We start from the raw sequence: 115,343 nt of genomic DNA on the forward strand, positions 1-115,343 counted from the left end.
GCCCTCGGGGGTGTAGCGCAAGATTCCTGGGTGCTGATCCTGGTCCGCTTCATCACCGGCGCTACCGCCGGGTTCATGACCCCCGCAGGGTTCAGCCTCTTGACCTCCACGTTTCCCGAGGGACCGCTCCGCAACAAAGCCCTCGCGATCTACGGGGCCATCGGCGCATCCGGATTCCTCCTCGGTGTGGTCCTGGGCGGTGTCCTGACGTCGTTGGACTGGCGGTTGGTGTTCTTCGCACCGGCCGCGCTCGGACTGGGATTCTTGGTTGCCGGATGGACATTCATCTCACGCGATCCATCGAGACCCGAGTCGGCAACAAGTGAACGTGGACAGTTCGATCTCGCCGGCGGGCTGACGCTGACCGCGGCGATGGTCAGCGTGGTTTTCGGAATCGTCACGGTCGGGGAAGATGCGTCGAACCCCCTGGGTCCGATCGCGTTCGGAGTGGCATCGATATTCGCCGGCGTCTTCGCCGTCATCGAACGCCGCGCGTCCGATCCGTTGATCCCGGCCGGAGTGGTGACTACGGGCCTGCTGCCGTGGGCGAGTTCGATCGGCTTGTTGTTCATCGGCGCATTCTTCGCCTGGCAGTTCGTGCTGACGCTGTACCTGCAGGAACTCCTTGGTTGGACACCTTTGCAGACGGGCTTGGCGTTCTCGGCAATGGGAATCGAATTGCTCATCGCCCCGTTCTTGACACCAAGGTTGGTCGAACGATTCGGCAACGTCGCTGTGATGGTGACAGGGCTCGGCGCTGTCGCGGTCGGATTCGCGCTCACGCTTCGCTTGGATGCGAATTCAGGATTCTTCGACCTTCTGCCGTCGCTCCTGCTGTTGGGTGTGGCGTTCGCGTTCATCTACGGTCCGCTGACAGCTGCAGCGGTGGAAGGAGTGGACGAGAGCGAACACGGCGTTGCCGGCGGAATCGTCTACACGGGCTTTCAGTTCGGTGCTGCTCTGGGAGTGTCCACTGTGACGATCGTTCTCGTCGGAGTCGATCCTGGCCTAGCTCAACTCGAGGACTACCAACGGGCTCTCATCGTTCCCTCTGCGGCCGCCGGGCTCGCCCTCCTAATCGGGCTGTTGCTGTCGGTTCGTCAACGGACGCGTTCGACCCGGGTCGCAGACTGATGGCCCGGCTCGTGCCCTATCGCCAACTCGCGGACGACGCCGCGACGATAATCGGTAGCACCGTCTATGCCACGATGACCACCGTCGACAAGCTCGGCCGCCCCAGGTCGCGGGTCCTCATCGCGGTGTGGGAACTCGACCGGGCGGATCCGGTCGGTTGGCTGGCAACACACAAGACACCGGTGAAAGCGGCGCACCTCGCACGAAATCCGCATGTGTCGACCTCCTACTGGACTCCCCGGCAGAACGTCGTCACCATCGACAGCGTCGCGGCGTGGGTCGACGATGCCGAGACCGCCGACCACGTCTGGAACCTGTATAGGTCGGGATCTCCGCGCGGAAACGGGTACGACCCGGGCCAGTACTGGATGGGCCCGAGTGACCCGAAGTTCCACGTTCTGCGCTTGGATCCCTGGCGCATCCAAGTGCTCACCGCGAGTGAGCTGGCCGGTGGCCTCCCGTACCGGCAAGCCCGCCTAGAGAAGCCCTCGACCGCGAAGACTTGACCCTCCTAGGCAGAGGGTTCGGCGTCGCAGGATCCGGCCTTCCCGCGAAGGTCGGCGTCTGGTCAGTGGCATTCACAGCATTGAAGGGGGATCTCGACGTAACGGATCGAACACATCAATAGTGAGCCATCGGCGGTCCCGGTGTCCCTCACTCGAGGGAATCGCCGACCTGAAACTGCCCGCTACGCAACAGATCAGGAGTCAGTGCCAAGCCAGTGTGGTTGACGATCATCGCCAAGTAGACCTCCAACGTGTGGTACCCGCCGTCGGGCATCGGGTCGTCGCTGTCGGGGTCGGCACCGACTGCACGCATGCGATCGCGCCAGGGACTGTCGGGGGCATCGAAGCCAGGCCCGTCCTTCAGTGCTGCATCGAACATCGCCGTTCGCACGCCATCGACCCACTGGGCAAAATTGCTGTGACCAACTTGAGTGGCAAAAGTGAGGACCTCGCCACCGACCGACAATGGTGCCATTACGTCATCGGACAATCCTGCCACGGACGGTGCGATCGCCAGAACCCAATCGCCGACCTGCGCCACACCGACGACCTCGACATCGGCGTTGACACCTTCCAAACCGGTCACGGTGCCCGTCGTCGATGTGGTCATTGCATCGAGTACCGCGTCCGCCTCGTCATGACGGACAAACGTGAACGACACACCCGTATGCACCCATTCGTATTCGTTGGGGATCCAGGTGAACTCTTCCCACGTCGCAGTCATAGCCCAATCCTCATACACCCGGACCTCGCAGCTTTCATTGATGCGCCGGCACCCTGGACCGTGACTACGGAACGGGCAGACCCACCGGCTCAGACCAGAATCATTTCGGGATTGCCCCGGCTGTGAGCGGGTGAGCTATACGGCCAGTCCCGATACGCGGGGTTCCGGTAAGCGTCTGCATTTGTTGTGCCGCAACATTCTCGGTGATGACGAGGTGTGCCCTGCACAACCTCGAATCGGTGTCACGGAGCAGGTGCGCGCCGGTCGCCCGCCGGGTTCAGGCTATTCAGCTTGCGATCGAATCTCCCCGGATCAGGCTGTGCACATGCATGTTATGCCAGCCGTCTGCGTGACGTGCTGACATACGACGAGTGCCTTCGACTTGAAATCCGGCTTTACCTGCGACGCGGCACGAAGCGACATTGTCGACCGAATGTTCGAGCTCGAGGCGATTGAACGTCATGTCATCGAAAGCCCATCGCGACAACGCTATTACCGAGTTGGAGCACACTCCGTGCCCACGTGCCGGAACGGTCATCCAGTACACCAGCTCGGCTGTTCCGTCGTACAGATCGATACCTTTCAACCCGATTCGCCCGAGTAGAAGGTCCGAAGATGGATCGACCACAGCCCAATGGGCTCCGGATTCTTTGTGCCACTCGGACTGCCACCCTTCGATCCATCCTGCTGCTTCCTCCACGGAATCTGGGCGCCGGACGTGCCATCGTTGAATGAGTGGGTCCTTGAAAGCTTCCACCACCGCTGCCGCATCGCCACCATTCCACGGCCGCAGCAAAATTGACCGTGACACCTCGATGACGGGTTGCTCAGCGTCGACGAAAGATCCCTCGGGAATCGTGGGTTCGATCAGAATGGGCACGAGTCCATTCTTACAGGTCGGACTTCGATACGACCAGTCTCGATATGCAGGGTTACCGATAAACCTCTGCATATGCTGTGCCGCTTCAATTTTCGCGCCTCACGAAGCGTGAGCTGTCAACCCGCTACTGCAGCAACGTCGGGTGCGGTCCCCGGAGCCGTCGCCGATCTTCGTCTTCGACGTCCGTGGCCCATATTTCCAACAGATAGGTTTCTTCCGTGGCGGGTTCGTGGTCCTCACGAAGGACTTCCATCGTCAGCTTTCGGTTGCGCTCGTAGGCGCGCACTCGATAGAACCCAGGCCCTTTCGCTGTGACGGACGATGGGAACACGCCCGAGCCGTCGGCGGAGAAGGGGTAATACTCGCCCGACGCAGGCATCGTGTATCCGCTGAGGGCGCGGAATCCGATCTCCTCCAGAGTGTCCCAGGTGCCCGGTGCGAGCGCGGATGGTTCGTCGTCGAGCACGCGGATCGTGAGGTCGACTTTGCCCCGTATCGCACCGGTCGAGACAGTCACGACCCCTGGCGCAGCGGTGAGCAGGTCGAAACCGTTGGGCGGGTCCGGGGGCGGGAGATAGTCGTCGACATCTTCCGCCCCCGGTTCCACGTCGGGATACGCTGGATCGGACGCGGGGTCGTCTACCAGGCAGATCGACCTGTACACGGTTGTGACCGTTCCGCGCATTTGGAGCATCTTTTGGTTCCGTCCCCGTCAGAAGCTTGCTATCAGGTGTCTGGTCCTTCGAGCTGTAGAAAGCGTTCGAGGTCGATCGACATGCTCGCGGCGGTGTTCAGTTACCTAGTCCCCGTGAGAGGTCAAACCTTCCCCTGGGGCTGCCTCTTCAGTGTCGGTTGCGAGAAGCCCGTCGTCGACCGTGTTGGAATCGGGCAGAGAGTCTTCGATCAGCTCACGGGCCGATGTTGGTTCATCGCCGTCGATGGTTGGTTCTTCTAGGCCGGTGTCGTAGTCGTCGGTTGGGTGGTTTCGATCGTTCACGGTGGTGGTCTCCAAGTCGGTTCGTGTGTCTGACGTATCCAAGTCACAAGTCATCGTCCATGCTCCTGCCGCCCCGTCGGCAGAAAGCGCTGTGTCTCGGTTGTCAGACCGATGATGTGTTCTGCGTGTTCTTCGCCCCAATCACCGAGCGCCCGTAGCGCATCGTTGAGGCTTTGTCCCAGATCGGTCAGCGAGTACTCGACTCGAGGCGGTACCTCTGCGAACACTTCACGGTGAACGATGCCGTGCGACTCGAGTTCTCGGAGCTGCTGAGTCAAGACTTTTTCGCTCACGCCACCGATCGATCGGCGCAGTTCGCCGTGGCGCTTCGCACCATCGTGGAGCTGCCACAAAATCAACGGCTTCCATTTCCCGCCGACCACAGAGACGGCCGCATCCAGGCCGCATGAGTATTTGGTCCCCGCGAAAGCTGCTGCCATGGCGCAATACTGCCATTGAGGTGGCTACCGCACTTCAAAGTGGGTACTTGTGGGCGAGGTTGCAACCACCGACTCTGATGGTATGAAAATTTCCGTCCTCGGACTCGGACACATGGGCACCGCGATCGCCACTCACCTGATCGGCGAGGGCCACCAGGTGACCGTCTGGAACCGCACACCCTCACGGGCAACGCCATTTATCGGCCGCGCGATTCTCGCGGCCGACCCGGCAGAAGCCGTTGCCAGTGCGGACCTTGTCATCGTCTCGACCCTCGACAACAGTGCAGCGCGAGACATTCTTGTCTCGGCAAGCGCGGCAGTCCTCGGATCGCTGGTAGTCAACCTCAGCTCGGATACCCCCGCCAGTGCTCGAGCTTTGTGCCGGTGGGGCCATGAGCACGGGGTTCGCTACTTGGCCGGGGTGATGGTGACGCCGTCGACGATCGTGGGTCAGAGTGGATCAAGCATGCTCGTCGCGGGAGATGAAGCTGATCTCGACGCGGCGCTGCCGGTGTTGGCCGCCATTGCCCCCGACGTGGCTGTGCTGGGTAGTCGACATGAGCTTCCTGCGTCGTTCGACACGGCACTGTTGGGCGTGTTCTGGACGACCCTCGCGGCCTGGGCGCATGGCACTGCAATGGCGAAGGCTCACGGAATCGACGGCCGGTCGATCGCGGCGCAGATGGCAGCAATGGTGCGCTTGGCTGCGGACGTCGGCCCTGGTTTCGCGCGCGACGCCGATAGTGGAACGTATCCAGCGGAGACGTCGACCATCATGTCCGCTGTAACGACGATGCAGCACGTGATCGCCGCATCGATGGACGCCGGCGTGGACCCGTCGCTCCCCGCGGCCGTGACAGCGCTTTTCGAACATGCGGCGAGCGGACATGAAGCGGAATCACCTTCTCGAGTGACCGAGGCAATGTGACTTGGTGCAGAGTGGATGTCGCAGCACATCAAGCTATCAATACGACCAGTCTTGATATGCAGCGTTACCGGTAGTGGCTCAAAAGCCCTGTTGCGCATAGTAAGTCGAGTACACTTAACGCGCTGTTTTCGGTGCGACCCCGCTCTGACTGAAAACTGCAACACGTTCCGGCCGAGTCGTGTCGGTGGCAAGTCCGCGCGGCGCGCCACTGGCGGGAAAAAAATTGGTTGTTGCATGGAACTTGGTGATCCGGAAACACCTGGTGTAGCCCAGAAATGCTCGTATCCTGACGCTACGTGTATCCATGCATTTCGTTAGCGCGGGAGTCTAACCATCATGGCCGATGACGAAAAGAAGAAGACCTCACTCGAATCAGCTACCGCGCTGGCGGAGAGCATCACGAAATTCCTCGCGGCCACCAAAAGCGCGGAAAACGAATCGACTTCAGAGGCACCGCCAACCGAGGCCGCCGACGCCGCCGCGTGGGTCCGCAAAAAGTACGACTCCATGATCAAGTGGATGCTCGGCGTCTTCGCCAGCATCGGGTTGCTCATCTTCGGCTCGGTCCCGTTCTTGGGTGTGGCAGGAAACACCCTTCAGTGCTGGTCATATGTGGGTCTGGCCGTGGCAGGTGTCGGCCTCACCGTCATAATCTACGCCGCGACAGCAGGGTACGAACCACAAGACGCGAGCCTCGGCGAGCTGCAAAATACTTTTAAAACTCTGAAATGCGGTCGCACTGCTGCGCCAAATACTGACGGGAAGATGGAGTGTGATTGTGAGAAGCCCGACGAATTAGAGGGTCGAGGATGGTCTTCGATTCGTACGTGGCTGGCGCACAGAGACTCAAGGTACAAGGCCAGCGCAGCGCTCAAAAAAACTTTGGAATGTTCAACGGAGGCGTTTGCTCATTTAGGTCCGAAGGTGAAGACGGTCGGTGGATTGATTCGAGTAATCGGCACACTCGAAACCGAATTGATGAGATGCGAAATCGGCGATGCAGGTCTCGGCATCGTGGACCGAGCCGAAACCGATCCGCCCGTCACTGCGGCCGAACTCGTAAAAGATCAGAGTAAGGTCTTCCGAGATTCCGCGGAGGCCTACATTCGCGAGAGGAACGAGCAGCTGATCGCGGAAGTGAAAGCGATCAGCGACGTTCGATCGGCAACACCTGCGCTGCCGGGCGATGTGCTCGGGGCCTTGAACACTCAGATGGAGAAGCGAGCTGCTCTGCTCGTACCGGATGATGCGCTGGCTCTAGCCGACGGTGGAGAGGCGGCGGGACGGCGGGCAGCGTTGAGCTTCGCGCTCGATCGTTACCTCGATCATCGGGCACTTGTACTTCAGGAGTCTGCGGTCGCGCAGCTCAGGGGCAACTTTCGCAGATCCCGGACGTTATTGGTTGTTGGCGCACTCATCACAACGGCCGGCGGGGTGCTCTATGCCGGATCGTTAACCCAGGCTGCCGGCGCTGCCGACGCACCCGCAACGGGTACGTCCTATCCGGTCGTACAACTCACCGTGCCTAGGGGAACTGACAGCTGGGACAAGCTGGGCGATTGCCGGTTCCTTGAGACGACACCTCTTGAGTCGGTATCTGCATTCGAGTTGTCCGACACCAAGTTCGTCTTGGATGGACCGGGCTGCGCGGGCGAGGCGGTGGAATTGAAGGTCGGAGAATTCACTGCAGTTCCGTCGTGACGTCGAGTCGTTAGACACCGACCGCTCCCGAGGAGTCGAAGAGTGTAAGAGACTGGGAATTACGCTGGGAGGGTTGCGACCAACGGTTCGATAAGGACACGGAGAATCATTACCGATAGCGCCCGGTAAAGTTGGAAAGCGTTGTCCGGCAGCTGTGTTCGTACTGATCCACGTACTGGACAGAACGGCGCGTCATCATGCTTGGTCGGCCGACGGAGTTATGTGTGCGATTCCTTTCCATCCCCAATAGATTCGGTGTTTTGCGATGCGGGCACCATCGAGTTCCATGACTTCGACGAGATCGAGTTGGTCACCATCGGGTGTCTGCCGGGGGTACTCCCAGATGAGGCGGTGTCCGTCGAACGCGTAGGTGCCGGCGCGGTGCAGCGACGGCAATTTTTTCTCTTCGGGACGGCGACGGGTCGTTTCTGCGAGGAATTCGTCCAGTGCGATCCTGCCCTCGATTATACCCAAGGTCTGGTCGAGAAGTACTGGCACCAAGGGGCTTTCGAGTGTCGCGTCATCGGTGTAGAGCAGCCCGAGGGCGGGTGCGTTGCGTTCGCTGATGCGTCTGTGCCACTCACGGAAGACGTAGGCGGCTTGTTCTTCGGTTGCGGGCACGTCGGGTTCCTATTCTGTAGAGCGGATGGTCAGAGGTTCGCAAGTCCGAGTCGTACTTCCAGTGCGCGGTGTCCTCGAGGGGTCAGTGAAATGGCGCGTTCGCGGGGTTTGCGGGTGATCCATTCTGCGTCGACGAACGTTCTGCAGATTTCGGCTCCGAGGGTGCCCGCGATGTGGTGGCGTTGTTCGGTCCAGTCGACGCAGGCTCGCAGCAGTGGGCGTCGGGATCGTGACTTCCGTACGGAATCGATGTCGACGCCGATGGTGGCGAGAACATCTTTGGCCTGTGGTCCGAGTTCGTAGGGGCAGTCGTCGCCGGTGCCGGCGGACAGGGGGTCGGTCTCGGCTCGGGCTGCATCTGCCCGGCCGTCGGTGCGGACTAGGGCCTTCGAGTCGAGGAGCGCCTCGGTGATGGTGACACCGAGTTTCCCGGCGATGTGGTCGTAGCAGGTTCTGCCTTGCCGGATGGCGTTTGCGCGGGTGCCTTGCCGCAGGCTGGTGATCTCGTACGGTTCGGCGATCAACGCCAGGGATTCCAAGGCGGCGGCGATCTCGGGTCCGGCGAGTGTGTAGTAGCGGTGTCGGCCGGTAGCGGCGACGCGCAGCAGGTTGCCGGTGACGAGTTTTTTTGAGGTGTCCGGATGCGGACTGAGCGCTGATACCGGCTTCGGTCGCCAGGACGCTCGCGGGCAATGCCCGACCGTCGGCAAGTGCCATCAAGATTCGTCCGCGGGCCGGGTCGGCGATCAGCGCGGCCACAGACGCGACGTCGGCGTCTCCGTAGCGGCTCGTATCGGCGGTGCGAGTATCGGAATTGCTCATGTGTCCAGTCTGCGCCGTTATCGGTTCATCGTTCGGTGAAGTAATGCTGTGCAGCCTTATTCAACGATCGAACGCGAGTCGACCCGGGTGACGGAGTGTAGTCACCGCGCTCCATCGACGTGCCACCTGGGCGGCCGTTGCTGTTGCTGGCTGTTGATTCGCTCGACCAGGTCGGCCCAGCCGGGGTTGAGTACGCGCGCCTCGTCCAGGGAGATGTCACCGCAGTCCCACCGTGTGAGCCGCATGTTGTAGCGCGTCCATATGGGGTCGACGCCCATGCAGATCATGGCGAGCATCGCACGGCGCAACTGGGACGGGTCTGTGGGCAGTGACTTGGTGTGATCCAGCTCGGCGATATGGTGCGGCGAACACGGTGTTACAGCCGAAATCATTGCGGCCAAACGCTTCTGTGAGAGAAACGGACCGCCACTACGTTTGCGCGTGTCTCGACGCATCATCTCGAAATAGTCGCCCCACGTGATAGTTGGGACGATCCCAGGCGACCGCCGGACTCGCGTCGTCGATGACGCGTCGTATCCTTCGGCCATAGCTTCGGCATCGGCATCGGCATCGGCAGCAGCGAAGAACGCCTGGGTCTCGGCCCACTCCTTCTCCTCGTGGGCATAGATCCCAGGTTGCAAGGCCAGCTCATTGCTCAACTCGATCGGCGCCGCGATCGGGGCCTCGAAATGCGCCAGAGCCATCGCCAGCTCGTCGGCGGCGACCCCCACTACGTAACCAGTAATCGCAGCTAGGGCGCGAGCAAAGTGGGGGCCGTGAGCGAGATGCTTACGATGTCTGCTCGACCCACCGGTGCCAGCGACGACAAACACTGGCGCAGCGCAATGGGCCACCTCGTGAAGCAAGACCCGTTTCCGCAACATCGAGGGATGCATCGAGATCTCCCACCGCTTCGGCGTGGGATAGCCCAGGGCGTGCGCATACGACGCGATTAGTCCGAGGTCCTGGTCATCCCAACCGCCATCAACGACAGTGATTGGTGGTGTCGCGGCGAACTGCTCCACCCACCAATCGCTGGTCACCAGCTCGTCGACGACGAGCTGGCACGCCTCGATGCTGTCAAGCGGCTCGTCGTAGCCCACAGACTCCTCAGCCGAATACACACGCCAGTCGGACAACCCCTGCTCAAATGGCACAACGCCAGGTTAACGCCGGACGGTCCTCCCCGCTCCGAGACCGCAGAACTTGCATACTTCTGACCTTCACGCTGGTCCGTCCCAACCCGCACGAGTTCTCAGTTTCTGTCCGCAGGGCAGGAGCTCGCATCTTCCTGGGGTCGCCCAGCGTTCATCGGGCCACGCTGCCGCTCAAGGTCGCGCGGAGCTATACGGCCAGTCTTGATATGCAGGGTTACCGGTAAGTGTCTGCATATGCTGTGCCGCAACAACTTTCGCGGCCTGAACTCAGTGGTATCGCCACGTATCGATCTTCATCGCTCCTGTGTCGGGGTCGACCTGAATGTAAGAGGCGTGCGTGAGGTCGATTCGGAGTTGAGCAGCATCGGGATAGTCCTGGTCGATGCGCCCGACGTATATCTCCGCTCTGCCGGAGATTTTCGCATCGACTGGCATCTCCTCCGCTCCCGCAGGAGCGAGTGTTGCTGCGTGTAGTGCAACGCGGGGGTCTCGCCGGATGTCAGCGAGTTTTCTTGATCCGTATAGCATCCCGAACTGGATTTCACCATCGAGAAAAGCGATTTCGATGCCACTGACACGTGGTGCACCGTCCGCATGGAGGGTGGCCAGCACATGGTCGCGCCCCTGCTCGAATCGCGACCGTATCAGGTCTGCCAGTCCTGGTCGCTCGCGCTCGAAGTCAGCCCAAGTCGCCATGTGGTTGTCTCCTATGTTCGTCGTTGCGATGCCGGTTGGAGTCTCGATCGCCCTCTACTATCGGTGCCTACGTTTGAGGTCTTCGCTCAGGGCGACACCGCAACTGGGCAAAAGCCAACGCTTTACGACCCTCGAACCGCACCACATGGTACGAAATATGCCAGAATCGGACAATGACGGCATGATGGCCCGAAGCTGGGGAGGTCTGGAAGCTGCGTTACGCAGTGAGCTTCTTATCGGCGAAGCGTAGAACGCCATCGCGCACGATCATCAGGGTCGGCCCCTCGGTCGTTGCTCACGGGTCTGGACCCCATGGCTGACGAGGCTCGGCGACGGTTCCGCCAACCAAGGCTGGCCAGTGGCGCTCTGTTATGGCACCGACGAGGTACGAAGCGGATGGAGGCGACCGTTGTCCCAGTACCCCGAGTTACTGCACACTGTCATCGACACGACCGATCCTCGCGCACTTGCCGAGTTCTACCGGCAACTCCTGGGATTGAGATACCGAGCAGGCGACGAGCCATCCGAAACCTCCGAATCCTGGCCGGGATGGTTGGTGCTCGTGGATGCGACCGACGTCCGAAAATTGGCATTCCAGCGCGTCGACACGTCGACGAGAACTACGTGGCCCGCGCACGACATCCCGATGCAGATGCACCTCGACTTCACCGTGCCCAACGTCGTGGAACTGCAACGACAGCGACAACGGGCCGAGTCACTCGCTGCGCAGGTGATGTTCGATCGTACCGACGACGCGGAGGAGCCGCTCTACGTCTTCGCCGATCCATCAGGTCACCCGTTCTGCATCTTCGTCGCGTGAATTCTCGGTCGCCGACAACATTCGGGGCAGAGGAGATGCGCTCGGCCGATCGATCATCACCAGTCCCAGAGTTTCTCCGAACCAAGGGCAAATCAGTCGACATTGCACGAAGCTCAAAAGCGTTCCGTGCGCCACCGGTGCGCATTCATCAAAACAGGGAGGCCGATGTTCACGCAGTTCGAAGCCTGGAATACGACCATCGGCGACATCAGAATGCATGGTCGGTCGGCCCGGATCGAGTCCTGCAGCGCGACGATGGCCTCGTTGATTTCGTGCTTTGCTGCATCGATGAAGCGGTCAACGTATGCCAGCACCGGTGGTCCGTTGTCTGGATCTGGAGACCTCCCATGCGGTCTCACGCCAGGGCCGATGCAATACGACCACTTTTGATATGCAGGGTTACCGGTAAGCCTCTGCATGTACTGTGTAGCAACATGTTTCACCACCCGCTGCGGCTGGCGTGCCTATCGGACAGAGTTGTCCGAGGTCCAGCCTTCGCCCCGGGTCTGATTCCTCTTCGGAGTCGCTCGCAAGGGATACGTCGTCGACGGTGTGGATGTCCGTATGCCTTGCGCGTCACCCCGATGCCGCTGTAGAGATCGTGTTCGACGCCTACCAACGCACTACTGGCCAGTGGCCGTTCTGGATGACGTAACAAGCCCCGACTGCGTCGTTGCACACCGGGTCACTTCTACGCATTCGCTGCGTCGGGCGGGGACGTTGTGAGGCAGTTGGCTCCGAACAGGGCTTTGAGATCGCCGAATAGGGCTGGTGTCTTGTGTACCCGAAACATCGGATCGGTTGCCCACCGTGTCGTCGTCGCGCCGGTCAGAGCGATGTGGACGTCGGTGCTCCCAGGATGGCGTTGCAGAGTTTCACGGAGGGCTTCGATGTTCTGTCGTGTACAGGAGTGCACCGCGAGGGTGAGGGTCATCGGGGAGAGCGATGGGTCGGCACTCCCCAGCTCAGGCACGCAGATGTCGACTGCGACGACTGACGTTCTACCTTCGCGAGTACTGACGTTTGCGGTAACAAGCAAGACGGAATCCTCGGTTAGCGCATGTTGTAAGCCGGCGTAAGTCGTCGAGAACACCAGTATCTCGGTGGCAGCGTCGAGATCAGCGATCTCGACGATGGCCCACGGCTCACCTTTCTTGTTCACACGACGGTCGACAGCTGCGACGATGCCACCAATCTTGATCCTCTGGCCGTGACGCACCTTTCCTGCATGCACAGCCGCGATGGAAGTGTCCGTCATCGATCTGAGCGAAGTGGCGATGCCGTCGAGGGGGTGACCGGACACGTAGAGTCCCAGCATCTCTCGTTCGAGTGCAAGCTTGTGCTTGGATTCCCACTCCTCGTCCGGCACCCGAACGTTGAACACTGCTGAGATGGACTCGTCGGCATCCTCGCCGCCGAACAGATCGAACTGACCGATCGCCTCTGCTTTCTTGGTGCCCATCACCGCGTCGATCGCGTCGGCGTGGATGAGCATCAATCCCTTGCGGGGATGGTCGAAAGAGTCGAAAGCGCCTGCCTTGATGAGGGATTCGGTGACCTTCTTACTGCAGGCAGTGGCGTCGATCTTGTTGAGGTAGTCCGAGAAGTCGGCGTACTTGCTCTTCTGCTCGCGTGCCCTGATGATCGACGCCACCACGTTGGTTCCTACGTTGCGCACCGCACCGAGGCCGAAGCGGATGTCTTTGCCCACCGAGGCGAAGTCGATGCGGGAGGCGTTGACGTCGGGAGGCAGCACGACGATGCCTCTGGTGCGGCAGTCCGCTAGGTAGACGGCGATTTTGTCCTTGTCATCGCCGACCGAGGTGAGTAGGCCCGCCATGTACTCGGCCGGGTAGTTGGCTTTCAGGTAGGCGGTCCAGTACATGACCAGGCTGTAGCCGGCGGCATGTGATTTGTTGTAGGCGTAGCCTGCGAACGGTAGAACGGCCTCCCACAAGGCGGTGACAGCATCGTCGCTGTATCCGTTGCTGCGCATGCCGTTTCGGAAGTTCTCGAACTCGGCGGCGAGCACTTCGGGCTTCTTCTTACCCATCGCTCGCCGGAGAAGGTCGGCCTGACCGAGGGTGTAGCCGGCCACCTTCTGCGCGAGCTGCATGATCTGCTCCTGATAGACGATCAGCGCATATGTCTCGCCCAATATTTCGCGGAGTGGTACCTCGAGCTCCGGATGGATCGGGGTTACTGCCTCGCGGCCGTTCTTGCGGTCCGCGTACGCCCAGTGCGCTCCGACCCCCATCGGACCTGGTCGATACAGTGCGTTCGATGCAATGAGGTCGTTGAACTCGGTCGGTGCCATGCGAAGCAGAAGCTCCCGCATACCAGCCGAATCCATCTGGAAGACACCGAGGTTGTCTCCTCTGGCGAGCATCTCGTAGGTAGCCGCGTCGTCCAGTGCAAGGGTGTCGAGGTCGAGGTCGATTCCGCGGTTCGCCTTGATGTTGTCGATGGCGTCGCCGATGACGGTGAGGTTTCGCAGGCCGAGGAAGTCCATCTTCAGCAGGCCGATGGCCTCGCACAACGGGTAGTCCCAGCCTGTGATGATCGCGCCGTCCTGGGCGCGCTTCCACACCGGGATGGCGTCGGTGAGCGGCTCCGAGGACATGATGACCGCGCAGGCGTGCACGCCTGCGTTGCGGATCAGGCCTTCGAGGCCCTTGGCCGTCTTGTAGATCGTCGCGACGTCGGGGTTGGAATCGATGAGCGCACGGACTTCGACGGCCTCCTTGTAGCGCTCGTGCGACGGATCGGTGATGCCCGCTACCGAGATGTCCTTGGCCATGATGGGCGGCGGCAACGCCTTGGTGATCTGATCGGCGATGCCGAAGCCCAGCTGACCGAACTGCACCCTCGCAGAGTCCTTGATGGCCGCCTTGGTCTTGATGGTGCCGAAGGTGATGACCTGAGCAACGCGATCGCTGCCCCACTTCTCGGTGGCATAGCGGACCATTTCACCGCGGCGGCGATCGTCGAAGTCGATATCGATATCGGGCATCGACACGCGCTCGGGGTTGAGGAATCGCTCGAACAGCAGACCGTGTGGCAGTGGATCGATGTTGGTGATGCCCATGGCGTAGGCAACCAGGGATCCGGCGGCGGAGCCTCGTCCGGGCCCGACGCGGATGCCGACGGCTTTCGCATGGTTGATCAGGTCGCCGACCACGAGGAAGTAGGCCGGGAAGCCCATCTCCAGGATGACCTTGATCTCGTACTCGGCCCGCGCGAGGTAGTCCTCGGCCGGGCCGTCGGGGAACCGACGCTCGAGCCCGGTCATGACCTCGTGGCGCAGCCACGTTCCCTGAGTGTGGCCCTCGGGAACCGGGAAGATGGGCATCCGGTCGCGGTGTGCCCACACCTCGTCGTAGGGCTGGACTCGCTCGGCGATGAGTAGCGTGCTGTCGCAGGCACCGGGCACCTGGTCGTCCCACAGTGCGCGCATCTCGGCGGCCGATTTGAGGTAGTAGCCGTCGCCGTCGAACTTGAAGCGCGTGGGATCGCTGAGCGTCTTACCGGTCTGGATGCACAGCAGAGCCTCGTGGTTCTCGGCGGCGTCCTTGGTGACGTAGTGGCAGTCGTTGGTAGCGAGCGGCGGGATGGAGAGCTTCTTGCCGATGTCGAGCAGGCCCTCTCGGACTCGCCGCTCGATGGACAGACCGTGATCCATCAGTTCCAGGAAGAAGTTGTCCGGTCCCCAGATCTCCTGCCACTTGGCCGCAGCTTCGAGCGCCTCACGCTCCTGGCCGAGCCGGAGCCGAGTCTGTACCTCGCCGGACGGGCAGCCGGTGGTGGCGATGATGCCTTCCGCATGCGAGGCAATGATCTCCTCGTCCATGCGCGCCCATTTGCCGAGCTGACCCTCGATCGACGCGAGTGACGACAACTTGAACAGGTTGCGGACGCCGGTGGCGTTCTCGGCGACCATCGTCATGTGCGTGTACGCACCACTACCGGAGACGTCGTCGGACTTCTGGCTCCGATCGCCCCACAGCACGCGCTTCTTGTTGAACCGAGACTCCGGGGCGATGTAGGCCTCGATACCGATGATCGGCTTGATGCCGGCCTTCTTGGCCTCGTTGTAGAACTCGCTGGCTCCGTACATGTTGCCGTGGTCGGTCATCCCGACCGCCGTCATCTCCAACCGCGCCGCCTCGGCGAACATGGCCCCGATCTTGGCGGCACCGTCGAGCATCGAATATTCGGTGTGGTTGTGCAGATGAACGAACGACATCCGACTCATGGTCACCCCGATCGGTGATAGAACGCCTACTGGCTGTTGGGATCACTTCATCCCTGGCAGACATATCACCAGTTAGGGTCACAGGAGTCGAACAATCGACATGCGTGTGAAGACAACTGTTGGATGTAAGGCAGGTGGCGACGTTGGACCTGGATCTGTCCGCGATACGCGCGATGGTCGCTATTGCCGATGAGGGTCAGTTCAGTCTGGCTGCGTCGATGTTGGGTGTAAGTCAGCAGGCGGTGTCCAAGCGAATCGCCAAACTCGAGGGTCAACTTGGCACTCGTCTGTTCGATCGAAAAACCGGCAGCGTGGCGTTGACCGATTACGGTGCCCGCTTTCTGCCGCACGCGCGCACAGTCCTCACATCTGCCGACACTGCAATCGCTGCGGTGCGAGAACTGCAGGTACTCCGTGTCGCGGTGCACGGCGCACAGATCGCCGACGCGAACCTGATGAGGTTCTACCTGGACAGACACCCGGACGCCGAGATCGAACTCATCATGATGGGACCATCGAGAACATCACGAGACGCGTTGGTCGATGGTCGAGTGGATGTTGCATTTGCACGCTATAACTGGAGTGCTCATGATCTTCCGGCCCATCTCAAAGCTGCGCCGGCATACCTCGACGCTCTGCATCTATTGGTCAGCAGTGGCCACCCGCTCGCAGGACGTGACCACATCAACTTCGACGACCTCGACGGACTTACCGCATGGGTACCCGGAGCAGGATTTCACTCTGAAGTGGGCGACTTCTATCGTCAGCTCAGCGACAGCTGCGGCATCACAATCAACTCCGACCGGCACCCCGGCGGCGTGGGTTTCACCAACATTCTCGACCGCATCGCGAACTCCGGCACGTTGGTCACTTTCGGCGGTGACGGAACCACAACGCCGTGGCATCCCAATATTCGTCGAGTACCCATCGTGAACCCGACGCCCGCCTACCCCATGGCTTTGCTGTGGAGGGAAACAACGAGTTCCCATCCTGCACTCAACTCGTTGACTGACTTCGTTGCCGACAGCTACCGCGGCAACGAAACCAGCTCCCTATGGCTGCCAGCGCCAGATCGCGCATTGTTCCGAAAATGAACGCTGCACCTAGCACGTGCGCACTCCACTCAAAAGGCTCGCCGGAAGCCGTCGCACCACAACGCTCCTTAAGAACAGCTATCGCGGCCGTCAAGGCGCGTTACGAACAGAGGCAATGGAACCCCGGGTGCAGAGCAGATGGCGGATTTGCATCCAGCTAGTAATACGACCAGTCTTGATATGCAGGGTTACCAGTACAAGCCGGAAGCGGCTGCTAGACAACGATTTAGAGCGGCGGAGTGAGTCCTGGCGAGTCCGGGTTGATTACGCTTCGGGAATCGGGACGTGGATGCTGAGATAAGTGGACTGGCGCAGCAAGTCGAGTGTGATCGGGATTCCGGTGAGGGCTTCAGCGAGGGCGAACGCTGCTCGATCGTGTGGGAGGTCGAGCCAGCTGTCGTCTCCATTGGCCCAGTCGTCGGGGTCGAGGGCGAAGCCGCCGATGGACTGCATCAGAGGAACCAGCACGTCGGGATGGGTACCACCGCGCCCGCTCGGCTGGAACGGTTCGAAGTCCGTTGCGACCTCGCCATTGACGTACCAGTGAAAGTTCGTGACGCCATGGCCACCCCGGTAGTGACTCACTGCTGTCCGGCCGGCCGAGACCGGCCCCATGACCGGAGGGCTGACGCCGACATAGCCGTTGGGTTCGAACATGACCACACCGTTCTCAACCTCGAGGAGACCAACGCCGCCGGAGGCGTTGAAGATGTCCAGACCGCGGTCTTCGAGGGTCGGGTAGTCGCACTCGCCCACGATCGTGGGTGAGACGGGTAGCAGCTCGACGAGCTCGGCGATGGTGAGTTGCGGCATCAGGGTCAGGCAGTACGCAGAGAACATGTAGCCGTTGGCTTCACTGTCGTCGACCCAATCGAACGCGTGTAGATCCGGCGCGCCTCCCCGCAGGTGGTCGACGATGGACTGTGGGCCGGCGATCTCGGCACTGGGCTCGTGCGCGGATCCGGGTGGGTGCTGTGAGCTCACCGCGACGACGCTACGGCCAACGTCGAGACCTGGGAAGCAGCAACGTCCCGGCGCAGCGTGGCAGACGGACACCGATCGGCGAACGGCTTGGATGCACAGCGAGCCTCAACCAGTCGCCCGACTATGCGGAGGCTACGGCTAGCTGAGCCGGTGACTAGCTTGCATTTATGCAACGACCTGGTCTGGATCCTCAACAAGCACGAGCGTTCATATACGAAACGAACGCCACCCGGAATACCCTCGCTTGCGCACTGCGCCTGCTGTCGACCGATGCCCTGACCGAAAACACCCGTGACCCCATCATGGTGCTCCTGTCTGCGGGCCTCGAGCGTTTACACAAGCTCACGTTGGGAGTGATTGCGATCGATGACACGGGCCACTGGGGTAACAGCAAGTCCCACGGCCACCGGGTGGAGGAAATGCACCATCGCCTGCTGGCCGACATCGACCGTCGCGCGGCGGACCGCCCCCACGTCAAAGCGCTCGTAAAAGCGACGCGCTCGGATCTTGTCTTACCCGCGATAATCAACTGTGCGGACAGCTTCGCCCGGGAAGGTCGTTACTCCTACCTCGACGCCCTCGCAACCACCCAAACCCGCGCTACGAATCCCGAGACCGCCTGGCGGGCTATCGAAGACGCGGCCTCCATGTATCGCGACGCTGCTGAACAACAGATACAGGCCGGACAGGCGCCGTCCGACAACCAGAAGTGGAGTGCTGCCAGAATGACTCGGAACGTGGCGATCACCAGGAGTGTGACCACATTATGGGATCTCGTTGCAGCCGGAGGCGAGGACGGTCTCTACGGCGAACTCGGCCGAATTCTTAGCAGTGAGATCAACCGCCGCAACGTTGGCCGCCAGGTGTAACCTGACGCTTTGCCCGCGCCCACTGGTCCGCAAACTGCGTCATGAACCGATCGTAGCGGCGGAGCAGATCACCCCTGGAGTCATCCTGGGGGCGTTATTCATCCGAGATTTCGAAGCGTTCCCTCAATGTTGCGATGAACTCTTCATATCCGTCCATACCGAATGTGTCCAGGGCCCACATGTAGGTTTCCAGAGCGCGATGCAACGCATCCGTAGGGGACGGACTTGTAGAACCCGGCGAGCGTCTTGACGGCCTCGTATTATTGTAGCGACTCGCGCCTGGACGGTACGCCGGGAACGATCCGTTTCGGGATGGTCGGATCCCACTTCACACGTTCGGCCAGATCGAAGTAGTCCTCGTCGAGTTGGCGCTGCGTAATCGCCCGATCCGCCCACTCGGGAATGGGTTTTCTTGTGCTGTGCAGGTTCTCGAACTAACCGTGATCCTGGGCTGCCTGGATCTGGGTTTCGACCCAAGACTCGAGGGAAACGTTCGCCGAGGGAGACATAGGCGGCTTGTTCTGCGGTTGCGGCTCGTCGAATCTTGTTCTATAGCAGGTGGTCAAAGGTCGACGAGGCCGAGCCGCACTTCCATTGCGCGATGTCCTCGAGGTGTCAATGAAATCGCACGTTCACGGGGTTTTCGGGTGATCCATTCGGCGTCGACGAAGGTCCGGCAGATCTCAGCACCGAGGGACCCTGCGATGTGGTGGCGTTGCTCGGTCCAATCGACGCATGCGCGCAGCAGCGGGCGTCCAGATCGAGACCGCCATGCGGTCTCGATGTCGACATCGATGGCGGCTAGAACATCGTGTGCTCGCGGGCCCAGTTCGTAGGGGCAGTCGTCGCCGGTGCCTGCGGACAATGGGTCGGTGTCGGCTCGCCCTGCGTCTGCCCGGCCGTCGGTGCGGGCCAGGGCCTGGGACTTAAGCAGAGCCTCGGTGATGGCTACACCGAGCTTGCCGGCGATGTGGTCGTAGCAGGTTCGGCCTTGGCGCAGAGCGTTGGCCATGGTGCCTTGGCGTAGGCTGGTGATTTCGTACGGTTCGGCGATCAGTGCCAGGGACTTCAGTGCAGCGGCGATTTCGGGTCCGGCGAGGGCGTAGTAACGGTGTCTACCGGTCGCGGCGACCCGCAGCAGGTTCCCGGTGACGAGCTTCTTGAGGTGACCGGAGGCCGATTGCGCACTGATACAAGCCTCGGTGGCCAGCACGCTGGCGGGCAGTGCACGCCCGTCCGCCAGTGCCATCAGGATTCGTCCGCGGTCCGGATCGGCGATCAGCAGCGCTGCAACGGAGGCGACGTCTGCATCGCCGTACCGGCCGGTGGCCGCGGTGCGGGGACTCGAAGTGCTCATGCCTACAGTCTGCGCCGATGTCAGTTCATCGTCCGGTGAAGCAATTCGCCACCAAGATTTCGGAGTATGTCCACTACTCACCGCATGCCTCGACAGTCCCCCACCCTTCGATACAACACCGACTCGGCCGACTACGGCGGTCGACAGCGCCACATCGTGCTGGCGACGATGTGTGCCGGAGTGTTTCTGGTGCAACTCGACGGCACCATCGTCATTGTCTCCCTCCCCACATCAGGGCATTTTGAACACCGGCTGCCCTGACCTCAGCGGGTAGGTTGTGGCGACGGCATCGAATACATGCGAACAGGCGCAGGAAATCGCGCAGGAGCACGACAGGTAAAAGAATGGCGGAGTTACTGCCTACCCGAGGCGAGAACCTGCCGCCTCAGGCACCCGTAGCCAAGTCCAGATATGACTGCGTCGACGCGAAGTGGTGGGCAAAACGACGTCGACATTGCGCAATTGACCGACCTGACGGCGCGATCCGAGCGGCGATGACGACGCCACCAGTGGCAAATCGACGGCGGAGGACACTTCAATCAACCCACCATTAGCGTTCCCCGATCGGACTGGATTCAAAATGAGGGTATTCCGGGCCTCGTCGCCTTAATCGTGTTCGAGCCGTTTCATCCGAGTGACCCGCAACTCGGATGAAACGGCTCGTCAGACTGCAGTATCACGATGCGCCGGGTGGTGCGGTTCTGGCACGTCGATAAAAGCCGACATGCGTTCTCCCGCAGGGCTCGGAGCTGGCCTTGGGAATCGATTGCCAAGACTGAGTAAATCAGCTCCTGCCGGGGCTGAGCGGAAGCACAGAACGATTTATTAGCTCAAGTACAACGTCTGCATCCTCGTTTACTAGCTTCGCACTCAGGGTGACTGTAGCGTCATTCCGCTCGGGGCGGGGAGTCACGCTCTCGACCAAGAGATGCCCTGACAGTGTGTTGCCTGGCAACACCGGGCGGCGAAAATTGATCTCGAAGCCCCGGCCGATTCCACCTTTGAAACCAGACCAGAATGCTTGCACAGCAAGGCGTTGGTAGATGGCCAGCGTATGAATTCCACTTGCTATGACGCTGCCGAACGGAGACAGTTCGGCAGCGACAGGATCAGCGTGAATGAACAGGGGGTCCCACAGCTTAGCGTATTCAACGATTTCCTCCTGGCTAACCGTGTGCTGGCCAAACTCGATTCGTTGGCCAACGGCTAAATCGTCTGCATACTGAATATTGCTCATTTTTCCCTCTCGACCTAGCGGCGTTCCGGTCGTTCCGGCGATGCCTCACATCATCTTCGACGCGATATTTGGTCACAGTCGATTACTTAGAAAGTAATAGCGGCGTGCCCTGCGTCGCGCTGTCGGCGATCATGTAGCTGCCACGGGTGTTCTCTAGCCATGCTGGTCTCGCAGCGGAGCTAGTAGTGGGCACACAGTCCGACGACCCGTTGTGCACGAAAGCGACGCGCAACTACGCGAAATCCGGCGGACAACCCGAAGTACCGCACCCACTATCGTTGTAAATGAAGTTTCTCAGACCGGCAGTCGTGCATGACGGGAAACGAACGTGCATTACCGTTGCGCGCCTACTGTATTCGGCGTCGGCTGAGTCCTTCGACCGGAAATTTGAAGACCTGTAAAGACCGCCACAATACCCGCTTGAGCCAGTACAAAAGTGATGCCCAAGCCAGTCAACCCACCCCATGCCCCCCAGGCGAAAACGATACTGACAGCAATCCACACAACGTTGAGTACGATGACTTCAAGCACTGCCGTACTTCGGAGTTCAACTGATACCCAGAGGACAACGGCAGCCCACACCAGCAAGCCGATCCCCACCCCGATCGACAAACCTGGGCGAATCCCAAGCGGACCGTCTAGCACGCTCGCTAGCACGAGCAAGAAAATTCCTAACGCACCTGACGCCACGGCGTCGAATCGCAGAGCAAGCCTGAGACTTAGCATATCTCTTCCCTCCGGAGCTACATGTGGACTCGTACCCTCATCACAGTGCAACGGTTGGCCACCAGAGTCCATTACCTGGGGGGTCATCGTGCAGCGGAACGTAGTGGTCCACACTTGCCCCATGACTACTACTACCGTCCAAGATCAATTCGGCGCGTTACTGAAGCAGTGGCGCAATCACCGACGGCTGAGTCAACTCGAGCTCTCGAGCGAAGCTGGCGTATCGACCCGGCACTTGAGCTTTGTCGAAACTGGGCGCGCCCAGCCCAGCCGCGGGATGGTGCTCAAGATTGCAGAGCATCTCGACATCCCACTTCGAGAACGAAACCGGATGCTGCTTGCGGCCGGCCTGGCCCCCATCTACCCAGAGAACAACCTTGACTCAGCTGAGCTGGCCGAAGCTCGAACAGCGGTACGAGAAGTTCTCCAGGCCCATCAGCCCTACCCCGCGCTGGCAGTTGACAGGACATGGAACATCGTCGACGCCAACGATTCGGCCTCGACGCTTACTAAACTGGCTTCACCATCGTTTCTCGCAAAACAGCCTCTTAATGCCCTACGGCTCACCCTGCACCCGGAGGGACTAGCTCCACATATTCGAAACCTGGGACAATGGCGGTCTGCCGTGCTAGGAGGGCTGCTGCGAAGCGCTCAAGCGCGCGCCGACCTGGACATGCTTGCGTTGTATGACGAACTACTCGAGTACCCCAGCGACGACCCCGACAATGACCACATTGTCCCCGACCCTGGCACCGTCTACGTCCCTCTTCAGCTGCGGATCGGTGACATCGACCTTTCATTTCTAGCCATCATCGCTACCTTCGGCACTGCCCTAGATATCACGCTCTCAGAGCTCGCTATCGAGACGTTCTTCCCTGCAAACGCAGCCACAGCAGCCTTCCTACACCAAAACAGTCCAGTTTCACCGATCAAGTCTTGAATCACGACTAGCAGCCCATGGGGGCTTCCGTCTGGCGGCGAGGAGCCACTGCATCGTGACCTGACTGCCTTCCACTTGCAGAAATGCGAATTTAATTGACGTCGTTAAGCAGGTTGGTTCGATCTAATGCCCGCCTAATAGCTATTAGGTCGACACCCAAAGTCGGCGAACGGGCCCGTAACCACTGCATTCACGCAAGTGCTTCCGATTCACTCAGGAGCGCGATCCAGGAAGCCTAGTACCTGCGTTATCTGTCCGTCTTCTTCCGCCACGACGACATCAAATCCAATTATGACCGGCACTTCGCCGACTGGACCGAAACCCCACTGAAACCGAGTCAGGCTATGGTGTGCATCGACACCGCCGATCTGAATAAAAACGTAACCAGGAAACTGCTTCTGAACCGCCCCTATCTGAGCATTCAGCTCGCAACGGCCTGATACCTCGACGAATGGATCGACGTAAGTCGACCGTTCGTCCCAGTATCTATCAATCAATTTCTGACGAGCGTCAGAGTCTCTTTCATTCCAACATGCCAAATAGTTGCAGACCAGAACCGACACAGCAAACCTCTCATTCAACTTAGAGCCATCTACTGTCGGCCAGTTTTCATCAGTCGCGTCGAGAAGTCGATTACGTGGGAAGTAGATCGGCGATGGTAAGCCAATTCGAGTCCGGGCATCCTAGCCGGTACTTCATGAAATGAGGCTTGCCGAAAAACTGGTGTGGATAGTCAAATGGATGCTACCCGAGTTAGCTGCACAATCGACAAAGCAACTCTAGATGATTCCATAAGCCGAGAAATCTAGGCAATCCAAATCGAAAGCGAATTTAGGTCGCAAGCGCGTCCGTAACCAATTTCTCGACCATCGAACGAACCTTTGATCGTTGAACCTTTCCACTAGTCGTCTTCGGGATCGATCTCCGCGGCAGAACGTGCACATCATCGGGCACGATTCCCGTCCTCATTTGCACGACAGTGCGAATGTCGAGTCGCAACTTTGCATGATCCTTTGTATGAAGATCAGATTCAACAACGAGATGAAATTCTTCGTTCCCGCCTCTGCTGACGGGAACCGCGACGGCACCCCCTGGGTGCACTCCCCCAATCAACTGCGCGGCCTGTTCGAATTCCGTAGGGAAGTAGTTTGCGCCCCGCAGAATAATAACGTCTTTTACCCGTCCGGTGATGCGCAGTCGACCATTTCGAAGATAGCCCGCGTCGCCTGTGTTCCACCATCCACCCGGAATTACCAGGCACTTCGCTGTCTCGCCGGGCAGTTTATAGTACCCGCTCGTTCGAGATAACCCGCGAAATTGAATATTCCCAATACGACACTCCGCAAGTTCCGTTCCGTGATCATCGACGACCCTGACCTCGGTGCCTTCGACAGGTCTACCGCAATCCACGACATGCTGCGCGGAGCTGCTGGTCGCATCAACGTCCACAGCTCGCATCTCTCCGACCGCAATATCTCGATCGATCGCGTCGAATGCTATAGGGAAGTTGTTCTCACTGAATGTCACGCCCAGAGTCGCTTCAGCCAGGCCGTAGCAGGGAACGACAGAGTTCTTCGGAAATCCCCATTTTGTGAATCTCTCAATGAATGTGTGGATGGTGGGAACATGTATCGGTTCCGCACCGCAAAATATCCACCTCCAACTCGCGAGGTCGACACCTCGCATCTCATCGTCTCGAACTCGAGATGCGGTATAACTAAAAGCGAAGTTCGGTGCCGCAGAAATTGTCCCTTTCTGGGTACTCACCAGCTTCAACCATCGGGCCGGGTACCGCAAGAACTCAGTCGGCGGCATCAAGATGGAGTTGGAACCCATGAAAATTGGACAAAATATTCCTAGTATCAGTCCCATGTCATGATAAAGCGGTAGCCAACTGACTATCTTATCAGGCTGGGTCCAGGAAGACGCCGAGGTAAGCTGACTACAATTGGACAGGAGATTGCCGTGGCTAATCTCAACCCCTTTGGGGTGCCCTGTCGACCCAGAGGTGCACTGAATCAGTGCGAGATCATCGGGCGATGGCAAGTCTAGTCGGTATTTTGGAACACTGGAATTCATAGCGGAAGCGTAAAGAGCTTTGCCGATAAACAGCTTCTTCTCGTCGAATTCAAACAGCGACGGATCGGACACGATCACGGCAGCAGGATCCAGATAGTTCACTAGCTTCTCAAACTGCAGACCGAGCGCGCCACCTGAACCGATGCTCGTTGGCGTTGCCACCGCGGTCGGAATAGCTCCAATAAACTGCGCACCGAGGAATCCAATTAAGAACTCGGGACCTGTTGGCAAACACAGCAGAACGCGATCCCCCTTTTTGACATTGGCCTTAGATAGTTCCCAAGCAGACCTTGCAGCTGCATCGACCAAGTCCTTGTACGAGACAAAAGTCGTGTCTCCATTTACGCAGACTGAGATGCCGGAGTTGTCGTCGCTCTGTGCATGGTGTACCAAGGCGTGAAGCACAGTGGAAAACTGTGGACCGAATGCAGTCATGAGGCATCTCCGACTTCAACTTGTGCTAGTTCAAAATCTATTCCCCACGGAAGTACCTGCAGTACTGCACCGTCCGACACACGCGCTGGTAGAAATCGATGCCGTTCGGCCAGTTCAGCTGCCGCGGTGACACCTTCGACAGTCAGACTCCCGTATGACAGACTGTCTACCGTTCCGCCAACCCCGAGGAGGATTGTCTCGGCCATGCACGAATACACCACACCGGGCGGCAGTGTGATTCCAGGGAACGTCGGCTGCTGGCCATGAGGAAGTAGTACCCTTCCGCCCGAAATCAAGTCGACGCCGTCCACCTCGGCCACGCGAGGGTCGACATCACCCGGCACCGCCAAATCGCAGATAAGCACACGACTTCCTTCATCGAAGTGATGTGCTTCGATCACAGGCTCTGCGGAGTTCGTTGCGGAAACAACGATGGTACATTGGCGGAGCATACCCAGATCATCACTAATGTCGACGGAAACCGTCGCCCCTAAACGGTCAGCGATACGCTGGAGGCGTTTCGCCGAGCCCTGGCGACCAAAGAGGATTAGCCTATCGCAGTGCTCCGCTAGAAGCTCAGCCATCACAACGCCAATATTCCCTAACCCACCCACAATACCCACGGTCCGAAGGCCGGTAGCAATACTCAATTCGTCGCGGAGGACATTAAACGCACATGCAGCAGTCAGTGAATTACCAGATGTAATTAGAGTACTTTCTTCGACGACGTCTCTAGAAGCGTCCGTAACAATGGACGTGTATCCCCCGAGGCCGATGACGTCGACGTCGAGAGAAAATGCAAGGTCGACGGCTTCCAACACCGACTCCTTCAGAAGATCACCATGACCGAGCTGCAGGCGGGTGACGGCTTGACTTGCGGTGAACGGTACGAAGATCATACAGACTTCCACTTCACCCGCTCCGGTAGTGATAGTCTGCCGGCTAGCCACAAAGGGATCCAGGTGACCGTGCATTCGGTCAAGAGCTGCTCCACATTGATCATCCGTCCAAGAGCCCAATTCCGGGGCGATTGCTCGAACAGTCGAGGGAACGTCAACGTTTGCGAGAAACGCCACACGTCGAGATCGTTTGAGAGTCGAAACTGACGCCGATGCAGTGCTGTTTCGCGGCCTTGGCACATTCTGCGTTCGTCGCGGCTCTGCGGTTGTCGGAGTTGTCAAATGATTCAGCAACATTGCATAATTCTCATTATAGAGAAGCTCTGCTACGCCCTCGAACCCACAGATTATTTTGGTAAGGTCATCCTCTGTCATGAATGCAGAGGGCTGAATTCGCAACGTTGTTGGTGCCGACAGTGTCGGCATCACACGAATAGCGTATTCGTGCAGTAGGGTGCCTGCTACGAGGTATCCGAGATTTTCGTCGTCAAATATTTCTTGCAAGAGGACGGATTGAGGCTCAGGGAGACGTAACTCGATGCCCAGCATGAGGCCTCGTCCACGGACTTCCACAAATACCGATGGCCACTGCCGTACCAACTCCGCCAGTTCTCGGCGAAGTCTCGAACCTAACGTTTTGATCCGGTTTCGATTTTCTTTTGCCAAATCAATAGCCGCAAGTGCAACCTGCGCAGAGTGCTCATCTTCGGAGAACGTCGAAGTATGGTGGCGTCCGAAGTCCCACACATATCTTGATTCGTCGATCAACATCGCCGAGATCTTCGACAGTCCTCCGCCGAGTGACTTTGATAGAAGATAGTAGTCGGCCACGACGCCACTCGCGGTAGACGCGAGGAAATCCCCAGTGCGATACATTCCGCACTGTATCTCGTCGAACACTAACGCCGCACTGTGTTGATCTGCAAGGTTTCGTAACGTGAGGAGCATGCTGGCAGGCACTTCACGTACTCCTGCCTCGCCTTGTATCGGTTCAACAAAAATGGCAGCAATCGTGGATACATTGACTGTCGCCTCGCGCAACTGGTCAAATTCGTCAAATTGGAAAATTGGAATTGTGACGATCTGATCCGACCAGTCAGTTTCTAACTGGCAGGTCTCCCAGTTATCAATCGTGTACCTTACAAGGCCGCCGCGAATTGTAAGATCCGACGGAACATTTGGGGAGTTGGTCAGCGATCCCGCTCCAGTGGTCTTTCCATGAAACGACCTACTTAAGGAAATGAAGACCGGAGCTGAGTTCCGTACAGACTTGATTGATCCAATGGAGTTCTCAAGCACGGCGGCGGGATCCCGGCCTTCTGGTGAAGCGATTGAGCTGCAAAGGATGTCATTTTGCGTTCGCCGCACCTTCCTCAAGGTACGCTCAAGGTCAACTAGGATTGCGTCTAGCCTTCGACTCCGTTCAACAGCTGAGTGCTTTATTGCTGCCTCGACCGCGTCTGCTCCTGTACTCCCAAGCGTTACGACGTAGTTTGATCCGGTCGTAGCCCTAACGCAGGTCGAGAGGCTGGCAGCGAGTCTTCCCGCAGCCGTCCGTACGCTTGCCTGGACGTTGAAAGGAACCAGATTCTCAAGACTCCTGCGAGCTACAGACACGAGCTGTGGGTGGTTGTGGCCAAGAATCGAAGCGCCGAACCCGCCGACCAGATCCAGTACAGGACCGTCAGCGCCGTTTGACCTGTATAGATGGTCGCCCAGTCCAGACTCGTATTCGACATCGAGGTTGAGTGAGCGAAGTAACCGTGCGAGCTCAGGCCTGGCATATTGTTCGTATTCTGATGACGAACTACGACGGTAGTCATCTTGTTGCTGCATTATTGAATCCGGCCGGCGATGTGATCAGCGGTGGAACGAACCGTGCGGAACTTTGCTGCCTCTTCGTCAGAAATTTCCATGTCGAATAGTGCTTCCAGCTCGACAATCAGCTCGATCGACCGGACCGAGTCGAGACCGTATTCTATAAGCGAACCGTCTGGATCAATAGCGCTAGCCTTGAGATGCTTCCTGAATACAGCGTCTACAACGTCGAAAACGTTCCCGGACAACCTACCCACCCTTCTGTCGAATTTGCCTGTATTCAATTAATGCGAAGTAGTTCGCCAGACTGCGCATCAATGAGCGCCTGCGCCGTCGACCGGAGGCCGGCGGGATGATACGGAAGGCAGCTGACGGCCGGCGCGAATAGGTGAATTAGGGGATCGCCCGAGATGTACCTCATACCGGACAGAAGTTCGACGGCAGACGCCACTGCAGGCACAAGGGCGGATTGTATTGCGTAGCGACAAAGAAGGACCCGACGCAATAGATCAGGGTTGGCACCGGAGTGATCGAGTTCTTGAGAAATCAAACCGAGTGATGACATACTCGACTCGATCGAAGCTATAAGTTTTACCTGCTCAATTGCGGTGCCACGATTCTCCTGAACTACCTCAACTATCACACGGCTTGCTATTCCGACGTACGCAGCTGTGATTAGTAGCTCGAACCATAGAAATCCGGCCTGCTGAACACGATTTACTGCGGCATCGCCGGGTCGCCCGAGTCGGACTAGCTGGTCGTTGGTGACGACCAAGTCGTTCAAAACAACTGCGTCGCTTTCCGCGGCGCGCAGGACTGGAGCATTCCAGAAGTTCTCCACGGTGAGACCAGCGGATTTGGACGGAATCAAGGCAAGAGCTATCTCATGTCCGTCCTTGCCCTCGACACTCACACTAGCGGTCAAATAGTCCATCGAGCGTGCAAGACTGCACGGCTTTTTGGTACCATTCAAGGCGTATCCATCGGAAAGCTTTTGAGCACTCATTGTTGGTGCCAATATTCCTTGAGCGGTGTTTCCTTCAGCAAATCCGGAGGCGAGCAACAGATTATCCCTGCCAACTGACTTCAAGAAATTGCGATCTGTCTCACTACCGCTTTTAGCTGCCTCCAGCAGAGTAGAGACCGTGAAGTGATGCATTGCCGTTCCGACTGCTAGGGAGGGCGCGAGGTGGCCGACTGCGCACTGGATACTCACTGCGTCAGCTGCGGTTGCGCCAGCCCCCCCGTCCAATCTGGGCACAAGCAACCTGGGGGCACCTGAGCTGACAAACAGCTCGACGGCGGGTCCGCCGTCCGACTCAAGCGTGGACGGATCCGTCTCTACAAGAGCCAGATGGAGTTCTGGTTGAATCTTTTCAAGGTGGGTTAAATGAGAATCGATTACCATTATTCGCTCCACATGCATCCGGTTACTTGAAACTCAGGGGCAACTTTGATAAGCGGAGAGGGCAGGATTCGAACCTGCGTGGGTGTTACCCCGACCAACTTTCATTGGACCTCGTTAGGCCTCTTCGAGTACCTCTCCCTGTCTTGCACTACTAGTAGTTAAGTTCATCCGCTGATCGTTTGTAAATAGCGGGCCCCGTGTCCCCATGTAATTATCAGAGACGTGTCAGCGTGGTGTCAGCAAAGTGCTCTTGGGTGGCGAGTGGCACGATGCAGACCCTGTTGACCCTGGGACAGACGAGTTCCGGGCATGCCTGGTGCGGATGCCTTTGCGTCGGTGGTGTCACGTGGGTCCTGCGAATCATGGCGCTGCAGTATCCGGTAGTACTCAGTGTGGGCGACTCGCGCGCTCCGAATGGGTGTGGGAATGAGTGTTGACGCCAATACTTGCTGTGGCATGGCCAATCGCACGCGGGTCCAGGCTTTGGTCCGACGCCTACAAGTGTGTTGTGCTGACCTGGGCCCTGAAATCAGATATTGCATGGTTTATAACCGTCGTGAAGAGATCGAGTTTGCCAGCTTTTCTCGGCGGACAATGTCGAACCGGATAGCGATCAGCGCGCCCGAAACCAGGAATTGACGAGGGCCAGGAACTCGCCTGCAGTGTTGTTACTGCACTCGATCACCGTGCGTTGGGCATGGACGGCTGGACTATCGTGGCTCTTCAGTACTCACGCTTTAGATTAGCCCGTTCGTAAAGCCCGTCTCGTTTTCGTTGTGGTGCTGGCGGTGAAGTGACACACGTCTGGGTTGTTTTAGATGCGCGACGTGGACAGTAAAATTTTCCACGTTATTGAGCAGAGGGCCTCTTGCGGTTATGCCGACACGGCCAGTATTTCAGGATCTTGATTGAGGATTGCCTTTAGACATCTCTTCAAGTTCGGAGACGGCTCAACAGCGAATTCTTCAACGATTCTACGGCGAAACCCCTCGTAGACCTTGATCGCGTCGATCTGGCGGCCCTCTCTATACAGGCTTAGCATAAGCAGCTCGACGACGCGTTCCCTCCACGGATTCTGGAGAGTTAGCCTACGTAGATCGCTAATCGCTGAGGCTGATCCACAAGTGGCGATCGACAAAACAATTCGGCGTTCATGAACGGATAACTTCTCCTCGTCGTAGTGTTCGCAAATTGACTGGCATATTGGTCCGCCCGTCACGCCCTGAAGCGTTCTTCCGCGAAACAAAGCGAGAGCGTCATCCAGCATTTGAATCGCCGATTCGCTATGACTCTCTGGTAGCGATCGCGCCGTCGCTACCAATCTGTCGAACCTGTGCAGGTCAACGGAATCTTTATCAATTTGGAGCTTGTACCCATCAGGGCATGTGGCCAGCACATTGCCCGCATCGTTGTCCATCAGCGATCGGATGGTGCGTCGGAGTCTATGAACTTGAGCGTGCAGTGCATTACCAGGTGCAGCCGGAAGTGCACTCCCCCATAGTTCCTCAAGTAGTTGTGTCTTCGCGACCACCTCACCGGCGTTTGCTGCCAAGACCGATAGTAAGGTACGTTGCAAACGGCCGCTGATCGGATGATTCTGACTGTCTACGATAATTTCAACAGGGCCCAACAAGCCTACCTGCACCATAAGCACTTCCTTTGGGTAGTCTCATCGCAAATTTTAATAGATTCAACCCCGGCTATTGGAGTACTGCCCGTGCCGTTATTCAAGGTGTAATTTATTCAGAACTTCCACGGGTAGTGGGATCTGTCAGACCGCGTCGGCGGTCAACAGAGCGCCGTGAGTCGTCAGGACTGGGGAGAGTGTCAGTCTGTTGGGCCCGATAATTCGATCTGTTCCTCTGGGCGTTTCGGGACGGTACTCACCTCTCGACTCCTCTCGACTCGTTCCAACCGGTGACTGAAGTCAATCTCAATCTTCGTTGACGTTAACGGTGAGAGTGTCCGACCGTCCATTACTTCACGGGTAATGGACACGGTGCGTCCGCTCGTGGACAGGAGCGTGGACTGGGACGAGTCGCGCGGACTGCAGGAATCGTGAGCGTGCGGCAGGGGCGTGAGGCGGATCGCAAGCGGGGTTCTCAATTTGGCGGAGGCCACGCTCGGTTCGACATTGGGACCCGCCGATCGCACATCAACGTTGCGTCTGTAGCTTGCACCCATAAGTCCTGATTTCAGCCCGACAGATCCGAAACCCATCTTGGCGACAACGACTGAAGTGATCAACCCGAGGCCGGAATCATGGGTTGCGAACGGCAGCCGATATCATTCTCGTGATGTCATCAGCCGAGTGAGTCTCAATAGTTCTTACAAAATCGACGAAGTCTGCTGATCCGCCGGTGCCTAGAAACTTCTTAGCCATCAGGTCATGATGCTGTACTCGACTGGGTGACCCGCAGCTTCCCGATGGGATATCAACTTGTCTGGCAAGCGTACGGCCGGTGCGAGTCGTAACGGTGACTCTCGCTGGGGTGACCTTGGTAGCGTTCTCATAGCTGGACATTGGTCTCCTGCTCGCACCGAGCAGGTCCGACATGTCTGCCCGGCCCAGCCCTTTCAACCACGGAATTGCACGATCTCCGGCCTGCCGAAGTGCTTCGCCGAACGGCGCGCATGAGCCAAACAGTGACGCTGTCATTTCTGCATTATGCTCAATCCGAACTTTCGAGGATAATCCTATGCGGCCAGGGTCGTCCATTTTATCCTGCTCATAATCCCTGGCACTCAGCTTCCCGTTCATCAACGCGCAAGCGACCGGATATGGAGTGGTCGAAACAAGAGCGTTCATTGGACGTGGGCTAGCGCCGATATACGTGGCAGCTGCTTTCTCGATGAGGACTGTGTACTGGGAGACAGCAACTACAATCTCCGCCACATCCTCTTCTCGCAGCGCGCCAGCTGCGTGGTGCACTTGAATCGCAGCCTCCACCGCCGCGTCCGTTCCAGGTCCGGCAGGGTAGACCTTGAATGACAGGGTGTCCGTGTGCCACCGATGGCCAAGACCGGTTGTCACTTCTGCCGGGAGCGACACTGATGCAAATCGTGCAAGAAATCCGTTCGCGTGTTCGAGGACGTCAGGAGCTCCCCGGAGCCCACTTCGCGCGTAATCGCACGCATCCAGGCCCATACGAACCGGGCCTGCACATGTGAGCAGCCGAGCATCGCTACCCATCAAACCGTGGGGCACCATCCACGGGGCCATCGATAACGCAAGCCCGAATGCGTCCACCCAGAGGCGTGCAGGCGCATTCTCTGCGTGAAACCTCGCCGCGATCGCGCCGGCAATGCTGGTGTGGGCAGCAAGCTGACCGCGCAGGGGTCCGAGGGTCGCTGCCGCGGTTATTCTGGCAGCACATTCATTGGCGGCAACTATTGCGGTCAAGAGCGACCGACCGTCCAGATTGAGGTCTTTGGTGCAGGCCAATGCCACAGCTACTGTGGAGCTGCCTAGATGCCCTGCGTACGCCGTGTCGTCGAAGTGCAGCCATGAGCCAAGCGATGCGAGTGCTGTAGCGGACATATTTCTGTCGGTCTGGAATGGCTCGCCGAGTGCCGAAATTATCCTGTCGCCATTCGTATGCGACAGGCCTGCTCGAATCGCCGAGATCTGCGAAAGTATTTGGCTCTTAGCTAGATCGACAACGCGGTCCGGAATGTCGTCGAAGGCTAACGCAGCCGCCCATTCGCACAGTTCCTCAAGCAAATACACTGGACGCCCCCGGTGTGAATACGGGGCTTCCGAGAACAGGTAACGCGCGAGGAACAACCGCGAGCGTCACAGATGAACCAAGGTCGCTTCGCACCTCGCCGTCATGCTCGAACCACATCGGTGACCCATCTATACATGCAAGTGTTATCTCCGTTCCTCTTGCATAAACGACGCCGGGACGCTGCAGATGACCTCCGTATTTAGCGACGGTTAGAATATCTGTAATTGAATGCTCCGAACCTATAACACAGACATCGAGTTTGCAGTCGTCCATTTTGGAGTACGGTAGTAGGTCATACTTACCCCCGCGGTAACGGCTACCGCCCACGTTGGCCAACAAGATCTTGCCCGAGAAAACTGGCTGTCCGTCGACTCGAACCTCGCCAAACGGGGCGCGATACTCGTCAATTAGATTTGCCATAGCTGGCTCGTATCCAATGCCGCCTACCTTCGCCGCACTGATCGCCTCAGCCGGGAACCCGAGACATCCACCGGCGAAGATCAGTGTGTCCTCCCCGACCAGCCGTGCTAAGTCCAGGTAGCGCACGCCTGTCCCACAGCTTCTCAGTGCAGCACCCAACGTCACCGACCAACCCTGATCTCCCCAAAGGGATCGGTAACACGAATTGGCGGTACCCATTGGCACTATGAACAGCGGCACGTTACCGAATGACAGGCCTTGAGCGACTTCTCTCGCCGTACCGTCACCTCCGATTGAGATCACAACTACAGGCTGCTCTTGGGCGGATCTGGCCTGAAGCGCTAGGACTGTGGCATCACCCGGTCCTTTTGTTCTGTAGACGATGGTGCTACCCAACACCTCATTGCAAAGGGACACTACGTCTGACACCACAGAACCAAAACCCCTACCGGAACCTGCCTTCTCATTTACAATCAAGACGGCGCACGACATAACTGTTACCTACCCAATGATCGGTTGCGCTCTAAGTTGGATTTAATCCACACGAACCAAGACATGCAAAGATAGCCCTTTAAATAACGAACGTTAAAAGGGGCGTTGGCTTACATCATCCCACCCTCTCACGGAACTCAAGTAGCAGCTCGGCAAGGCCCGACCTAGTACCCGAAGTTGCGTTTCGTACCACCATGTGTTGACAACCCGCGGCGGCATACTCCAAAAGCCAGTCCGCGCATTCTTCAGCTGATCCATAACAATAAGCTTGAAACGTGGACATAACCTCAAGTGGTCGACCGTAATATGATTTCAGATACGCATCTAACTCATCTCGGGCAGCTTTCCTGTCTTTGTTGACTACTACAGTCGCGTACATGCCAGGCGTAATCGCACCTTCGGGACGACCGTGCTTCTCGGCGGAAGCTGCTATTCGATCCCAGGCTCGTCGGTAGCTTTCAGGAGTCGGCAGGAACGGTAGCCAGCCGTCGTAGTGTCGGGCGACTCGGTCGATTACCTTCGGTGTGTCGCTTCCCGCCAGCCAGAGACGGGGGCCACCTAGCTTCGCCGGCGGAATCAATTGATCATGCTTGTCGGACGTCCAGTATTTCCCCTCGAACGCCTGTCGCTCCCCGCCCCATATTGCGCGCCACATGCGAACGGTCTCGTCCAGCCGTCCAACACGTTCCTTGAACGGGACGCCGACAGCCGCGAATTCGTCCTCGCTCTCGGGAACAGGAAACCCCGCCCCTACCGCGAGTGCGAGGCGGCCGTTCGTATGGCGATCCAACGACGCAATGATATTCGCGCTCATCACCGGATGCCGTAGGGCAGCGGTAAGAGCGGCAGTGCCCAATCCAATCCTATCGGTGACTGATGCGACAGCCGACAACACTACGAATGGATCCAGCCGACGACGAGCAGTCAGCGAATCGCCGGTCCAGAGCGAATCGTAGCCGACAGATTCGGCTTCCTGCGCGATGGTAAGTAGCGAACTCGTCCCAAAGTCGCCGGCCATCGCGAGTTCACGAGTCGGCAGCAACAATCCGATTTTAGTGGACAATTTCGGGGCTCCTGTGAAAGGCGGTGAACAGAATTATCTAACCGCGAACCTGACGCTACGTGTCGACTAACACCAGAGCACACCTAACCGAATAGGCTTTGATGTTACTGCTGTGGCCAAGGAGACCCTCTTCTCGGGATCGCCGCAATGTCGCAATGTCAGGTCACACGGCCCTAGGACTGCGCGCGTCCCGGCTAACGATCCGAAGAAACCTTGCGACCGCGGCGTACGATTCCCAGATTGAAACTTCTCGATAGGGAATTCCGTTGTCTCGGCAGTACTGCATAACAACCGGCCTTACTCTACGCAAGTTGGCACGTGCCATGCTTGGGAATAAATGGTGTTCAATCTGGTAGTTGAGGCCGCCGTATAGAAAGTCTACGAAGTAATTAGAACTGATATTCCGCGAAGTCAAAACCTGACGATGGAGCCAGTTCAGGCTCAGCTCATCGCGATAGACAGGCATTCCTTTGTGGTTTGGCGCGAAAACTGCGCCCAGATAGAAGCCAAATAACACTTGATGAACAAGAATAAATATGAGGGCCTTACTTGGGGGTAGGGCGATGAAGATTACGGACAAGTAAGTGGCAAAGTGAAGGAGAACAAGGGATACTTCCAACCAAGGCCGTTTGATTAGACCGAGTCTGACGGCTTGAAAACCGGCAGCGCGGATACGGTAAGCTTCGTGGCTTAGCAATACGAAGAACATGTAATGTTGAAAGCGCACTATAAACTTTCGGTACGCCGTGGTTGCTTTACGGGGATACTCGTCGGCATCAAATATCACCGGTCGGCGAATTGTGTCAGGATCTTTGTCTAGATTGTTTGGGTTACTGTGATGGCGGTTGTGGTGATTAACCCACCAGCCGTACGATATTCCAGTCAGGAAGTTCATATGAAACATGCCGAGAATCTGGCTGGACGTTTTGGCGCGACTAATCTGTTTGTGCCCTGTGTCGTGGGCAATAAAGCCTGACTGCACAAATGCTAAAGCTAGCACCACGGCTATCAGGATGGACCACCAAGAGTTTCCTAGTAGCAATATCGCAAGATAGCAAGCAGCCAAAGTCAACATATTGAATACGATCTTGAATGCAAAATATCTCGGCCGGGTGCTGAGCAGACCGAAATCGTCCACCAGACGGGTTAATTCCTCGTACGTACCCGACAGTGGGGAATTTAAGTCTTGGAATGATTTGACCACTATGCTTAGCTCCTTTTTGGTCTGCGCAACACTCTCTCATTGCCGATGCTATAAATTGATTCAGATAGACAATATCGGTTGGACTACAGTGCTGATATAGCTCTCAAGTCCATTCCGATAACCGCTTGAAATGCAATGTATTCGAGGCGGGTTAGTGCCACCAACGAGGGTGTCGGGTGCCGTCACAAGACGGTGAGCAGGGACGTATAAGTATCCCTTACTATCGATTGTCAAGTACCTCGTCGAGTCCGATGTACTTCAGTCTCGCAGCCTTCATCTCGTCCGACCACTGATGAGCTGTCTCCTGTCTTTCGATCGCAGTCGTATCGGTCAGTCTCCGTCCAGGCCATATCTCGTAATCCCCGAGGGCTTCCGCATGCTGTTCCATGCCCTCTTGGAAGAGCAGCTCCCGTCGAGTCAACATGTCGTCGACAGGCAGATCGTCCCACATCTGCATTCCCGTACGGATGATGTCCACCATTCGTGACTTATCCTCAGGATGGTCGATTAGGTGCTGTTTCGCGACTGCCGCCCCCACAGTCAAATGACGAATCTCATCAATTGCAGCACCTCGGTCGATCTCGGAAGCGGCCGGATCCAGGACGCGCCATTTGCGTTCTGAGAGTTCTGCGGCCGGTGCCAGAGCCCCTTCGATGATCACGGTAATCATTATGACCCCGCCTAGGAAATCTTGCTGGTCACGCATGACCGTAAGACAGAACGCCTCCAGTGGGTTCAAAATATTTCTGCAGTCATCTCCTGCATGCATCTCCATTGCAGCGAATACTTCTTGTTCTGGGACTCCCAGCTCGACCAAATGGTTGCGGAAAACCATAGAGTGACGCGCTTCGTCCATCACTTGAGTCGCGTAGAATTCCATCGTATCGATGTCTGGAGCGGTTGGGACCAAATACGCGAGGGCTCTAGCCGCTTTCTCCTCTGCCATAGCTCGAAAGGCGTACTCCTGCATCATCGCCTCTCGTAATGGTCCAGGCATATACATCCGGTCTGGGACGAGAGTATCTTTTGCATGGCCCGACAGCCTTCCCACCAATGTGCCCATCGGAACCGTTTCCAGCCAGTATCGGAGGTTGCATTGCTTCGCCGTTAGTTCGAGATTAGTCGCCCCATCTAAAAGGTTGGGTGCGGTATCCCAGTTCGCTTCAGCAGGAATTGACTTTGTCATTATTTCCTCTCGATGGTTCAGGAGTCTATGTTGGCGTATTAGTATTAACGAGCCGAGTTGTCGAGACGTTACTCGACGGGCTGGGAAGTTCTAGCAGTGTAAGGAGCCGATTCGATTCGTCTTTGCATCGCCACAAATGCAGGATGAGGCGAGGGTTCGAATGAGACACTGAATGGCTTCAAGTAGTTTCCGAATAGCCCCCGGTCGCCACACAGGTGAATGGGGATCACAAGTAGTGTCCATTCCCATCCGTAAATCAAGACCCATAGCGCGATCACGGTGGACTGCGTAGCGAAGCTATGCATGAAGTTATAGAGGACAAAATATTTCTTTCCTATGATCCCATCTTCGCTCCGCCGGAAAGCGATTGCGCCCGGAAGGTATCCGATCAGATCGATGTAAAGAAAGAGAAGGATTGCGGGCAGCCATCGAACAGAATCAATATGAGATATGAAGAGGTACAGCAGTACGGTCAGCGCTATCAAGTATTCGAGCCTGATCAATCTGTACGTAACGGTTGACTCGAATTGATTTTTTATATCCACCGCGTAGGCCTCCTTTGGGCGCGATCTGCTCCGTTGGCAGCTACTGCTGTCACCGGTGTTAGTAGTTGCTAGACCATCGTGCGGTGTGTAGCCCGCGGGAATTCTCGTCAGTCGCAGAGCCCGGTAGGCTGCGGCGTTTGCCGGGCGCAGGCTTGGTGTTGCGGCGCGTACGGTTCTTCATCGATTGGTCGCCTTGCATCGCAGTAGGTAGTCGGTCGCCACTTGGGTCACCCTCCGTATGTCGTGATGCCGTTCAGTCATGCATGCTGCCAGCGACCGCTGATATCTGACTTACATCTTCGTGACGTCCAGAGGCGGGTTGACTCGGTGTTGACCGGTGTGGTGGTCGTGAGGCATAGTTCGATTAATCGGATATCAGGATTCGACTGATCTTTCACCTGGAACGTGGAACGAATTCCAACAGATGCGCACTGGTAGTAGAACCGCACGTTGTAGGCCCTACGCAATGTCACCAAGAGTGAGACCCGATCCAGCCATGTCATTTGAGAGAGAAGGCAAAACAATGAGTGCGATTGAAGGCAATGTCGAAGAGCTGCCTGATTTGTTGAATGTTATCAAGAACTACTCGGATAATCCATCCGCTTTCCTGGCGCTCAATACCGGAAATTCGTTTTTTACACAGCCAGGTATTGAAGGCATTATTAGCTATCGTCGCAGCGGGTCTTACTTAGTGCAAATCGGCGGAGCCTTCGCGCCGGCGGATCAGCAATCCGAACTGTTGGCCAAATTCAAGCAGTATGCCGCGAAAGAAAAACGGAAAATCGTGGCGATTCAGTTGCAGTCAGAAGACCTCGATCTGTACTCCGCAGAGGGTTTTACCGTTAACCAGGTAGGCGCGTCATATGCGGTAAATCTCGGATCGTTTACCCTAAAGGGGTCCAAGTTCATGCAACTTCGAAATAAAATATCTCGAGCCACGCGCGCGGGCTTGGTCGTTGCAGAGGTGCCATACGAAGATTGGCGTCTTCGGATGCATTCAGTAGATTCGTCTTGGCTGAAGTCCAAGGGAAAGAATACAAAACCTCTAGAATTTCTGGTCGGTGAATGCGGCGGGTCTTTTCAGGAGCGCAGACGGCTGTTTGTGGGGGTTATCGACGGCGAGCTGGTCGGCTACATATCGTATTCCCCTGTTTATGGCCGCCGTTCAGGTTGGCTACATGACCTGAGCCGCAAGATTTCCGGCGGTCCTCCTGGGATTATGGAGGCAATCAATAGACAGGCAATCTCTGCGTTCCAAGCCGAAGCAGTTCCGTGGCTGCATTTTGGTTTCACGCCGTTTACTGGATTGAAAGAAGAGTGCGAGCCAGTTGGCTACAGTAAGTGGTTCCGATGGGTTGTTGGGCAGCTATCGGTTCGAGGGGACTTTGTTTACCCGTCGAAAACGCAGTTGGCCTACAAGCATAAATGGGAACCGGAAGCTAGTTCTGAATACATAGCCTTTAGCGATGGTGCAAGCATTATTGGATTCCTGAACGTTTTTCGGGCCGCCAACGCGCTCTAGGGTTGTTGCGGGTCGGTGATCATGCCGGGGTTCGGCGATATGTAAATCGAATGGTGCACGCGCAGCTACGTCGTTTATTTACCGCGTCGTGCACTCCACGGTTGGCCCATGAGAGGCGAAGGTGGTGCCGCCTGATGCTCATTTGCGGTATCGGAAGTCGGACAGCTTCCATCCGTTCGGGGTGGTGATGACCGTGGTCCGCCACGGTTCGACGGGCCGCTGGGTCGACGAGCCGTCGGCGTGGAGGACTCGATGCCGGCATTCGAGGTGGACGATCACCGTGCGCATTCCGGCCGGCGGGGCGGCGGCACCTTCGACGGGCCAGCAGGTGGCGGTGAGGGTGTCCTTCGAACGGGCCCACGCGTCCCACTCCCTGTCCGGCCGCAGCTCGGTTGTGCTCTGTGGCGCATCGAGGGTGTCGATCAGGGGTGTGGTGATCCACGGCCGGGCGCGCGCGAGCGCGTCGGCCTTGCTGTCGTCGACGGCGGGCTGCCAGGACAGAATGGCGTTCATCGCTGTCGCCGCGGCACCGGGGGCATCCAGGTCCGCCGGGTCGAGTGGGTCGATCTGCACGTGGGCGTCGGTGCCTTCGGGGATCGGATCCGGATCGCTTGGCCCACCGCATCCGGCGAGGGTCAGAACGGCGGCCGCGGTGACAGCTGCGGCGAGTGCGCGGCGTCGACGGGCCGGTGAGGTGCCGCGAGTGTGAGCGTTCATGAGTTCTGCTTCCTGTACTTGGCTTCACCGGCGATGATCTTGTCGGCGTACGGGCGGGTCTGAACGACGTAATCGGTGGAGCCGGCGGGGAATCCGCCGGAGGACAGCACGGCTCCCTCGCCGGCGTTGTAGCCGGCGAGATACAGCTCGGTGGGACCGTTCGGCGCGGCCACACGTCCGGCCGCGATTCCGGCGTCGATGGCCTTGGCGATGTCGCACATGTACTGGCCCTGGGCCATGACCGCATCCCCGATGGAGTTGACGTCGACGCGTCCGTCGCCGTCGTAGTCCTTGCCGTAGCTGGCCCAGGTGCCCGGCATGAACTGCGCGGGGCCACCGGCACCGGTAGAGGACACGGGAGCGTTTGCGCCGTAGGCGAATCCGTTCTCGGCGTCGAGCTGAGCGGCGATGAGCGAGGGCTTGATCTGCGGGCAGATCCCGCCTGAGGAACTGGCCGAGCAGTGAACAACCCGATCGACGCCCACATCCGAGCCGAGACATCGGCAGAACGCGTCCTCGGCAGTAGTGATGACGCCCGGCTGCATCCGCGTTTCTGCCGCTCCACCCCTCCGCCGCGCTGCGTCCTCGACTTCGCTAGAACCGGCCGCATCGATACCCGCCGTTGGCCTTCACGCTCGGAAGCACGCCAGTCCGTCATCACCCACGCCGTCCTCGCCGGAGCCAGCGCCACCGACATCCTCACCCGCGTCGCTGAACCTGCCTGGGCGGGTGTACGTGCCGCATACGCCCGCTACGCCGACCCCGAACGCGCCATCCGCCGCGACACTGCCCGCGCCCTCGACTGGGTCGCATCGACAGTTCCCGATCTAGTCCGGGATACCGGGCACAAGATAAAGCACACAGGGGGTACTTACGATCCGGTACTTCGTTCATGGCTTACCCACGCTCAAACCTGGGTCGCTTCCGAGTTTGTTCATCGGCGAGATCGATGGACTACCCATGCAGTCGTTCAAGCCTTGGCGTGGGCTGCGGCAGTCTCTGGGCAGATCGTTGAAGGTGTTCCCACTGTCGGTGTCGGTGGGCGGTCACTGTCCATCGCCGCCGGCATGCTCCCGGAAACTACGGTGTGGTCCGTCCTGGAGCGGCTGCGGGACATGGAAGGGTCGCCTCTGTTGCTGATCGAGCGTGGGGTGGGTCAGAACCCCGATCGGTACGCGCTGGTGCCCACACACGCTCGACGGGCGACGACGATCGACACCCTCACAGGCTCAGCTGAGGTCGAATCGGTACACCCGGCCTGGAGCATCATCGGATGGCGTCACCGCATCCTCTACGACGCAGTCGTCGCCGCAGCAGAACCTCAGACCCCGGATGAGTTGTTCACCGTCGTCGGGGTCGGACGCACGAGCGGGTACGAGGCGTTGCTGGATCTGCGCGTCGCCGGTCTGCTCACGGTCGAGAACGCCCACATCGGTGTCGGGCCGGTCGAACTCGACGACATCGGCCATCGTCACGGCCTCACATCGGCCGTCCGTACTCGCATCGTGCGCCACCGCGCCGAACGCATCGTCTGGCGAGAATGGCTCGCAGCCCGAGAGGAAGCACGCACCCCGCCCGAGCCCGATCGGTCGGTGTTCGCGATTGCTGACGATCACCCGGCCGACCCGCCCGACCACGACTACATCCTGGCCGTGATGGATACCGGGCCGCCAGACCCGTTCTGACGCAATGTGTACCGGCCACCAACCTGGGGCAGACGCGGGCACGCCGGTCGTGTTCGCATTGCGCGCTCTCGCCCGCCCACCGCGCGGCTGAATGGTGCAACGCCGAACCTAACTGGATTCTTGGAATGACGTCGCTGTGTGATGCCGGTGCTGCACGATCCGTCGACATGCTCGATTTCGACCCAGTCGCCGTTGGCTGTCGAGATCAGATGACCGGTGCGTTGGGTTGACGGCGGATGAAGTCAGCCATTCCGGGGACTGTGAAGGCAACCAGGCCGCGGGAGGGAGACCAGATGAGTCCTTTGCGTATGCAGGAGTCCCGGTGCGGTGCCATCGATTGCGGGTTCGATCCGAGGGCCTCGGCGAGGGTTGCCGTCCGCGGAGTATCGGTTCCGCTCCGTGCGATGGCACCAGATAGCGTTTTTCTGCTTCGGTGGCCCGTAGCCACCTCGAGCAGCGGTCGAGTCCATGCAATAGCTCTGTAGGAGCGCTCTACGACACGGAACTGTGCCTTCGCTGGGTGCTCTGCACATCGTTCGCGCTTATCGCGTGACGGTATGACTCCATCGAGCGACTCAAAGTCCACTGCGTACTCCGGTGGAACAATGCGCTCTATCCGTGAAATCTGTTATTGTGCAGCACTTTTCGGTAATATTGTGCGGTGTACGGACCGATTTTGTGAACGTCGCTTCATGCCGTCTGGGGTGCGCGACGCCTCGAATCGGTTGGACAATCACATCCGACATTGCTAACTTCGATGACATGTCCAGCCCCAAGGCTTCCAGACTCTAGCCGCCGGCAGTAGCCGGTGGCCACGCATGTCGCGCTCGATGCCGTTCTCTCCACGGCTTGATTTGCAGTGCGCGATTCGTGGCACCCTCTGCCCTCCTAAGCTTAAGTCTGGCCTTGGCGGCTCACATTCATTCACTGTGGCGCTGTCAGGTCACCTGCTCCGAGATCGATTTGCTTCGCTCCTGAATCCGACGATGCGAACGATCCCGCAGCCTCCCTTGACCTTTCTCAGACACACGGAGTCTCACAGTGCCATTCGCCATCTATGTCCTGGGTATTGCTGTATTCGCCCAGGGCACATCGGAATTCATGCTGTCCGGACTCATACCGGATATGGCTCAAGATCTACAGGTTTCTGTCCCCACTGCAGGACTTCTCACTTCGGCATTCGCAATCGGCATGATCATCGGTGCCCCGTTGATGGCAATTGTCAGTATGCGGTGGCAACGTCGACGAGCCCTCTTGACCTTCCTCATCACTTTTATGGTTGTGCATGTCATCGGCGCACTCACCGACAGTTTCGGTGTTTTGCTGGTCACCCGGATCGTAGGAGCACTGGCCAACGCCGGTTTCCTGGCTGTGGCGCTGGGCGCAGCCATGTCGATGGTTCCTGCCGATATGAAGGGACGAGCGACCTCAGTTCTACTGGGCGGGGTGACCATCGCCTGCGTAGTCGGGGTTCCGGGTGGAGCGCTATTGGGCGAATTGTGGGGATGGCGCGCCTCGTTCTGGGCGGTAGTGGTGATCTCCGCACCTGCAGTGGCGGCAATCATGGCATCAACCCCCGCCGATGCCCCTACCGACTTTGTTCCGAACGCGACGCGTGAACTGTCCTCGCTACGTCAACGCAAACTCCAACTGATCTTGGTGCTAGGCGCGCTCATCAACGGTGCCACCTTCTGTTCCTTCACCTACCTGGCACCGACCCTCACCGACGTCTCTGGATTCGACTCGCGCTGGATCCCCTTGCTTCTCGGACTGTTTGGACTGGGGTCGTTCATCGGCGTCAGCGTCGGTGGTCGACTCGCTGATACGCGTCCATTTCAACTGTTGGTGACGGGTTCCGCAGCTCTCCTGGTGGGATGGATCATTTTCGCTCTCACCGCCTCTCATCCGGTAGTGACCCTGGTGATGCTGTTCGTGCAAGGAACGCTCTCGTTCGCGGTGGGATCGACGTTGATCTCACGAGTGCTTTACGTCGCCGATGGTGCCCCGACTTTGGGGGGATCCTTTGCCACCGCCGCATTCAACGTCGGGGCCGCACTGGGGCCGGCCCTCGGCGGTGTGGCCATCGGTATCGGAATGGGTTACCGCGCACCACTGTGGACGAGCGCAGCGCTGGTGGCACTTGCGATCGTGATCGGTGCAGCGACGTGGACGCGCTGGAGGGAACCACGTCCAGCGCTGGATACCGTTCCCGCCTGACCACCACGACGAATCGTGCGTGCGATAGCGGCATATGTCGTTCTGAGCAGTCGTCGCACGTCCGATTCGCCGTCAGCGCGAAGGCGCGCATAGGCGTCCTCACCACTCGGTATTTCGTAAGAAGTTGCCGCGAATTCTCAGGCAGATTTTCCGGAGCGAGACGCTCTCACAGGACTTTTGGAGAAATTGAACATGACTGCATTCGATGAATCGAACAGCACTCCGCCCATCCTTGCACCCACGCTCGTCGACGACACACAGCGAAGATCCTTACCCAGGCGGCTGACTGTCGCGTCAGCAGAAGCGACGGTCATGCAATTGAGCAGGCGTCAGGAGCAGATCATCGAGCTGGTCGCGGAGGGCTACTCGGGCAAGGAAGTGGCGCGCGCACTCGGAATGTCGCCGAAAACCGTTGAGACGCACATTCAAAGAATCTTCGACCGGTACGGCGTGCGGAATCGAGCGGGTGTTGTGGCGAGGTGGATGGCTAGTAAGCACCCTGCGGCCAGCTAACTCTCCACAGAATGTCTCCGGACATTTGATCTGGAACGGGAGGTTCCGCTATCCGGAGCGAGACACCCACTTCAGGCGGGCCGGGAAGGGATGTCGCCGCAGCGGTCGGACGGACTCGACCGCTGCGGCCTGGATCGGGCCATCCGCGGATCAAACTTGAAGTAGGAAATCAGCTGTGGACCAAACTCATCCGGTTTTTCGCGCGCAATGGCCTCGTAAATCGTGGCGAGGCATTCACAGCAACGCGAGAAATTGTGCGACCACTTCCGCTGATTGCTCGGCGTTCAACCTTGGATCACAGCTTGAACGGTAGTCGGTAAAGCTGTGCGGGCCATCCGTTCTCGGCACGCATTCAGTGACAGAGTCAGGGGTTGATTCCAGGTGCAGACCTGCGGGCCATTGCCTCGCAGCCTGCAGCACTCGCGTGAATGCGGTGACCTCTCCGATGATCGAGGTCACCGCGCGAGTCTTGAACCCGTCGTGGACGTATCCGTTGCCGTGCATCGGGTCGCAAAGCCACACCACGGGACGCCCGTCCGCTGCGATGGCGTCGACGACTGGAGCAAGCATGTCGTCGACGTTTCCGATGCCGGCGCGCACGATGAACGTCAGACGACCGGCAATGCCGTCGGGATTGAGACGTCGGCTGATTGCCACAGCATCTTCGGGAGTGGCATTGGGGCCAAGTTTGACTCCGACAGGGTTTGTCACGGAACGAGCGAATTCAAGGTGGGCACCGCTGAGTCCGCGGGTCCGCTCACCGATCCATCCGAAATGTGTGGACGCAGCGTACATACCGCGGCTGCCGTCTCTGACAAGCGGGCATTCGTACGGCATCAACAGCATCTCGTGCGACGCGTACACACGTTCGAGCGGATGCCTGTCCGACCATGAGCGTCTGATTTCGTCCAGTATGGACGATGCGCACCGATATGCGGTCAACAGCCGCATAGGGTGGTCCGGCACCCGAGTGTCAGCATTTGGCTCGAATGAATTGACTGCGTCACCTCGATACGAGGCGATCAATTCTCCGGACCGAGTCATCTCGGTCGAGGATGAGCGCGGTTTGCCGTATTGACCGGCCAAACGTCCGATCGTCACAACCGGTAGATCGGTACTTACGCGCATCGAAGCGCTGAGACTGTCCAGATGATCGATCTTGCGCCGAACGAGGTCGCGGCGCGCGTCAACGAATTGTTCCGCGCAATCTCCCGCCTGAAGTACCAGTGCACGACCCTCTGATGCCAGGGCCAAACCACTGGCAAGCGCGTCGACTTCATGCTCGGCGGTCAAGGGAGCCAGGCCGGCAAGGTGGTCCTCGACCAGAGCTACAGCCTGAACGTCAGGCCATTGCGGTTGCTGAGCGACAACGCTCCGGTGCTCGGTAGCGCTCGTGGCTCGTAATCCCGTTTGGTCCGTGTCGGCGTCGGACCCGAGGGAATCAGAGCGGTCAGTGAGCGGTCGCATCGGCGATCTCCACATCTTCGACCCTGCACGTTTCGGCGATGATGACGCCGTAGAGGGCTACAAGAAAGTCGGGATCGATGCCGTTTTCTCGGCCGTACTGCGCGGCGCGGTCCTTCACAAGGCCGACACGACCCGGCTGCATCATCGCGATGTCATGTTCGGCCTTGTGGCGTGCGATACGAATGCAGCACTCAAGTCGCCGACGCAGGGTATCGAGCAACGTCACGTCAATATCGTCCAGCTCGCTGCGCAGCAGTTCGAGTCCGTCTGGAGGCATCGTGTGGTCAGTCATCGGCAGTCACTTCCGTTGTCATCGAATGGGTTTCGGACTCATCGGTCAGGTGGGTGAATGCGTCGGCACAGATCCGCTGGTACCGCTCCAGGTAGCCTCCGTACATCGTTTCGGCCGTAGCCAAGTACTCAGCGAACTGGGCTCGGTCCTCGGACTCGACGGCATCGGCGATTCTCCGCAGGCTCTGCGCCAGTTCGGCCCGCACACGCTCAGCATGGGGGTTGCGGAATTGAATGTCCCAGTAAACTTCTGGACTATTTTCCATCATGCGCGCCAGCATCGCAGTGAGCATCGTCGACGGCGGGGTGGCGAAGTCGCTCAGCGTTGTCATCTCGCACCCGCTGCGAGCGAGAGCAACGCCGTAACTCAACACCGCTGCATGCGTCAGCACTTGCGTGGTCGCGGTAGCGCGATCGTGTTCCTCGGCCGTGGTGAACAGCAATCTCGCACCGCGCTCGGTCAGGAGATGCAGTAACCGCGCAGACCGTGGACCGGACCTCTTCTCGACCACTGCAATCGAGCGGCCACGGAGGTCGAGAGATGGAGCAAACAGCGGGTTGATACCAATAATTTCGATGTCGGGATGCTCTCGAAGATGTGGAATGAGAACAGTTTTCACCGACAGCGTCTCGGCCAGCAACGCTCCCGGGCGGAGGATGAAGGTGATCACCGGCAGCGCGGCAACGGCGATGTCCTCCGGCACCGCGAGAACGACCACGTCGGCGGATTCGAGGACCTCCCTCAATTCATCGCTGGGTGCGGTGATGTCGGCGCGGAGGCCATCGACGGCATCGCTGGAGTCGACAACCAGTACGTCCATGCCCCCGCTGCGTGCCAACCCAGCGACCATCGCCCCGACCGCCCCCGCTCCACCGACCACGACGTATCGTTCGGGGACGTTCATACAGCGTCGGCGATGTAGTCGGATATCGCGGCACTGCTCAGTGCGGTGAGCAAGGCCCGAGCCTTGACCTGTGTTTCAGTGAACTCATCCTGCGGATCCGACATCGACACGATAGCGCCACCGACCCCGAAACTCGCACGACCAGCCGTCATGACAAGCGTGCGGATCACGATGTTCAGATCGACCGCGCCGGCGAGAGAGAACCATCCGAGCCCACCCGAGTACACCCCACGGGGTCCGTCCTCGAGCCTGTCGATGATCTCCATCGTTCGCTGCTTCGGGGCGCCGGTCATCGATCCTCCGGGGAATGCCGCCCGGACGCAGTCGACTGCGGACAGCTCACGGCGCAAGGTCCCTCGCACGGTAGAGACGAGTTGGTGGACAGGGGCGTAGGTTTCCACGTCGAACAGCCGGGGCACGTGCACGGATCCGATGTCGCACACCTGGTTGAGATCGTTGCGCAGCAGATCCACGATCATCAGGTTCTCGGCGCGATCCTTCGCGTGCGTGAGAAGATCCTCGCGTAGCGCACGGTCTTCGGTGGCGGTCCTCCCCCGCGGCCTGGTGCCTTTGATGGGTTTCGATTCCACGGATCCGGCGGCAGTGATGCTCAAGAAGCGCTCGGGGGAGGCGCTCAGGACCGACAGTTCCGGCAGTTCGAGGAGCGCCCCGTAGGGGACGGGGCTGATGCTGCGGAGTGTGCGGTAGACCGCGAACGGATCGGCGTCTGTGGGTGCGCTGAGCATGTTGGTCATGCAGATTTCGTACGACTCGCCCTGCGAGATCTCGTCCAGACACTGGGCGATGCGATCGAGGTAGACCTGTTTGTCATGTCGGAGCTCTACGTCGAGCCCGAAGCTGTGAACGTCGGGGTCACCCGCGGAGAGCGGCGTCGGGGTTCGGTCGCCGACGTCTGTGGCGAAGCTGGCCAACTGTGCGGTCATCTCGTCGAGCCAGTCGTTCGCAGGAAAAATCTGTCCGTCACGACTCAATGCGAGGAAATACGTGCAGCGATCGAGGTGGTCGAGCACGATCATGCGGTCCGCGAAGATCATGGCAGCATCGGGGGTTTCCGCCGAGTGCGCGTCCTCGCCGATCGTCTCGGACTTCAATTCGTACCCCAGGTATCCGACGTATCCAAGGTTGAATTCGAAAGGGAGACCGTCGGGGACCGGGATTCTGCGTTGTTCCAGTTGTGATTCCAGGTAGTCGAAGAACGTGGACTGCACTGCGGTGGTCCGACCGTCAGCGGTGCGGACGGAGACCGTGGTGGTGCTGACGTCGTGGGTGAGATATTCGGCCAGCGGACCGTCGGTGTTGCCGAGGAACGAGAACCTCGATGTTCCGTCGATGACTGCGCTGCTGTCGAGCCAGAATGCGGTGCTCTTTCCTTGGCTGAGTTCCTGATAGATCAGTTCACTGTCAGCCAGGCCGTCGAGGCGACGGTGATGGATTTCGTAATGTGTGGGTGCGGGGCGCAAATTCTCCCGGACCCCCCTGGCGAGGGTGAAGAAATTGGTCAGTAGCTCACGGCCGAGGTCACTTTCGATCGACTCGGGGTGGAACTGCACACCCCAGATCGGTTGGGTTCGGTGCCGCAGGCCCATCAACACTCCGTCTGAGCTCCAGGCCGTTGCTTCCAACTCTGGCGGCAGTTCGGTCACAGCCAGCGAATGGTAGCGGACAACGGCGAGTGGTGAGGGCATTCCCTCGAACAGGTCGGTCCCTCGGTGCTCGATGTGTGAGACGCGTCCGTGTATCGGCTCGGGGGCGAGGCCGACCCGTCCTCCGAACAGATGCGCGATCCCCTGATGCCCGAGGCACACGCCCAGGACCGGCAGTCCGCTGTCGACGATGGCGTGTCGGCTGATGCCGAAGTCACGCTGCCGGTCCGGTCGCCCGGGTCCGGGCGAGATGATGATGGCATCGAACTGCTCGATGCCGATCTCGGCCCAATCGGCATCGTTGGGGACTACCGTCGGTGGCGCCCCGTTGACCTCGCCAATGTACTGATACAGGTTGTAGGTGAACGAGTCGTAGTTGTCGATCAGAAGTATGCGCATTGTCGGCGTGCACCTCGTCGTCGGATCGGTCGGGTTCTGGGGTCCGGCGGCGGTGGCCGTCAAAGTGGAAGTGTTTCTCTGATGAAGAGACGCTTCGAGGTGCGGCCCTTGCTGAGTGCGTAGTCGGTGAGTGCGTTGCTATCGATGATCGCCGGGTGGCTCTCGTCGTAGTCGATGGCCATCAAATTTCCCATCCACGATTCCAAACCCATTGCATAGGTGTAGACCTCGTCCGGATCGAGCGCGTCGACAATGTCGCGGCCTTGGTCGAAGTTCGATCCGTTCAGGCGACGGCTCTGGTCCGAGCGCCGCGCCAGCGGTGTACTGAACAGCGGCCCGTAGATCCAACTCGCCGCCGCACCGATGCTCTCCATACCTATGAACACCGTGTTCACGCGACCGATCAACTCGGCGACCTTCGCGTACATCGTCGGCGAGATGTTCGTCGAATCGGCAGCGAACAGGGCAGACTTCTCGCCGAAACGCAGATGCCAACCCGCCTTCGTCCTGATCTGCAGATCACCGTGTTCTCCGAGGAACGGCAAGGCGGTCACTTGAGCGGATCCGCATGCGCGGGTGTCCATGTCGTCGAGTTCGACCACATCTACGAATCCGAGGTGTCGAATGATCCTGGCCAAACCGGGATCGACCATGCTCGACGTCGATGACTTGGGCACGAGGACCGTTCCCACCTTGTGTCGAATGCGAAGTAACGTCTCCAACAACATGTGGTCGGTGTGATTGTGTGTGATCAAGACATAGTCGAGCGAGGCGGGCAGGTCGTCGTAGGAGAACTTCCCTTCTGCCGCCCCCTCGTAGCCGCCGTAGCTCAGCACCGGATCGACCAAGAATGTCGTTCCTTCGTACTGGGCGTACACAGACGCATGCCCGACATATTCCATACGGTCGCCGCCGGTTTCGCTGGTTTTAGATTCGTTCTTCCCAGTCGGCACGGCCTCGAAGTAGCTGCGGAACAGTGTCGAACGCTCGGCCGGTATCGAGAGGTGCTGTTCGAGATCGGTCAGATCTCTCTCCGAAAGACCGCCACGAAACAACGTGTCGAGCAGCGGCGAATCGAGGGGGACGTCGACAATCAGCTCACGGTCTGTGTATTCGAGAATGGGTGTGGTGAGCGCAAATTCGCGTGCATCCTCGGTGATCTCTCTGAATCGCACCTGTTGCAGTGATTTGTCGTAGTAGTCCGATGCATACATCAGCGGTTCGATGAATCGATAGTCCGGCGTCCGGTTGTCTCGTCCGTAGAACACCTCGATCCGCCCCTCCAACGCGAGCGGAAGCTGTTGATACACCGAGTCGAGACTTTCTCCGGTGTAGCTGGGGAGGATCTTTTCCTCCAGTTGCTTTATCGCCTCGAACAATTCGAGCGGCTTGTCGTAACGACCACGCACAGACTCGTACCAGCTCTTGATCTGGTCGTAGTGCTCGTAGGCATGTACCCACGGACCGCCGTGCATCTTCGGTTGCTTGACTGCCATGGCATGTACCTGAGGGTCTTCGAGGTACGACTCGATGATCGGAATGAAGCGGTTGTGAATGAAACGTGCGAGCGTATGGGGTGGGATCAGATACGACCACGCGTACCAGCCGCCGATCGCGGGCTCGACTGCGACGTTCGAGCGCAGGGAGTAGTTCATAGGGAACACTTTCGGTTCAGGTGATGCAGGTCAGGGCACGGCGCAGCAAGCAGCGGCGCTCACACCGGAGCCGGGGCGGACAGCAACGCCACCACATCGGTCAAGATGTCGTGACCGGGGACCGGATGCGGCCATCCGCTTCCCCCGAGAGCTGCTTGTAGCACCGGAACCAGCCGGTGATCAGTACCGGGATGATCACGGACGCGGTCGAGCCACTCTGCGACGGGCACGACGGCGTCGTCGTCGAGCCCTACCAGCAACTCGACCTCGTCGAGCGAGTACGTGCGGTGAACGATCACTGCGGACCCGGCGCGACTGCCGTGCACGGCAGTCAATGCATCACGAGCGACCGTGCGGACATCGCAGACCGGGATGTACCCATCGAAGCGTGGAAGAACCCGCAGCTCCAACGACAAACGCAGCACCGTACTGAACCAATCGTCGACGAGGAATCGTCGATCACTTTCCTGGTGACCGTAGATGAGGGCGGTGCGAAGAACGCGCACCTCACACCCCACCTCGCGCAGAGCGTCGACGTATGTTTCGGCAACAAACTTCGATTGCGAGTACGGGTCGGCGATCGAGGCCAAGTTCTCCTGCGTGAACGGACCGAATTCCCGACTGACCGACGCTGCAGACAAGAACACGAACGACCCAGCGCCACCTGCTGCTGCAGCCTTGGCCACGACCACGCAGTTCTCGACGCTGCTCGCCAGATGCTGTTCGAGGGGTAGGCGGTGGTTGACGTCGTAACCGCAGTGCACGACCGCTGAAACCGCTGGGGCACTGCCGTTCTCGATCGCAGCAGCGAGAGAGTCGTATGTGATGGCGCGCACGCTCCGATACTCGCCGTCGACACGGTCGAATCGTCGACCGTGTCGTCTGAGGCTTTCCGCCGGATCGCTGGCGCTGACGACGAGCACCTCAACGCCGCGTTCCGAAAGAAGTTGGTCGAAAACGTGACCACCGACGAAGCCGGATACCCCGGTCACCAACACCCTCGGTGTACCCGCTCGCGCGTCACTGCTCAGGTACGCCAGCTCGGTGCGCAACGTAGACAGTCGCGCGTTGACCTTCTCGTACACCGCCTGCGCCGCTGGCTGGCGGGGTTCCGCGTCCCCGCCGTGAATGCAGCGCAGGAACCCGTTGATGGAGAAGTCGTACTCCATGGCATCGAAGGCATTTTCAACAGTGTCTTCGCCGTACATTGCACTGAGGCGGACTTGTATTCGCATCATCGCCAGCGAGTTACCGCCTGCGTCGAACAACGACGCGCCGGGGTCGATGCTCTCTCCGAGTACATCTTTGACAACTTCTTCGACAGCCGCGCGATCCGCTCCACCGTCGCCGAGCGACGCGGTGACGACCACAGCCGACTCGAGCTGTTTCCGCAGCGCGGATTTGTCCAGTTTTCCGCTCGTCGCCAACGGCAGCTCGTCGAGGATCTCTATCCGGTCCGGGACCTCCCAGAACGGCAGCATCTCACGGATCTCTTTCATCAGGGTGCCCGCATCGCCTCGTCCGGTCGTTGCCGCCATGACCAACTCGTCGTCGAACGCGACCATCGCTACGGAATGGTCGAGCTTCGTTGCGAGATCCGCCTCTACGTGCACGATGTTAACGCGATGTCCGAAACGCTTGATCTGTTCGTCGATACGGCCGAGGTACCTCAGCCGGCCGTCGCCGGCGATGCTGACGCGATCCCCTGACTTGTACGCCCGGCGGCCGTCGATCCGCGTGAAGACGGTACGGTCCTGTTCACGAGCACCTTCATAGCCCAGAGCAACCCCTGACCCGACAATGACAAGCTCTCCTTCGCCGACGGTGTCGAGCGTGTTGGAGTCCTCGGGGTGCACGAACGCCCGGAACCCCTCGATCGGCCTACCGATCGTGTCCTCGAACTGGTCCAGCGCCGCGATGGAAAAGCACACCGTTCCCTCGGTTGGGCCGTACGCGTTATAGACCGTGCTGTACTTCCTCGCCTCGTCGAACTGCGTTTTCTTCAGCGCCTCCGCAGAGAACTGAACCTTTCCGATCCGACGCTTCGCACCGTCGTCGAGCCGCGCGTAGATCGACGGTGCGATCATCAGGACGTCACATCCGTCGGCGTTGAGGTGCGCAGAGACCGCGCCCAGCCATGAGCCCTGAGACTTTTGCGGCACGACGACCGTGGCTCCGCTGTAGAGACCGGCGAAGATCTCGGAGATCGATGCATCGAACGACAGCGATGAGAACTGAAGTAGCGAATCCCCGGTGCCGATCTCGAGCGTTCGGTGTAACGAGCGGCAGAGGTTTTCGATTCCGTCATGTCCGATGTTGACCAACTTCGGTGCCCCGGTGGAACCCGAGGTGAAGATCGAGTATGCATACCGCGACGCGGACCTTCCCGTGACAAGGTTTACGTCGGGTAGAGTGACCTCGGGTGCGTACACTCGTTCCGCAGTCGTTGATGCGGATGCGATCACGCTTTCTCGGTCGAAGTACACCACGAGAGCCGGATCGCACATTGCGAGTGCGTCATTCACGCGCTGCGCGGGCCAGTCCGGATTCATCGGCGTGTAGATCGCGCGGCTTCGCATCGCCGCCAGCGCCCACACGACACCTTCGGCCGAGTGATCTCCGACGAGGACAACGCGTCGATCAAGCTCACAGCGTGAGTCGATGAAGTCGGCCAGCGCAGAGGTGATCCGGTCTAGTTCGGTGTAAGACCACACTCGGCCTGCGGTGCGGAGTGCGGCAGCGTCACCGTGGCGACGAAAGATCTCTGTCAGTAGCTCTGTGAGGTGCATGGAACTCCAATCCGTTGCTCGAGCTTGTCGAGCATGGTGGTGGCGGTGTCGTGTGGCAGGAATTTGCGCTTGTACTGCATGCGCATCAGCGGTGGACCTGGCCAGGACCTGTCGATCAGGAATTTCATGTCCTCGAATGTCCGCGCGCTCAGGACCGGCACCCAATCCCAGCGATGAGGCCTCGGGCGCATGAAGGTGGTGTCGGAGACGACGATCCGCGGAACTCGTCCGCGGGTGAACCCTCCGGCGAACGTGGGCAGATCCGACATGGTGAACCGGCCCGCCGACTCGTAGAGGCTGCGTACTTGCCGGAAATGGGCAGCGTCGTACGTGCCTCGATGTTCCGCGCGTATCACCAACGGACGGATCTCACCGAAGTAACCGGCTGAGCCGTTCATCGTCCGTTGTGAAAACGGATACTGCAACACGAAGTCACTGTCGAACGTTTCGAGGAGTAGATCACTCACTACGCAGAGAATGTCGTTGAAACGCAACCCTTCCCGCACTGGAAGCCAGTGCCCTGTCGAGGCGGAGATCGTCGGGATACCCCTGACGCGAGGGGCCAGATCGTCGCCGAGGGAGGATTCGACCGCGGCGACGTCTGCCCGCGGAATGCCCGCGTACCGCCGGACAGCTTCCCCGTGTTCGCGGTAGTAGTCACCGAGAGACTCAGCATCGGCACCCTCCGGCTCCTGCATCCCTTGCAGGTAGTCCCGGAATACTTCGACCAGGTGTGTGACATCGGGAAGATCTGCGATGAGGTGATTCACCTTGACGAACACCGCGTGCTTGCCAGAACGGTGCCGCCAGCATGCGACGTGGACGACTTCGTCCAGCGCCAGCGGTGTCGCGTTGTGATAGCTCGACACAATCGCAGTCATGTCGTCGATGCCGCCGTCTACCGTGCCCGGCACGTAGGCCAGGCTGCAACGCACATCTGATGGCTCGACATCGAGGACGTTGGAAAGGGCGTCACACAACCCCAAACGCTCGACGAACACCCGAAACAGCCGCGTATCCGACAACCGTGCCACATCGACCATGCCGATCGCTCCGGAGCACGGGTTCACGTCGCCGTCCAAGCCGAGATCGTGCAGAAAACTGTACAAATCGCGAAGACCGTTCGCTTCTTCACGCAATGCAGGTACGTTCACGAAAGTTCGCCTCCTACTTACGATTTGCCGACGAACTACTTCACGCCCACCGAATGCCAACCGAACTCGACGGCGTCGAGTGCTCCCATCTCCGACAACAGCGTGTGCAACCCGGAATGGTCCTGCACGAGGTGGACCCCGGACTGAGAGGCACGAACGTCCGCTGCTGCCCGTTCCCACCCCTTCACACCCTCGAACTCCAGGATTGATTCCCATGTCTCGAAGTCAGGAGCGATGAATGCTTCCATCCCGGCAATGAGCTTCTCTAGGAAGAAATGCTGCTGATCCGTAGTGAGACGGTCATAAACTTGCTTGGCCATCTCGTCGGCAATGGAAGCGTGGCAATACTCGTCTCTGTTGTGCAGCTTCACTAGGGTCGAGTTGATGGTTTGAATCTCCTGGTCGTTGGCAAGCAGATCCAAATACGCGTTGATCGAGATCTCGGCGACCGTGGCGAAGGCCAGCGACGTCAGATTCTTCTGCCATCCCTCGGTCTGCTCGTCTCGGTGACGACGATGAATCTGTGTGATGTGGGATTCCGGAAGCACCTGGTCGGCGAAGCTGTTCGCACGCTTTCGACGGGTGACAGCGCTGCCGTTCATATGCATCAACGAGTGGTACTGCTCGTCCACCATTGCCTGGGCGATCGCGATGTCGAGTGTCGGTCCTCCCAGAGCGGGAAATGCACCGTCGAGTACACTCTCGAACGCGGGGTTCACAATACGTTGCTCGATCAGAACGGTGTTGCGGTTGTAGGAAACCCACCCCCAGCTGAGCAGTCGCGATTGAGTATTCTCCGACAGCGTGTCCCAAATCGGGTGTGACCTGATAGGAATCATGTCTTCGCGAAAGTCCGGTCTCGACAGGTCGTAGAGGTCGTCCAGATCGGGTTCTCGACGTTTGACTGCCGCGCGTCGGTTCCAATTGTTCGCCAGGCGGCCGATGATCGCGTTTTCAACTTGGTCGGTCGGATCGAATGCCGGCAGTCCTGAGATGTGGGTCAGGTGTTCGGTTCCGGCACTGGGTGACGAGTCGTCGAGTATGGGTAGGCGGGCCGCTTCGTTGGAGTGGCTCATGAACCCCAGACTGCACGGACAGGTAGGCAATTATCAGTCAGAAAATGCACCTACAGAGAAGTGCTGACCGCAGAATTACCTACAGTTCGCGACTGCCAGTCGGAGAGCCCTGGCATAGCTTCGCGAGCGCTAGTCTTGCTGGTCAGAGCCAACTTCACATGTGCTCCCAGTAGACCAAGCGACGAGAGATGGCCTTAGCGCGAGCTGTCCGCCAACCTGCGCTACGTCTCGGATGAATCATTCAATCGGCATACAAGCGGAGGGCTGACAGTGGCAGTGGATCAACGTCAGTCGTGTGCGCGAATCGACAAAAGCGTGACGGATCCGACGGTGGCGGTGAGCCAGCGCGGCATGGCGCTGTAGGAGAACTTCGGTTGATGTCGACAGGTTGGTTCGTACCCGACACCTCCTCGAGCTTTCCTGGCAGGCCGGGTTCAATCGGGGCTGGCGTCCGGGACCTAACCGCGGGAGGTCTCGACGTTTCCGAGAAGGTCGAGGGTGCGTTTCAGGAGTTGCTCGATGCGGTCCTCGACGTCGTCGACCATGTCCGGTACACCGGCCAGCGCCGTGTGGGCGCGGCGACGCGCGTCGACACCCGAGCTGTAGTACCCGGAGTCAAGCGCTGCAGAGGCCGGCTCCGGAGCGGCGATCGGCTCACTCCGATCGGTACCATCGGACGTTCTGATGACGGGGCGACGTGGGGTGTGCAGCGGAGAAACGCCTGCGCGGTGCCTGGCGATAACCGCTCCGACCTCGGCCGCGGTCATCGCCGTGACCGGCAAGGGCAGGTGACCCCACCGATCGATCGGCACCGCGACCGGACCGCGACGGTCCGGCAACCCGGACACATCGGGAAAAGTATTGCGTTGCAGATGTTCTGCCAGCAGCGTCGTGGAGGGGTAGCGCTCGGAGAACTGCAGAACTGTCCGCCACCGGTCCCATATCGTGGCCGGCTCGAAATCTGTAGCGTCGTTGGGGGCGATGCGGATTCGGTGGCGGCCGCCGATCCACAATTTGTCGCCGTCTCTGATGATGTCGGTGCGGTCAAGCCCTGCAATAGCTCTGTAGGACAGGCCCGCTCCGGCGAGAACGAGAAGAACGGCATCGCGGCGATTCTTGATTGTCGCCGCCCAGCGTGCGATTTACTTCGATTTCGGAAATTCCAATATTGTTCGGTCATGAGTGAGCCCGGATTTCACTTACTTGGTGTGACACAAAAAGGCTAGTTTCGATAAACAAACAGTGCGATTCTGTCCGCATCGCCGGAACCTACGTTGTCGCCGATATTATCGTGGCCAACGAATGGTTCACTTCCTGACGAATTGTTCGCCTTGCCTAGCATCAGGGCTGCCGGACTTCGCCCGAATGGGGTCAACGACGGCTGTATGCGAACAGAGAGGTATCGAACATGCTTTCGGAATAAATGTCGACAGCGGATGTTCGTTCATTCATACGGTATACGTCCAGTCATTCACATGGCGTACGTCCGGCCTAGTGGAAGTGATCGGTCTCCTCGAATGAAGACGGCGCAACCGACCTGGGCTACCGCACAGTGGCGTGTATCGCCGCTCGTCGTTCGTAGTATCAGGTGTGACTCAAGGCCCGTGATGGTCGCGTGGCCTATCTTCGTTTCCCTCGCCAAGACCTTGCCGAGCCGAACCGAGCCGACCCGGCGTCGGCCTCATGCCACCGATGGATCCGGCCGCACCGGAGGCTGGCGTTTCGCCGAAAGCTCGCCACGGCTTGGGCGTCGACGAAGACCAGTTGTTCATCTTCGAGATCATTCGATGATTGGGAACCATTCGGAGCGCGAGTACATCTAATCGGTCGGGAGGGGCGGTCGGACATCTGAGGGGGCCGGCCACCCCCTCCCTCCCCCGCCTCTCGCCGAACGTTCTCGACGGTCACACGTGACGCGCCGAAAGGCTGCAGTTGTCAGCAGGCGCAATCCGAACTACCAACTTGTTGACACCGGGTTTGTACCATGGACTCGAATACCTCCATCCAGGCCGAGATGCTCGACTGCCAAAATCTAAGCCAAAGTGACGCTCCACAGCTCGCGCGGATTCACCAAACGTCCGTTCGTCGTCGGTCGTTCGCCCCGAACGCTGCGGCGGCCGTGTGCCCAGCGATCGTTGTCGATGATCACGAGTTCGTTTACGCCCAAACGGATCTGACGAACAACGGCCTCGTCGTGGGCCACCTCGTGGAGAGCTTCAAGAGCGCGCGCGGCTTCTCGATCAGACGTATCGCCGGTTCGCAACGCTTCTACAAGGTCGTATTTCATGCGCACACCATGATCAAAGCAACCCTGTGCATCGGGAAGGTCGTAGAGGACGGACCTTCTAGTGCCATCAGGGAAGAGGATCGGCGATTTCAGGGTCCGAACCATCGATTCACCGTCGCGGCCGAACCTCAGGACAAGCTCGACGAGGACCGCGCGCCATTCCACGAAAATGGACTCGCCGTTCTGCCCGGGCGAGCCGTCGAGCCAACCGGGATCGATCATCAGCATCGCGAAACATGCCGGGCGGGGGTCTCGCATGGTCTGCGCAGAATGCAGGCTCAGCGGCCCGTCCAGAGCGTGCAGCTCACCCCGCGCTGCCGCCGCCTGCTCGTAACGTACGTGATGGATGGCGGCGTGATCAGGATGTGCCCCAATCGTATTCGCAGCATAGTACCGAAGGGGACGACCCCAGTGCTCGACAAACTCGATGAACGCCGACACATCCGCTGCGAAGTTGCTGATCCGGACGGCTCGATGGGTGAGAAACCGTTCTCGTGCGACAGGGAGTAGACGTTCGCCGAGCGCGGTGGCGTCGAGGGCATCGAATGCGGCGTTGGTCATGATGACCACCCCTGCTTCAGATCCGTGGACAGTCGGACCGGTCGCGGGACGATGTCACCGGCTTCGTGGCGGATGAGATGCATCCGGCGCAGCCAGCGGTCGGTGCCGTCGTAACGTGCCTCGTAGCGCGTTCGCGCGTGCACCGCGCGGCGGTTGTCGATTAACAGCATACTGCCCTGTTCGAGAGCCTCACCGCGCTGGTGACGGAGTACGGCGTTCTCCAGTTCGACGAGGGCGCGTTCGGCATTCGACGTCAGCGCCCTGGTCAACTCGGGCTCGAATCGCAGGACCGGATCCTGGATGGTTCCCGTGAGCACGGCGAACGCGGGTCCGTCGGTGACGGCCCGAACGGGCTGTCCTGCGGCGAGGTACGGACTGTGCAACCGCGACACCTCGATCATGAACTCCGGTCGGTGAAGTGCATCGATCGTTGCTTGGGTGAGATCCCCGAGAAAGTCTCTAGCGCTCGACAACTGGGTGCGCGCCTGGCGGCCATGGTCATGCCGAACGACGTACAACATCAAAACGTCCGGTGGAGTGGGGTGGAACATCATCTCGGAGTGGTAGCCGAGATCGACCGCAGAACTCTGACTCGAGACCTTGCGTTCCTGGCTGCGAATCGGGTGAACGTCCTGCAGGAATGCGCCGTTGCGTTCCTGCGCGTAGGAAAGCGGGTGTCCGACGAGGGCACCGACCGCCAGCATGACGATCTCGGAGAGACGGTCGGTGGTCACAGCCCGGTGCCGCACAACGGTCGGAGTCGGCGGAAGTTCCGTGAGAGGTGGAGTGTGGCGGATGAGGAGAGCACCGGCCGAATTGCCGTGCGCAGCGAATGCGGTGACCGCATCAATCACCGCCGCAGGCAGCGTGGACGCAACAGACGCGGTCTCCCTGACGAAAGAGTCGAAGTTCTCGAACGGATCGGATTCGATTGCACGCGCAGCACCCTGGAATTCGTCCCAGGCCGACGGCGCGAGGTCGATAACCGGAAGGCGTCCGGTGCGTCCTCGGTTGGATTCATGGTCTCTGATCATGTTGTGCTACAACCCTTCCAGGTCTTGGTTGGTATTTGGTGACTGGTCGTCCTGCGTCGAGGCGCTGTCCCTCGCCCGGTGGCGCACATCCAGTCGGGTGTGCGCCACCGGGGCAAGGAAGTTCAGTGCGATCTAGCAGCGGTATCCGGTGTAACCCTGGTTCTCCCACGGGCGGACCGAGAGCAGAAAGGCCGAGCACCAGCCCCGGTTGCCGTACTGCTGAGCGATCAGCCGGTGGGTCTGGACGAGGGCGAAATAGCTCGCCCGCAGCTGCCACGGAGCGGCGGCCGGCAACGCCGGCGCCCTGCCCTGCCCCAGGGCCACGGTCTCGGCCTTGCTGAGGTAGACCGCGCACCTCCCGTCACCGCAACGGGCGGTGGAGGCGTCCGCCGTCCCGTTGGCCCCTAACGTGAGGCCGATGACAATCGCCGCCGACGTCAGCAGCATCAGGAACACCCTGATGCTCCTGCTCGTCAGCGTCCTGCGGCTCTGACCGGTCATGGTGGACATACCGACTCCTTCTTCCTGGTGATATCCGGTCCTCGGGGACCCGACACCATCTAGACGCAGAACCTCCGAAATCGATTCACTCGGATCATGGAACCGGCCGGCCGTCCGTCGGCGTTCCGAATCGATTTCGCGCCCTTCGCGTCTAGGTGGTGACACCGACCAGGAGGTTCACGGCATGGCGAAGCGGAACGAGTGGAAACCGCTCATGGATGCGGTACAGGCGGCGGGGTGGACGTACCGTGCCAGCAAGCACGGAACCTATGTATATCCGGCCGAACCTGGAGTCCGTCCGGTCACCATCCCCGGAACGCCGGGTGACTATCGATCGCTGCGCAACACGAGGGCGCAGCTTCGACGAGCCGGCCTCACCGGCGTGTGAACGCTTTAACCACGACGGGGATGCGCAGAGCGATCAGCGCATCTCTTTCGTACGTCACATCGGGGCAGAATCCTGTACTTTCTGGACCAGTTCCGTGCGCCACAGCCGACACTTGTCGGGGCAGGGCGGCGGATGGACCACAGGAGCCGGGCAGCAATGTCGACCGATGATTCGCCGGAAAAATTCCCCAGGTTTCTTCCACGAGTTCAAGACGGACCAGCCCGATTTGATGAGCAGGTCGAAAAACTCTTGGGCAAGAGCCGGGGGCACTATGAGAACCTCGTAATCCGTGTCGCCTGGAGGCTGACTGGGGAGGTAGGTGAACGCGGTCGTCCGGCAGGATCTGCAATCAGCTGCCGACCTTCGATCTCTTCCAACGCTGTGGTGGTGTCCGCCCAAATCCCGACGAGGCTAAGCCAATCGACGACGAGCTCCGTAACTGTCATCGGCCTATGACCCGGCAAAACCTGAGGGAAGACGCGGCCCTGGTCGCTACCGTTGTGCATAGCGAACCACTCCCTCAACTCTGGCGTCCACGTCCGACCCGTCGCACTCTCGGCGTCTCTGACGATCCTTGGTTCGGCGGGTGGGTTGAGTCCAGCGGCAGTGACGGGCGCGTACGCGTCGCACCACGAAAGAAGCCTCCCCCACTGGTCCACAAGGTGCGTCATGAACGGATCGTAGCGGCGGAACCGATCACGATCAGAGTCATCCTGGAGGAGTCATTCACCTGAAATATCGAAGCGTTCCCTCAATGTTGCGATGAACTCTTCGTATCCGTCCATCCCGAATGTGTCCAAGGCCCACATGTAGGTTTCCAGAGCGCGATGCAACGAGTCGTAGGGGACCGGCTCGTAGAATCCGGCCAGCGTCTTCACGGCCTCGTATTGCTGTAGCGACTCGCGCCTGGCCGGTACGCCGGGAACGATCCGTTTCGGAATGGTCGGATCCCACTTCACACGTTCGGCCAGATCGAAATAGTCCTCGTCGAGGCGGCGCTGCGCAATCGCCCGATCAGCCCACTCGTTGACCCAGGGATAGTTGTCGAGCCCGCTCACCGCGAAACATGTTCTGACGCAAAAGGCCTTGAACTCGTCGAGCATCTCGTCGTCCTGCTCCGCGAGCCAGTCGACCAGAGGTCGGTCGAGGAAGGCCAACGCCTTCGCATACGTTTGGTCGGTGAGCTTGCCCTTGAGCGGCCGACCACCATAAGCCAGCTTCAGCGCCCTTACAGCGCGGCCGAGATCTGACTCGGGGTCGACCTTCCGAGTGACACCATTCTCGTCGCGGACGTAAATCATGGACCTGTCCGGCCACAGTTCCGTGTCGTTCGACGGCTCGTCGGACCACGCCCTATCCGTCTTCTTCAGCGTTGCCACCACAGGTGACTCGGCGAGGTCATCGAGCGGTGTGGGCCAGAATTGGAACAGGTAGTCCTCGACCGGCTCTGTCACCTCCTGCGAGGTCGACGTATCGCGGCCACGTGCGTGTGCGCGAACATGGTAGGCCCCAGCAGCAATCGGCTCCAGGCCCTCCGAAGGGCGTCCCTCCAGTGATCGCACTTCGATTGCGGCCGACGCGGTGATGACCGATTGTTCGACTACTTCCCAGTTGTCGTACTCGGCGACGGGCTCTGCCTGCCACACCTGCACAGTTACGCGAGCAGGACCGTAGGACACGCCCGTGTACGTGGCCAGAAATCCGGGACCTACCTCGATCAACGTGCCTTTCGCCTGCACGTCGAGAGTGTCCGTGTCGTCGTTCGAGACCACGAATTGATCGTGATCGACCTCGACGATTCCCGAGGTCTGCAGAACAGGTTCAGTATCTCCGGCCACGGAGACGACCCTAGCGTTTTCACGCGTCCGCTTGCGGGATGCGGAGCAATAAGACCAGTTCTAATGTGCAGGGATACCAGCAAACTACTGCATACTGTTGCAGCGCAACACTTGTCGTCTTCTGCACGTCTCGGCAGCGGATCGATGCGACAGGTCCTGACCCACGAAAGACATCCTTGATCGGCTGCGAAACCCTGTGCTGCGGTTCATGCGTTGCTCGAAAACGAACTAGGTGGGCTTCTCCGGTGTCTCGGCGTCGAGGTAGCCCCACCAGTCGATACCGTTCTTGTCTTGCCGGAGGTTGTTCGCGACGGTCCCCAACGGTTCTCCGATATCGAAATCGGCCACTTCTCGGCCGAAGCGCTCCGCGTCTGCCGTCTCCGCAGCAGGATACGGCCCCGATTTTGTCATCCGAATTCCCAGAGTCTTCGCGACAGTCATGTACCGGTATACAACGCAGAACGCATCCGAACCGTCCGTCCACGCGTCGGCAACACCGACACACCCCACGCTTCGGACAACGAGCTCGTAGACAGGCGACGCAAGCATGAAGCCAAAGCGGATTCCGCCCATGTCGACGACAGCTCACCGTACTGTTCCAACAGTTCACGGTGCCTGGAGGTGTATCGACGGGCCGATGGAGAATAAGCCTGGGCAGCAACTGTTCCGGCCGGAAAGTAGTCTTCGCGCAGTCCGTGCTGGTTTCGATCCATGATCTGCAGCTTAAGACGGGCAGCGGCACCCTCGGGGAACCGTGACAGCGACTGCTCGCACATGCCCCACGTCGGGGCGCAGAGCAATACGACCACTCTTGATATGCAGGTGTACCAGCAGACGCTAGGAAGAGTTGTCCGACAAGGAATTTCGACACTGCCCGCTCGCGGCTGCCCGCTCGCGCGAAATCGCTGGCGGGATGTGGGCCTCCCGCCCGACATGCAGCGGATTCTCGGAGACGTCAGGAATCGAACGAGCTGTGCATCACGCGGGAGGTCATGGTGTCGGCCGCATCGTTGAACGCCCCGAAAGCCGACTCGAGCAGCTCATAGGCTGGGGCCAACTGGGTCTGCTCGATCTTCGATACCGACGAGACGGTCCATCCGATCAACCCGTCGTGTCCCGGTGTCGGTTTTCCGAAAAGATCGACGAGGGCGTCGCGGCGGTATCCACTCTCCACTAGGTCGTTCGCGGTGTACCAGTCGTCTCTAGGGTTGTGAACGTTTTCGTCCTGAACCCTCTGTAGCTTCTTCAAAAGCCGGTCGTTGTCGGTCGATGGTGTTGCAGGTTCGGACATTTCGGAATCCCTCCGGTGAGTCGCACCTCTATGAGCTGCGTCCGACCGGACGATTTTATCGTCGCTCGTATTGACTGATCAACGTGTGTTTCCAGAACCGAACGGACACTGCAGCGCGCCCCTCCGCCGGCGGTAGGGGGTTGCAGCTCGGCAGCTCGTTCGTTGGCTAGGCTGGCACTATCGAATTCGTGACATTGTGTGATTGAAAGGTATTCCGGCTGTGGCCAAACGAGTGACAACCCAATTGGTGGACGATATCGACGGGTCGGTCATAGACGACGAATCCGGCGAAACTATCGAATTTGCAGTCAATGGCGTCGAGTACGTGATCGACCTGAAGGCGAAGAACGCCAACGAGTTTCACAGGAGAATGGATTCCTACATCGAGCACGCGACGCGGGTCGGTGGCCGCAAGCGCAAGCCCTCCCCCAGCGGCGCGACGACGCCCGCGAAGGCCGGGTCACCGCCCACGCGTGATCCGGCGCAGACGCGCGCGATTCGGCAGTGGGCGGCCGACGAGGGCTACGAGATCAGCGATCGCGGCCGCATCCCGGCCGCTATCGAAGAGGCGTACAACGCCGCTCACTGACCATGCCGTTGGGTCTCTGCAGCTGAGCAACAGCGCGAAGAGGGAAGCTTTCTAGTGTTCGTCGAGCCCGAGCTCTCGACGAAGCTGGTTGCGTTCCTCCGAACGCGAGGCGAGAACCTCTCCCGCGAGACAACGACTGGGAGGCCGTGTCGGACGATCCGATGGACTGGCGGGTCGGCTACTTCCGTTGAATAAACAGCGGCCGATGGAACTGTTCGCCTTCTGGGTGGTCGAACCGTTGCCAGCCGAGCGACGCCCAGAACCCATGGGCCTCTTCGGAGTACGCAAATAGTCGCCGATGTGGGTGCCTTTCCGTTAGCGCCTGTACGACTCGGGTGCCTACGCCGCGTTGTCGCGAGGATGCGGCGACCTCCATCGTTTGGATCTCCAACCGTTCCGGGCCCAATTCCGGTGCGTTCGTGTAATCGGGGTTGATGTCACCTGGATCGTCGAGTTCGATGCGCGCGATCTCGGTACCGCCTGCCTGAACCTGGACGTACCATGGGTCGTCAAAGTGGTACGGGACATAATCCCACCAGTGCTCGTGCTCGTATTTGATCTCCAGGTCGAACGGCGGTTGCCAGGTGTACCGGCTTTCTCTGCCGCGGCGCATATCGAGGAGTTCGATAGGCACCGTGGTCATTCCGGTCACTTCAGCGTCACGTTAGTAACAGTGAAACGACTTGTCTCAAGCAGGTTTCTGGTTATTCGTACCTTTGTAAGTCGTTCTGCGAGCGCGAATGATCCCGCAACGTGGTGGAATTCTCGTCCTGGTGTTTCGTCGAGGTCTATCCCGCCGACTTCGGAGATCAGGGCGACGATGTGGGCGCGTGATTCCGGTGGCTGGCGGTCGGCAAGTACTCCTACCAGGTCTGATTGCGGCAGCAGCGGCTCGAATGAGATTTTCTTGACACCTTCCGACCACCACACGAATCTGTCTGCGCCGTGCGAGACAACATCATGAGTCGTGATTATCTCGGACATCGCCGTATCTGAGATACCGAGAAACCCCGGTGCCTGCAGCAGCATCGTCCACCCGTCTCCGACGTCGGCAATTGCGACCGGCTGGACTTGCACCCCATCGGCGTCGTGTTGCACACCCAGGCCGTGACTCTCGCGAAGTGCGGCATTAGCGCCGACTATGGAAAGCCTGTCATCGGACACTCTGAGGCTGGTCAGAATATCTGCGGTAGTACTCGCGTCAACGAGCGCCAAGCAGTAACCGTCGGAAGTGAAGAAGTCGAACTCTTCGACCCAAAGGTAATCACGATAATTCGTCATGTCGTCTCCGTCTCACTGTGCGTACCTGTACGGCCGGGCCTCGTTGGTCATCCCCGCAGGCGTGTAGCTGGCGTCGCCGATCGCCCATCGACCTAGATTCTGGTGCTTCACCAGTAACCCTCATTCCGTAGGTCAAATGTGGCTAAACCGTTCGTTTGGTTTTTTGTGCCGTAGCTGTGGTCAGCGGCCCGTCGCTGTGTAAGTCTAGTTCCCACCACTACCGAACGTCTGAGACTCGGAGGATTCGCGATCTTGTTCTCCCGCAACCGATGCAAGCGTATTGTCGCTATCGCCGTGATGGTCATGGCCGCTTCCGCGGCAGCCACGCCAATCGCCTCTGGCACCCCCAGTGCGCCTACGCCACCCGTGACATCGAGCCCGTCCCCGCCGGCTGCGGATCAGGTGCCCAGCCCATCACCTCTGGACGGGGATGTCTACAGTCGGATTGTCCCGCTCGCCCCGGATGCGGCGGCTCGCAGTGCGGCGACCGATCCCACCGCCCCGACCTATCTCTGCAACCTGCCGTCACGAACAAGCGCTTGCAAGACGAACGGATTTGTTATCGAGCAAGTCACGCGCGGTACCGAGAATGTTATCGGTCGTTATTTTGTCGACCTCATGTTGACTAGCCGTAATGATGTGAGGAGTTTGAGCAGTACCCTGACCGTCGATGCGACCATCAAGAAGGTCCTCGTAGGGTCAACCGACGGCGGCAGTCTCGCGCTGGACCTGATTGCCACGCAGTACGAGCAGGGGGCAAATGGGACGGACAAGACGATCGGTCAATACAGCATCCCGGTGAACGACGGGTCGGTACTTCCTCAGAAGAGTTTTCCTGACTTCACCAAACGGATCACGGCTGCGAACTCGTATACGAGCTCGACCTACAAGATAAAGGTGACGTATACCCCGCCGCCGAGTCAGGAGCCCTTGCGGCCGACGGATACGCTGCCGATGGCCGGAGTCGCGATACGCTGTGACAATGCCGAGATGATTCAGAGCGGCACCGCGGGTTGCGTGAATCCGGAGTTTCGGCCAACAGTGACTTTCTCTCGGTCGACAACGCCAGACATTGCCAAGAATATTACCAACGGTCAGGCCAGTCTCGATAGAATCGGCACTCCGTTCGGTGGGCCATTGCATCGAGTTACCACAGCCGAGCGCGACGCGAACCGTGCCATCGCGTGCAGTACCGCCAGGAAGGCGGCGTTAGCCCCACCCCGCGCCGACATGGTCAGCCCCTCCTGTGACGAGTATCCGTTCGCAAGCAGCCTCGAGGGCGGCAGCAACACGGTGATTGCCTGGGTGCCTCAGACAGAGAACAGCAGTCAGGGCGCAACGCTCAAGAATTTCTTCGACAGAAACCGCATTCTGCCCTTCGCAGCGGTACGCGATGCCTACTACGTCAGCGTCGGCTCGTAGGCCGAGCTCATATCCGAGCATCGCGCAACGCAAATCGACCCGATCGAGTGTTACTCATCCAACGAAGAAAGGCTGAAACTCCATGAAGAACACCAAACGTGCGGCAACGGTGGCTGCATTGGCGGCGACCGTGGGCATCCTCGTCTCCGCGGTACCTGCCCAAGCTGCAACCGTCACAGGTTGGGTAGGGCCAGCAGGGGGCGGCCGATACCTGACCACTTCGACGATCAACAATGCACCGTTGACCGCCTCGAGCCGGATCTACAGCACATTCGGTCAGAACGCCGCTCCGGGGGATATCGGGGTGCGTGCTCGATTGTTCAAATCCGGAGTTCTGTGCGAAGCAATCGACTATCGCTACAACCCCGGGCCTACAGCGGACTTCTCCGCAGGAACGACGGGAACGTGCGGAACCGGGTCCTACAACAGTCATGGCTTCGTCGCCGTGTGGAACGCTACGAACTTCACTTACGACCAGACGGTTACATTCCCGAGCAACCCGCTCGATTGGACCGCACCGACGACGGCTCGCGTAGCAGGCTCGGACGAACAGATCCAGACAGGTACTAACGCAGGGGGCGAAGAATTCGGGTCGGGTGATACCACAGCCGAGACTCCCGACTTGATTGCCGCGTACGCCACCGACGGTCAGCTCGGCTACGTGAAGCAGACAGACCTCGACGGCGTCGCCCCCCAAAACCCGGCCGCAGCCGCCGCACTGTCCGCGACACCGCGTAGCGTCCCGGTCTATGCCACGGACGGCACCACTCAGCTCGGTACGTTCCAAATCGGCTGATCAGAGGGCTCCGAGAATCGGAAGGGGTGGTGAACCGCATTGCGGTTCACCACCCTGCCGGCGTCTATGTACCGCGTCGCCGCAATGCAGTCCAGGTACGTCGGTGACCGGCTCTACAGTGGCGGCGTGAACGTCGATGAGTCCGTGGCCACGGTGCCCGAACGTGTACTCGAGGATCTCGCGCACGTGGTGATCGACAGGATCGATCAACTCCTCGATCGGGTCACCGACCGAGCTGTGGGCGCGCCGACACCGGGATCGGCTGCGTGGGAGTCGGAGTGGAGTAACCGAGACACTGCGGTCGGACGTGCACGCGTAGCCGAACGATCCCGTGTGCGGGATGAATTGGCGCGTCGCGCGTTCGCCGGCCTCGACATAGCAGGGTGTACAGCACCGGCACGGCCCACTCCCCCGGTCCGACCGCGCCGGACGAAGACCGGACGTGTCCGCGTCGACGAGGCACAGCTGACCTTCTTCTGAACCCGCCGCTCGAACTCGTTTCCCGATGGCCCTGCGGCACCCGTTTACCGACGCACGGTGCGTTTCTTGGTGCCTGCGGTGGATGTGCGGTCCTCGAACTTCAGCTTGAATCCAAATGTCTTGCTGCCCTGGTAGGTACCTGCGGCCAGTGCGCCCTTGGCCCGGTACGTCTTGCCTGTCTTGCTGGTGGCGTCGAATTCGATGGTCTCCCCGGCCAGCAGCGACGCGAGTTCTTGCTCGGTGAAGTCCTTGCCGGGCCAGTGGTCGTTGGCACCCCATCCGCGGCCTTTGAACGTGACCTGTTTGCCTTTCCACACTCCGCTGACCAGGTCTGTCCGAGGTGCACGCTCCTCGAACTGCGGGTTGAAGCTCACGTGTGGGTACTGCTTGCCGTCTTTCTCCCTCACTCCTGGTTCGAGTTTTCCCGTGCAGGTGAATGTCTTTCCCGACTTCGCGCTCGTCGCGACGATTTCGATGACCCGGCCGGCGAGCAGTGCCGCTACTTCGGTGTCGGTGAACCGGTGGCCACCGAAGAGCCGCTTCGCGCGGGTCACGACCGTGTCTGCGTGGGTGAAGTGCAGTTCCGGTGGCAGGTCGATCATCTCCACCGCTTCTCGGGTCACTCCGGCCTTGCCCATCCGTGCAGTGAGCTCGCCGGACAGCTTGCCTGCGTTGGTCTTCATGGTCTCGAGGTCGCGGCGCACCAGATCCGCCACGAGGGACAGATAGTCGGCTGCATCGCCGGTACCGGCCTCGATCTGCGCCATCTGCTCGAAGACCTGCTCGGTGATCGTCAGATCCCCGATGTGAGTGCCCGGCAGGATCCGATGGTTGAGTTCACCGATCGCGCTGAGGGTGATCTTGCCGCGCTTCTCGACCATCAAGGCCTTGCCACCCGAGTTGTTCGTGACCTCGGCATAGGTGCTCGTCCGGGTCGCGCCGGTACCTACGCTCCGCTTCTCGAGCTGCTTCATCAACCATCCCATCGTCGGATGCGGCGGCCGCGGCGGGAAGCCCTCGTGGACGAACGGGTCCGCGACAGTACCCAACGCCGTCGCACCCGTGGGTTGCTCGTCGCGCTCGCCGCCGTCCTCCTCCTCGACGACGACGAACACACCTTTCCATCCGAGCACTGCGGGCACATTCAGCGAGCCGACGAAGCTCGGATACTTCTCGACGTGGCCGCGATGCTGGTCATACTCGTAATCGGGGGCGAGCATCGTCAGGTAGTTCTTGGCGAGGAGCTCGTAGATCTCCCGACCCAGCTCGCCGTAGGCCTTCTCCACTGCCGCGAGGCTCGGCGGTACGTTGGGCCCCGGGCGGTTGGCACCGTGCGCGCCACCGGACTTGATATGGCTCGTGCGTGGGCCGCGATGGCTCAGCGCCGCCGGATCCACGCCCACCACACCGGCGATCGCGTCGACCGAGGGAAGTAGCTCGTTGAACTGCTCGATCGAGATGAACTTGTCCTCGGTGCGCGGGTAGGACACCACCTGCGCCTCGTACATCTTCTGATAGGTGTCTAGAACGTTCTTCGCCCCGAAACCTTTCTTCGACAACAGAGATGACAGTGCGGCCAGGTCCATCAGTTTCGGCGGTCCCGTTTTCTTGCGTGTGGTCCCGTCGTGGACGACCGGTGACGACTGAAGGCCGCCGGGAACCTCGTTCTCGTTCTCGAATCGATCGATCTCGGGGTCGGTGTACGTCACGCCGTTCTCGTCCCGAAACCGGTTCTCGTAGAACGCCTTCTTGAGGTATCCGTGGTGCGCGTCGAGCCCGTCACCGACGATTACGACCATCGCGGACTTGAGTCGCCCGTTACGCAGTACCGTGCTCGCCCCGGTCGTCTTGGTCGCGAGTCTGGTGAACTGCATCGAGAGCATGTCCCACTTCGACCGGAAATCGGCCTTGCGGTAGTCGCCTTCGGCAGCGATCGCGGTGACCGGCCGACGGGCTGTGAAGGCCTTACGCAGCGATGCCGGTGTCTCGTCCAGGAACTCCATGCGTTCGAGCTTCTTGTTCTCGAGTCCCAGGTACTCCACGATCTCCCAGCCCAGCAGTGAACCTTCACCGGTCGGATCGAGATCGGCTGCATTGCAGATGCTCTCGCAGCCCGAGAGGGCCGTCCTAAGTTCGTGGAGCAGGCTTTTCGCGTCCGGATCGGTGACCAGCTTGCCGCCGGACACCCGGCGCCGGATCTCTCGCTCCCAGCGGAAGTCGTCGGCGTTCCACGGGAGATGTTCAAGCTCCCAGCTCTTGTACTTGTCGGTGAGAGGCGCGGGCACCATCGCGGCGGGGTCTTTCAATTCCAGCAGGTGCCCGCGAGCATGGACGATGACGTACTCCGTGCCTGCGAACGTGCCACTCATGCCGCCCAGTGCGGCGGCGAAGTTACGTGCTGCGGAGGGCTTTTCGGTGAGGATTCCCACTTTTCCCATGACAATAGATCCTTCTTCTCTGCGGTGCGTGCAGCGTGTGGTCGGCGCCGGTGTTGCCGGTGGTGAGTCGGCTAGAGGCCTGCGCTGACGAGGCGATAGTTCGCGACTTTCCAGCCGTCAGCGGTGAGTTCGACGTCGACGGCTCCGGTGTAGCCGGTGAACGGGGTGATCTCACCGCTGCGGTGTTGGACGACGCGGTCGATGACGACAGCCACGGTGGCCTTGTCGTCGCCGTCCATCTCGGCGGCTGTGCCGTCGGCGTAGACGCTGGTGTCCGGTCGAGCGACGGCGGTGACGACGTCTCCGCTGCGTGCCCACGCCGACCACTCCGGGATCGGCTGCGGCGCTGGATCGGGTGGTGTGGCGGCGGCGGTGGCCATCGATCCGGTCAGATGTTGGCGTTGCCCGTGCATGGCATCCCAGGGCGAATCCTGCACGGCGGGTTGCCAGGTGTACACAGCGGACATCACCGCCGTCGCGACACCCACGGGGTCGGTGGCGGACGGGTCGATGGCGATCCCGGCGTCGGTACCCGGTGGCGGCGGTGTGTCCGAGCCGCGGAAGACGAACACGATCACAGCGGCAATGGCGACCACACCGACGATGCCGAGACACGCGAACACGATGGCTGCTCTTCGGCTCATCTCGTGGTCTCCTGCGAGTCGGAGTCGTTCGCTGATTCAGCGTCGGTGTCGCAGATCTGGCCCAGTGCAGCGGCTTTGGCGATGACTTCGAGCCAGTCGACGATCGGTGCGTCCGCTCGGCGGCTGTGGAGGATCTGTGCCATGTCTGTGCTCCTTGGTCTGTGATGGTGCCAGTGTCCTGGTGGCCACCGACAACAAATGTGTGGGTGTGCAGCGCTAACCGACGGTGGGGACTCCTGCTGCGGCGATCACGCTGACCGTCCAGATCGCCCACATGACGAGCGCGGTCGCCGCCAAGTGGATGGCTTTGCGGAGCGCAGTGACAGTCCAGTTCTGCGCTCGCGCAGAGGCGTCGGCGACAGCGACGACGCTGCCTATGGTCATCGCCGCGGTGACGACGATGACGGCCCACCAACCATGCGCGAGAACGTCGCGGGTCGCCGCGGCGCGGCCGCTGTCCTCGATCGTGGTGATCATCGACTCCAGGATCAGTCGGGCGACGGGAACAGCCCATACCGTCCATACGATGACCGAGGTCAGAGCAAGGGCTGTCAGTGCTCGATGCCGGTCGTGGGACGTCAGGTGGTGGTTGGTGCGTGTCGGTGCGGTGCTCATGAGTGGGCCTTTCCGTCGAGTATTGGTCGGTGGCGGCTATCGGGCCAGGTCGTAGTCGGATGCGGTGGCGGTGATGGTGGTGACGTAGTTCTGGGTCTCCGAGTAGGGAGGGACGCCGCCGAACTGTTGGACCGCTCCGGGGCCGGCGTTGTATCCGGCGAGCATCAGCTCGACGGGATCGCCTGTGATGGCCCCGGATTCGATGCCCGGTCGTAGGGTGTCGGCGACCGAGCAGTTGTAGCGGCCCTGCGCCATGACGGCGTCGCCGATGTCGTTGGGATCCCCCTCCCCCGCAGCTCCGGTGACGACGCCCTGATCGTCGACGGGGAAACCGAACGACGCCCACGTTCCGGGGAGGAATTGCGCGTACCCTTCGGCCCCGGCCGTACTGGTCAGGCCCGGTGTGAAGCCGGATTCCTGTTTGAGCTGAGCGGCGAGGATCGCGGGTGAGAGCTCGCGGCACTGAGCGGCCGAGAGGGCGAGCCACGGCTCGAACTCGGGAGGGATCTGGCCGGCGGCGAGGTTCGCGTGATCACCGAGACCGGCACCGGGTGCGGTGGTGCAGTTCCCGGTCGCCTTCGGTGCGGATCCGCCGCCGCCGGGGACGGGCCCGTAGGTCTGGCCGGGTGCCGGTGCGCCGTGGCCGACGGTGGTGACGTGGACGTGGTCGAAGTGGTTCTGGGTGGGAGATCCCCTGTCCTCCATGGTGTTCGGTTCACCTTGGGAGGGGATGTATTCCTGTCGCCAGATCATGTATTCGATCTGGAGATAGTCGCGGTTCGCCCACAGGTAGTCCTTGACCTGGTCGCCGAGCGCTTTGCCTTCCTCGGAGGACCAGTTGTCGATCATGATGTCCGCGGCCCGGCCGGAGGGGTGGTCGTCGAATCCCCCACCGTCGGCCCGCCACCCACCGATGGTGGTGATCTGGGGGAACTTCGCGTGAACAGCGCGGGCGACGCGGACCGTGTCGACCTGAAAGTGCTCTTCGGAGCCGACATTGGCGGGGAGAGCCGCCATCTCCGCGGTGCCGCCGTTCGGGGCGGGCGAGATCGGTGCGTTCGTCGACGGAGACGGCAGTGGGCTCTGGCCGGTCTGTCCGCTACCGGGCTCGGCGGCGGCGTCGTAGAACGGCTGCGGGTCGATCGCGTTGTCGGGTGACCAGGGCCCGGTGTGGTACTCGAAGTGCAGGTGCGCGCCGGTGGTGTCGCCGTTGTTGCCTTCGTCGGCGATGTGCTGACCCGCGGTGACACGTTCGCCTGGCTTGACCAGGACACCGTCGGGGAACATGTGCCCGTACACCGTGGAGACGGTCTGTCCGTCGATGTTGTGCTCGAGGACGATCCACATCCCGAATCCGGTCGCGGGTTCGGCTTTGGTGACGATGCCGTCGGCGTAGGCGTAGATCGGTGTACCGACGGGACCGGCGAGGTCGATGCCCTTGTGCATCGTTCCCCACCGCGACCCGAACGGGCTCGTCAACTGGCCTTCGGATGTCTTCATCGGCTTGGAGAACGACCCGGCCGGAACCCCGCCTGTAGCAGAGGAAATGCTCTTCCCGGGAAGACAATCGGTGGGCACTTCCTCGCGCACACCGGTGGTGACGAACAGGACCACGAACAGTGACAGTGCGAGGACGACGGCCAGCGCGATCGCGCCGCCTTTCTTCACAACGCGGCCGTCCGTATCGACTCCGCGCCGATCGATCGCGGGGCGTGGGCGGCCAAACGCTCGCTGAGGGTCCGGTTTTCCGACCGCAGTCGGGTGATCTCCTCCTCGGCGGCCCGCAGTCGTGCGGTCACCTCGTCCGCCGCGGGTCGACGCGAGGGCCCGTACTTGTCCTTGATCCACCGGGCCACGGTGTTCTCGTGAGCTCCGATCGAGACAGCCAAGGCTGCAACGCATTCGGCGCGGGAGGAGTAGTTGTGTCGCGACTTCTCGTATTGATCGAGCGCCCACGAGCGGGTCTGCGCCGGGTATTCGGCGCGGGGGTACTCGGCGGTCATCACTGCACTCCGACCAGCGCGGGGTCCTGGGTGTAGTGGGCGTCGTCGCTGTCGGCGGCGTGGTGCTGGCCGCCGGCGAAGTACTCGGCGAAGCGGGCGTTGGTGTCGTGGACGCCGGTGTCGTATTCGACGTCGGTGAGGATGGTCTGGATGGGGATGCCGGGGGTGTTGTCTTTGGCGACCTTGATCAGAAACTTCCCGCGGCCGATCGGATTGCGGACGGTGCGGCGTTCGGACCCGCGCAGTGCTGCGCCGCGCGACCAGGAGGTGACCATGCCTGCTTCGGCGGCGGTGAACTTCAGCTCACCGGAGAGGCGTTCGACTTCGCCGATGGGCAGGCCCCCGCAGACGACCATGCCGGCGCGGTCGATGAAGCCCTTGGCGGTCTTGATGTCGGCTTCGGTGGGCAGGGTTTCGAGGTCGCGGCCGGTGTGGGTGATCATCAGCAGCCCGGTCGCGTCGGTGCGGTTGAGGCGGGTGATCTCGTTGACGCGGGCGACCATGCCCGGTCCTGCCCCAATGACCTGCCACAGCTCGTCGAGGGCCATCAGGAACAGGCGCTGGCGGTCCAGGCCTGCGTCGGCGAGCAGGTGTGCAGCTTCGACGGTGCCGTAGGCGTCGGCCCAGCAGGAGAGCATCACGGCCGCTTTGAGGGTGGTGTCTCCCCGGTCGAGGGATGAGACGTCGATGCAGATCATCGGTGCGTCGAGGTCGATCGGTTCGGTGGTGTGGTCGGCGAAGATGTCTCCAAGTGGGCCGGAGGTCAGTGCACCGAGGGCCTGCATCAGCTCGGTGATCGCCTCGCGATAGCCCTCGCGGTCGGTCTTGTAGGCCGCTTGGAGCATGTCTGCCGAGCCGGCGTCGATGCGGGTGTAGAGGTCTTTGAGCAGCGGCGGGTACTCGTAGGTGAAACCGCCGTCGGCGTACAGCTCGCGCAGCGCGATACCGATCAGGGAGTTCTCGAAGGCCTTCACCGAGTGCGTGTCGTAGCGGATCAGCTCGACCAGGGCGCAGACGGCGTTGATCTGGCGGGTGGAGATGGTGATGGTGGCGACGTCGATCAGCTCGTCGAGCTCGGCGATCCGGGCGGGGTCGGTGGCCTCGTCGCGGGCGGCGATCGCGCGGACGACGGCCTGCCCGAGGGCCCCGGCGGCGAGGGGGTTGAGATGTCCGCCGCCGTGCCCGAGGGTGATCACCTGCCCACCGACCAGGTGTGTGAGCTTGACGTATTCGCCTTTGATGTCGCCGGCCACGATCGGGGTCTGTCCCCAGCCGCACGCCCCGAGGAGGATCTTGCGGATCAGCGTCGACTTCCCCAGGCCCGGCAGGGACAGGACAAACATCGAGGGGTTGCCGATGAGCTTGTCGCGGAAGTACGCGAACGGATCGCACGAGACCGCGTTGCCGGTGATGGCGTGCTGACCGACGATGGTCCCGGACGAGGGCGCGGCCGCGCCGATCGCCCACGGGTTGAGCCCGCACATCTGCACCGAGGTCGCTTCGTACTCGATCGGTGCCGGGACGGTCGACATCCGGCCACCGCCCGCACCTTTGAGGCCACGAGCGCTCGACGACAGTGCTGCCCGCCACCACGGATCCCCAGCGGCGTCGTGGACGGCCCGCTCGACGTGAGGGTGGTCGTTGCGCCACCGCGCCAGGCCGATGCCGCGTCGGGAGTACGGGTTGGGCTCTTCGGCGTCGCCGGTCGCGACGGCTGCGGCGAGCTCGGCGTAGTCGGTGTCGCCGATGATCCACCGCACAAATGCCGACGGCCGTGCAGCGTCGGTCTCGACATATAGGTCATCTGCGTATCTCAGGTCGGGGCGGTCGTCGGTCATGGTCATCGGGAGTCTCTTTCTCACGCAGAGTGTGGGCCGGTGGGGCGAGCAGCATTTAGCTGCGGCGCACCAGGATCGAGGTGGAGATCTGATCGGGCAGGAGCACTCCGACGCCGAGACCGGCGGCGAACGCGGCGTCCTGGAAGGCGAACGCTCGGCGCAGTCGCAGCCGGGAGCGTGCGGCGAGGGATTCGGTGACGGCGGCGGCGTTGGCGATCTCCTCGACCGATCCGACGGTGATGGTCAGCAGTGCCGAATAGCGTTCGTATCCGGCTCCGGAGACCATTTCGCGGCGCGCTTGCTCGGCGATCTCGTGCCGCTTCTCCGACCCGGCGGAGGTGATCTTGTTTCCGCGAGAGTTGATTGCGTGCAGGGCATCTCGGTGCTGCTTGTCGACCTTCTTCGCTGCGTCCCCGGCGGTGTAGGGGCGGTAGACGAGAGTGAGGCGCTTGCGCGGGAGGTCGTCGTGCGGCTGCAGCAGCGGTTTGAGGACGGTGTCGGTGAACACCGATTCCGGTGGTGCGGCCATTTCCCAGACGACCGAGACTCCGCCGTCGTGGCGGTAGTGACCCCACTCGGTCTTCGCGCGTCCGGGTCCGGCGTCGTCCCAGTCGACGCCGTGCTCTTCGCCGGAGATCTCGAGTTCCTCGAAGTCGTTCTCGGTCGAGGGGTTGTAGGAGCGGTGCACGGCCGCGGTGATTTCGGCGGCGGTCATCGGTTGTGCGTCGATCCCGGCACCGGAGAGCGACTCGTACAGATCCGGCAGACGGCGGGCCAGTTCGGTGGCCATCTCTTCGGGGTCCTTCTGTCGCTCGCGGGTGGTAGCGCGGAAGGTGATCGACAGTCGTGCCAGGGTGCGGTGGCGACCCGAGGGCATCCGGACGGCCGATTGCTCGACGAACGACGCCGCCAAGGGCGGTGCGGTGGAGACGAGTTCGTGTTCGGCACGCCGTGCCAGCCGCAGCCCGGTGGCGGGGATGTTCTCCACCACCACCACGGCACCGACGATGTCGCCGGGCAGCCCGAGGTCGGCGAGGTAGACGCCCCAGTCGGCGGTGTAGAGGTCCTTGTCGCGCTGGACGATCGCTTCGTCGCCGCCGGGCAGGGCGTCGAAGATGACGGTGTAGCGGTGATCGTCGGGGTTGTGGATCATCCCGAATTCGTTGCCGTGTCGGTCGATTCCCATGTAGACCTTGGTGCGGGCGAGTAGGCCGGGGAGTTTGTAGCGGCCACCGGGGATCCTCGAGTGCGGTCCGGCGTGGTACTCGGTGGACTTGTCGATGTGCTTGCGCCGGAACCATTGCATTCTCAGTTGTCCTGTCTCGTAGAGGGTTCGGCCGTTCGGGGCGATGACCAGAGGGGTGAGGATGAGTGCGCCGATACCCATCAGCGCGAGTCCGACGACGACGTTTCCGAAGATCAGAACCGCGAACGAGACTGCGAAAAACCCTGCACCGTAGGCGATGACCTTCGTCGGCAGCCCGAATGCGAACGTGCTCTGCGGCCGGTTGCCTGCCGAATAGATCGGAGGCTCGTACGGGGCTTCGAGCTGGGCGCTCATCGTTGAATCCGTCCGTGGTAGTTGCCGACTGCGCCTTCTGCAGCCAAGCCGAGAGCAGTCGAGACCGAGCCCGCGGTGCGGCCGACTGTGCCTGCGGTCTTGAGTGCCCCTGCCGCTCCGCGTAGGCCTGCCGAGGATGCTGTGCGACCTGCCGATGCTGCGGCCGACCCGGCTCTGCGGGCTGCGCCCATCGGCCCAGACGATGCGCCCGCGTGCGAGGGACTCGATCCTCCGTTGTAGCGGCCCTGAAAACCGGGGGTGGAACGCGCGCCTGTGCCGTTTCCACCCGAGGAACCACCTTTGCCACCGCCACCAGACGATCCGGCGACGGTGTTCGCCGCTGCCCCGAGGGCGCGGGATGCCGCCATACCGCCGGCCCCCATCACTGCGCCTCCTGCTGCGCCGAGCGCTCCTACTTCCCGCCCACCGGCGGAGATGGATTCTGCTGCGGGCGCGACGATCTTGATCAAGGTGGGTAGGCAGAATCCGACGACGGCCAGGAGGACCGAGCCGATGATGACGGTCGCGATCTGATCCGAGCTCGACGCCGAGGACGCCCAGAACGCGAATAGGTACAGCAGCGTGGCGACCGGCTTGAACAGGAGAGCGCCGAGAGTGAAGGCGATCATCGACTTGTAGGAGCTGCGACCGGTGCCGGTGGCCGACGCTGCTGCGGCGAGCGGGATGACGGCGACGACGACGCACAGCACGGCCTCACGGATCAGCAGTGCGATGAGCTGGGCGACGGAGCCGAGGAATGCGAATCCCGCGCAGGCGAGCGCGAGGATCGGGCCGAGGCCGGTCTTGTCGTCGAATGCGGTGATGGCAGTGATCTTCTCGTCGAGGTTGCCGCCGACGAATTTCTCCAGCGCGTATGCCGAGGCGATGTCGCCGCCTTGGTGGAACATCAACACCAGGATCGGCAGGAGCGACACGGTGACGACGGTGCGCACCAGCATGGTCGCGGTCTCGGTGGCCCCTTCCATGACCGCTTGTTTGCGGGCGATCGCGAGCTTGATCATCGCGATGATGATGGAGGCGAACAAGGCGACGACGGTGAATCCGGAGATGATGTTGCGCAGGCCCGACATAGCGTTCTCGGCGGCGAGGCCCGGTATGCCGGAGGACATCCAGAACGTCATCACCGATCGGAATGCTTGGGTGTTGCCTTCCATCACCGATTTGGCGAAGTCTCCGACCGGGTCACCCCAGAATGTCGAGAGTGTGGAGTCGACGGCGGTGGAGAACGCGTCGCCGGGGTGATCGGTGAACGCGTTGTCCAGGCACAGTGCCTCGTCCATGAAGCCGCCCACGGCGGTTCCCTCGAGTGCGTCGTTGAGCCAACCGTCACCGAGGACCGGCGAGCCTTCGGCAACGCACTCGCGGCGTTGTTGCTGGAAGTCGTTGCCGTCGGCGTCGGGGTTGATCTGCTCGGTCAGATTCGGTGTGGGTGCCGGTGTCGGATCTTGGGCGTGGGCGAGTCCGCTGGCCCCGACGACCGCGATCAGTGAGAGCAGTGCGATGACGACAGCGCGGGCGGCGAAGGCCGCTGTGCGGGTCACAGTGCCCACCGGGTGAAACCATCGAGCGAGCTGTACGGGCCGCCAGTGGCACCGTCGAGTTTGCTGACCTTCCAGGTGCCACCATCCCACGCCATATTCAGGCGCAGTCCTGTGTAGGTCGGGTTCTGCATCCGTCTACCGGCGTCATCGACATCGCGGATCTGAGCGAGCTCGACGACGGCGAAACTGTCCGTGCAGGAGAGGATCTTGAACGCCATGGGTGCCCGCAATGCCACAGTCTCGGTGTTGACCGGTTTCGCGAGTTCTGCTTCTTTTTTCTCCTGGGTACCGATCTTCTCGTCGGGTATCAGGGTGAGCTTCTCTGTGGATTCGACAGCCACGGGTCCGCCCGCGAGTCCGCGGGGTAGGAAGTTCGCGGCGGCCAGTGCCGCGCCTTGCGGGGTGCGGGTGTAGCCGGCGAGGACCAGGCCGTCGATGTACGACGGCCCATCGGTTTCGGAGTACAGGGTCGAGACACCGAAGTTGCGTTGGATCATCATCGACTCTGGGGACGTCACCGGTCGGCCGTCATTGGTGCATTCGACACGCGGGCCGGTCGGCTCACGCTGCGGCAATGGTTGGCCGGCAGGGTTGTTCGGGACCATCACAGTGCGCCCGGACAGGTCCGCGTCGGGAACACCGAAGCCTTCCGCACCGGTGTCGAGCTCGGAGTCACCGGGGGTAGGTGCTGCTGTCGTCGGCGGTGGACCAGCGGTGGTCGTCGGGGTGTCGTCGTCGTTCATGTTCGGGATGATGAACACGATCGCGCCGATGATGGCGATGACGACGATCGCAGCAACGGTGATCAGGACGGTACGTAGCCGACGGTTCATGGGGTGCGCTCCAATGTGGTGTAGCCGTCGAGGTTGTCGATCTCGATGGCGTCGATGTTTTCCTCGGAAGTGGGTAGCACGATCCGCCAATCGCCGTTGATCCATTGCAGCGCGACAGGATAGGAAAACAACTCGGTTCCAGTCCCGATGGTTTGTGCCACCGACACCCCCGCCGAAAGCGGATCACTGGAGTAGTCGGTGACCTCGAACCCGACGAACTTCGGTGCAGTGTCGGCCGGGACCGATCCGGAGACGGTGACGGCGGCGCGTGCGGCCGCGAACTCGTCGCGCCCGGGTCCGGGTGCAGTGACGGTGTTCACCACTTCCGGCCACGCGCGGTCGTCGGCGACGGCAAGTGCTGTCTGACCGTTGATCGCGGCCAGCACCGCCCCCTGTGGTGTCTGGGTATATCCGCTGCGGTTCACCGATGTTCCGGCGAAGGGCCCGTCGACCCGTGAGGTCGGCACCGATACCCCTGCTACCTCGCGCCAGGTCAGCTCGGCCGGGGCGGAGCGCAGATCGGGTGTTGCGTCCGGGGTGGCGGTCGGTGTGTCGTCGTTGCCGGATCCGCACGCAGCGAGTGCGAGGACGGTCGCCGCTGTCGCGGCGATCCGGAGTGTGCGGGAGACGGTCATCAGGTGAAGCCTTTCGGGTCGAATGCAGGTCGGGTGCAGCGAATGTGGGTTTGTCAGGCGAGGACGGCTTTGGCGATTCCGGATGCGGAGCCGATGATGGCGGCGCAGATCAGGATTCGGGCCAGGGTGGCGTCCTCGACGACTTGAGTGCCGGTGGATTTGCGTTGGTTGACGAACATCGCCCCGCACACGAACAGTGCTGCGATGCAGGTGATGATGGCGAACCAGAGCAGCCACGACAGGCCTTCCATGATCGGCTGCCAGACCTCGTCGGGCCATTCGACCGGCTCGGTCGGTGGTTGAGCGAGCACGATGGTCATAGCAGGATCACCCCGGCAACGGCGGGGGCACCGACGCCGAGCGATATCGCCAGCCCGTGCAACAACATTCGTTTCGTGTCCGTCTGGGCCACAATGGATTCGGAGCTGCGCCCGGAGATGGTGCGGTGGCGCGCCAGTCCTACTGTGCACACCACCATGCCGACGACAGCAGCGACGAGACCTCCATACGACATCATCGACAGGAGCGTCCCCAGTGTGGAGGCGTCGGTCGGGGGTGGTATCGAGTCGATCAGATCTGGCATCGGGACGGTCATGCGATCACCGCCCCGATGCCTGCCGAGACAGTGCCGACCACGGTCGAGACCAGCAGGACTGTGGTCGCGCGGTTGTGTCGGCTGCAGATGGTCTTGTCGACGGCGACCACCCCTCCGCTGATCACCATCGCACTGATCGAGGCGATGAACACCCCCCACAAGGTCCAGTTCAAGGCGGTCATAGGACGAGCATGTTGACCAGGCCGGCTGCCGCGCCGATGAGGATAGATCCCGCCAATCCCCACACCAGTCCGGCGCCGTTTTCGTTACCGCCCGAGACTTTGGCGACGGCCAGTTTTGCGCCGCAGACCGTCAGACCGCCGACGGCACCGATGATGCAGATCCAACTCAGCCAGGACAGCAGCTCGAGGATCTTGTCGCCGGCCCCACCACCGGGTGCGGTGGGGCTGACGTCGCCGATGTTCTGCGCCAGAACCTCGGTGGCCGACGCGGCGAGACTGGTGATCATGGTGTGCTCCTTGGGTGTTGGTGAAAGGTGGGTGTGGTTCAGTGGCCTGAGGCGATGCGGGCGGCGGTGAAGATTTCCCGCCCGATCACGGCGAGGTCGTGGTGTGGGCTGGTCGTAGAAGGGGCGGGAGCCCGCATCCGCCCGGGTGGGGGTGGGTCGGGTTCGGTGGGGGTCCAGATCGCGAGTTCGTTCTGTCTGTGGGTGCGCAGATCCTCGACGTACGGGACTCGCCACACCGCTGGTGCTGCGGAGGCGACGACGTCCGCCCATCGGCGCAGAGTCTTGGGGAGTGGGCCGGGGGCGTCGGGTACCAGGACCAGTCCGAGGAGGGTGCAGCCACCGGTCAGGCCGGCGGCCGATTGCAGGAGCAGGTCGTGCGCGGCGTCGAGGCCGGCGCGATCGGTGCGGCAGACGACGACGACATTGCGGTGCCGGTCGGCGGCGGGCCAGCCCCGGCGGGCATCGCCCGCCGGGGCCCAGATCTGGGCGAGTGTGCCTGCGCCGGAGCGCCCGTGAGCGGCGAGGAGCCACATCACGGGCGGGCGACCGTGGACTGCGACCGGGTCGTCGTGAATCGGTGCTCGGCGTTCGGGCGGCGGTGTCCGCAGCCCTGCCGGGGTGACCGACAAGTCGTCGTCTCGGTAATAGTCATGGTGCTCAGCTGGTTGTGCGGCCATCTCGGGCGCACCTCCTTCTCCGGCGTTCTCGGTCACCGAGTGGTGGTTGGTGAGACGGTGGTCGGCACAGCGGCAGAAACAGAGGGGGTCGTCGTGGTGGCCGCTGTGGTCGTCGTGGCGGTGCCGGTTGCTCCGACGGTGGCGTGGGCGGCGAGGATGCTTCCGGCACTGCGGACGGTGTCGGTGGTGGCGAACAGCGACGCGCCTTGTTTGATCACTGCCCCGACCTTGTCGGCGAGGCTCTGATCGCCGGTCAGGTCAGCGGCGAGCGCGACGATCCACCGCACGGTCAGCTCGACGGGGGTCTCACCTTTGGATCCGACCGGAACACTGTCGTAGGAGCCGTGTTTGGTTGCGGTGTTCCAGTACGAGGTGTCGGTGACGAGCTGCGCGAGACCGGCGTTCTCGTCGATGGTGTTCGACACTTCCTGGAACGCGACGTCGACGGCCGAGTCGATCGTCGCCGGGGGCACGAGCTTGACCGCCGAGGACAGCACTTTGGTGGCGAGTATGCCGAGGGCTGCGGGTGGGTTGGTGAGCCCGACGGTGGCGAGCTGGCCGATGGTCTCGGGGGTGATGACGTCCTTGGCGACGGTGATTGCCGCTCCGATGGCCATGCCGGCGATCTTGGTGACCGCGCCGACCGCTTCGTCGATCATCTCGTCGGTCGAGGTGGCGGAGGGGTCGGAGTACTTCGCCATCTTCGACAGCACGGTCTCCGACGAGGAGTTGACCTCGAATCGTCCTGCCTTGGAGTCGAAGTCGATGTTGTCGTTGATCACCGACGCACCGGTCATCAGGGCAGTCCGTCCGACTGCGGTGGAGACGTCGGTGAGGATCCGGACGGGGTCGCGGGTGTCCATCGAGGACTGTCCGGCGATCGAGGCAACGAGCTTGGCGGCGGGGGCGTCGATGGGGGTGTCACACGCGAGATCGCCTGCGGTGCAGTACGAGGCGACTCGGTCCGAGACTGCGCCGAATCCGGCGATCTTCGGGGTCGGGGCGATACCGCCGCCTGCGGGGGCGGCTGCGGCGACGGCCGGGGCGAGTTGGACGGTGTCCACTGCTGCGCCGCTCGTTCCCGGTGCCGGGGCAGGAGTAGAGCCGCCGCTGGCGATGACGTCTTCGCCTTCGGCTCGGGTGGGGTCGGAGAACAGTGCAGCGCCGGCGAAGTGGTCGGCGTCGACAGGTCCGGTTCCTGCTCCGATCTCGCGGGTGACCTGGGAGGCGACCTCGCCGCCCTGGGAGTAGCCGGAGAGGAAGACCTTGGTGCCGGGGCAGCGTGCGGCGATGTCGGAGATCATCTGGGTGGTGTTCTCGACGCCGATGTCGACGGACTGGGCGTACGGAACGGCGGAGCGATCGCCTGGCTTGCCACCGAAACTCGCCGGGTACGGGACGTAGCTCCGTTCGAGAGCAGGCCCGTCACCGGAGTTAGCATCGCGCATCGCCGGGACAGTCAGCCGGGAGAAGAAGCCGGAATCGGCGTCGGGAGAGGAGTTCTCGTCGATCTCGGTGGTACCGGGGACCACCACGAGATGCAGCACCGGGCAGTCCCCGCTGCCAGTGTCCGGTGGGGTGGGTGTCGCGGACGGCTGCGCGGCCGCGACACCGCTCGCGGAGACCACGATGGTCACTGCGGCGGTAGCGGCGAGCAGGCGCACGGTCAGGCGGCGAACCTGGTCGATGGATGTGTGCACGGCTTCTCTCTTCTTCGGTGGGATCCAGCGGATATGCCTGGTCATGGGGGTCAGCGGGAGACGATGGCGGAGATGAGCGTCGTGCCGTCCTGCGCCTTGGTGGTGGTGATCCGTTGGCGACTCATGCGCCCGTCGATGCCGGGCCCGCGCTCGACGACGGTGACGTCGTAGATCCCGGAGTCGATCGGGTCGGCCAGGACACAGAACTCGATATCTGCCTCGAGCTGGTCGATGCCCGCTTGCAGGCGCTGCGCGGACGCCATCACCGCATCGGGTGCACCTGCGGCGCGGGCAGCGGCCCCGTCGCGGTCGAAGTAGAAGGCCTTCTCGAACCGCCAGATCGCCACCGCACCGGGGTCGTCACTGTCTTCGGTGACCGGGTCACCGTCAGCCTGGCCCCGGCACCAGGTGACATCGGCTGCGGCCGCACCGGCCGCCGCGGGAGCGGTCGAGGTCGGAGCTGCTGTGGTGGTGACGATCTCGTCGGGAAGCAGTACGGGCGTTGGTTGCGGTTCGTCGCCGAATCCGGTGAGCACCAGCCCGGCTCCCACTACTCCCCCGATCAGGACCGCGAGTGCGGTCGTGACGGCGACGGCGGAGCGGTGGCGTCGCCACCATGACTGTGGAGCCGGTCTGGGTGCGGTGTAGGGGCCTCCAGCGCGAAGTAGAGAGGTCCGTTCGTCGAAGGAGCCGTATGCATCCGTTGGCTGGGATGCGGGGCCACGGTCAGGGTGGTCCACAGCGATGTCGTCGGTAGGGTGCTCGACGAACCAGTCGTCGTCCGGATCGGTGTCGGCGGACTGGTGCTCGGTCAGGACTGTCAGTCTGCGCTCGGTTGGATGCTCGGAAGCTGCTGCGGCAGTCTCGGTCTCGGCAACGACCGGGTCGGCGAACCAGTCGTCGGTGCCGTGGTGGGTGTCGGCGTCGGTGGTGCGGTCTCGAGGTGCCACAACAGGCCTTTCCAAGGGTCGAGGTGAGGAACGAACGGGGTCGAACCTTCGGATACAGCCCGGCCACCAGAGGTCGGGCTGCACCCGGAGGTCAGATCGCGAGGTTCAGACCCGCCAGTGCTGCTTTCGCCTGGTCGAGAACGGGCGCGGCGGCGGTGTTGACCGCCGCTACGGTGTCCGCCACGGCAGGCTGCTCGAGCACCGTCGAGGTGAACTGTTGGACCTGCTCGTAGGCGGGTTCGGTCCACCCCTGGACCGCCGTGGCTGCCTGGTCGACGTCGGCCGGGGCGAGGTCGAGGCTGCCCTGGATCTGGTCGACGGTGGTGTCGATGGCGTTCTGCACGCTGGGGGAATCGACGGTCAGGGGTGCAGCAGGGGCAGCCGGAATGCTCTCGGGTGCCGGAAGCGGTGCGGGTTCTTCGATGATCTGCTGCTCGCCGCCGAGGACGGTGGCACCGAGGATGCCGCCGATGACTGCACCTGTGCCGGTCAGGCCCAGCACGATCGGTGCCGAGAGGGCAGCGCCGACTCCTGCGCCTGCGAGTGCGGCTGCGCCGGGGATGAAGACCCAGCCGACCGGTCCGCCCCAGACGATGGCTCCGGTGCCGGTGGTGGCGGCGACGCCGAGTCCGCCGCCGATGGCGGCTGCGGTGCCGGTGATCACTGCGGCAGGGGCCACGGAAGCGGCAAGGCCGACAGCGCCGCCTGCGACGACGCCGGTGATGGTGCCCGCCGCGATACGGTCGGCGCGGGATGCGTCGGCGAATCCGTTGTCCACGAGCCAGTTTCCGCCGTCGGCCTGGATTGCGGCTCCGGTGTTGTTGAACTGCTTGACCAGGTTCGGGTCGAGCAGGTTCGGGTCGTACGGCACGAGTTCGCCGCCGACGAGGACGTAGCCCTCGGGTGCGTCGATCGGTGCAATGACCTTGCGCTGCACAGTCGGAACCGGCGGCGGGGGCGGCGGGGCCGCTTGCAGGGCAGCGGGTGCGTCGGTCGGCGCTGCCTGCGGCGCGGGAGCGGGCTCGTAGTAGGTGTTCTGGTACGAGGACTGCTGGTTGCCGGACCGGTAGTCGTCGTAGCTACGCCACTGGGACTGCTGCACCTGAGGTGAGGCCTGGTAGCCGGGCAGGAACTGGCGTTCCTGGGTCGGGGCCGGCGGCGGCGCGACGGGGGTGGTGTCGGTGGTGCCGGACTGGGCGGTGTCGGGTGCGGTCACGAAGTCCTGCGGTGCCGCGTGTGCGGTTGCGGTGCCCCATGCCAGTGCGACGGCGACGGGCACGGCAGTGAGAACTAGTGCTCGTTCTCTGCGGCGGCGGTGACGTCCGCCGATTCCTTGCTGGGGAGACATGTGTGGTGGTGCCTTTCGTAAGTCGCTGCGATGCAGCGGTATTGGGCGGGTGTGACAGGAGTGGTTGATGGTGGAACCACCACCGTCCGCGCTGGGAGAACGACCGAAAACGAGGGTCAGCCTTCGGGTGATCCCTCAGCGCGGACGATGGGTGATGCCTTGGGAGTGGATGCCAGCGTGCGTCCGTTGCACGCTGGCATCCACGAGCGCTCAGCCCAGCAGGCCGAGCCAGAACCAAAGCTGCGAGAAGATCCAAGGCATCGGTCGTATTCCTTTCTGTCAGTGGAGGGGTGGGAGTGTGTTCGATGTCCCGGCGGGGGTCGCGCAGTTCGGCGCACGATGTGCGGTCGAAGCGTCACCGTGCGAGCCTCGCGCCGGTCCACCAAATGAGCTACGGCGCAGTCTCAGGAGTCGGACTGTCGCTGTAGCTCACGATTTGGGTCAGGCGGCGTCGCCGAATGCGCGCGATCGGACGCCGGGCATGGTCTTCGAACCGTCCGTGGGTACACGGAACGTCGGATCAGCGTCGGTCCATGTGCCCATGGGTTCGCCGGTCTCTTCGCACAAAAGAAGGTGCGTGGAATGCGGTGCCGAGGACAGGGAGCACACAGCGAGACCGACGACTCGGTCGTTCATTGCGCTGCACTGGTCTCGTGGCATCTGTACGGCCGCTGAGACTTCAAGACTTCCTGAGTGAATGGACAGCACGTAGCGCTCCGTTCCGGGGCGCTACGTACGTCGACGTCAGTTAGGCTGAGAATGCCCATGTAGACGCGACTACGGTCGCACCCCTGTCTGCTGGGTCGGCCCTCGTGGATGCGCCTTGCGGACGCCAATCAGCTACGCGCACCACGGGGGTTCTTCTTTGTTCGGGTCCTGTGCTAGACCTTACTTCGATAGTCCGGTTTAAACAACCTGTGATAACCAATCTGTTTTTCGACTACATTATGTGCTACCAGGAATAGGCGGGTGACATTGTGACTCACCGTGGAGTACCAGCGATGAAGCGCCGCCTCCGTGGTTTCGATCCGAGCCGCCTGCGAGACGCCCGAGCCAGGGCCGGGCTCAGTGGCGCGGAGGTTGCTCGACGGGGCGGTATCGGAGCGTCGACCTACTCGCAGTGGGAGCAGGGAAAGGCGGATCCGGGCATCGCCGCACTTGCCCGCTGCCTCGCAGTGCTGCAAGTGGGTGTGACCGATGTGGTGATCGTGGACCCCAATGATGAGCACCTCGGAGACTTGCGGGTAGCTCGCGGACTTACGCAGGGTGATCTTGCTGGCAAAGTTCAGGTGAGCCCTCAGCACATCGGCGCACTCGAACGCGGTCATGTGAAGCTGTCGGACGCAATGGCCCGAAAGATCGCTAGCGCCCTTGGTTTCGAGGTGTCGCGTGTAGTTGCCTCCTTCGATCGCGTACGAAACCGACCGTCGGACGTGCTTCCGTGAGGACTTTGATGGCAGGACGGCGTTCACGTCGCCAGTAGTCCGGTTCAGTGGCAGCTGAACGGAATCGCCTCGGTCGGTCATCAGTGGGCCGACCACCCTTCGCTGGACGTCCCGTGGATCCAGTCTTCTAGATTCACGAAACTCAACGCGCGATCTGATTGCGCCGTGTTTCGTCACGAGCGGAACACTATGGTCCCTCTGAGCGATGGGCAAGTAGAAGTCAATTTCGAATGGATCACATGCCCTTGACCAGTGCGTTTGGTCCTGACCCGTTTATTGACCCTGCTCAGTTTATTGACCTTATGTTGACCTCGGCTCTAGGATGGATCAGTGACGCAAACGGGACACCCACTATGGTTTGCCACCTGCGTCAGCTCTCGCAGAAAGCAACGGAACCTCACGATCACGGGGTTACGCGAAGCAGGTGGGCCTACAAAGCCCGTTGTCCTGATGGCTGAACGCGGCGAGCTCAACAACCCGCGGCCGAGCACCTTGCAAAAGTTCGATACCGGTCTGAGTTGGAAGCCCGGAAGCGCTGCAAATGTCTATTGGGAAAGTGCGCAGCCGGTTGTGTTGGGGCGAGCACCGTACAAGGCCGGTGCTGGGAATGTCACGGTCGGGCTCGACCCTCTGACTAAATTGCTCGCGGCCCAGAGGGACATGCACAGAGAGGTCGCTGGCTTGGAAGACCGCACCTCAGGAGTCGCTGATTTGCGGGTAGCACTCAAGAAACTGGACGTTGCAGTTTCTGCCATCGCCGGGTCCTTCGTCACCGAGACGTTGGAACGGAATCATGGCCAGCACCACAAGGCAATTGATTCCGCAATCGCGGCACTACTAGAGCCTCCTGTCGATTACGACGATCCAGAACGCGAGGAAAAGCTCTACCGCCGTTGGCTTTACGGCAGTCCAATCGAAATTGACCAAGCAACAGCCCAGCGTTTCGCGCGCCGTCTAAGAGATAGTCGCCGCTAAACTGAGAACGGAACGAACATGCCCAAGGTAACGCCACCTCTGCACGTGAGAATTAACAAACTGTTCGAGACGAACCACACCGCCGACAACCCGGAGTTCAGCAATGCCGTCGTCGCAGAGGCGGTCTCCAGCTTGTTGGGACGACCTGTTCTCGAGACGGATATAGCAGAGTTACGTGCTGAAGCCGGTTTGCGATTCGTCGACGGCGACTTGGTTCATGCTCTCGCTGAGTACTTCGAGGCCCCTGCCTCCTTTCTCGCGAACAAGTGGGACAACACCGCGGAAAGTTACGACCGCGAATTGTCGGTGCTGACCCAGCTACGCGATTCCGGCGTTCAGCTACTTGCGATGCGCGACGGAGGCGCGATGAGCGCCGAGGACCTCATGAACATCCTCGAACAACTTCCTGACCAGCCCAAAGGCGAGGAATCCGATACAAGCGGTACCAGGAGTAACGTGTAGCGCCGTTCATCGTTTTCGGTTGCAAAGGTCGGAGGGAGTCGGGACCCGTGAGGCAAGAGAGCCAGATTCAGTCGGCTGTGCGACGCATCGCAGCGAACATGCCGTCGGATGAGCCGTGGTCGCGTCACAAGTTCATCGACCTGATTGCGGAGGAACGTGATCGACCGATCGTCCTGTGGCCCGTCGAGTCGGCACTGCTGAGCCGTGTGGGCCTGACCGGCACCCTCTGCGGGTTGTGGGTTGCGCGCAAACAAGACGACTTCATCGTGTACGGGTCCGACGTCGCCGAGTATCAAGCAGACCAAGTCATCGGTCACGAGGTAGGTCATATGGTGCTTTCGCACACCGGCCTTCCAGAGTCCGAGCACAGTAGGGCCATGCTCAGGGTGTTGTTGCCTCACGTCTCGGAGCGAACAATCGAAAACGTACTGGGTCGTGACAGCTTCGAAGATGACCAGGAAGCCGCCGCCGAGTCCTTCGCCGACCACATCATGGTCGAGGCGATGGTCAATCGAAATCGACGCCAGTCGCCCCTCCGCTCGACCTTCTTCAGGGCGAAATGACCTCCCCCGTCCCAGCGTGGATCTCGTGGCCGATCATCGTACTGATGGCGCTGACGTTGGTGGTGCGCGTCGCGTGGCTCAACTCGTCGATCATCGACAGGCTGACTACACGGTCGCTGGTCATCGGATGGTTCGCGTTAGTTCTCCGTGAAAGTGCGGTCCAAGACGCAATCAGGCATCTACCGAAGCCGCTAGGCGACGTCGCTCTGTTTCAGCAGCTCACGTTCTGTTGCATCGTCATGGTTGTCATGGCCATCTACGGCATGTCGCGGTTATGGGTGGGGTCCGACCCTTCGGCTGTGTGGAAGCGCCAGCGGGTCTACGACGCGGTTGGACTTGCTCTCAGTGCCGTCATCCTCATTTCCGGCACACCTTCCCGGAAGGCCGGTGAGCTAGTCGATCAATACTTGGGCTGGCCGGCAGTCGTCTTGTGGACCGCCTTCTACGCCCCGATTCTGTTCGTCGCAGTTGCTGTCATGAGGATCTTCTTACGCGAAGCTCGACATCCCGACACCGCGGTCCGTGAGAAAGCACTCTATGGCTTGGCGATTGCAATTGCGGTCGGTCTCGCGCTTGTTGCGGTGAGTACGCCTGTTCTCACGTTTCAGGAAGTCTTGACAGGCTCTGGGTCGGCGGATCCAGAGATGCATGTGAAGGCCCTAACTTTCTTCCTCGCGGTTGCTGGATCACTGATCATGGGTGCGGTTCCGGTTGTCGCAGTACTGCGGGCAAAGCTAGGACAGGACCGAATCAGCAGGAACTTGAAGGAGATCGAGCGTCTGTGGCAAGACATGACCGATCAGTTCCCCGAGGTCAGGACAACCGACAGTCGACAGTCCCAGTCCGATCCTGCGATGAAGCTGCACAGGAAGATCATCGAAATTCACGATGCAGCACGCAGGCTCAGCAAGTGGAACGCATCCACGTTGTCCACTGAATCGGACCCGCTTCAACTAAATGCGGAGGGTATTGCAGCAGAACTTGCTCAGGCTTACGCCGCTAAAGCCACTGGTCAGGTGCCTCCGGAACGCTACGAGCTATTGATGGTGCTGGCGCAGCGCTCCGGGGCTTACGACCTCACCGCGACGAGCGATGACTTGGTCGACGTTGCCAGGGTTTGGCGAAAGCTACGCCGGCACAGCGTGATGTCCTGATCGAACCGCTCGTCACTTGTGCCAGCGAGCCGCGCACACGCTAAGACCGTGGTGTGGCTCTCGGGTCTTCGGCAACGAAAAGAGCGACATTTCCGATCATATCGACCTTCACATGCTCGAACCGACTGTTGAGTGCCTTCTCCAGTCCCGGTAGATCGTCGTGCCAATTGCCGAACGCACCAATCTTGTTGTACGCCGTCATCAGTGCTTTGCCGAATAGGGTGTATCGCTGATCGACTCCGATCACGGTTGATCCAAACAGCACTCCCCCGGGCTTCAACTTCTCGGCAAGATTGTCGAAGGCTGCGGCCTTGGTCGACCAGTCGCCTGGTAGGCAGTGCAATACGTAGTTGAGAGATATCGAGTCGAACGCTTCGACGTTCTCGGCGAAGGGTTCGAGTACGTCTTGCTCGATCAGAGTGGTGGGTATTTGGAGTCGAGACGCGGTGTGCTTGAGCGAATTCGGGCTGAGATCCGAAAGCGTGAGATCGACTTCAGCTGGTATATCTGCGTTGGCGAGCAGCCAACCTGATCCGGGCCCGACCTCGAGGTGTCTGTGTCCGATGCGACCGTTGTAGAGGTCGAGGAAGTTCTGTCGGTTGCAGCGCCAGGCGTAGCTGTTCGATAGCCGCATGACCCAGAGGTCGTAGACACTCAAAAAGAGATTGCTGCTGTACGGAGCCGCCCCCGCTTGGGTCGTATCAGATGTCATCGGGTCGAAGTTCCTTTCGGAGTGTGTGAGCCAATCCCCCGCGTGGCCACCACGCGGTGAGGAGTCTGCCTTACTGCGGCCTTAGAAGACATGGCGGATCGGGAGTCAGCGTCACACGTCCCGACTGTCCAGTCAGATCACACTGATGTAATTCGCTGCAACGCTCTCGGCGTGTCACGGCGCTTCGAAAATGATTCTGGTTCAGGATGGACTCCGGTTGGGACCGAAGACGAAGGAGGCCGTGCCATGCCGATGCCCAGTAAGGGTGACCGGACGTCGCTGACTGTCCGACTGCCGTCAGAGCTGATTGACACGCTCAAGGCACAGCGGAGCTCGGCTGGCGCTACGTCTCTGAGTCAGTACGTTGCCGATCTTATTGCGATTGCTAGTGACCGGGAAGATCTTGCGCGCGAGCTCAACCGCGCACAAGAGCAGGGGGTGTTGCCGTTGACTGCGTAGCTGTCTTGACCCTTAACCGACGTTTGGGTCATACGACCAACTGAATCTGCGCAGCACTTTGAGATGACAAAAACCCCCGGCGTGCGGGCCGAGGGTTTCTGAAGTCAGAGAAGCGAGTGACTAACTCGCAACTCGTTCCGTGTTGCTCTTCCCCGAAGGGACTGTCTTGGCGGACATGTCTCAGGGTACATCGTGCCCTGAAGTAGGTACAAGATTGAATGCTCGTGTCGTCCATCCGGATGCGACTGCGGACCGGCTGTGGCATCGATTCGCACCGGCCATTGCTGCGCGCCGATCGATGCGTCTTTTCGACCCGACGACGCGTAAGTACGTGTCCGCGGGGCCGTTGACGGTCAAAAGGCCGGCTCTGCCTTCAGCTGTGCCGCTGTTTTCACGCGGGCGCGCCGGCATTGTCGCCCTGGACTTCGACACCAAACACCACGGCCACGCCTCCGTTGTCGCCGACGTAGTGCGTCTGATGGCCTGGTTGGCCGAATGCGGTGGCCGCGCAGTCGTCGACGAATCGACCAGCGGCGGCCGACACGTGCTGATACCGCTGGCACCGGGAAAAACAGTCACCGCTGACGAGGTCCGGCCGTTGTTGCGCCTTCTCTCGGCGCGACTTCCCACTTTGGACATCACACCGATGACCAACCACAAAAGCGGATGTATCACCGTGCCGGGCTCGCAGTGCAAAGAAGGTGGCTACCGCACCCTCGTCGACCTCGACCCGGCGACAGCGTCCGACATCCTGACCGTCGGGTCCGATGCCGGCACACTCCAGCGCCTCGAAGCCCTGCTCGGAGGAACGGGCCGAGCGATCACCAGCCCAATCGACACTCACATCCGAGCCGAGACATCGGCAGAACGCGTCCTCGGCAGTAGTGATGACGCCCGGCTGCATCCGCGTTTCTGCCGCTCCACCCCTCCGCCGCGCTGCGTCCTCGACTTCGCCAGCACCGGCCGCATCGATACCCGCCGTTGGCCTTCACGCTCGGAAGCACGCCAGTCCGTCATCACCCACGCCGTCCTCGCCGGAGCCAGCGCCACCGACATCCTCACCCGCGTCGCTGAACCTGCCTGGGCGGGTGTACGTGCCGCATACGCCCGCTACGCCGACCCCGAACGCGCCATCCGCCGCGACACTGCCCGCGCCCTCGACTGGGTCGCATCGACAGTTCCCGATCTAGTCCGGGATACCGGGCACAAGATAAAGCACACAGGGGGTACTTACGATCCGGTACTTCGTTCATGGCTTACCCACGCTCAAACCTGGGTCGCTTCCGAGTTTGTTCATCGGCGAGATCGATGGACTACCCATGCAGTCGTTCAAGCCTTGGCGTGGGCTGCGGCAGTCTCTGGGCAGATCGTTGAAGGTGTTCCCACTGTCGGTGTCGGTGGGCGGTCACTGTCCATCGCCGCCGGCATGCTCCCGGAAACTACGGTGTGGTCCGTCCTGGAGCGGCTGCGGGACATGGAAGGGTCGCCTCTGTTGCTGATCGAGCGTGGGGTGGGTCAGAACCCCGATCGGTACGCGCTGGTGCCCACACACGCTCGACGGGCGACGACGATCGACACCCTCACAGGCTCAGCTGAGGTCGAATCGGTACACCCGGCCTGGAGCATCATCGGATGGCGTCACCGCATCCTCTACGACGCAGTCGTCGCCGCAGCAGAACCTCAGACCCCGGATGAGTTGTTCACCGTCGTCGGGGTCGGACGCACGAGCGGGTACGAGGCGTTGCTGGATCTGCGCGTCGCCGGTCTGCTCACGGTCGAGAACGCCCACATCGGTGTCGGGCCGGTCGAACTCGACGACATCGGCCATCGTCACGGCCTCACATCGGCCGTCCGTACTCGCATCGTGCGCCACCGCGCCGAACGCATCGTCTGGCGAGAATGGCTCGCAGCCCGAGAGGAAGCACGCACCCCGCCCGAGCCCGATCGGTCGGTGTTCGCGATTGCTGACGATCACCCGGCCGACCCGCCCGACCACGACTACATCCTGGCCGTGATGGATACCGGGCCGCCAGACCCGTTCTGACGCAATGTGTACCGGCCACCAACCTGGGGCAGACGCGGGCACGCCGGTCGTGTTCGCATTGCGCGCTCTCGCCCGCCCACCGCGCGGCTGAATGGTGCAACGCCGAACCTAACTGGATTCTTGGAATGACGTCGCTGTGTGATGCCGGTGCTGCACGATCCGTCGACATGCTCGATTTCGACCCAGTCGCCGTTGGCTGTCGAGATCAGATGACCGGTGCGTTGGGTTGACGGCGGATGAAGTCAGCCATTCCGGGGACTGTGAAGGCAACCAGGCCGCGGGAGGGAGACCAGATGAGTCCTTTGCGTATGCAGGAGTCCCGGTGCGGTGCCATCGATTGCGGGTTCGATCCGAGGGCCTCGGCGAGGGTTGCCGTCCGCGGAGTATCGGTTCCGCTCCGTGCGATGGCAACCAGATAGCGTTTCTCTGCTTCGGTGGCCCGTAGCCACCTCGAGCTGTAGAAACCGGAATCGAGCGAGGCGTGGCCCGTGTCGACAGCGTCCTCGGCGTCGGCGAGGGTGAACGGGGATTGCTGGGCTGCCTGCCAGAGCTCGTGACCGAACACCTGAAGAAAGTACGGGTATCCATCGCTCGCCGCGACGACGTAGTCGGTCGCTTCGACAGAGATGTCCTGGTTCAGCCTGGCGATCGGTGTGACGAGCGCATCGCGGGCCTGATCGTCGGCCAGCGGACCAATGGTCCTGTAATCGAACTGGCGCTCGGCGTACGACCGCGCGTCTGCCAATGCTTGCGCCAGGTTCGGCAGGCCTGCGCCGCACACGAAAAACGGCCATTCGCGCTGGGCTGCACGGTGTTGGGTTGCCAGGATCACCTGCAGGAGCGCCGGCTCGAGTTCCTGCATCTCGTCGATGAACAGCCCCAACGCGGTGCCGTCCTTGCGAAGCTCCTCGGTGAGATCTTCGACGAGGTCCTCGAATTCGACCCCCAAGGACAGCTTCTCGGCACCGGATGAGCGAGCGAGCTCGACTCCGACACCGAACGCAGTGGCGGACACCGAGAACTCTTCGGTCAACTGCCGGATCTTGTCCGCTACCGGGCCGGCGAACTGACGACGCCGCACAGCGCGAGAGATATCTTTGGCGATACGCCGCCGCAGGGCTTCGGCACCTTCCACGCTGGTCTGGGCCTCGACCTCGACCACCACCCAGTTGTGGCGGCGAGCTTGGTCCGCCATGGTCGCCAAAAGCGTGGTCTTGCCTACCCCTCGGAGTCCCTGCAGCATCAACCCGCGGTCGTAGCGGCGCTGCTTCGTCCGCGCGATCAACAAGTCGAATCGTTCGAGTTCGGCGGTGCGTCCGACGAGTTCGGGTGGTCGAGTGCCAGACCCGGGTGTGAAGGGGTTCAGTCCGTACTCCATGTACCTCAGACTATCGGGTTGTATCTAGTTGTATTAGGCCATGCCTTATATTTGTGGATATAATCTGATAGGCGAAGCGATGCGGCGTAGCTCCGGGCGTGCACTGCATCGATAAGTTGCGCCCGGGGCCATCGGAGTAGTGCGGTGTCGATGTTGGCTGATGGGCCGGAAGTGGCTACCTCGTAGTTATGAAATGTTGACTGGGGGTGCCGGGACTGGGCCCGTAGGCCACACGCCATTTGTCGCGGTTATGCGTTGAGGTGTTGGGTCCCGTTTGGGACAACGAGTTGGTGTCCAATCGCTGTGCTCGATGAGGTGTACGACGGCGGGGGTCTCCGTGCGCCGGATCTCGGGCCCGATGTCTCAGGTGCGACCACCGCTGTCGGACGAGTCGAGGAGTTGCAGGGTGCGTTCGAGGAGCTGTTCGATGCGGTCCTCGACGTCGTCGACCATGTCCGGTACATCGGCCAGCGCCGTGTGGGCGCGCCGACGTGCCTCCACACCCGCGCGGTAATACCCGGAGTCGAGGTCAGTGGATATCGGCTCCGGCGCGGCGATCGGGTCACTCCGATCAGTACCATCGGACGGTCTGATGATGGGGCGGCGTGGGGTGTGCAGTGGAGATACGCCGGTGAGGTGCCTGGCGATCACCGCTCCGACCTCGGCCGCGGTCATCGCCGTGGCCGGTAAGGGCATGTGGCCCCACTGGTCGATCGGCACCGCGACCGGACCCGGGCGGTGTGGCAACGCGGCAATATCCGGAAACGTGTTGCGCTGCAGATGTTCTGCCAGGAGCTTCGTCGAGGGGTAGCGCTCGGAGAACTGCAGGACCGTGTGCCACCGATGCCATATCGAGGCCGGCACGAAATCGGTGGCGTCGTTGGGAGCGATGTGGATTCGGTGGCGGCCGCCGATCCACACACTGTCGCCGTCGGCGCTGATATCTGTGCGGTCGAGAGCTGCAATTGCCCTGTAAGACAGGCCAGCTGCGGTGAGAAGGAGAAGGACGGCGTCGCGGCGGCCGAACAGTGCAGCCGTCGATCCGGAGGTCAGCAGTGCGGCCGCGATCGCTTGGTACTGCTCGGCACGCCGGATCGTTCTGTTGCTACGTGCCGAGTCGAGTGCGATCCGGATCGAGGTGACTTGTCCGGGAGCGGGCAGGCCGGCGTCGCGGTGAGTGCGGTTGATTGCGGAAACCCGGCGCAGCTGAACCGCGTCGCCGGCGGGGTTTTCGGCGAGGAACTCCGCCAGCGTGATCGGCAACGCGGGTAGCGCATCGACGTCGGCGGCGGCGCACCAGTCGACGAACAGCGACCATTGGTAGTTGTAACCGCCCACCGTGCTCATTCTCGGTGTCACAGGTGCGACCGTACCTGGACGGGCTGACCGGTCTGGCCTAGTGAACGCGGGAACCCCAGAGTGGGCCTTGGCAACACCACCGTTGACGAGCAACTACCGCGACCGCGTCTTGCAGACCCGACCAACCTTCAGTTGGTAGTCCAAGGGTCGGCCAGCGGCAGCTACAGGCTATGGCGCGGAGATGGGCAGGCCGCCGGTTGATGTCGGCATCGCGTGGGTCGTCGCGTTTCGAGAATGCCACTTACCGTCGGAAGGGTATCGCCGACCTCTCGACTCGAAAGCGGTAAGGTCCTGTTCCATTCCGATTCATTGTCATGTGGTTGGCCCCATAGGTTTTCAGCGAAGCCTCCTGAAGGTCCGCGTACGCGTTGGGGCCTACCATGACTGCCTTTACGAGGTTGCGCGGGATTGGGATAGCCATTCGAGGAACAAGTCCGTATCGTCCGGGCGTGATGATCGCGCGACCCGAGCTAATTAGCGCTCTGACTTCCCGTTCTTCGGTGAATGCATCGCTCTTCAGGAAGATGGCATGTGCAGCAATGCGCATTGCCCAGCTCATACTGTGTCCAGCACGATAGGATCCATGGGCTTCGGTCTTGTTGAGCGGGATGCATTCTCGCGCAGTGGTTTCGACTAACTCTTTCAATTCTTCGTAACCGGAATCGCCGTAGTGGACGGGCCTGATGTCGGTGGCTAAAGCGTGGTCGGCACTTGTTCCGGTCTGTGGGACAAAATTCAGGTGTTCCAGCAGATCGGACGTGTCAAATTCCAAGCAATATCCGTCGGCTGCGTACGTGCGCCATTGGCTCAGCTGATCACGTGCTTCGGAAAAGCAGGTGACGGAGTACTGGACGGCTGTGGGTTCGTAGTCACCGCGAATTTGTCGGGAGGTGCTCCAGATGTCTTTCAGCGCGTCTACCATCCTGTAATCGCTGCTGCCATCTACTGGGACGGACTCTGAACTATATTGCGCGATGCAGTCTGCGAACGCTCTGTCCAGTAGTTCTTCCCCGTGTTTCTGCTCGCTGAGGTCGTTGAGGAATCTCAGATCGGTTGCCCACAGCTCCTGATTGTCGAGAATGCCGAACAGACCGTGGATGTCGGTGTAGTGATAGAGCGAGTGAGAGCATTGGGCAAGGGTGCTGTGGGTCATGAGGCCAGGATGCCTGAGTTGATCGCATCCGCTGTCGGCGGTCACCGAGCGCATGCTAGCCGTGGTCGACCGTCCGGTCGGTGTCTTTCCTGACGCGGCCTTACGTCGCGATCCTTTCTCGACCACGGCTGTCGGGCGGGTTTGAGGCGGTCCAGTGGGCGTCTGTGGGCAGTTTCCGCACCGTCAACAGGCGTTGACGATCGACGGCTCAGCTGACTGCCGGTGATTGTCGGATAGCCGGTCTGTAGTGCCGCCTGGACTACTCTTCGGCCACTCCAACACCTACGCCGAAATTGCCGGCTATGGCCTCTTGTGCCTGGTAAGACGACCTTGATGTCGATGGCCTCGGTCGGGTGAAGAAACTCCCGGCGACCCACGCAGATCGAGTCCCTTAACTTCCACGCTGCGGTCGATGTCGAAGCGGGCCCCGTGATTCCCCTGGAATCGCCGTTACGCATCCGGGGATGGGTGAGCGACCAGCGGTTCGGTCTCGTCGCCGCCGGCTTGTATCGGTGTACACCCTCACGTGATGGTCCCCGTACAACCTCATATGTAGGTGCTCGGCGAGTCCTGTCGTAACTCGCCCACGACAAGGGCCACCCTTCGAATCGTCTACCGCCAAAGTTGACGAACCCGAAGGGTGGCCCTTGCCATGATCCTAGATGGAGAGTCTTGGATGAACATCCGACGTTTCAAAGCCCTGCACGAGGCCGGCGCGACCTATGCCGACATCGCCCGCGAATGCGGCTGCGATTGGCGCACTGTCCGCCGATACCTCGCCGACGATGCACCCACGCATCCACCGCAGGGAACCTCGAGAGCAGGAACACAACCCCGAGCGATCACCGACGACATCGCCGCACTGATCGAAGAGATGCTCCGCGCCGACATCACCATCGCAGCCTCGGTCATCCACGAACGCCTCACCAACGAAAAGTCCGTGACCGTGAACTACCAACGAGTCAAAATCTATTGCAGCACAGCCAGACCCATCATCCGAGACGAACTCGGCGCAGAAGAATCCGGGCTCGGCAATCTACACCGCCGATTCGAAACCATCCCCGGCGCCCAAGCACAAGTCGACTGGGGCGATGAAGGCGATCTCTTCGGCACCGGACGCAAGGTCTACTCCTTCCACATGGTCCTCTCGTTCTCCCGTGACCCATTCTGCTGCTACACCCACTCGATGGACGCCGCCGCGTTCTGGGGCAGCCACATCCGAGCCTTCGCGCACTTCGGTGGCGTCCCGGGTTCGATCGTCTACGACCGCACCAAAACCATTGTCCGCAAACATGTCCGTCCCGGACATGCTGTCCCGTTGCATCCAGCAGCCGTCGCATTCTCCGGGCACTACGGCTTCGACATCGACGTCCTCGCCGCGTACCGGCCCACCGGCAAAGGCCGTGTAGAACGGCAAGTGAAGATCGTTCGGGATCACGTCCTGGCCGGTCGCACGTTCACCGATCTCGCTAGCACCGACCGCACCTTCATGGACTGGGTTCCGATCCGCCGGACTCAGGTGCACCGTACTCACCGTGAGGTCATCGGGACCCGCGCCGTCGTCGATCACGCGGCGCTACGTCCTGCCCCGGCCGAGCCGTATCTTGTCGCCGAAGCCCACCTACGGCGCATCGGAAACGACGCGCTGATCTCGTTCGAGGCATCGCTCTACTCCGTACCCGCCGACCGCGTCCGGGCAGGTCAACGAGTACAGGTACGCGCCGGTGCCGACAACATCGCCATCGCCACCCTCGACAGTGCCGGCGGTACCGTCCTGGCCGTCCACGCTCGCTCGCAGGTCCGCGGCGCCTGGGTCGTCGACCAGGCGCACTGGGCGTCACTGCCCGACGGTCACACCCGTGCCACCACCGACGGACGCGTCGATACAAACCCCGCGGAGGGCACACCGTCACCTTCGGTCGACGCAGGCGACCCGTTGACCGCCAAAGTCATCTCACTCGTCGGACACGTCCACGTCGAACATCGACCACTGTCCGCCTACGCCGTCTGACCGTGAACCACTATCCCACAGCATCTTCCACGACAGGACACCGTTCATGAGTTCACTGACCACCCAACGGATCATCGACAACGCCCTCCGGCTCGGCCTCGGTCACACCGCCGAATCGGTCACCGAATCCGCCGCCCGCGCAGATTCCGCGCAGATGGGATACCTCGACTTCGTCGACCACCTCCTCGCCGAAGAAGTCGCAGTCCGAGAATCCCGGCGGTTCCGCAACGCCCTCAAACTCTCCGGGCTTCCCCATCACAAAACCCTCGACGACTTCGACTACACCTTCCAACCCGGACTCGAACCGCGCCGCATCCGAGACCTTGCCACCCTCGAATTCCTCACCGGCGCAGGGAACATCGCGATACTTGGACCACCGGGAGTAGGGAAAACGCATATCGCGATCGGGCTGGCGGTCGCTGCCTGCCAAGCCGGAAAGTCGATCTACTTCACCACCCTCGACGACCTCGTTCGAAAGCTCAAAGCCGCCGACGCAGCAAACCGGCTCCCCCGGCAACTCGCGAACCTCATGCGCCCATCTCTGCTGGTCATAGACGAGGTCGGATACCTCGCCCTCGACCGCGACGAAGCCAACATGTTCTTCCAGCTGATCAGCCGCAGATACGAGAAGGGCTCCACGATCATCACAAGCAACAAGCATTTCACCGAATGGGGAACCGTCCTCGGCGACGACGTCCTCGCCACCGCGATCCTCGACCGACTCCTTCATCACTGCGACGTCCTGGCCATCAACGGCCCCAGCTACCGGCTCAAAGACCGGCAAGGGCTTGTCACACCAGTGGAGGCACCGGCATCATGAACCTGCCGGACACCGACACGTCAGGTCGTACACAGACCGACACGTGAGGTCGTCCACCGATAGCTTGGGAGGGTGCAAGCTGGTGAAGCAGGAGGACACCGGCATCCTGTTTTACGAGGACGAGGTGAGGCTCCCGTGGCGTGTCACCTCCAGGCCGACGCAGCAGTGCTCATGTTTTTGGCAAAACCTCTTGAGTCTTGTGCATCAATCTATTTCCCACGATGTTGGGTGGCCCGCTGCGTACAGTCGTGCGACGTCCATCAGTTTGTGTGCGGGCGGCGTGAGATGGGTTGTCCGGCACACGGCAGCGACGTGCAGATAGGACTCGGGAACGATGCGGTGCACTCTGGCTCCTGATTGGCGCGCGGTCGGAGCCCACGACGATGGCATCACTGCCTGACCGAATCCACTGAGCACCATAGGCAGGATGGAGGTGCGGTGCGCTACCTCGGCGGCGATGGTGGCATCGACGCCGCTCGCAAGAACATCGTCGACGAGCGTTCTCATCAAGGAACCGTGCTGCGAGACGATCAGCCGTAACCCGGACAGCTCGGAGCGTTCGATGACCGGTGAGTCCGGTGTAACCGCGTCTACGCTCGAGATGAGAATCAACGGCTGACTCTCCAGCGCAACGACCTCGAGCTCAGGAGCGCGGACCTCGCTGGGCGAGCCCAGAATGCCCACTTCACATGCCCCGGTTCGTACCGCATGCAGTACCTCTTCCGGCGTGAACGCAGCCTCGGCGTTCACCGTCACAGCGGGATACGACGCGCTGAACCGGGTCAGAATCGTTGTCAGCGGTTCGATCCCGGGCGAGGGCATCGTAATCAGATCCACGCGTCCACGTCGCAGACCCTTCAGCGCATCGATCGATGCGGTGGCGTCGTCGAGATCACGCAGCACCACTCGCGCTGGGCCGATCAAGGTCGCACCCGCCTCGCTCAGTACCAGCCTGCGTCCGATGCGATGAAAAAGCGGAACACCCAGTTCCCGTTCCAGCGTCGCGATCGATTGGGATAGCGATGGTTGCGCAATGAGCAACGCCTCTGCCGCGCGGTTGATGCCGCCCTCGTCGACTACGGCCAGGAAGTACTTCAGGTGCCGCGCATCCATACAGGATCGCTCCTTCCGGTTGCGCCGGGTGTGCAGGTGTGTAGGGCTGACCGAAATTTGTCTGCTGGCCAGTCTAGCTGCGGGAATCTTTCACAGTTAGGAAAAACCGATAAGACGCATCGGCTTTTGGTCATGGACGCACGCCCGCCTGTGACCGCTTAATGGTTCAAGACAGAATGTGATGTGCACTACTACGGAGGAACTCATGGCTACCGAACTCACCACCTACAAGATCGCATCGATCCCGGCTGACGGTGTCGGTCGCGAGGTCGTCGAGGCGGGCCAGCGCGTACTGGACGTCCTGGCCGAACAGTCCGCCGGCAAGTTCGCCTTCCAGTGGGACGAATTCCCCTGGGGCTGCGGGTACCACGCCGAGACCGGCAAGATGATGGCCGACGACGGACTCGAAACCCTCGAGAGCTACGACGCGATCTACTTCGGCGCCGTCGGCTGGGAGAACGTTCCCGACCACATCAGCCTGTGGGGGCTGCGCCTGAACATCACCCAGAACTTCGACCAGTGGGCCAACGTCCGACCGGTGAAGTTCCTGCCCGGCGTCCAGTCCCCGCTCCGCAAAGCCGACCATACCGAACTCGACTGGGTCGTCGTTCGCGAGAACAGCGAAGGCGAGTACGCCGGACTCGGCGGACGCAACCTCAGCGGCCGCGGCCCCGGCAACGAGGTTGCACTACAAACCGCCCTGTTCACAGAGAAAGGCTGCGAGCGGATCATGCGCTTCGCGTTCGATCTCGCGCGTACCCGCACCGTCAAAAAGGTGTCCAGTGTCACCAAGTCCAACGCACAGCAGTACGGAATGGTGCTGTGGGACGACGTCTTCAAGCGCGTCGCCCTCGACTACCCGGACGTCACCACCGAAAGCGTGCTCGTCGACGCCATGAGCGCCAAGTTCATCCTGCACCCCGAGGACCTCTCGGTCGTCGTGGCCTCGAACCTCAACGCCGACATCCTCTCCGATCTCGGATCCGCCCTCGCCGGCTCCCTCGGTATCGCCGCGAGCGCCAACCTCAACCCCGAGCGCCGCTTCCCGAGCATGTTCGAACCCGTCCACGGCTCGGCCCCCGACATCGCAGGCCAGGGCATCAGCAACCCGATCGGCGCGATCGCCAGCGCAGCACTCATGCTCGACCACTTCGGCCTGCACGACGAGGCGCGCCGCGTCGAAGCTGCCATCGAAACCGCCACCGGCAACGGAGCTTTGACCCGCGACATCGGCGGCACCTCGGACACCCACGAGGTCACCGAAGCCATCGTGCACGCACTGGAGAACGCTCTGACCCCAGCCTGATCCTGATTGGACCTGCACCACGCCAGACCCGGCCGGCTCGACAGGTGATCCCGTCGAGCCGGCCGACACCACAGTCGGTCGGTAACTCTCGACCACAACCTTGACTATCGCGAACTCTCACCAGAGGTGAATCTCATGGGAACCACAAGCAGCACAGCGAGTTACCAACCGACCACGGTCAAGAAACCCTGGTATAAACAGCTCTATTTCTGGGTCATCGTCGCCATCATCGCCGGTATCGGCGTCGGATGGCTCTGGCCCAGCACCGGCGAAGCGATGGAGCCGATCGGCACCACCTTCATCACTGCAATGAAGATGCTCATCGGACCGATCGTGTTCCTGACCATCGTCGGCGGCATCGCCTCGGTCGCCGACCTGAAGAAGGTCGGCCTCACCGGCATCAAGGCGCTGACCTATTTCCAGGTCGGCACGATCATCGCGATGATGACCGGCCTGGTAGCGATCAACATCTTCCGGCTCGGTGACGGTGTCAACGCCGACGCAGCATCGCTTGAAACCACCGACTCCGCCAGCAGCTTCATCAAGGCAGGCGAAGAAAAGGAGTGGTGGGAGTTCATCACTCACCTCGTCCCGGACAGTGTCGTGGGCCCCTTCGTCGAAGGCGACATCCTGCAGGTCATTTTCCTTGCCGTCATCTTCGGTGTCGCCATCAATGCTGTCGGACAGATCGCCGACCCGATCCGCGACGCAGTCGAACGCCTCACCGCAGTGATCTTCAAAGTCCTGGGCTTCATCATGAAGCTCGCCCCGCTCGGCGCATTCGGCGCCATGGCATTCGCCATCGGCAAGTACGGCGTCTCGACCCTCACCAGCCTCGGCAGCCTCATCCTGCTCTTCTACGTCACCTCGGCGCTCTTCGTGGTGGTCGTCCTCGGATCGGTAATGGCCTACCTGCGCCTGAACATCTTCCGCATGCTCGGCTTCTTCAAAGAAGAACTCCTGCTGATCCTCGGCACCTCCACCGCCGAACCGGCCCTGCCCGGATTGATGCGCAAACTCGAGTACGCCGGCGTCAAGAAGACCACCGTCGGTCTCGTCGTCCCCACCGGCTACAGCTTCAACCTCGACGGCGCAGCAATTTACCTCTCGCTCGCCGCGCTCTACATCGCCCAGGCCACCAATACCGACCTCACGATCGCGCAGCAGCTCGGACTCATGGGCGTCATGCTGCTCACCTCCAAGGGGGCCGCAGGTGTCGCAGGCGGCGGATTCATCGCCCTGACCGCAACACTGAGCACGCTGGGCACCATCCCGGCCGCCGGCATCATGCTCATCTTCGGCATCGACAAGTTCATGTCCGAATGCCGGGCACTGGTGAACTTCATCGGCAACGCCGTCGCCACCCTGTTCGTCGCCAAGTGGAACGGCGAACTCGACGTCGACCGCGCCCGCCGCGTCTTCGCCGGGGAAATACTCCCCCCGCCCGAAGGCGAAGTAGAGAACGACTTCGACATGGAAATCCTCGAACACGAACCCGCAGACAAACACCACCACCGCGACGTCGACCTCGTCAAAGACGATCCCGGCAGCCGACACGAGCATCTCCCCGCACCGGCGTCGTCCGCGAGCTCGGTCCGACACTGACAGGCCACCTGCACACCCGTCCGTTGCTTCGCCAACACCGAGAGAGGCCGACCATGAGGGTTCTTGTCGCACCCGACAAGTTCAAGGGATCACTGACCGCGGGCGACGTCGCCGAGCACCTGTCGATTGGACTGACCTCGGGCGGAGCCCACACCACCGCGCTCCCCCTCGCCGACGGCGGTGACGGCAGCGTCGACGCCGCCATCGCCGCCGGCTTCACCCCCAACACGATCACCGTGGCCGGAGCCACCGGCACACCGCAGACCGCGACGATCGCCCACCGCGGCGATACCGCGGTGGTCGAAGTCGCCAACACATGCGGACTGGGCACCCTCCAGCTCGGTCGCCGCTCGCCGTTCGAGGCCACCAGCCTCGGAATGGGTCAAGCAGTCAAAAGCGCCCTTCGACACCAACCTCGTAGACTGGTGCTGGCGCTGGGCGGCAGCGCCAGCACCGATGGCGGCACCGGACTGCTCTCAGCACTGGGCTACATCTTTCGTAACGCCGAGGGACGCCAAGTCCGAGGATGCGGACGCAGACTCACCGAAATCCACACCGTCGACACCTCCCAGGCCGCGTCGTTGACCGGGCTTGACCTCGTCATCGCAGGCGACGTCACCAACCCCTTGACCGGGCCGACCGGCACCGCGGCGGTCTACGGGCCGCAGAAAGGCGCCGACCCCGATGCGGTGCACTACCTCGACGAAGGCCTGAACACTCTGGTCGCAGCATTCGCCCGCAGCGGCTACACCCAGGCCAGGGAACTCGCCGACACCGCAGGAGCGGGCAGCGCAGGAGGACTCGGCTTCGCAGCACTGCTACTCGGTGCCCGCATGGCATCGGGAGCGGAGTACTTCCTCGACCTACTCGACTTCGAACAACACCTCGCCGGTACGGATCTGGTCGTCACCGGCGAAGGCAGCATCGACGAGCAAACCGAACACGGCAAACTGCTCTCCGTCCTAGCACGACGAGCACAACCGGTACCCGTCATCGTCGCCGCAGGACGAAATACACTCCCCAGATCACGCTGGCACACAGCAGGATTTAGCGACATCCGCTCCCTCACCGACTACACCGGCCGCGATACCTCACGCGACCCCGAACTCACCGCCCAGCTGCTCGTGCGCATCGGACGCGACATCGCACTCGACAACGCCGCCGACACCCCGCGTACACCGACCGCGTCGTCGGTCCCAGCTGCGGCGGGGCGCGCGTATCGCTGACCGTTCGCCCGCTGTCCGGGGACGCCCGGCGCGCGGGCACACGACGCCCGCCTCGCATCCGGACTGGCCGCATACATATTCCAGAGGAGCTCCCCCGTGCCCACCATCAGCCAGGTCATATCCCGCGAAATCCTCGATTCCCGTGGCAATCCCACCGTTGAGGTCGACATCGTTCTCGACGACGGAACCTCGGCACGCGTTGCTGTCCCGTCTGGTGCATCCACCGGCGAACACGAAGCGGTAGAACTCCGCGACGGACAGGACCGGTACAACGGCAAAGGTGTGCGCCGAGCGGTCGAGGCCGTCCGCACCGAACTCGCCCCCGCCGTCGTCGGATGCGACGTCCACGATCAACGACGCATCGACCGCATCCTGATCGACACCGACGCCACAGCAGACAAGTCGCGTCTCGGAGCGAATTCCCTTCTCGGTGTCTCGCTGGCAGTCGCACGAGCGGGAGCAGCTGCCGTAAGTATGGACCTGTACCGCTACATCGGCGGGTCCAATGCCCACGTCCTACCCGTACCGTTGATGAACATCGTCAACGGCGGCGCGCACGCCGACACAGGAGTCGACGTTCAGGAATTCATGATCGTCCCACTCGCTGCCGATTCGTTCGACGAAGCATTGCGCTGGGGAACAGAGATCTACCACGCCCTCAAGTCGGTGCTCAAGAACAAGGGCCTGTCGACCGGACTGGGCGACGAAGGCGGATTCGCACCCGACGTTGCCGACACCCGCCAAGCCCTCGACCTCATCACCATCGCCGTAGACACCGCAGGGTTCTGCCTCGGCGACCACGTGGCACTCGCCCTCGACGTCGCCGCGTCGGAGTTCTTCACCGACGGGGCCGGATACCGATTCGAAGGCAAGGACCGCTCCACCAGCGACATGATCGGGTTCTACCGTGAGCTGATTCGCAACTATCCCGTGGTGTCCATCGAAGACCCACTGAGCGAGAACGACTGGACAGGGTGGGTCAGTCTGACCGAGGACATCGGTGACGCTGTTCAATTGGTCGGCGACGACCTCTTCGTCACCAACCCCACACAAATTCAGGATGGTATCGACCTCGGTGCCGCCAACGCTCTGCTGGTGAAATTCAATCAGATCGGCACGCTCACCGAAACCCTCGACGCCATCGACCTCGCGCACCGAGCCGGCTACAAAACCATGATCAGCCACCGCAGCGGCGAAACCGAGGACACCACCATCGCCGACATCGCTGTCGCAGTCGGCAGCGGTCAGATCAAGACCGGCGCGCCGGCCAGAAGCGAGCGCGTCGCGAAATACAACCAACTTCTGCGCATCGAACAACTCCTCGGCAAGAGCGCTCACTACGCCGGCCGCGTTGCATTCCCCCGGTTCGCTCTGCCCCACTGACCGCCGATCACACCCGCGTTCCGACTGAGGTGAACACGGCGACACAAAAGGATTCCGATGACACTGACCGACGTCCACTCCACCCGGCCCGATGAGCTCGCGCCGATGTTCTCCCCCCACCGCGCAAAAATCGTCTGCACAATGGGGCCTGCTACCGCGACCGACGACGCAACCCGAGCCCTGATCGTTGCAGGAATGAACGTCGCACGGTTGAATTTCAGCCACGGCGAACACCAGGATCATCGAGAGAACTACGACCGTGTCCGCAGCGCAGCACACGAACTGGGCAGTGCCGTCGCCGTCCTCGCCGACCTCCAAGGACCCAAGATCCGGCTCGGCAGATTTACCGACGGCGGCGCCCTCTGGGCGGCCGGAGACATCGTTCGCATCACCGTCGAGGACTGCGACGGCTCCCACGAGCGAGTATCCACCACCTACAGCCAACTCGCGCAGGACGCATCGCCTGGGGACCGACTTCTCGTCGACGACGGCAAGATCACCCTCGTTGTCATCGACATCGACGGAAACGACGTGGTGTGCCGGGTCGTCGAAGGCGGGCCGATCAGCAACAACAAAGGGGTATCCCTCCCCGGTATGAATGTCTCCGTTCCCGCTCTCTCGGACAAAGACATCGACGACCTGGAGTTCGCGCTGCGCATGGGCGTCGACCTCGTCGCGCTCTCGTTCGTCCGGTCACCGTCCGACATCGACCGGGTACACGCGGTCATGGACCGAGTCGGCAGGCGCGTCCCGGTGATGGCCAAGATCGAGAAACCGGAGGCAGTCGAGGACATCGAAGCCATCGTGCTCGCCTTCGACGCGATCATGGTCGCGCGCGGCGACCTCGGCGTCGAAGTGCCTCTCGAGGACGTACCGCTGATACAGAAACGCATAATCCAAATCGCCCGTGAGAATGCCCGCCCGGTTGTCGTCGCAACTCAGATGCTCGAATCGATGATCGACAACTCGCGCCCCACCCGGGCCGAGGCTGCCGACGTCGCGAATGCCGTACTCGACGGCGCCGACGCAGTGATGCTCTCCGGCGAGACATCGATCGGCACATACCCTGTCGACGCAGTGCGCACGATGGCGCGGATTCTCGATGCGGTCGAAACTCATTCCACCGACGTGCCCCCGTTGACCCATCTCCCCCAGACCAGAGCCGGTGTGGTGTCCTATGCAGCACGCGACATCGCAGAACGACTCGGCGCCTGCGCCCTGGTTGCCTTCACGCGTTCCGGCAACACCGTCCGCCGCCTCGCGCGGCTGCACACGCCGCTGCCCGTGCTCGCGTTCACCCCGGTTGCGGAGATACGCAATGAACTCGCACTGACGTGGGGGAGCGAGACCTTCGTCGTCGAGCCCACCGAATCCACCGACCTCATGATCGAACAAGTCGACCGGGCGCTGTTGAGCATGGACCGTTATCGACGCGGTGACCTCGTCGTCATCGTGGCCGGCGGACCCCACGATCTGACCGGTACCACCACCATGATCCGCGTCCACCGAATCGGCCACAACGACTGACATCCACCGTCGCCGAACCACCCGCACCGAGGAACCATGAGAATCTATTTTCCTACCGGAATCCTCCCGGCCCCACTTACATCCAATTGGGACTGGCAACTGCATGCCCACTGCCGAGGATTTGCCGTATCGACCTTCTTCCCGGCCCGCGGTACACGCGGAAGCGAACTCCGACGAGCGGAGGAGACCGCCAAACAGGTGTGCGCTCGGTGCCCAGTTCTCAACGACTGCCGAAGCCACGCGTTGAACAACGCAGAGTCATACGGAGTCTGGGGTGGAATGTCAGCGCGCGAACGCGCTGCAACTCTCACCGCACCGGCTCATGTTCCTCGTCCGAGACATCGAATCGGGCCTCCCGTGCGCAGACCACCCATGCGCCGAGATGGTCAAAGCCACGAGGCACCAGCCGGCGCCCCCCTCAGCGCCGGAGACCGCCGCCGAGAGCTGCGTCCTGAGTCAACGGTCGCCGTAGACAGTAGTTACGACGTTGATGACCGACGTCCGAAACCCGGTTTCTGACCGAACCGTGCATTCGAACGGCACGGTAAGACGAGTGACATGCAGGGTTGCCAACCGTTACCTTCATCATCGGCGGCCCCTCTCAAGGAGAGAACACTCTCACTACCTTGCCCGCGGATATGACTGGCGGAGTGACGAAATTTCAAGGTGCGGTATTCGGCACGATAAGCCAGTGCTTCTGGTTGCCCGCAATTCGGCGCACCGGCGTAATCGCGGTCTGATCGTCCCCCTCGCCGCTCAGGAACCGAGACCAGATGCGCCGCACCTGGGGCTTTAGCCCCCCACCCACGCGTTGCATCAAACACAACGACGTTGAATCTCGTCCAGTGTGCGATGCATATACGCAGGCCGACGTTGGCGCGAAGCCCGAAAACGATACGCTGGGTTTAGCGTTCACGGGAAGGTCACGAATTCCGTACTCGCTGTCGCACAGTTGCATCGAACACAATTCCGCTCAGTTGACTCACTACAGTCCGATCTGGTTCACAGCGTTTCCCACCAGTGGTGCGTGTTCGCGGCGGTATACCTCGACGGAGTCGAGGCTGGCGTGCCCGGTTTGGCGTGCGATGGCGGATCCGTCGGCGCCGTTGCGGGTGCCTTGGGTGACGAAGCCGGCGCGGAGCGAGTGGCCGCCGAGTTTGGCGAGCGCGGTGGGGTCGTAGCCGGCATGTTCGGCGCGTCGGCGGATGGTCTGGTGGATCGCGGCACCGGACAGCGATGTGGAGCCGAGGTTGCCGTTCTTGGCGACGGCACGAAGTAGCGGGGCGCGGGCTGCGGTGCGGGGCACTCCCCCACGGCACACGTGCTCGGCGAATGGCTCCTGCTTACGGAGCAGTCGGATCACGGACGGGCGGCCACCAGCATCGAACGCGGCCACGACCTGTGCCCAGCGGACGTACGCGCAGGGCGGGCATGTCTCGTGAGACTCGGTGTACGGCAAGGCTTTCATCGCTCCCCTGCCCTCTTGGTCGGTCTTCGATTTCCGTAGCCGGATGTGTAGGCCGTCGTGCCGGTGCACGGTCACGTCGCCGCACAAGAGCTCCGAGAGTTCGCTGCGGCGGTACGCGCCGGTGAACCCGAGCAGCAGGATTGCCGAATCGCGTCGTTCGAGTACCGCGTCGGCCCACCCCCGGCATCGCTTCCGCGCCGTCGAGACGAAGACCTTGATGTCGTCGACCAGTAGCGGGTCCCGCGGTGTGCGCGGCCGATCCCCCGCCGCGGCATACTCGCGGCGGATCCCGGATAATGTCGCGGTGACGAGCTCGTGTGCCGACGGAGACAGATGTCCCGTGGTGCGGTGCTGGTGGTTTATCGCCGCGATCCAGGTGCCGAACGTGGCGACGGCGTAAGCCCGCTCCCCCGTTTCGGTGCGGGTGTCCGCGGCATCGACGAGATATGCAGCCACCGTGACCGGATGTGCAGGCAACGCCGCGTGTCCCTCTCGCTCGCACCACCCGGCGAAGCGCCGCCACCCTGCGGCATAGGTACGCCGAGTCCCCTCGGACCGGGACGACGCGACAGCTTTCGCGATGCGCTTGGCCACGGCCGGCGGGATTTCGGGCTCTACAGCGGTGGAAACACGTCCGGCGGTGCTCACTACAGGTGCCCGGCCTGGTCGGAAGTCCATACCGGCAGCCTAGCGCAGGTCACCGACAGGTCTGCTGAGCAAAAACTGTGCTGAACTGGCATTTCGGGGTAGACGGTGCGGAAAATGCAATTTACGTTGGTCTAATCTGAATAAGTAAGGGTGAGTAGGAAGCTCTATCTGCAAGAGTGCCATTGGCGACCGATCAGAGCTGGCGAAGTGGTGGGTCGCGCTTCTGACACAGACCGGCTACCTGGGCTTAAGCCTCCGCTCCACTTCCCCACTGGTCCGAATCGGAGGCTCAGCAGCAAGGCCTCGGCGGATGTGCTTTCCGCCGAGGCCTTCTTGGTTGGATGAGCTGTGTCAGATGCCTCGAAGCGTCTTCACCAGCTCACGTATGTCCTCCTCGTTGAGCGCTTCCCTGATCGCGACTGCCACAGAGTGGGGATCGCTTTTCAGCTTCATCAGCGCCCGGATTGCGGCGCTGCGTGATGCGATCTGCTTGTCAGCATCGGAGGGTCGGCGTGGTTTCTTCTCGTTTGCTTTCGGCGATGGTGGGTTCTGCTGGCGTGAAGACCACTCAGCGACCTGCTCCGCAGACGGAATCTGCGCCAGCGCCCGAGCGTCTCGGATCGCGAGATCGCCTGAACGTAGTTTCTCCCGCAACTCAGGCTCTAGCTTGAGCAATGCGCGCCGCTGCGAGATCCAGCCTTCTGATCGCCCCAATTTTTGAGCGGCCTTGGTGGCGCTTCCGAGTTCAGTAACAAGAAGGTTGACAGCTTCTGCCTCTTCGACAACGTCGAAGTCTTGCCGGTCCAGGTTTTCGACTATTGATGCCCACAGGATGGCCTCTTTGGATGTTGCAAGGCTGTCCTGAACGACCACATCCATTCCCTTGCGGCCATACTTCTCGCTCGCAGCAAGCCTTCGGCAGCCGTTGACCACAACCCAACGTGCGGAACCGATTCTGGCGACGTCCTCTGGCCAAAGTTCGAGCCACCGTGCGCTCGTAACCACTGTCCCAGGTTGAAGCTGCCGCTCCGCGATTGTAGCCAGATCGGCGAGATCCCCGACCGCTGAGCGCGGATTCCGAGGGTTGGCCACTAGTTCGGACAGAGGCACATCTGGTCTAAATTGGCCATCCACAGGGATGGATGCATCCACGGGCGACTTGTCCCCCACTGAACCAACCAGACTAGAAAAATCGACCCGACCGCCCCGGGACTTCTGTGATGTTGCCATTTACTTACCTACTTCCAGCTCAAGGCACAAGCGTTGGAAGTCCTCACGTGCCTGCAGCGATGCCCGATTTGGCGGGTACTCGGTAACCACTTGCCCCTGAGCTGCGGCTCGACTGTGCACCTTGTAGTGCCGAACAACGGTGTTGGCGAGTGGCCAACCTTGCGCTTGGACGAATGCTTCGGTCTGTTCCAGGTCGACTCGGCCGTCTCTTGGATCCCAGTTGTTGATGACGACAATGAATGGGATTCCCTTCGGCTCAAGCACTTTGGAGATTGTGCGGGCCGTCGGGTCGAAGCTGAGTGGCTCCGGGACGATCGGGACGATCGCGAGATCGGTCACCGAAAGTACAGTGTCGAGCGCTTGTCCTGAAGTGCCGTTATCTACAGCCCCAGGACGATCGCCGATCCAGCCCGGCGTATCGACGTAAACGTGTTTGATTCCATCCAGGTTTGGCAGATGGCGGAGCATTTCCGGGTCGTCGATCTGAGTGACCCGGAAGGGAAGGTCCTGCACTCTTTCGGCCCACCACACTGCCGAGCCCTGAGGGTCGATCGAAGCTGCCAGTACTGGCGATTCGCTCTGCTTGGCTCCGGAGCGAGTCAAGACGTCATTCTTGACTGCCGCCAGGTTCATCGTGAGGGTACTCTTCCCCACTCCGCCCTTTTGGCTGATTATTACGTGTACGGGCATTGAGCCCACCTTCCGTTTGCTTCACCGCGGTGCGGCTACTTCGGTGTGGTGTTCTGGCGATGATCTTTACCGCGGTAAAGATCCGCGAGAACGCGCAGCGCTGGAGTTGCTTGCGCCCTCGAAATGTACATCACTATGCCTCCAGAGTGTTCGGTTGTAGCTTCGACTCGCCGGGTCATGTCTGTGATCCGATGGCAGACTCCCCCGCTGGACCTCGGCGCTCACTGGCTCGTCCACGCGCTGTGGTACTTACCGGCTAAATCTTTACCGCGGTAGACGTCAAATCAGTGAAGGTGGGCAGTGCTTAAGTCCGCCTGTCGCACCATCAACTACTGGTATTCAGACTTCTGACCCGAGGGTGTGGGAGCTACACCGTTGCAGATTCGTGCGAGGACTGTGTCATTGAAGCAGCGAGCAGGGCTGCGGACGGCAGCCGTCCCCAACGTTGGCTGGTTCGCTGGTCGACAGCAGTTAGTCGGGAGGCTTGCTAGGTATGGTGATACACGAAGTGCCGGCACCACGCCCGTCGGATGTCTTTAAGGCCCGCTGAGGCGCGTCGTACTAAGATTTCTGGGCGCGACCTGGCGTTGGTTCTGCAACAGTCGTTGCACTTCGAAGTACGCGCTAGTTGCTTGCTGTTGCAGTGCACTGCAATCATGCGCGACCAGGCTCTTCTGATGCAATCGGCCGGCCGATATCGTAGTGAGGGTGCAACAGTTTTCGTTAGGGTTTTCGGGCAGGCCCAGTTTGGTCGTTTCGCCCAATTCCGGCGGACTGTCAAGGCGCTAGGTCCTGAGCCTTGGCGTTGTCGCGTCTTTACCGCGGTAAAGGCTGATCTCTCACCGCAAGGTGATGATTCAGTAAATGCGAGTGGGTGGTGGGGTGATGTGGGCTCCAGTGAGGCCTTGAGTTTCATTTCTTGTCGGCAGTTAGTTTCAGCCATCTCGTAGGACCTTGGTTTGGCCGGCAACGCCTTGCGGCGGATTTACGTAGGGTGAATCGCGATAGTTCGCGCCGAAGTAAGACCGGGGGGCAGGATGTCGCACCCCACCCAATTTCGTCACTGTGACGAAAAGCGTCGCACCCACAAGCGTCGGGATCTGGCCGATTTGCAGTCGAAGTTCCGGGTTCTTTGGCGGTGCGCATTCGAAGGCCGGCCGAAGGTGGCGGCGGGCCTTTGATAGACAATATTCAATCGAATCCGCTTTAACGAGGCTGGCGTGTGCTGGGGAACTTCCTGTTGAGTGCATTTGCTTGAGTTAAATCGTGGATGCGCTTGATGCGCTGGGGGACCGGGGCCTGCAGAGCCTGGAGTCCGGGTGACCCGTTCCATATCTTGGCGACCTTTACCGCGGTAAAGATTGAATTTGACCTTGGAGTGGTACAGAGCTGCACCCTTGCGTCGAGCTCTCTTCGTGTTGCCGTTCGAGCGCGCCCTTCGAGGCAGGCTTCAGTGCTATGCCTCGCTCAGGCCGAGTGCGACGCTGGCAAGGCTGCATCCTGACATCGATGGAGCGAACATAATCGCGCTCCTATGGGATTGGGGCAACAGGTGAGTCGAATCGTGGGCTGGCACCAATGGTCCAGGCTCTGTGTCCTCTAAGGAGAAGCGCTTCGTAGGAGGGAACGGATGAAGGTGTGTCAGGGTCTGGACGAACGAACATCTTCACGCCGGTGGCGCGGAGCAGCATCAATGCTTGCTGTTCGAGTTCGTGGACCCGATTGCGGGGCCTGGTCGGTGTTCCCAACGCTGTGAGCAGTGCGAGGTAGAACCGGCCGGGTGACGGGTCCGGGGGCATCTGCATGCACAACACCGGTATCTGCTCGCGGTCGGACAAGCTGATCGGCGGATGAGTGCGCCGGAACTTTTCGATGATCATCGACTTGTCGTTGTTCGTCGGACCGAGCAACAGTAGGTTCGGCATACGCTGTCGGTCCGGCCACGACAGCAACGTCTCCAGATGGTCGATGACCGTAGCGATCACCTCATCGGTGCTCACGCGCACTCTGTACCTCGGTCCCACCGAGCGGCGCCGCCAGTTCGAGCGCCACCT

Annotated in this window: 101 protein-coding genes, 1 tRNA gene and 3 pseudogenes; 32 read left to right on the forward strand and 73 right to left on the reverse strand. The window is 61.0% G+C overall.

What is annotated here, in order from left to right:
* Together CH293_RS26290 and CH293_RS26295 are read left to right on the forward strand one after the other, a co-directional pair.
* Nucleotides 1-1,134, forward strand: a 1,134-nt coding sequence (locus CH293_RS26290) for an MFS transporter (RefSeq protein ID WP_094721891.1), incomplete at its 5' end; no start/stop codon positions are given.
* The gene (locus CH293_RS26295) at nt 1,134-1,640 is read left to right on the forward strand and encodes a pyridoxamine 5'-phosphate oxidase family protein (RefSeq protein WP_094721892.1); all 507 of its coding nucleotides are present in this window, start codon (nt 1,134-1,136) and stop codon (nt 1,638-1,640) included. The genes CH293_RS26290 and CH293_RS26295, both read left to right, overlap by 1 nt.
* Before the next feature lie 148 nt (nt 1,641-1,788).
* Here CH293_RS26295 and CH293_RS26300 read toward each other — a convergent pair whose 3' ends face one another.
* The 5 genes from CH293_RS26300 to CH293_RS26320 form a co-directional block, all read right to left on the reverse strand.
* The gene (locus tag CH293_RS26300) at nt 1,789-2,364 is read right to left on the reverse strand and encodes a DUF6461 domain-containing protein (protein WP_094721893.1); all 576 of its coding nucleotides are present in this window, start codon (nt 2,362-2,364) and stop codon (nt 1,789-1,791) included.
* Nucleotides 2,365-2,650: 286 nt separating this feature from the next.
* The gene (locus CH293_RS26305; protein ID WP_255122991.1) at nt 2,651-3,244 is read right to left on the reverse strand and encodes a GNAT family N-acetyltransferase; all 594 of its coding nucleotides are present in this window, start codon (nt 3,242-3,244) and stop codon (nt 2,651-2,653) included.
* Between the two features lie 124 nt (nt 3,245-3,368).
* The gene (locus CH293_RS26310) at nt 3,369-3,908 is read right to left on the reverse strand and encodes a hypothetical protein (protein WP_141217219.1); all 540 of its coding nucleotides are present in this window, start codon (nt 3,906-3,908) and stop codon (nt 3,369-3,371) included.
* Nucleotides 3,909-4,043: 135 nt separating this feature from the next.
* Nucleotides 4,044-4,256, reverse strand: a complete 213-nt coding sequence (locus tag CH293_RS26315; RefSeq protein WP_094721896.1) for a hypothetical protein — start codon at nt 4,254-4,256, stop codon at nt 4,044-4,046.
* 35 nt (nt 4,257-4,291) lie between these two features.
* Nucleotides 4,292-4,681 (reverse strand): helix-turn-helix domain-containing protein, encoded by a 390-nt coding sequence (locus CH293_RS26320; RefSeq protein WP_094721897.1) that lies wholly within the window; start codon nt 4,679-4,681, stop codon nt 4,292-4,294.
* Between the two features lie 40 nt (nt 4,682-4,721).
* Here CH293_RS26320 and CH293_RS26325 point away from each other — a divergent pair.
* Together CH293_RS26325 and CH293_RS27995 are read left to right on the forward strand one after the other, a co-directional pair.
* A pseudogene (locus CH293_RS26325) lies at nt 4,722-5,609 on the forward strand (NAD(P)-dependent oxidoreductase); the annotation flags it as partial.
* A 336-nt stretch (nt 5,610-5,945) separates the two neighbouring features.
* The gene (locus tag CH293_RS27995; RefSeq protein WP_141217221.1) at nt 5,946-7,310 is read left to right on the forward strand and encodes a hypothetical protein; all 1,365 of its coding nucleotides are present in this window, start codon (nt 5,946-5,948) and stop codon (nt 7,308-7,310) included.
* A gap of 195 nt (nt 7,311-7,505) precedes the next feature.
* Here the strand turns inward: CH293_RS27995 and CH293_RS26340 are convergent, their stop codons facing one another.
* The 4 genes from CH293_RS26340 to CH293_RS26355 form a co-directional block, all read right to left on the reverse strand.
* Nucleotides 7,506-7,931, reverse strand: coding sequence for a nuclear transport factor 2 family protein (locus CH293_RS26340; protein ID WP_217900792.1), 426 nt, complete (start codon nt 7,929-7,931; stop codon nt 7,506-7,508).
* Between the two features lie 29 nt (nt 7,932-7,960).
* Nucleotides 7,961-8,641 carry a transcriptional regulator gene (locus CH293_RS26345; protein WP_255122992.1) on the reverse strand — a complete coding sequence of 227 codons (681 nt, stop codon included), beginning with the start codon at nt 8,639-8,641 and terminating at the stop codon, nt 7,961-7,963.
* A 213-nt stretch (nt 8,642-8,854) separates the two neighbouring features.
* On the reverse strand, nt 8,855-9,856 hold the full coding sequence (locus CH293_RS26350) for a SprT family zinc-dependent metalloprotease (protein WP_141217222.1): 1,002 nt from the start codon (nt 9,854-9,856) through the stop codon (nt 8,855-8,857).
* Nucleotides 9,857-10,177: 321 nt separating this feature from the next.
* Entirely contained in the window at nt 10,178-10,522 is a 345-nt protein-coding gene (locus CH293_RS26355) for a pyridoxamine 5'-phosphate oxidase family protein (protein WP_217900793.1), read from the reverse strand.
* Nucleotides 10,523-11,015: 493 nt separating this feature from the next.
* On the opposite strand from CH293_RS26355, the gene CH293_RS26365 reads away from it, so the two are divergent.
* Nucleotides 11,016-11,426 carry a VOC family protein gene (locus tag CH293_RS26365; protein ID WP_094721904.1) on the forward strand — a complete coding sequence of 137 codons (411 nt, stop codon included), beginning with the start codon at nt 11,016-11,018 and terminating at the stop codon, nt 11,424-11,426.
* Between the two features lie 113 nt (nt 11,427-11,539).
* Here the strand turns inward: CH293_RS26365 and CH293_RS26370 are convergent, their stop codons facing one another.
* Together CH293_RS26370 and dnaE are read right to left on the reverse strand one after the other, a co-directional pair.
* Nucleotides 11,540-11,740: a hypothetical protein gene (locus CH293_RS26370; protein WP_094721905.1), complete on the reverse strand. Its 201-nt coding sequence runs from the start codon at nt 11,738-11,740 to the stop codon at nt 11,540-11,542.
* A 377-nt stretch (nt 11,741-12,117) separates the two neighbouring features.
* A complete protein-coding gene (gene dnaE / locus CH293_RS26375) occupies nt 12,118-15,681 on the reverse strand; it encodes a DNA polymerase III subunit alpha (RefSeq protein ID WP_176460133.1) in 3,564 nt (1,187 codons plus the stop codon).
* 134 nt (nt 15,682-15,815) lie between these two features.
* Between dnaE and CH293_RS26380 the strand changes: the two genes are divergently transcribed.
* Nucleotides 15,816-16,775 carry a LysR family transcriptional regulator gene (locus tag CH293_RS26380; protein ID WP_094721907.1) on the forward strand — a complete coding sequence of 320 codons (960 nt, stop codon included), beginning with the start codon at nt 15,816-15,818 and terminating at the stop codon, nt 16,773-16,775.
* 264 nt (nt 16,776-17,039) lie between these two features.
* Here the strand turns inward: CH293_RS26380 and CH293_RS26385 are convergent, their stop codons facing one another.
* Entirely contained in the window at nt 17,040-17,759 is a 720-nt protein-coding gene (locus tag CH293_RS26385; RefSeq protein ID WP_094721908.1) for a DUF6461 domain-containing protein, read from the reverse strand.
* Between the two features lie 167 nt (nt 17,760-17,926).
* Between CH293_RS26385 and CH293_RS26390 the strand changes: the two genes are divergently transcribed.
* Entirely contained in the window at nt 17,927-18,628 is a 702-nt protein-coding gene (locus CH293_RS26390) for a hypothetical protein (RefSeq protein WP_141217223.1), read from the forward strand.
* Nucleotides 18,629-19,190: 562 nt separating this feature from the next.
* Here the strand turns inward: CH293_RS26390 and CH293_RS26395 are convergent.
* The gene (locus CH293_RS26395; protein ID WP_094721910.1) at nt 19,191-19,985 is read right to left on the reverse strand and encodes a helix-turn-helix transcriptional regulator; all 795 of its coding nucleotides are present in this window, start codon (nt 19,983-19,985) and stop codon (nt 19,191-19,193) included.
* Nucleotides 19,986-20,051: 66 nt separating this feature from the next.
* Here CH293_RS26395 and CH293_RS28000 point away from each other — a divergent pair, with 66 nt between their 5' ends.
* Nucleotides 20,052-20,246, forward strand: a complete 195-nt coding sequence (locus tag CH293_RS28000; RefSeq protein WP_141217224.1) for an MFS transporter — start codon at nt 20,052-20,054, stop codon at nt 20,244-20,246.
* 523 nt (nt 20,247-20,769) lie between these two features.
* Here the strand turns inward: CH293_RS28000 and CH293_RS26400 are convergent.
* A complete protein-coding gene (locus CH293_RS26400) occupies nt 20,770-21,222 on the reverse strand; it encodes a MaoC/PaaZ C-terminal domain-containing protein (RefSeq protein ID WP_094721911.1) in 453 nt (150 codons plus the stop codon).
* An 847-nt stretch (nt 21,223-22,069) separates the two neighbouring features.
* On the opposite strand from CH293_RS26400, the gene CH293_RS26410 reads away from it, so the two are divergent.
* On the forward strand, nt 22,070-22,888 hold the full coding sequence (locus CH293_RS26410; protein ID WP_094721913.1) for a helix-turn-helix domain-containing protein: 819 nt from the start codon (nt 22,070-22,072) through the stop codon (nt 22,886-22,888).
* A gap of 209 nt (nt 22,889-23,097) precedes the next feature.
* On the opposite strand, the gene CH293_RS26415 is transcribed toward CH293_RS26410, so the two are convergent.
* The 12 genes from CH293_RS26415 to CH293_RS26465 form a co-directional block, all read right to left on the reverse strand.
* Nucleotides 23,098-23,451: a nuclear transport factor 2 family protein gene (locus CH293_RS26415; RefSeq protein WP_094721914.1), complete on the reverse strand. Its 354-nt coding sequence runs from the start codon at nt 23,449-23,451 to the stop codon at nt 23,098-23,100.
* 268 nt (nt 23,452-23,719) lie between these two features.
* On the reverse strand, nt 23,720-25,402 hold the full coding sequence (locus CH293_RS26420; protein WP_094721915.1) for a fatty acyl-AMP ligase: 1,683 nt from the start codon (nt 25,400-25,402) through the stop codon (nt 23,720-23,722).
* Complete coding sequence (locus CH293_RS28835) at nt 25,399-28,137, reverse strand: aminotransferase class III-fold pyridoxal phosphate-dependent enzyme (protein WP_094721916.1); 2,739 nt, start codon at nt 28,135-28,137, stop codon at nt 25,399-25,401. The genes CH293_RS26420 and CH293_RS28835 overlap by 4 nt, the downstream gene beginning before the upstream one ends.
* On the reverse strand, nt 28,137-28,376 hold the full coding sequence (locus CH293_RS28840; RefSeq protein WP_369597574.1) for a phosphopantetheine-binding protein: 240 nt from the start codon (nt 28,374-28,376) through the stop codon (nt 28,137-28,139). The genes CH293_RS28835 and CH293_RS28840 overlap by 1 nt, the downstream gene beginning before the upstream one ends.
* A gap of 23 nt (nt 28,377-28,399) precedes the next feature.
* The gene (locus CH293_RS26435; RefSeq protein ID WP_141217225.1) at nt 28,400-29,278 is read right to left on the reverse strand and encodes an acyl-CoA dehydrogenase; all 879 of its coding nucleotides are present in this window, start codon (nt 29,276-29,278) and stop codon (nt 28,400-28,402) included.
* Between the two features lie 302 nt (nt 29,279-29,580).
* A tRNA-Phe gene (locus CH293_RS28325) sits at nt 29,581-29,665 on the reverse strand.
* A gap of 736 nt (nt 29,666-30,401) precedes the next feature.
* Nucleotides 30,402-31,175 (reverse strand): AfsR/SARP family transcriptional regulator, encoded by a 774-nt coding sequence (locus CH293_RS26440; RefSeq protein WP_141217226.1) that lies wholly within the window; start codon nt 31,173-31,175, stop codon nt 30,402-30,404.
* Nucleotides 31,176-31,787: 612 nt separating this feature from the next.
* The gene (locus tag CH293_RS26445; RefSeq protein ID WP_176460134.1) at nt 31,788-33,257 is read right to left on the reverse strand and encodes an MmgE/PrpD family protein; all 1,470 of its coding nucleotides are present in this window, start codon (nt 33,255-33,257) and stop codon (nt 31,788-31,790) included.
* Entirely contained in the window at nt 33,244-34,170 is a 927-nt protein-coding gene (locus CH293_RS26450) for a diacylglycerol kinase family protein (protein ID WP_094721920.1), read from the reverse strand. Before CH293_RS26450 ends, CH293_RS26445 begins: the two co-directional genes overlap by 14 nt.
* A 115-nt stretch (nt 34,171-34,285) precedes the next feature.
* Nucleotides 34,286-35,233, reverse strand: coding sequence for an LLM class flavin-dependent oxidoreductase (locus CH293_RS26455; RefSeq protein WP_141217227.1), 948 nt, complete (start codon nt 35,231-35,233; stop codon nt 34,286-34,288).
* A gap of 163 nt (nt 35,234-35,396) precedes the next feature.
* Nucleotides 35,397-36,437, reverse strand: coding sequence for an acyl-CoA desaturase (locus CH293_RS26460; protein ID WP_141217228.1), 1,041 nt, complete (start codon nt 36,435-36,437; stop codon nt 35,397-35,399).
* Between the two features lie 220 nt (nt 36,438-36,657).
* Nucleotides 36,658-37,623: a VlmB-like protein gene (locus CH293_RS26465; RefSeq protein WP_094721923.1), complete on the reverse strand. Its 966-nt coding sequence runs from the start codon at nt 37,621-37,623 to the stop codon at nt 36,658-36,660.
* Nucleotides 37,624-38,691: 1,068 nt separating this feature from the next.
* On the opposite strand from CH293_RS26465, the gene CH293_RS26475 reads away from it, so the two are divergent.
* Nucleotides 38,692-39,690 carry a bifunctional lysylphosphatidylglycerol flippase/synthetase MprF gene (locus tag CH293_RS26475; protein ID WP_094721924.1) on the forward strand — a complete coding sequence of 333 codons (999 nt, stop codon included), beginning with the start codon at nt 38,692-38,694 and terminating at the stop codon, nt 39,688-39,690.
* A 138-nt stretch (nt 39,691-39,828) separates the two neighbouring features.
* Here CH293_RS26475 and CH293_RS26480 read toward each other — a convergent pair whose 3' ends face one another.
* On the reverse strand, nt 39,829-40,407 hold the full coding sequence (locus CH293_RS26480; protein WP_094721925.1) for a hypothetical protein: 579 nt from the start codon (nt 40,405-40,407) through the stop codon (nt 39,829-39,831).
* Nucleotides 40,404-40,853: pseudogene (locus tag CH293_RS26485) on the reverse strand (lytic transglycosylase domain-containing protein); the annotation flags it as partial. The pseudogene CH293_RS26485 and the gene CH293_RS26480, both read right to left, overlap by 4 nt.
* Before the next feature lie 15 nt (nt 40,854-40,868).
* Between CH293_RS26485 and CH293_RS28005 the strand changes: the two are divergent.
* The 3 genes from CH293_RS28005 to CH293_RS26505 all read left to right on the forward strand — a co-directional run bounded on the left by CH293_RS28005 (nt 40,869) and on the right by CH293_RS26505 (nt 44,822).
* Nucleotides 40,869-42,092 carry a hypothetical protein gene (locus tag CH293_RS28005; protein ID WP_141217229.1) on the forward strand — a complete coding sequence of 408 codons (1,224 nt, stop codon included), beginning with the start codon at nt 40,869-40,871 and terminating at the stop codon, nt 42,090-42,092.
* Between the two features lie 1,041 nt (nt 42,093-43,133).
* Nucleotides 43,134-44,309, forward strand: coding sequence for a Cmx/CmrA family chloramphenicol efflux MFS transporter (locus CH293_RS26500; RefSeq protein ID WP_094721927.1), 1,176 nt, complete (start codon nt 43,134-43,136; stop codon nt 44,307-44,309).
* A 192-nt stretch (nt 44,310-44,501) separates the two neighbouring features.
* Nucleotides 44,502-44,822, forward strand: coding sequence for a response regulator transcription factor (locus CH293_RS26505; RefSeq protein ID WP_094721928.1), 321 nt, complete (start codon nt 44,502-44,504; stop codon nt 44,820-44,822).
* A gap of 234 nt (nt 44,823-45,056) precedes the next feature.
* On the opposite strand, the gene CH293_RS28845 is transcribed toward CH293_RS26505, so the two are convergent.
* The 12 genes from CH293_RS28845 to CH293_RS26565 form a co-directional block, all read right to left on the reverse strand.
* Nucleotides 45,057-46,304 carry a 3-deoxy-7-phosphoheptulonate synthase gene (locus CH293_RS28845; RefSeq protein ID WP_369597573.1) on the reverse strand — a complete coding sequence of 416 codons (1,248 nt, stop codon included), beginning with the start codon at nt 46,302-46,304 and terminating at the stop codon, nt 45,057-45,059.
* Nucleotides 46,273-46,581 carry a chorismate mutase family protein gene (locus CH293_RS26515; RefSeq protein ID WP_094721930.1) on the reverse strand — a complete coding sequence of 103 codons (309 nt, stop codon included), beginning with the start codon at nt 46,579-46,581 and terminating at the stop codon, nt 46,273-46,275. Before CH293_RS26515 ends, CH293_RS28845 begins: the two co-directional genes overlap by 32 nt.
* Nucleotides 46,574-47,485 (reverse strand): prephenate dehydrogenase dimerization domain-containing protein, encoded by a 912-nt coding sequence (locus tag CH293_RS26520; RefSeq protein WP_094721931.1) that lies wholly within the window; start codon nt 47,483-47,485, stop codon nt 46,574-46,576. Before CH293_RS26520 ends, CH293_RS26515 begins: the two co-directional genes overlap by 8 nt.
* Nucleotides 47,482-49,548: an aminodeoxychorismate synthase component I gene (gene pabB, locus CH293_RS26525; protein WP_094721932.1), complete on the reverse strand. Its 2,067-nt coding sequence runs from the start codon at nt 49,546-49,548 to the stop codon at nt 47,482-47,484. Before pabB ends, CH293_RS26520 begins: the two co-directional genes overlap by 4 nt.
* Nucleotides 49,549-49,607: 59 nt before the next feature.
* On the reverse strand, nt 49,608-51,203 hold the full coding sequence (locus CH293_RS26530) for an MBL fold metallo-hydrolase (protein ID WP_094721933.1): 1,596 nt from the start codon (nt 51,201-51,203) through the stop codon (nt 49,608-49,610).
* A gap of 59 nt (nt 51,204-51,262) precedes the next feature.
* Complete coding sequence (locus tag CH293_RS26535) at nt 51,263-53,992, reverse strand: AMP-binding protein (RefSeq protein WP_094721934.1); 2,730 nt, start codon at nt 53,990-53,992, stop codon at nt 51,263-51,265.
* On the reverse strand, nt 53,971-55,146 hold the full coding sequence (locus CH293_RS26540) for a hypothetical protein (protein WP_217900794.1): 1,176 nt from the start codon (nt 55,144-55,146) through the stop codon (nt 53,971-53,973). Before CH293_RS26540 ends, CH293_RS26535 begins: the two co-directional genes overlap by 22 nt.
* Nucleotides 55,147-55,181: 35 nt before the next feature.
* On the reverse strand, nt 55,182-56,222 hold the full coding sequence (locus CH293_RS26545; protein WP_094721935.1) for a diiron oxygenase: 1,041 nt from the start codon (nt 56,220-56,222) through the stop codon (nt 55,182-55,184).
* A 458-nt stretch (nt 56,223-56,680) separates the two neighbouring features.
* Complete coding sequence (locus CH293_RS26550) at nt 56,681-57,235, reverse strand: hypothetical protein (protein ID WP_255122994.1); 555 nt, start codon at nt 57,233-57,235, stop codon at nt 56,681-56,683.
* 1,019 nt (nt 57,236-58,254) lie between these two features.
* The gene (locus CH293_RS26555; RefSeq protein ID WP_141217230.1) at nt 58,255-59,070 is read right to left on the reverse strand and encodes a TauD/TfdA family dioxygenase; all 816 of its coding nucleotides are present in this window, start codon (nt 59,068-59,070) and stop codon (nt 58,255-58,257) included.
* Entirely contained in the window at nt 59,067-60,104 is a 1,038-nt protein-coding gene (locus CH293_RS26560; RefSeq protein WP_094721937.1) for a TauD/TfdA family dioxygenase, read from the reverse strand. The genes CH293_RS26555 and CH293_RS26560 overlap by 4 nt, the downstream gene beginning before the upstream one ends.
* Nucleotides 60,105-60,236: 132 nt before the next feature.
* Nucleotides 60,237-60,614 carry a hypothetical protein gene (locus CH293_RS26565; RefSeq protein WP_094721938.1) on the reverse strand — a complete coding sequence of 126 codons (378 nt, stop codon included), beginning with the start codon at nt 60,612-60,614 and terminating at the stop codon, nt 60,237-60,239.
* A gap of 175 nt (nt 60,615-60,789) precedes the next feature.
* Here CH293_RS26565 and CH293_RS26570 point away from each other — a divergent pair, with 175 nt between their 5' ends.
* The gene (locus CH293_RS26570; protein ID WP_094721939.1) at nt 60,790-60,993 is read left to right on the forward strand and encodes a hypothetical protein; all 204 of its coding nucleotides are present in this window, start codon (nt 60,790-60,792) and stop codon (nt 60,991-60,993) included.
* 722 nt (nt 60,994-61,715) lie between these two features.
* Here the strand turns inward: CH293_RS26570 and CH293_RS26580 are convergent.
* The 3 genes from CH293_RS26580 to CH293_RS26590 all read right to left on the reverse strand — a co-directional run bounded on the left by CH293_RS26580 (nt 61,716) and on the right by CH293_RS26590 (nt 64,122).
* Nucleotides 61,716-62,831, reverse strand: a complete 1,116-nt coding sequence (locus CH293_RS26580; RefSeq protein ID WP_094721941.1) for a hypothetical protein — start codon at nt 62,829-62,831, stop codon at nt 61,716-61,718.
* A 228-nt stretch (nt 62,832-63,059) separates the two neighbouring features.
* Nucleotides 63,060-63,242, reverse strand: a complete 183-nt coding sequence (locus tag CH293_RS28330; protein ID WP_176460135.1) for a hypothetical protein — start codon at nt 63,240-63,242, stop codon at nt 63,060-63,062.
* Nucleotides 63,243-63,786: 544 nt separating this feature from the next.
* Nucleotides 63,787-64,122 carry a hypothetical protein gene (locus tag CH293_RS26590; protein WP_094721943.1) on the reverse strand — a complete coding sequence of 112 codons (336 nt, stop codon included), beginning with the start codon at nt 64,120-64,122 and terminating at the stop codon, nt 63,787-63,789.
* A gap of 220 nt (nt 64,123-64,342) precedes the next feature.
* Here CH293_RS26590 and CH293_RS26595 point away from each other — a divergent pair, with 220 nt between their 5' ends.
* Nucleotides 64,343-64,711: an Lsr2 family protein gene (locus CH293_RS26595; RefSeq protein ID WP_094721982.1), complete on the forward strand. Its 369-nt coding sequence runs from the start codon at nt 64,343-64,345 to the stop codon at nt 64,709-64,711.
* Nucleotides 64,712-64,889: 178 nt separating this feature from the next.
* On the opposite strand, the gene CH293_RS26600 is transcribed toward CH293_RS26595, so the two are convergent.
* Entirely contained in the window at nt 64,890-65,354 is a 465-nt protein-coding gene (locus CH293_RS26600; protein ID WP_255123003.1) for a GNAT family N-acetyltransferase, read from the reverse strand.
* A 5-nt stretch (nt 65,355-65,359) separates the two neighbouring features.
* Complete coding sequence (locus CH293_RS26605; RefSeq protein ID WP_094721944.1) at nt 65,360-65,992, reverse strand: DUF6461 domain-containing protein; 633 nt, start codon at nt 65,990-65,992, stop codon at nt 65,360-65,362.
* A gap of 252 nt (nt 65,993-66,244) precedes the next feature.
* Here CH293_RS26605 and CH293_RS26610 point away from each other — a divergent pair, with 252 nt between their 5' ends.
* From CH293_RS26610 to CH293_RS26620, 3 genes are all read left to right on the forward strand, one after another.
* Entirely contained in the window at nt 66,245-67,414 is a 1,170-nt protein-coding gene (locus CH293_RS26610) for a NucA/NucB deoxyribonuclease domain-containing protein (protein ID WP_141217232.1), read from the forward strand.
* 82 nt (nt 67,415-67,496) lie between these two features.
* Nucleotides 67,497-68,210, forward strand: a complete 714-nt coding sequence (locus CH293_RS26615) for a hypothetical protein (protein ID WP_094721946.1) — start codon at nt 67,497-67,499, stop codon at nt 68,208-68,210.
* A 126-nt stretch (nt 68,211-68,336) separates the two neighbouring features.
* Entirely contained in the window at nt 68,337-68,690 is a 354-nt protein-coding gene (locus tag CH293_RS26620) for a hypothetical protein (RefSeq protein ID WP_141217233.1), read from the forward strand.
* Between the two features lie 44 nt (nt 68,691-68,734).
* On the opposite strand, the gene CH293_RS26625 is transcribed toward CH293_RS26620, so the two are convergent.
* The 19 genes from CH293_RS26625 to CH293_RS26710 form a co-directional block, all read right to left on the reverse strand.
* The gene (locus CH293_RS26625) at nt 68,735-71,128 is read right to left on the reverse strand and encodes a DNA topoisomerase III (RefSeq protein WP_094721948.1); all 2,394 of its coding nucleotides are present in this window, start codon (nt 71,126-71,128) and stop codon (nt 68,735-68,737) included.
* 71 nt (nt 71,129-71,199) lie between these two features.
* The gene (locus CH293_RS26630; protein ID WP_255122995.1) at nt 71,200-71,772 is read right to left on the reverse strand and encodes a hypothetical protein; all 573 of its coding nucleotides are present in this window, start codon (nt 71,770-71,772) and stop codon (nt 71,200-71,202) included.
* Nucleotides 71,769-71,915, reverse strand: coding sequence for a hypothetical protein (locus CH293_RS28335; RefSeq protein ID WP_176460136.1), 147 nt, complete (start codon nt 71,913-71,915; stop codon nt 71,769-71,771). The genes CH293_RS26630 and CH293_RS28335 overlap by 4 nt, the downstream gene beginning before the upstream one ends.
* A gap of 73 nt (nt 71,916-71,988) precedes the next feature.
* Nucleotides 71,989-72,387 carry a hypothetical protein gene (locus tag CH293_RS26635; RefSeq protein ID WP_068050834.1) on the reverse strand — a complete coding sequence of 133 codons (399 nt, stop codon included), beginning with the start codon at nt 72,385-72,387 and terminating at the stop codon, nt 71,989-71,991.
* A gap of 36 nt (nt 72,388-72,423) precedes the next feature.
* Nucleotides 72,424-74,055 carry a peptidoglycan DD-metalloendopeptidase family protein gene (locus tag CH293_RS26640; RefSeq protein WP_094721949.1) on the reverse strand — a complete coding sequence of 544 codons (1,632 nt, stop codon included), beginning with the start codon at nt 74,053-74,055 and terminating at the stop codon, nt 72,424-72,426.
* Nucleotides 74,052-74,390 carry a transposase gene (locus tag CH293_RS26645; RefSeq protein WP_094721950.1) on the reverse strand — a complete coding sequence of 113 codons (339 nt, stop codon included), beginning with the start codon at nt 74,388-74,390 and terminating at the stop codon, nt 74,052-74,054. The genes CH293_RS26640 and CH293_RS26645 overlap by 4 nt, the downstream gene beginning before the upstream one ends.
* Nucleotides 74,390-76,234 (reverse strand): ATP/GTP-binding protein, encoded by a 1,845-nt coding sequence (locus CH293_RS26650; RefSeq protein ID WP_255122996.1) that lies wholly within the window; start codon nt 76,232-76,234, stop codon nt 74,390-74,392. Before CH293_RS26650 ends, CH293_RS26645 begins: the two co-directional genes overlap by 1 nt.
* Nucleotides 76,235-76,283: 49 nt before the next feature.
* Nucleotides 76,284-77,789, reverse strand: coding sequence for an SCO6880 family protein (locus tag CH293_RS26655; protein WP_094721951.1), 1,506 nt, complete (start codon nt 77,787-77,789; stop codon nt 76,284-76,286).
* Nucleotides 77,786-79,351 carry a hypothetical protein gene (locus CH293_RS26660; protein WP_094721952.1) on the reverse strand — a complete coding sequence of 522 codons (1,566 nt, stop codon included), beginning with the start codon at nt 79,349-79,351 and terminating at the stop codon, nt 77,786-77,788. The genes CH293_RS26655 and CH293_RS26660 overlap by 4 nt, the downstream gene beginning before the upstream one ends.
* On the reverse strand, nt 79,348-80,184 hold the full coding sequence (locus tag CH293_RS26665; RefSeq protein ID WP_094721953.1) for a hypothetical protein: 837 nt from the start codon (nt 80,182-80,184) through the stop codon (nt 79,348-79,350). The genes CH293_RS26660 and CH293_RS26665 overlap by 4 nt, the downstream gene beginning before the upstream one ends.
* Nucleotides 80,181-80,819 carry a hypothetical protein gene (locus CH293_RS26670; protein WP_094721954.1) on the reverse strand — a complete coding sequence of 213 codons (639 nt, stop codon included), beginning with the start codon at nt 80,817-80,819 and terminating at the stop codon, nt 80,181-80,183. The genes CH293_RS26665 and CH293_RS26670 overlap by 4 nt, the downstream gene beginning before the upstream one ends.
* Nucleotides 80,820-80,872: 53 nt before the next feature.
* A complete protein-coding gene (locus CH293_RS26675) occupies nt 80,873-81,139 on the reverse strand; it encodes a hypothetical protein (RefSeq protein WP_094721955.1) in 267 nt (88 codons plus the stop codon).
* On the reverse strand, nt 81,136-81,414 hold the full coding sequence (locus CH293_RS26680; RefSeq protein WP_094721956.1) for a hypothetical protein: 279 nt from the start codon (nt 81,412-81,414) through the stop codon (nt 81,136-81,138). The genes CH293_RS26675 and CH293_RS26680 overlap by 4 nt, the downstream gene beginning before the upstream one ends.
* Complete coding sequence (locus CH293_RS26685) at nt 81,411-81,596, reverse strand: hypothetical protein (protein ID WP_094721957.1); 186 nt, start codon at nt 81,594-81,596, stop codon at nt 81,411-81,413. The genes CH293_RS26680 and CH293_RS26685 overlap by 4 nt, the downstream gene beginning before the upstream one ends.
* A complete protein-coding gene (locus CH293_RS26690; protein WP_094721958.1) occupies nt 81,593-81,883 on the reverse strand; it encodes a hypothetical protein in 291 nt (96 codons plus the stop codon). Before CH293_RS26690 ends, CH293_RS26685 begins: the two co-directional genes overlap by 4 nt.
* Before the next feature lie 38 nt (nt 81,884-81,921).
* Nucleotides 81,922-82,560, reverse strand: a complete 639-nt coding sequence (locus tag CH293_RS26695) for a DUF6668 family protein (RefSeq protein WP_094721985.1) — start codon at nt 82,558-82,560, stop codon at nt 81,922-81,924.
* A 32-nt stretch (nt 82,561-82,592) separates the two neighbouring features.
* Entirely contained in the window at nt 82,593-84,260 is a 1,668-nt protein-coding gene (locus CH293_RS26700) for a cutinase family protein (protein WP_255122998.1), read from the reverse strand.
* A 50-nt stretch (nt 84,261-84,310) separates the two neighbouring features.
* Nucleotides 84,311-85,210 (reverse strand): hypothetical protein, encoded by a 900-nt coding sequence (locus CH293_RS26705; RefSeq protein ID WP_094721960.1) that lies wholly within the window; start codon nt 85,208-85,210, stop codon nt 84,311-84,313.
* Nucleotides 85,211-85,301: 91 nt separating this feature from the next.
* The gene (locus tag CH293_RS26710; RefSeq protein ID WP_255122999.1) at nt 85,302-86,558 is read right to left on the reverse strand and encodes a hypothetical protein; all 1,257 of its coding nucleotides are present in this window, start codon (nt 86,556-86,558) and stop codon (nt 85,302-85,304) included.
* 1,001 nt (nt 86,559-87,559) lie between these two features.
* On the opposite strand from CH293_RS26710, the gene CH293_RS26720 reads away from it, so the two are divergent.
* The 5 genes from CH293_RS26720 (at nt 87,560) to CH293_RS26740 (ending at nt 91,157) form a co-directional block, all read left to right on the forward strand.
* Entirely contained in the window at nt 87,560-88,003 is a 444-nt protein-coding gene (locus CH293_RS26720) for a helix-turn-helix transcriptional regulator (protein ID WP_094721963.1), read from the forward strand.
* Nucleotides 88,004-88,453: 450 nt separating this feature from the next.
* Nucleotides 88,454-88,978, forward strand: coding sequence for a hypothetical protein (locus CH293_RS26725; RefSeq protein WP_094721964.1), 525 nt, complete (start codon nt 88,454-88,456; stop codon nt 88,976-88,978).
* An 18-nt stretch (nt 88,979-88,996) separates the two neighbouring features.
* The gene (locus CH293_RS26730; RefSeq protein ID WP_141217234.1) at nt 88,997-89,440 is read left to right on the forward strand and encodes a hypothetical protein; all 444 of its coding nucleotides are present in this window, start codon (nt 88,997-88,999) and stop codon (nt 89,438-89,440) included.
* A 47-nt stretch (nt 89,441-89,487) separates the two neighbouring features.
* Nucleotides 89,488-90,003, forward strand: a complete 516-nt coding sequence (locus tag CH293_RS26735; RefSeq protein ID WP_094721966.1) for a hypothetical protein — start codon at nt 89,488-89,490, stop codon at nt 90,001-90,003.
* On the forward strand, nt 90,000-91,157 hold the full coding sequence (locus tag CH293_RS26740; RefSeq protein WP_094721967.1) for an MAB_1171c family putative transporter: 1,158 nt from the start codon (nt 90,000-90,002) through the stop codon (nt 91,155-91,157). The genes CH293_RS26735 and CH293_RS26740 overlap by 4 nt, the downstream gene beginning before the upstream one ends.
* A gap of 40 nt (nt 91,158-91,197) precedes the next feature.
* Here CH293_RS26740 and CH293_RS26745 read toward each other — a convergent pair whose 3' ends face one another.
* A complete protein-coding gene (locus CH293_RS26745) occupies nt 91,198-91,869 on the reverse strand; it encodes a bifunctional 2-polyprenyl-6-hydroxyphenol methylase/3-demethylubiquinol 3-O-methyltransferase UbiG (RefSeq protein WP_094721968.1) in 672 nt (223 codons plus the stop codon).
* A gap of 673 nt (nt 91,870-92,542) precedes the next feature.
* On the opposite strand from CH293_RS26745, the gene CH293_RS26755 reads away from it, so the two are divergent.
* Nucleotides 92,543-94,372, forward strand: a complete 1,830-nt coding sequence (locus CH293_RS26755; protein WP_141217236.1) for a hypothetical protein — start codon at nt 92,543-92,545, stop codon at nt 94,370-94,372.
* Nucleotides 94,373-94,577: 205 nt separating this feature from the next.
* Here the strand turns inward: CH293_RS26755 and CH293_RS26760 are convergent, their stop codons facing one another.
* From CH293_RS26760 to CH293_RS26770, 3 genes are all read right to left on the reverse strand, one after another.
* A complete protein-coding gene (locus CH293_RS26760) occupies nt 94,578-95,750 on the reverse strand; it encodes an ATP-binding protein (protein ID WP_094721970.1) in 1,173 nt (390 codons plus the stop codon).
* A 363-nt stretch (nt 95,751-96,113) separates the two neighbouring features.
* Nucleotides 96,114-97,109 carry a hypothetical protein gene (locus tag CH293_RS26765; RefSeq protein ID WP_255123000.1) on the reverse strand — a complete coding sequence of 332 codons (996 nt, stop codon included), beginning with the start codon at nt 97,107-97,109 and terminating at the stop codon, nt 96,114-96,116.
* 241 nt (nt 97,110-97,350) lie between these two features.
* Nucleotides 97,351-98,307, reverse strand: coding sequence for a DUF2971 domain-containing protein (locus CH293_RS26770; protein ID WP_176460137.1), 957 nt, complete (start codon nt 98,305-98,307; stop codon nt 97,351-97,353).
* Between the two features lie 631 nt (nt 98,308-98,938).
* Here CH293_RS26770 and istA point away from each other — a divergent pair.
* Together istA and istB are read left to right on the forward strand one after the other, a co-directional pair.
* On the forward strand, nt 98,939-100,273 hold the full coding sequence (gene istA, locus CH293_RS26775) for an IS21 family transposase (protein WP_008720775.1): 1,335 nt from the start codon (nt 98,939-98,941) through the stop codon (nt 100,271-100,273).
* Nucleotides 100,274-100,319: 46 nt separating this feature from the next.
* A complete protein-coding gene (gene istB / locus CH293_RS26780) occupies nt 100,320-101,093 on the forward strand; it encodes an IS21-like element helper ATPase IstB (RefSeq protein ID WP_032385531.1) in 774 nt (257 codons plus the stop codon).
* Between the two features lie 204 nt (nt 101,094-101,297).
* Here the strand turns inward: istB and CH293_RS26785 are convergent, their stop codons facing one another.
* Nucleotides 101,298-102,206, reverse strand: coding sequence for a LysR family transcriptional regulator (locus tag CH293_RS26785; RefSeq protein WP_094721972.1), 909 nt, complete (start codon nt 102,204-102,206; stop codon nt 101,298-101,300).
* 205 nt (nt 102,207-102,411) lie between these two features.
* Here CH293_RS26785 and CH293_RS26790 point away from each other — a divergent pair, with 205 nt between their 5' ends.
* From CH293_RS26790 to CH293_RS28720, 6 genes and pseudogenes are all read left to right on the forward strand, one after another.
* Nucleotides 102,412-103,512 (forward strand): tartrate dehydrogenase, encoded by a 1,101-nt coding sequence (locus CH293_RS26790; RefSeq protein WP_094721973.1) that lies wholly within the window; start codon nt 102,412-102,414, stop codon nt 103,510-103,512.
* 135 nt (nt 103,513-103,647) lie between these two features.
* Nucleotides 103,648-105,117 carry a C4-dicarboxylate transporter DctA gene (gene dctA / locus CH293_RS26795; protein WP_032407677.1) on the forward strand — a complete coding sequence of 490 codons (1,470 nt, stop codon included), beginning with the start codon at nt 103,648-103,650 and terminating at the stop codon, nt 105,115-105,117.
* 53 nt (nt 105,118-105,170) lie between these two features.
* Entirely contained in the window at nt 105,171-106,343 is a 1,173-nt protein-coding gene (locus CH293_RS26800; protein WP_094721974.1) for a glycerate kinase, read from the forward strand.
* A gap of 96 nt (nt 106,344-106,439) precedes the next feature.
* Nucleotides 106,440-107,726, forward strand: coding sequence for a phosphopyruvate hydratase (gene eno, locus CH293_RS26805; protein ID WP_094721975.1), 1,287 nt, complete (start codon nt 106,440-106,442; stop codon nt 107,724-107,726).
* Between the two features lie 57 nt (nt 107,727-107,783).
* Nucleotides 107,784-109,253, forward strand: a complete 1,470-nt coding sequence (pyk, locus tag CH293_RS26810; protein WP_094721976.1) for a pyruvate kinase — start codon at nt 107,784-107,786, stop codon at nt 109,251-109,253.
* Nucleotides 109,254-109,289: 36 nt separating this feature from the next.
* A pseudogene (locus tag CH293_RS28720) lies at nt 109,290-109,553 on the forward strand (WhiB family transcriptional regulator); the annotation flags it as partial.
* A 685-nt stretch (nt 109,554-110,238) separates the two neighbouring features.
* On the opposite strand, the gene CH293_RS26820 reads toward CH293_RS28720, so the two are convergent.
* From CH293_RS26820 to CH293_RS26835, 4 genes are all read right to left on the reverse strand, one after another.
* On the reverse strand, nt 110,239-111,399 hold the full coding sequence (locus CH293_RS26820) for a tyrosine-type recombinase/integrase (RefSeq protein WP_094721978.1): 1,161 nt from the start codon (nt 111,397-111,399) through the stop codon (nt 110,239-110,241).
* Nucleotides 111,400-111,720: 321 nt separating this feature from the next.
* Complete coding sequence (locus CH293_RS26825; RefSeq protein ID WP_329946442.1) at nt 111,721-112,374, reverse strand: ParB/RepB/Spo0J family partition protein; 654 nt, start codon at nt 112,372-112,374, stop codon at nt 111,721-111,723.
* 225 nt (nt 112,375-112,599) lie between these two features.
* Complete coding sequence (locus tag CH293_RS26830) at nt 112,600-113,289, reverse strand: ParA family protein (protein ID WP_032370995.1); 690 nt, start codon at nt 113,287-113,289, stop codon at nt 112,600-112,602.
* A gap of 1,532 nt (nt 113,290-114,821) precedes the next feature.
* Nucleotides 114,822-115,289, reverse strand: a complete 468-nt coding sequence (locus CH293_RS26835) for a TniB family NTP-binding protein (RefSeq protein ID WP_230593005.1) — start codon at nt 115,287-115,289, stop codon at nt 114,822-114,824.
* Nucleotides 115,290-115,343 lie beyond the last annotated feature (54 nt).

It is taken from the genome of Rhodococcus sp. 14-2470-1b, from assembly GCF_002259415.1.
Classification (GTDB): Bacteria; Actinomycetota; Actinomycetes; order Mycobacteriales; family Mycobacteriaceae; genus Rhodococcoides.

Bases quoted from the DNA above. Each gene is read 5' to 3' on its own strand.
- CH293_RS28330 (WP_176460135.1), bottom strand. From the start codon at position 63,242: ATGACAAAATCGGGGCCGTATCCTGCTGCGGAGACGGCAGACGCGGAG.
- CH293_RS28000 (WP_141217224.1), top strand. From the start codon at position 20,052: ATGTCCACTACTCACCGCATGCCTCGACAGTCCCCCACCCTTCGATAC.
- CH293_RS26435 (WP_141217225.1), bottom strand. From the start codon at position 29,278: ATGCATCACTTCACGGTCTCTACTCTGCTGGAGGCAGCTAAAAGCGGT.
- CH293_RS26600 (WP_255123003.1), bottom strand. From the start codon at position 65,354: ATGACCACGGTGCCTATCGAACTCCTCGATATGCGCCGCGGCAGAGAA.
- CH293_RS26820 (WP_094721978.1), bottom strand. From the start codon at position 111,399: ATGGACTTCCGACCAGGCCGGGCACCTGTAGTGAGCACCGCCGGACGT.
- CH293_RS26535 (WP_094721934.1), bottom strand. From the start codon at position 53,992: ATGCACCTCACAGAGCTACTGACAGAGATCTTTCGTCGCCACGGTGAC.
- CH293_RS27995 (WP_141217221.1), top strand. From the start codon at position 5,946: ATGGCCGATGACGAAAAGAAGAAGACCTCACTCGAATCAGCTACCGCG.
- CH293_RS26440 (WP_141217226.1), bottom strand. From the start codon at position 31,175: ATGGTGCAGGTAGGCTTGTTGGGCCCTGTTGAAATTATCGTAGACAGT.
- CH293_RS26570 (WP_094721939.1), top strand. From the start codon at position 60,790: ATGGCGAAGCGGAACGAGTGGAAACCGCTCATGGATGCGGTACAGGCG.
- CH293_RS26725 (WP_094721964.1), top strand. From the start codon at position 88,454: ATGGCTGAACGCGGCGAGCTCAACAACCCGCGGCCGAGCACCTTGCAA.
- CH293_RS26390 (WP_141217223.1), top strand. From the start codon at position 17,927: ATGCAACGACCTGGTCTGGATCCTCAACAAGCACGAGCGTTCATATAC.
- CH293_RS26830 (WP_032370995.1), bottom strand. From the start codon at position 113,289: ATGCCCGTACACGTAATAATCAGCCAAAAGGGCGGAGTGGGGAAGAGT.
- dctA (WP_032407677.1), top strand. From the start codon at position 103,648: ATGGGAACCACAAGCAGCACAGCGAGTTACCAACCGACCACGGTCAAG.
- CH293_RS26630 (WP_255122995.1), bottom strand. From the start codon at position 71,772: ATGAGCCGAAGAGCAGCCATCGTGTTCGCGTGTCTCGGCATCGTCGGT.
- CH293_RS26760 (WP_094721970.1), bottom strand. From the start codon at position 95,750: ATGGAGTACGGACTGAACCCCTTCACACCCGGGTCTGGCACTCGACCA.
- CH293_RS26605 (WP_094721944.1), bottom strand. From the start codon at position 65,992: ATGACGAATTATCGTGATTACCTTTGGGTCGAAGAGTTCGACTTCTTC.
- CH293_RS26320 (WP_094721897.1), bottom strand. From the start codon at position 4,681: ATGGCAGCAGCTTTCGCGGGGACCAAATACTCATGCGGCCTGGATGCG.
- CH293_RS26545 (WP_094721935.1), bottom strand. From the start codon at position 56,222: ATGAGCCACTCCAACGAAGCGGCCCGCCTACCCATACTCGACGACTCG.
- CH293_RS26560 (WP_094721937.1), bottom strand. From the start codon at position 60,104: ATGATCAGAGACCATGAATCCAACCGAGGACGCACCGGACGCCTTCCG.
- CH293_RS26745 (WP_094721968.1), bottom strand. From the start codon at position 91,869: ATGACATCTGATACGACCCAAGCGGGGGCGGCTCCGTACAGCAGCAAT.
- dnaE (WP_176460133.1), bottom strand. From the start codon at position 15,681: ATGAGTCGGATGTCGTTCGTTCATCTGCACAACCACACCGAATATTCG.
- CH293_RS26480 (WP_094721925.1), bottom strand. From the start codon at position 40,407: ATGAACGCTCACACTCGCGGCACCTCACCGGCCCGTCGACGCCGCGCA.
- CH293_RS26645 (WP_094721950.1), bottom strand. From the start codon at position 74,390: ATGACCGCCGAGTACCCCCGCGCCGAATACCCGGCGCAGACCCGCTCG.
- CH293_RS26690 (WP_094721958.1), bottom strand. From the start codon at position 81,883: ATGATCACCAGTCTCGCCGCGTCGGCCACCGAGGTTCTGGCGCAGAAC.
- CH293_RS26800 (WP_094721974.1), top strand. From the start codon at position 105,171: ATGAGGGTTCTTGTCGCACCCGACAAGTTCAAGGGATCACTGACCGCG.
- CH293_RS26420 (WP_094721915.1), bottom strand. From the start codon at position 25,402: ATGACTGCATTCGGTCCACAGTTTTCCACTGTGCTTCACGCCTTGGTA.
- CH293_RS26515 (WP_094721930.1), bottom strand. From the start codon at position 46,581: ATGACTGACCACACGATGCCTCCAGACGGACTCGAACTGCTGCGCAGC.
- CH293_RS26720 (WP_094721963.1), top strand. From the start codon at position 87,560: ATGAAGCGCCGCCTCCGTGGTTTCGATCCGAGCCGCCTGCGAGACGCC.
- CH293_RS26505 (WP_094721928.1), top strand. From the start codon at position 44,502: ATGACTGCATTCGATGAATCGAACAGCACTCCGCCCATCCTTGCACCC.
- CH293_RS26475 (WP_094721924.1), top strand. From the start codon at position 38,692: ATGAGTGCGATTGAAGGCAATGTCGAAGAGCTGCCTGATTTGTTGAAT.
- pabB (WP_094721932.1), bottom strand. From the start codon at position 49,548: ATGCGCATACTTCTGATCGACAACTACGACTCGTTCACCTACAACCTG.
- CH293_RS26300 (WP_094721893.1), bottom strand. From the start codon at position 2,364: ATGACTGCGACGTGGGAAGAGTTCACCTGGATCCCCAACGAATACGAA.
- CH293_RS26685 (WP_094721957.1), bottom strand. From the start codon at position 81,596: ATGACCGCCTTGAACTGGACCTTGTGGGGGGTGTTCATCGCCTCGATC.
- pyk (WP_094721976.1), top strand. From the start codon at position 107,784: ATGACACTGACCGACGTCCACTCCACCCGGCCCGATGAGCTCGCGCCG.
- CH293_RS26635 (WP_068050834.1), bottom strand. From the start codon at position 72,387: ATGAGCACCGCACCGACACGCACCAACCACCACCTGACGTCCCACGAC.
- CH293_RS26655 (WP_094721951.1), bottom strand. From the start codon at position 77,789: ATGAGCGCCCAGCTCGAAGCCCCGTACGAGCCTCCGATCTATTCGGCA.
- CH293_RS26395 (WP_094721910.1), bottom strand. From the start codon at position 19,985: ATGAGCACTTCGAGTCCCCGCACCGCGGCCACCGGCCGGTACGGCGAT.
- CH293_RS28335 (WP_176460136.1), bottom strand. From the start codon at position 71,915: ATGGCACAGATCCTCCACAGCCGCCGAGCGGACGCACCGATCGTCGAC.
- CH293_RS26590 (WP_094721943.1), bottom strand. From the start codon at position 64,122: ATGTCCGAACCTGCAACACCATCGACCGACAACGACCGGCTTTTGAAG.
- CH293_RS26555 (WP_141217230.1), bottom strand. From the start codon at position 59,070: ATGACCAACGCCGCATTCGATGCCCTCGACGCCACCGCGCTCGGCGAA.
- CH293_RS26730 (WP_141217234.1), top strand. From the start codon at position 88,997: ATGCCCAAGGTAACGCCACCTCTGCACGTGAGAATTAACAAACTGTTC.
- CH293_RS26530 (WP_094721933.1), bottom strand. From the start codon at position 51,203: ATGAACTACTCCCTGCGCTCGAACGTCGCAGTCGAGCCCGCGATCGGC.
- CH293_RS26625 (WP_094721948.1), bottom strand. From the start codon at position 71,128: ATGGGAAAAGTGGGAATCCTCACCGAAAAGCCCTCCGCAGCACGTAAC.
- CH293_RS26520 (WP_094721931.1), bottom strand. From the start codon at position 47,485: ATGAACGTCCCCGAACGATACGTCGTGGTCGGTGGAGCGGGGGCGGTC.
- CH293_RS26680 (WP_094721956.1), bottom strand. From the start codon at position 81,414: ATGACCGTCCCGATGCCAGATCTGATCGACTCGATACCACCCCCGACC.
- CH293_RS26790 (WP_094721973.1), top strand. From the start codon at position 102,412: ATGGCTACCGAACTCACCACCTACAAGATCGCATCGATCCCGGCTGAC.
- istA (WP_008720775.1), top strand. From the start codon at position 98,939: ATGAACATCCGACGTTTCAAAGCCCTGCACGAGGCCGGCGCGACCTAT.
- CH293_RS26785 (WP_094721972.1), bottom strand. From the start codon at position 102,206: ATGGATGCGCGGCACCTGAAGTACTTCCTGGCCGTAGTCGACGAGGGC.
- CH293_RS26565 (WP_094721938.1), bottom strand. From the start codon at position 60,614: ATGTCCACCATGACCGGTCAGAGCCGCAGGACGCTGACGAGCAGGAGC.
- CH293_RS26670 (WP_094721954.1), bottom strand. From the start codon at position 80,819: ATGACCGTCTCCCGCACACTCCGGATCGCCGCGACAGCGGCGACCGTC.
- CH293_RS26400 (WP_094721911.1), bottom strand. From the start codon at position 21,222: ATGAGCAATATTCAGTATGCAGACGATTTAGCCGTTGGCCAACGAATC.
- CH293_RS26675 (WP_094721955.1), bottom strand. From the start codon at position 81,139: ATGACCATCGTGCTCGCTCAACCACCGACCGAGCCGGTCGAATGGCCC.
- CH293_RS26695 (WP_094721985.1), bottom strand. From the start codon at position 82,560: ATGGCCGCACAACCAGCTGAGCACCATGACTATTACCGAGACGACGAC.
- istB (WP_032385531.1), top strand. From the start codon at position 100,320: ATGAGTTCACTGACCACCCAACGGATCATCGACAACGCCCTCCGGCTC.
- CH293_RS26650 (WP_255122996.1), bottom strand. From the start codon at position 76,234: ATGACCATGACCGACGACCGCCCCGACCTGAGATACGCAGATGACCTA.
- CH293_RS26295 (WP_094721892.1), top strand. From the start codon at position 1,134: ATGGCCCGGCTCGTGCCCTATCGCCAACTCGCGGACGACGCCGCGACG.
- CH293_RS28845 (WP_369597573.1), bottom strand. From the start codon at position 46,304: ATGTGGAGATCGCCGATGCGACCGCTCACTGACCGCTCTGATTCCCTC.
- CH293_RS26615 (WP_094721946.1), top strand. From the start codon at position 67,497: ATGAAGAACACCAAACGTGCGGCAACGGTGGCTGCATTGGCGGCGACC.
- CH293_RS26665 (WP_094721953.1), bottom strand. From the start codon at position 80,184: ATGAACCGTCGGCTACGTACCGTCCTGATCACCGTTGCTGCGATCGTC.
- CH293_RS26465 (WP_094721923.1), bottom strand. From the start codon at position 37,623: ATGACAAAGTCAATTCCTGCTGAAGCGAACTGGGATACCGCACCCAAC.
- CH293_RS26710 (WP_255122999.1), bottom strand. From the start codon at position 86,558: ATGTCTCCCCAGCAAGGAATCGGCGGACGTCACCGCCGCCGCAGAGAA.
- CH293_RS26410 (WP_094721913.1), top strand. From the start codon at position 22,070: ATGACTACTACTACCGTCCAAGATCAATTCGGCGCGTTACTGAAGCAG.
- CH293_RS26740 (WP_094721967.1), top strand. From the start codon at position 90,000: ATGACCTCCCCCGTCCCAGCGTGGATCTCGTGGCCGATCATCGTACTG.
- CH293_RS26450 (WP_094721920.1), bottom strand. From the start codon at position 34,170: ATGTCGTGCGCCGTCTTGATTGTAAATGAGAAGGCAGGTTCCGGTAGG.
- CH293_RS28835 (WP_094721916.1), bottom strand. From the start codon at position 28,137: ATGCAGCAACAAGATGACTACCGTCGTAGTTCGTCATCAGAATACGAA.